The organism is Alteromonas ponticola (assembly GCF_012911815.1).
Classification (GTDB): domain Bacteria; phylum Pseudomonadota; class Gammaproteobacteria; order Enterobacterales; family Alteromonadaceae; genus Alteromonas; species Alteromonas ponticola.
The window spans coordinates 1-115,343 of the sequence record NZ_JAATNW010000008.1; the positions used below are offsets into that span (position 1 = coordinate 1).

Here is a 115,343-nt window from a genome sequence, read left to right on the forward strand (position 1 = left end):
ATCGAGAAGAGCGTATGGTTTTAGAAATTTTGAAAATTACAGAATAAGAGTAATGACCCATTGTGGATGGGATGGTGTAATTAATCGAGTGAGATGAATGCTGATCCCCCGTTTATGAGGTAGAGCCCTTTTTGACAGTTTACCAAACTTAGATGAGGTGCTATTAACAGCATACTTGTTGAAGATTGCAGCCTTGCCGTTCTTAGGTAGGAGGAGTATCACATTAATCGAGTGAGATGAATGCTGATCCCCCGTTGATGGGGTAGAGCCTGAGATGAATGCTGATCCCCCGTTTATGGGGTAGAGCCTAGAGCCTGAATGTGCTACGGGAATCAAGAAGAGAAGTTGGTCGGTGTGAGAGGATTTGAACCTCCGACCCCTGACACCCCATGACAGTGCGCTACCAGGCTGCGCTACACACCGACCGAAAGAGCGGACAAGTGTACTTATTTTTGATCACATTGCAACGAGATTCGTTGTATTACTGTGACAAACGCTTATTTGCTGAGCAATTCTTATATTTTTCACCCTATTACAGGGTGACATAACACACCAGCGTGACGACGCCTGCCACAATCAGGTTCAATACGACCCCTTCCCGCGCCATGGTTTTAATGGCGAATTTTTCGGTGGCAAAAGCGATGGCATTGGGTGCCGTTGCAACCGGTAGCATGAACGCGCAGCTAGCACTGATGGCGGCGGGTATCATTAACAATTTCGGGTCAACGTTCACCGCCAGTGCAGCGGCGGCCAGAATCGGCATCAGTAATGTGGCGGTAGCGGTGTTGGAGGTAATCTCGGTGAGAAAGGTAACAAACAGACAAATCGACAGGATCAGTAACAGTAACGGCAAGGTTGAAAGCCCGGTTAACCATTCTCCCATCAACACACTAAGGCCCGAAGCAATGAAAGCTTTGGCGATACAAATACCGCCAGCAAACAACAGCAGCATACCCCACGGAATATCGTTGGCCGTTTTCCAGTCCAGTAGCCTGCCCTGCTTGCCTTCGCCATTGTGAATAACGAACATTGCCACCACACCCGCAATAGCAATAGTGCTGTCGCTTACGGTAGTAAGCCCCAGCCACTTGGTCCACAATGGGCGTAGTACCCAGGCGAGTGCCACCGTGCCAAATACCATCAACACCCGTTTTTCCGCTTTACTCCAGGTGCCCGGTTCGGGCAAGTCAATTTTGCCCACTTCGGTTAATCCGCGCGATAACCAAATCGCCATCAGCGGCAGCGCGAAAAATACGATGGGAATGCCAGTTTTCATCCAGTCGATGAAACTGTATTCAACCCCTTGCGTTTCCTCATACACACTCATAAATATAATATTGGGGGGCGTACCGATCGGTGTGCCAACACCTCCGACACTGGCGGCGTAAGCCACACCCAGAATGAGCATGACGCCAAAACGCTTGCTTTTCATCGCTTCAATTATGGCCAGGGCCATTGGCAAGATCATCAATACGGTGGCGGTATTACTGATCCACATACTTAGCAGCGCGGTGGTCAACATAAAGCCCAACAGCAGTTTTAACGGGCTACCTGATCCCGTCAGTCGTAACATATATACTGCAAAACGCTGATGAAGATGGGCTTTTTCCAGCGCTTTTGACAGCATAAATGCCCCCATCAATAAGATGATGACATGACTGCCTAGTGAAGAGGCCGCTTCCCCATGGGTCAGTACACCAGTTAACGGAAAGGCAGCAAACGGGATAAGTGAAGTGGCAGGAATAGGCAGCGCTTCGGTTATCCATAATATGGCCACAAACAATGTGATACCGGCAGTGAGGGCGATATCAATGGGCTGTTGACCTAAGTGCAGCGCGCCACCAACAGCCATTGAAATCAATAGAGCAATGACAACAATACTACTTTTGCTCATCCTGTACTCCGGTTAGATTACTTTTGTTCGTCCGATGATATGCGGCTGGCATCAGCACCAGCCTGGCCTTTATATTTAGCGTCTACCCGGGCGTTGTACGGCTTTTCTGCCGGATTAGACAGCACCTCAAAACTTAGCGCGCCAATTTTCATCATCGGACGCAGTGCTAATGGCAACTTACCGCTGTTATAAAATTCCAGCACGATATTGCCAGACCAGCCAGGATCAATACGATGTGCAGTTACGTGTACCATCAGGCCCAGGCGCGCCAACGATGAGCGACCGTCGAGCCAGCCCACAATATTGTCAGGTAACGTGACAGATTCGTAGGTAATAGCCAGCGCTAATTCGCCGGGGTGCAGGAAAAAGGCCTTGCCTTCCGCCAGTTCAATTTCGTCACTCATAACCGAGTTCAGTGCTTCCTCAACCTGCGCTTTCGGCCCGCTTAGGTCAATATAAGGGGCCTGGTGATCCTCAAATACACGAAACTTGTTGCCCAGGCGAATATCAACCGTGACACCGCTGATTTGCGAATAATCAGGTGTTGGCTTAATGGCGATTTTTCCCGCCTGTAGGTACTCGAAAATATCTCTGTCTGACAAACGCATTGCGGCTTCCTGCATAAAATTGAGGGCTCATTATAAGGGCATTATCCAGCCAATCAATATTTCGCGCCTTCACAATAGGAGTAATTTCGGCCAAATTATCCAATAGTGCAAAATACGTAATGCAAAAACAGCGTATTTCAGCTAGTATTTGCAGCCATTTTTAATGTATTTATTTGCTATTGTCATATGTCTGAAAACACTTCGCAATCCAGTGCTGTTGCAAACCCGCGCCGCATTCTGGTAACCAGCGCCCTGCCCTATGCTAATGGTTCAATCCATTTAGGTCATCTTCTTGAGCATATCCAAACTGATATCTGGGTGCGTTATCAACGCCTGAAAGGAAACGAATGCTACAGTGTGTGTGCGGACGATGCACATGGCACACCTGTGATGCTAAAAGCACAGGAGTTGGGGATCACGCCTGAACAAATGGTGGAACAAACTCGTGCAGAACATCATCAGGATCTAAAAGATTTTCATGTTCACTACGACAATTACTACGTAACGCATTCGCCTGAAAATAAAGAATTGTGCGAAACGATCTACAAGCGTTTGGACGAAGCAGGTTATATCAGCAAACGTGTTATCAATCAGCTGTTTGATCCTGAAAAATCGATGTTTTTACCTGACCGCTTCGTAAAAGGCACCTGCCCTAGCTGTAAAGCAGAAGATCAAAACGGTGACAGCTGTGATGTCTGCGGCGCAACATATAGCCCAACTGAAGTGATCAACCCGCGCAGTGTGGTTTCCGGTGCCACTCCGGTGTTGAAAGAATCAGAGCATTACTTTTTTGATTTGCCTCAATTTGAAGGCATGCTGAAAACCTGGATCCGCTCTGGCGCTTTGCAGGAAGAAATGGCCAACAAACTGCAAGAGTGGTTTGAGGCTGGCTTGCAGCAGTGGGACATCAGCCGTGATGCTCCTTATTTTGGCTTCGAAATCCCTGGCACTGAAAATAAATTTTTCTATGTGTGGGTTGACGCCCCCGTTGGTTATATGGCGTCGTTCAAACACTACTGTAACGAACACAATCTTGAGTTTGACGATTTTTGGAACCCCGGCCACGATACTGAGCTATACCACTTTATTGGCAAAGATATCACCTATTTCCATTGTTTATTCTGGCCTGCCATGCTGGAAGGCGCCGGATACCGTAAGCCTACCGGTGTGAATATTCATGGTTTTGTCACCGTGAACGGCGCAAAAATGTCAAAATCACGCGGCACCTTCATCAAAGGTCGCACCTATCTTGAGCACTTAAATCCCGAATACCTGCGCTATTATTTTGCATCAAAACTTAGCGACGGTGTCACCGATATCGATTTGAACTTTGAAGATTTTGCGCAAAAAGTGAATGCGGATCTGGTTGGTAAAGTGGTTAACATTGCCAGTCGTTGTGCCAGCTTTATTACCAAACGCTTTGACGGCAAATTATCTGAAAACTTACTGGAGCCAGAATTATTTGCTGAGTTCAGTCAGGCGGCCGATCGCATCGCGATGCATTACGAAAAACGCAAATACCATCAGGCCGTGCGTGAAATCATGGCGTTGGCAGATAAAGCCAATCAGTTTATTGATGCTAATGCCCCATGGGTAACCATCAAAGACGAAAGCAAACAGCAGTTTACCCACGACGTATGCTCGTTAGGTATTAATCTGTTTCGTGTCCTGGTCACTTATCTGCAGCCCATCGTACCCGCATTAGCGGCTGAGGCAGAAGCCTTTTTAAACGATAAACTAAGTTGGGAAGGTTCTCAGGTGGCACTCACCGGTCACCCGATTAACAAATTTAAAGCGCTGATGCAGCGCGTTGAAAAGGAAAAGATTGACGCCATGGTAGAAGCATCAAAAGAAAATCTGCAATCAACGGCAGCACCTAAAGTGGACCCGGACAGCCCATTGGCAAGAGATCCTATCAGTGAAGAAATCACTTTTGACGATTTTGCCAAAGTTGATTTTCGTATCGCCCGCATCGCCAATGCTGAGCATGTAGAAAAAGCAGACAAGTTATTGCGTCTGGAATTAGACCTTGGCGGCGAGACGCGTCAGGTGTTTGCAGGAATTAAGTCTGCGTATGCACCAGAAGATCTGATTGGTAAGCACACTGTGATGGTGGCTAATCTGGCGCCCAGAAAAATGCGCTTTGGTATGTCTGAAGGAATGGTTCTGGCAGCAGGTCCAGGTGGCAAGGACTTATACATCCTGGAGCCGCACGACGGTGCCAAACCGGGTATGCGGGTAAAATAATATATCGGGTAGCTGATGCGCTATCAGCTGCCCGTCCTTTCGGCTAACCCGCCTTCGCAGCCTGTTGGTCACCCTCTTCTGACTCAGCATCTTCAAACTGCCATTCCTGCAGTGCAGAAAAATCGATTTTTGCCCCTTTAGCAAAGGGCATTTTATATCGGTGTATCGTAGTTAAATCATAGCTGTTTAGATGTTCGTACTCGAACAAGTGCCCGTAATTTTTCGGCGACGTTGTCACCACCACCTTCCTGACATCCACATTACGTAAGTCGTAGTGATAGATGTAATACACTTTAGTGGCAAACGCACTGCCTTTGACTTCTTTACTATATGGTATTTCGACCCACTTACCGTCTTTTAAAACCAGAAGCTGGGGAAGAAAAAAGCTTTTTACATTAAGTGAAAGGTTGGGATGTGACCAAATGGAAACTTGTTGTGTCCCTTGTGGTAGATAAATCAGTTGATAGAACTGCTTTATTCCCATTCTGTTGATGCAATTTGACTGCACTGAGCCTATATCGTAACCATAACGATATCCAGGCCCAACATAGGAACGGCCATTTTTCTCAAACTTATCCGTACAATATTGAGCAAGTTCATAGTTTTTTTGATAATCGCGGCCCGCACAGCCGGTTAAGATTATCATCCCTGTTAATAGTAGTAGTCCCTTAAGATTGGTGAAGCAACGCAATCGCTTTTCCTACCCTATTACATTAATTTAAGCACGTGAAAATTTTACCATGTAAAAAAAGAAATTTAAGTGAAAACGTATTCATACCGGCAATATTATTTATCGGACCGACTGAGCGATGAGAAGGTTCCTTCGCGCATGCTGGCGCCAACCGGATTAAATTGTGGCTGAAGCTTCCATTTGGGCCTGATTGTCGTCATGGGATACACGCGTTTTTTAGCCAGAATAATGTATACCGAACTACACCATGGGCAATGAGTGCTCAGCCATTTCTGTAATTTAGAAGGATGCGGCGTTTTATAATTGAAAAACAACATGGAAAACAACACCTGTCGCTGTTCGATTATTTCAAACCCCAACAGCTGTAACCAGTCCTTAATGCGCGAACTGGTGAAAAATCGGGCGTCATGCAGAATATTACCGCGATTTAAGGGCAGATACTTTCCCACTCCGGTGAGACTAAGCGGGTTAAAACCGCTGATGATGACATATCCGCTCTGGGTAATAACACGGTCTACTTCGCGCAGAATCTGGTGTGGATCCTGAGCAAAATCCAACTCGTTAGCCAGTAAAAAACCATCGACACTGTTTTCAGAGTAAGGTAGCTCGTGAGAATAGCCCACTACGCCAGACCAGGGGTGTGGCTTTGGCGTCTGATTAATCTGATGGGAAATCGGACACTTTGCCAGTTTAATTTGTGCGCTTAAGTTGCCCAGCTTCACAAAATGATAACCGAAGATCCGTTGACTGTAATCGTCGCAGACATCCTGAACCGCTTGCCTGATCATGTCCCCTGCCGGAAGTAAATCCCATCCTTCAGGATAGCGAGGCTCTCGCTTTTGAAAAGCAGATTTCATTAAAATAGTGGCTGATCCATTCTATTGCACAAGGGCTATCAAGTTTCTATAGTATCGTATAATTTGGTTTTCTCAAGCGGGGGACTTATGTCCACTTCACTTTTAACTTTACCAGACGATGTCAGTGTAACGGCTATTCCCGCTTTTACGGACAACTATATCTGGTGTTTGCATAATAATGTAGACGCTGTGATAGTTGATCCTGGGGATGCAGAGCCGGTTTTACGCTTTTTGAAACAACAAAACCTGAAGCTGGCAGCAATTTTAATTACCCATCATCATCACGATCACACGGGAGGTATTACCCGGCTTACCTCGACTCGTCCCGCTATTCCGGTTATCGGTCCACGGGGAAACCATATTCGTGGTATTACTAAAAGCGTCACTCAAGGCGATACAGTACATTTACCCGTTATCAACTGTGAGTTCACGGTGATGGAAATACCCGGACATACCCTCGATCACATCGCATTCTACGGCCACGGCGCGATCTTTTGCGGCGACACTCTGTTTGCCGCTGGCTGCGGCCGACTGTTTGAAGGTTCGTCAGAACAAATGGCGCACTCTTTGAGTAAATTAAAACGTTTACCCGATAATACCAAAGTATATTGTGCGCACGAATATACACTGGCAAATATCAAGTTTGCCAGAGAAGTGGAACCCAATAACACGGTATTGCGGGATTACGAAATCTGGGCCAGACAGCAGCGCGATCAAAATAATGTTACCTTACCCTCTGATATTGCAACACAAAAGGCAGTAAATCCTTTTTTACGTTGTCAGCATGAAGAGGTGAGGTCCGCAGCGCAAGCAAAAAGCGAACACAAATTGCGCGACGATGTAGCTGTCTTTGCAGCACTTCGTTCGTGGAAAGATAAGTTTTGATGCAATTTTTGGCCGTAATACGTACAATAGCGCCTCTGCAGTATCCGTACGGGGCGTTATTGTCATGTTGAAAAGCAAGTTCACCCTACTTTCTGCGCTGGTCTCGACCCTGTTATTGGGAGCGTGCGCGTCGACAGAAGTAGTGGAAACCCATCCAATCAATCAGGATAAAAAAGGTCAAAGAGCCGCCTGTGAAGTAGCCAATACTACTATTTCAGAAGAAGCTGACTGCGAAGTGGCAAAAGAAGGCGTCATTGAGGTAATCCATCCTCAGGAAGAAATTGCGCTGGAAATCAAGACGGATAAAAAGCCCAAGTCTGACGATGAAGAAAACGTGGTTATCACCAATGTCTGGGATCGTATTGGTAATCAGCTTTCATTCGACATCCCCGAAAACAACCGCGTCAAGGTGCAGCGTAACTGGTACCTGAAGCACCCCGAATATATGTCCAGAGTCACCAATCGTGCGCGCCCTTTTCTGTATTTTATCACACAGGAAATTGAAAACCGTAATATGCCGTTGGAACTGGCCCTGCTGCCAATTGTAGAAAGTGCCTTTGACCCGTTTGCGTATAGTCACGGCAGAGCGGCTGGTATGTGGCAATTTATTCCCAGTACAGCAAAACGATTTGGTATCCATCAGTCGTGGTGGTATGACGGCCGCCGCGATGTCATTGCGTCAACCCAGGGTGCGTTAGATTACCTGGATTATTTACACAACCTGTTTGATGGAAACTGGTTACATGCACTAGCCGCATATAACAGTGGAGAAGGCAGGGTAAAACGTGCCATCAAGCGTAATGCCAAGGCAGGAAAACCTACCGATTTCTGGTCGTTGGATTTACCTCGTGAAACCCGTGCTTACGTACCCAAATTACTGGCATTGGCCGACATTCTAAAAAAGCAGGATGACTACGATTTTGCCTGGCCAGAGGTTGAAAATGTGGCAGTGATTGATGTGGTAGACATCAATTCGCAAGTGGATTTAGCCTTCGCCGCCGATTTGGCCGAAATGGATTTGGAAGCATTGCAGGCCCTCAATCCGGGATTTAATCGTTGGGCAACCGATCCTGAAGGGCCACACTATCTCGTGCTGCCGCTGGAAATTGCTGAAGGTTTTGCCGACCGACTCAGCGAGCTTGACCAGAATGAACGCCTAAACTGGGTACGTCATCAGGTGCGTAGCGGTGACAGCTTACTTAAACTGGCGCATCAATATCACACCACCGCGAAGATTATTAAAAAGGTAAACAATTTATCATCCAACACTATTCGTGCTGGTGAGCATTTGTTGGTTCCCGTAGCGTTAAAAGAACTGTCAGCGTACACCCTTTCTAAAGAGCAGCGCCTGGCATCAACCCAAAACCGCAAGCGTGCCGATCGTAAATTCACTTACACGGTGCAATCAGGTGATACCTTATGGGATATTGGTCGCAAATACAAAGTCAGTACGCAAAAGCTGGCAAAATGGAATGGGATGGCGCCTATAGACACATTGCGTCCAGGTATGTCACTTGCGATATGGCTGGATGACAATGGCAGTCAAAGCGATGCCATCATGAAGAAACTTACCTATACTGTGCGTAAAGGTGACTCGCTCTCGCGTATTGCGTCCAAATTTAATATTAAAGTAAACGACATTCGCAAGTGGAACGATTTGCAGAAAAGTCGCTATCTGCAACCCGGGCAGAAACTGACCTTACATGTAGATGTGACACGCTTAAAAAATGTAAGCTAGGAGCACAATGTTAAGGATAAACTGGGCAAATTTACGCAATAGTCACGAGACACCTTGGTTTATCCTCGATTTTGTCATGCTCGGGTTGTTAACTATCAACCTGATATGGCTGCTGTTTGACGGCTTGTACGGAACCGAATTCGTCAATCAGCAACTGGAAAATCTCACGCCGGGCTTCGCTGCTGCTTACGCTCCCATCCACCGCAATTTCATTCTGGTGGATTTAGTATTTATCAGTATTTTCTTCGTAGAGTTTTGCTTTCGCTGGATTGTCTCGATAATACGCAAAGAACATCTGCGCTGGTATTTTTATCCATTTCTGCACTGGTACGATTTGGTGGGCTTGATCCCGTTAGGAGCAACCCGCATTTTCCGTTTTCTACGCATTTTCTCTATCCTGCACCGTCTACACAAATTCGAAATTATCGATTTAAATCAAACGGCTATTTTTCGCTTTTTCACCTTCTATTATGATGTATTTGTAGAAGAGCTCTCAGACCGCATCGTGGTTAAAGTATTAACCGATGCACAAAAAGACATAGCCGCTGGCTCGCCGTTAGTTGAAGACATTGGCAAGCAAGTGCTGGCACCGCGCCGTCCGGTGTTAACCCAATGGCTGGCAGGGGTGCTTAATCATTTAGGGCAAACGATTCACCACGGCCAGAACGGCGAAGCCATTCGCCAGCATGTGAGCAGAAGCGTGGGTAAAGCGGTCAAAAACAATTCGCAGGTCAGTACCCTGACTTATTTCCCGGTGGTGGGTAAAACCATCGAAAAAACACTGGAAAGTGCCGTCACCGATATTGTCACGCAGTCGCTGGTTAATTTACTATCAGACATTGATGCTGACCGCGTCGACGGCTTTATTAACGCCGGTCTGGAAGAATACACGCCTACCGCAGATGAGCTGGATAAAGAGGTGTTAATGATAATTAACGAGTGCCTTGAGCTGGTAAAATCTCATGTCGCTCAGCAACGTTGGAAGTCAGAACTGGTGAAAAAAGAACAGGCGATGCCTGGGCCACCTAAATAAAATTTATTAATCAAAAAGTGGCAACGCTTGTGACGCATTGAATTGGTTGCCAGTCTTTTACCGCTGAGTTAATGATGCCAATCCGATGGTAGGCATCAACAATAGCGCCTTTGTCCCTTAATTTTCTCAGCCCTGACTGCAGGTCAGCCAGCAGTATCTCACCTATTTTGTTCTCAGTATTGATAACAAAATGGGTTGAGTCGCGAAAGACCATCTTATAGTTAGGGAACGGATACAGGGAAATACCAAACTGATTTCTTTCCAGATTAGTTTCAGGACCAAAGGTAATGGGCACGAATTGTCCCCGGCCAATTTTGATCATATTAAACATCTGCTCGTAAAATCCCACGTGCATTAATTTTATGCCCGCACATTCAAGAATTTCCCAGTCGTGGTACCAATTTTGGTTAACCAGGGTGACGGCGCTTTTGAGCGCTTGAAATTGGCTTATGTGGTCAAGGACTTCTTTGGTCGAATACAGGCCTTTTTCAAATTCGTTGCTGCGAAATAGTGCCGGTGAAATCGCCAATTTATCAATTTCAACTTCGTTTCGCCAAATGCCGATAGCGGTCGCATCAATAAGTTTATCCTGCACATCATTTAACATGCGGCCATTATTCGGATAGGAAGACAGCAAAATTTCGTAGGTGTTATCGGAATACTTGAGCGCGTTACAGAATATCAGGTATTCGGTCAATACTTGATTCTCACCAAGATCGACCTCGCTCAACGTTGGGCATTTATCGTTCGTTGTCGCTTGTTTAATCGCGGCCTGATGGTCCTGATAAGTACCCACATTGATTGTTATATGTTTTGCGTCAACATAGGCGCTTACCAGCAAAAGCAGTGAAAAGTAAAAACGTATCATCCTGTGTTACCTCTCCACTGTATTTATTTTGTCCATAGTTAAGCGTTGATAAAACTTACTGACGTCGCCAGATAGTCCCTTCTGGCCCATCTTCCAGTACAATTCCTTTTGCGGTTAGGGCGTCACGTGCCGCATCCGCAGCCGCCCAATCCTTGCTTGCTCTGGCATCATTACGTTGTTTTATCAAGGCCTCGATTTCAGCAACATCGTCCTCACTACCTGCCTGTAAAAACTGATCAGGCGCAGATTGCAAAATACCCAGAATTGCGCCCAAACCAACCAGTACACCGGCCAGCTTTGCTGCTTCGGCTTGGTCAGTCTTTTGCTTATTCAGCTCGCGCGCCACATCAAACAATACCGCCATCGCTTCTGGCACATTAAGATCATCGTTCATGGCCTTTTCAAAACGTGGCAAATAGCCCCCGTAGCTTAATTCAACGTCGCTTGCTGGCGTTATCCCTCTCAACGCAGTGTAAAGTCGCTCTAGTGAGGCGCGTGCCTGATGAATACTTTCGTCGTCATAATTTAGCTGGCTTCGATAGTGTGCGGTAAGTAAGAAGAAACGAACCGTTTCTGGATCGTGCAGTTTTACCACGTCCCGCAGGGTGAAGAAGTTACCTAACGACTTGGACATTTTCTCGTCGTTAACCTGCACCATGCCGCCATGCATCCAGAAGTTAACGTACTGAGTGTCATACGCACAGCACGACTGGGCAATTTCATTTTCATGATGAGGGAAAATCAAATCTGCCCCGCCGCCGTGGATATCAAAATGATGCCCCAGATGCTTCGAATTCATCGCAGAACATTCAATATGCCACCCTGGGCGTCCGTCCCCCCAAGGCGACGTCCAGAAAATTTCGTTAGGCTTAGCCGATTTCCATAGCACGAAGTCCAGCGGATCATCTTTATCTTCCACCACCTGAACGCGCGCACCGGATTGCAGCTGCTCCAGGTTTTGTTTGCTTAATGCGCCATATTGCTCGTATTTACTCACATCAAACAACACATCACCGTTTTTCGCCTGGTAGGCATATCCCTTATCGACCAAAGTTTTAATAATGTCGATAATCTCTGGCATGTGGCCGGTTACAGTTGGTTCGGTGTTAGGTTCTAAAAGATTAATGGAAGCAAAATCTTCATGCATCATTGCAATGGTTCTTGCGGTTAAGTCTGAAGGCGAAATACCTTCCTCAGCCGCTCTTTTAATAATTTTGTCGTCCACATCAGTGATGTTTCGGACATAATTCACCGTATAACCCAGATGGCGAAGATAGCGCACCAGGACGTCGAAACTGAGATAGGTTCTGCCATGCCCCATGTGACACACGTCATAAACGGTGATACCACACACATACAAACCTACCTTCCCTTCTTGCAGCGGTTCGAAACGCTTTTTCTCTCGGGATAAGGTGTCGTATAGGTGTAGCATGGTGATTTTCCTGATAAATTAAATTGCGTTGAAGTCTATCACTGTCTTTAATTGAGGTCACAATTAAATACGCAATTTATGTTCTTAGAATTTAACTCGCTGCACTTTTAAGCTAACATAAGATTTTTAGCTACAATGGCAGGTCCATCAATGGTTACGTTGGAAACAAACTACGGTGATATCACCATCACACTGTTTAAAGATAAAGCCCCCAAAACAGTAGAAAATTTTCTTAAGTACGCACGTGAAGGTTTCTACGACGACACAATATTTCACCGTGTCATCGACAACTTTATGATCCAGGGCGGCGGCTTTACCGCTGACATGCAGCAAAAATCGACCAACGACCCGATCAAAAATGAAGCCAACAACGGATTGTCCAACAACCGCGGCACATTGGCGATGGCGCGGACCAACGATCCGCACTCGGCCACGGCACAATTTTTCATTAATGTGAAAAATAACGACTTCTTAAATTTTTCCAGCGAATCGATGAACGGCTGGGGCTATTGTGTATTTGCTGAAGTGTCTGAAGGCATGGATGTAGTTGACGAAATCCGCACCGTAGGTACAGAAAATAGCGGGTTCCACCAGGATGTACCTATCAAGCCTGTGATTATCGAGAAAGTCACCATCAACGACGAATAAGAACAATGGCTCAGTGTTGAGGGGCGCTCGCCCCTCTTTTTATGTTCATACCCATGAAATTTACTTACTTTATTTCTGATCTTCATTTAAGTGAAGCTTATCCGGACATCACCCAATGTCTGCTGCAATTTTTGTCAACTGAGGCGCCTCAGGCTGACGCTCTTTACGTGCTGGGTGATTTGTTTGATGTATGGATTGGTGACGATAACGTCACACCTTTTAATGAAACCATTGCTGCGGCGTTTAAAAAACTCAGTCAGCATACCCCCGTTTATTTTATTCATGGCAACCGTGATTTTGCCATTCGTGAAGGTTGGACAAATAAAGCCGGGATGACACTGTTGCCAGAACAGTTTGTGGTTGATTTGTACGGGCATAAAACCCTACTGACCCACGGTGACGAATTATGCACCCTGGATGTGGAATATCAGAAGTTTCGCCGAAAATCACGGGGATGGTGGTGGCCGAAGCTGATGCTTTCGCTTCCTCTGTGGCTCAGACGCAGAATCGCTGAAGACGGGCGTAAAAAGAGCCAGCTTAAACAACAGCGACTTACCACTGAAATCATGGATGTGACCCCTCAGGAAGTGGTCAAGGTAATGGAAAAGTACCAGGTCCAGCGGTTAATTCACGGCCATACGCATCGCCCTAACATCCATACATTGGAAGTTAACGGCAAACCTGCAACCCGTGTGGTGCTGGGAGATTGGTATGATCAAGGCAGTATTCTGAAAGTATCACGCGGTGCAGTGGAATTAGAGCGCCGTGACTTCGCTGCTGCCGTAACCGAGCACTCAACGGTAGCGAAATAAGCACGGAAAAATTACGGCCATATATTACATGCTAGCCATATTCATAACGGCTTAGCTCATTGCCGTAGCAGCTTCCTCAATCGGATTGCCGCTATGGAACTTGAAGTCGGTATCCGGGGTGCTTATCAGGGCGGCTTCAACTTCCCCGAAATAGTATACACGTGCAGAGATATCTTCATTAGCAACCTGCCTTGCAAGCGCCAGGTAATCTTCAAAGTGACGTGCCTCTGAACGTAATAACGAAATGTAAAACTTCTGCAGTTCGTTATCCAAATAAGGCGCAATCCTGGCAAAGCGTTCACAACTGCGCGCTTCGATGTAGGCACCACATATCAGTTTATCAATTAATGCCTGGGGCTCGTAAGTTCTGACATGCCGCATTCCTCTTGCATAGCGGCCAGCAGACACATTTGCATAGGCGATCCCACGAGATTGCATTATTTCGAGAACTTGTTGAAAGTGATGCAGTTCTTCTTTTATCAACAGCACCATTTTTTCTACCAGATCATCACCAAAGCTATGCACACCATTAGCCGAAATCATCTTTTTTAAGCCGCTGTGTTTGCCCTCAAAATTGCCATCACCTACCTGGCGATACACATAGTCTTCGTAGGGCTTTAGCCAAGCCAGTAATTCTGCAGCGTTAACTTCATCAACCGCATATCTGCGGATCAACATCAAAGCGGTCTGTGCGGCCTTAAGCTCACTAAAGTAAACATTGCACAAACATTATAACCTAAAACCGTTTGCTAGTTTCTTGGTGTTAAAATTAAAAACGGAATGTTTGCACACGAAGATTAGGCGTATGAAAAATATGAAATTTTAGATATTTTTACAGAAGCGTGATTAAATTAGGTTTAATAGAACGAATTGTGAAGTGAAGTTAATGGGACTTGAGAGCATTATAACTAGCCTAACCAAAGATTTGGCAGCAAAAGTTTTAAATAAAACTCTAGAGAAAGGAACCGAGCAATACAATAAAGCACTTGTTATATTCGAATTTTGCTTTAGCAAATATTTGAGAAGATCTCATGAAAGATACTCAAAAATTAAAACTCTATTATATAGAGATCGTCCAGTAAGCTTGAAAGAACATTACGTGTACACGGATTTGGCTTTAGACAAAAAGAAGATATCCGGCACGGAAATATTTGAGACATTTAATAAAAATCGTAAAAATGTAGTAGTAGGCACAGCGGGGTCTGGAAAATCAGTTTTATTGAAGAAAATTTTTTGTAATTTGGTAGAAAATAAGTCTGAATTTATACCAATTCTCGTTGAATTAAGGCTACTAATTCAGCCTGATAATCACCTTAGTATTTTTGACTATATATACAATTCATTGTCTGCACTTGATGAAGGTCTCACAAAAGAGCAGCTGCATTATGCTTTAAAATTAGGAAAAGTAGCACTGTTATTTGATGGATTTGATGAAATAGATTTTGAAAAAAAGGAAGTTTATGAAAGAGAAATCCTAGAAATATCGAACAAGTATACGAATTCAGTCATTATAGTTAGTAGTAGACCTGATGATAACTTCAACTCTTGGGATGAGTTCTTTATCTATCGAACTCAGAAACTAACCAGAGAACAAGCAATCGACCTGGTTTCGCGTATTGACTATGATGTTACTGTAAAGGATAAGTTCATTAATGAATTAAAGTCAGGCTTGTACAATGAGCACGTTGATTTTATATCGAATCCTTTACTTCTTACTATGATGCTTCTTACGTACGAGCAGTTAGCTGAAATTCCAGAAAAAATACACATATTTTACGAGCAAGCGTTTGATACGCTCTTTCATAAGCACGATGCATTAAAATCTCTATACAAAAGGAAGTCATACACATCATTGCCCATTGATGACTTCAAAAACATTTTTTCTGCATTCTGCATAATTACTTATACCGACAAAAAGCTGAGCTTCACTTACAATGAAATAATAGGATACATTTCAAAAGCAATAGAAATAGAAGATTTTGAAATCGACGCTAGAAAATTTTTTAATGATTTACTGAAATCAGTGTGCATTATTCAGAGAGATGGGAATATTTTTACTTTTTCTCATAGGTCATTTCAAGAGTATTTTACAGCAAAATTTTTAGCGAAATCAGAATCGCTAGATTTAATGAAGATTTTAGATAACATTTCTACAAATCGAATCGCAGACAACGTACTAAGATATACGTTTGAATTAAATACCGAAAAAGTTGAAAAGGAATGGATTCTACCTCGGTTGCAAGAATTGACGACTAAAACAGGGAAAGCTTTGGAGGAACAAAATTTTAAAGCTTTTTTAAGTTTATTTTTCGATGGATTTACGCCCACTCCCCTTGGTGTAGGTTTGACACTCGACGTAGCAAAAGCAGAGGGGCACTTCAAGAATAACGTCATGAGTTTTTATCGAAATATTTCTCTTAAATATTTTCCTCAATCGAATCTCACTGAGGACGAAGAACTAGCTTCAGCACGAATTGAAAATGATGCTTTTAAGTCTGCGTTAAATTTAAAAAATAACGAAAAAAGCGAGAGCGTAAGTTTATCAGATGTTGAAAATATTGATTGGATTAAGAACACGTGGATTTATGATGGATGCTATAAATACGATAAAATGCTTAATGAAATTTATACTGTCGTTAAACGAAAATATGAAAAGAAAGAAATGGAACTTTCAACTCTTTTGTTCAATTAGATTCTAATCTATTAAATATTTGATAATTTTTATAGTTAATCGAGTAAAACCAATATCATATTGATATTGGCTTTATTTAGCTCTGTGATCATTTATTCAGTACCTTATACCAGAAAGTCCACTATGAAACTTAAAATCTTTATCTGGCGACGAAATCAAGCCAGCTTCGACGCTTCCAAAGTGCTTTATACGCTCTGAAATATCATGACCTGCAATTTCCTCGGCTAGCTTCAGGTAATCCTGATAGTGACGAGCTTCCGAGCGAAGCAATGAGATGTAAAAATCACCTAACCGCTTATCCACGTAGGGAGCTAATTTCGCAAATCATTCACATGAACGAGCCTCTATGTATGCACCACATATCAATTTATCGATCAAAGCTTGAGGTTCGTACGTGCGAACTTCACGCAACATTCCACGAGCATAGCGACTGGAACCTATGGACTCATATTCAATGCCATATTCATGCATAATTTCCAAAACTTGATAAAAGTGATGCAACTCCTCTTTTATCACCAAAACCATTTTATCAATTAAATCTTGACTATATGGTGCCCCTGATTTTGGGAACATTGAGTTTTTGATGACTGGCGAGTTGACGCCAATCACCAATTTTTCAATAGGTAAAGTCTCCAAAACCAGGCCAATAAGGCTTCCCCGCTTTCCATGTCTACCGCATACTTGCGAATAAGATACATTGCAGACTGGGCGGCTTTCAATTTACAAAAACATCATGTGTCCATATTGCATTATATAAAAAAGGCTAACCTATAGGTTAACCTAATTCAATCATCTAAGCTGCCATTCGTTCGCTGACTTTAGTAAGAAATTCGGTCAGACATTCTGGTGTTTCCGCATACTGAGATAATTCAGAAATACAGTTGTCCTTGGTTAAGCTTAAAATAACCTTTCCCTTGGCACTAAAAAATGAAGGAGCTTTTTTTCCCCTATCCACTTTGAGATTCATTAAAAACTTTCTCAGAAACTCAAGCTGTTGCTTCCCTCTCATACTTAACGTTAAATTCTTCTTATTGAAGTAGTCCTGTGCATCTTTCAAAGCCGTTGGACATAGAGAGAGCGCCTCATAGTCTTTGAATAAGTTTTCAGGTGAGTCATTATAAACTTTTTCAACCTTATCAAGTGAAATAGTTACAAGATCATCAATTTTGATATTTTGAATGTTAAGTGTTTTTGGTGCTTGTTTGCGATATTCCATTAATCGATGAGCTTTTGCCCAACAATTAAAAGGCAATACACAGCTATTAAACTCTTCTAATCTCGCATTAAATGCTTGAATGCACTTAGCGTACTCAGCACTATGCTCATTAAACTCAGTTATATTGAATTCAGAAGATAAAATATCTTTAAATACTGACTCAGATACATAGTAGTTTTCAATTGAATAACCGCTCGTTACATAAATTCGATCGTTATCAGGGTTTTCATACCAATCCTGAAAATCATGATCTATAAAGCAGCAATAGTTAGCGTGTTTGTAAAGTGGATGCCCACTAATTGCATCATAAAGCTCTATTACAACTTTTCTTCCGCCCGAATTAATACCTTGCCAATTTCCCTTTCCAATATGAATATCAACTCTGTTTGAATAATATTTTTCATCTTGTCCTTCAAACAAGCAAATTAAATTGTCTTTATTTTTAGAATAAATTCTTGAGAACTCTAATAGTTTTACTGAATACGAGCTCCCATGCTTCTGCATAGTTGAAACTCGATCCATTATAATTCCTTTATGTAGTGTCCTAAATCAACAGTATATTGAGCTAATTCATTTTCAAAAATAAAAGGTGAATGTGTAGTTGTAAACAAAAACGAGCACTTACCTGAATTTAAGATATCTGGCAAGAGTGTCTTCTGCCACTCAATTGAAAGGGACAATTCTGGCTCATCAAAAAATATAGCTAAGTTGTCTTCTCTTTTTAGATATAACCGAGCAAATAGTGAAATGATTTGCTTCTCACCTGATGATAGGTTTTCTATATCTACAGATTTCCCATTCTTTCTTCTGACAATATCTATAGTCACATCACTTTCATTGTAATCAATTTTTTTATCAACTAAATAACGATTACAAACTTCACTAAACTCTTGAATGGCTTTGTCATTACTTTTCTGCTCACCGTAAACTTTAACCAAATTAGATATAAAATATACAAGTGGGTCATGGCCTGAAAATATCTCTCCAGAATCTACAAGTCTGATAATTTCTTTTTTGTATGACTGTTGAATATTATTGCCAATTCTATCCAATACAATTTTCAAAGCTTCAGCGTCAATATTGTTTTTTGTTTCATCATCAACTTTAAACCCTTCGACCAGTTGGCTTAACATTTCGCCATTAACCTTTGAAAACCATTGAACAGAGGAAGATTTTATTTCCTCCGTGATTTCTTCAAACCTTTGACTAACGTCTTTCATCCCAAAGTTGATCGAGTGTTCATTTGAAATATCAACACTTTCATTAGCAGACAACTCTTCAAAGTCCTGTTCTACCCTACGGTATGTAGGTAAATATACGATATTTAAACCAAATTTTTCTCTTATACGTTTTAGCTTTTCTTTGCCTTCAACAAGATCTTTAAAACCTTCGCCCTCAACGTTTGACATATCAGATAACATAGAATGTATATGACGCCCTGGCATCTCAGCTCTTTTTGAAACACTATTAAGGATTGAGCTTCTTAGAAAAACTTTGTTGGGTGACGTTAGATAATGCTCTATAAGTCTAAGGGTTTTAGGTTCACCCACTTTTCTTTTTAAGTAATCGTAAATACCGTTTTTAGTAAACGAGTCATAAGATATGCTAAATTCAGAACTTTTAATTTCAAACTTCTCGTCATCAGAGAACTCTACACATATTTTGTCGAACTCTATATCTCGTAATTTATGTATATCACCTGACAGAATACCAAACAAAGCATTCAGAACAGTAGTTTTACCGTAGCCATTCTCAGCGACTAAAACTTTAATATTTTCTGAAAAATCAATCGAAACATCCCTTTCACCATAAAGTTTTTTTATAGTAAAGTTTTTTATTATTTTATTCATACATTTCCCTATCAATTAGCTATATATATAACAAGTTACATCTAATAAAATCAAAAGCTAAGTTAAAAATATAATTTCACTTTATCGAAACCCACATACTTTAAATTAATTTGTAGTAAATTTAATTCATGGATAGTTTCTAAATTCCATCCATCTTTATAATAATGTCTCAATTATTAAACTCCATTCATCTTTATATTAATCATCTCAATGATAAAATAGGAGTGTCTACTTTTAGTTCCAAGATTCAACATGTTCAGCTTGCTGGACGACCACTATGAAATTTAAAGTCACTATCGGGCGAATTGATTAACTTCGCTTCAATTTCACCAAAAAACTTAATTCGTTCCTCAACCTTTTCTTCATTAGCATCACCTGCTATTTGCTTGGCTAATGTTATATAGTCTTGATAGTGACGTGCTTCGCTCCTCAAAAGCGAAATATAAAAATCACTAAGACGTTTATCGACATGAGGGGCAAGAGCTGCAAAGCGCTCACATGAACGTGCTTCGATATAAGCACCAATAATGAGCTTATCGATTAAAATATCTGGTTCATAGGTTTTAACATTACGAATCAACCCTTTTGCATATCGAGCAGGTGTGATACTTCTGTATTCAATATCGTACTCATCCATGATTTCCAATACTTGATAAAAGTGATGCAACTCTTCTTTAATCAAAAGTACCATTTTATCAATAAGTTCTTGTCCGTAAGGTGAGTCAGATTTAGGTAATACTGATTTTGATAATTTATTCTTATCAGCCAGTTCTCGCCAATCACCTTCCTTCTTGTAAATTAATCGCTCAAACGGTTCAAGCCACTTTAACAATGCATCACCACTTTCTTTATCAACAGCATACTTGCGAATCAAGTACATTGCTTGTTGTCCTGCCTTTAACTCACATACTAGGTGGTCTAATAAAACAGTTGGTAAGTTTTCTGTTTTTGTAGCTTCTTCAATCCATTCTTTAGGAGTTTCGCAACCCAAAAATTCTTGGATAGGTTTCAATAAATCTTCCAAAGCAAGCTCTCGTTAACTACTTGATACAAGTGCGGCTGCTGTCTACAGCTACGCAAAATTTGAATCGATTATACCACATTCAAGCATAATCTGAGTTAACAGCATCAAAAAGGATGAGTCAAAATCCATTTGTTTTGAACTGCTGAGTACGCAGTTTATAACTATAAATTTTTCAATTTCAAAAATTGAAAATTTATAGGTTTTGGACATACGAACTAATCAGACTTACTAGGACATATTTTCATGCACGAACTATTAACCTTATGATTTATAGGAGTAAAAAAATTGAAAAATGTAAGTGCAATGTTTAGCGATTGCCCAGTCTATCAGGATAAAGATAGTTTTAACTACCATCAATTGTCAGAAGAGTGTAAGACCGAGGGCATCCAACTCAATAAGTTTTTACCGCGAAGCGCTGGTGAACTTAAGAAGAAAGTTTTACCAGAAAGGGATAATTACCTTGGCTATCTAATACAGTCTCAATCAATCGTTAACCTCAATGCTCCATCTGGTGTCTGCAAAACATGGTTAGCAATGGCGCTCTGCACCGCAATCGCTACTGGTGGTGAATGCATTAATTGGAAAGCAACTTCACCAAGAAGGATCGTTTATCTTGATGCTGAAATGCCTGAAGCAGATATCCAAGGGCGGGTAGTCAGTTTTTCAAAAGGGTTATCTGGGCAAGCATTAAACCTTTTTGATCGAAACTTTAGAATACTGAATCTCGATGGTGCTGGTGAGCCGTTACCAGATCTTACTTCGGAGTTAGGTCAGAAAATTGTTGAATACCACTGCAAAGATGCTGACGTGCTTGTTATAGATAATCTTATATCTGTGCTTACCGACACTGATGATCAAGATGTGCTGCGTGTTAAACAGTTTACTAGTTGGTTACGAAAGATGAGGGGTTCAGGTAAGACGATTATAACAATCAATCACACAACAAAAGATCTTAAAAGACTCGGCAGCGTGGTGCTGGACACATATAACGATGTCACTGTTGATATCAGAGAACCAGTATTGAAAAAGGGCGAGGATAAAAAGGATTATTTACATCTTATCTTTGCAAAAGGGCGTCACTTGACACCCGAACAAAAGAAAACAATTCATTTTAAATTTTCAATTGATGAAAGAGGCGTAAAATTTTGGCAGATACGTCCTGAGTCATAATATTTCCCACTGCATACTTCTATTTATTATTAAGGCCAGAGCAACTTGCTTTTAAACTGCCATTCGATAATGCGGGAAAGCGCTGGGAGCGACGAAAGTCATACGTATTGCTGTGAACCAGCTTTACTGCTGCTGGAAATAATATTGAGGCACCTACAGGGTGCCTTTCCCTTTTTAATAGAGCCTGCTTTTAATAAAAATTTTTCAGCATAATAACTTTTTCTTTCAAAAAAAAATTTGTCGCAAAATTCTTCTGAAACTACGTGACAGTCGCGTAGTAAATTTAAGGAATCAGGCACATGTCTTTAAGAAAAACACACTCAAAGCTACAAGAAGTTATCGAGACAGAAAAGTTTTTAAAGTTACATCAATACAGCTCAGCGGCGTATATTTTGTCTAAGATTTTTCTTTCGTTAAACGAAACCTGGCGAAATGAAGATTTGAATATTAATATGATTGATTTACTGCAACTCGATAATAATAACTACAATAACTTGATAGCTATCATCGACTACGTCTGGCTGCATAATAGTGTTCGAACTTCCTCACTGTTTGAAGCGGAATCGATGCGACTTATGAGAGAAATTGTTAAGCAGTGATATTCAAACTGTCCCAAAATTTTCCCTGTCACTGCTCTACTATAGAATACATCGGTAACGTTTTTGAAGAGCAGTCTTCTTGGGCTGCGTCGAAATCTTCGGTGGCGAGAGCCATTACCAATAGTAATAGTTTTCGCGAATAGTATTAGGGCTTCCATAGGAAGCCCTTTTTTGTGCTTTTAGTAAAGTGACTCTCCGCGCTGCCTTCTTGCGCTCACTTTGCTAGGAAGCACATCATGCCCGAACGGGTGAGAAGTGTTCAGCGACGAATCGATATGTCTGTCATATCGACCCTGGGGGAGCCGATTTGAAAATTGTCGCCCCAGCGAACAATAACCGTTCCCAAACGGTGGTTTTGAATTGGGGGCTTGCCCCCTTCTCTCAAGGAACTGGTGACGCCGAGTATCGCTGCGATTAGGCAATTTGAACAGATTATTGGGGATGCGTAACATCACCGAGAACTTGTGAAAATCCGCACTATCGGGGGGATACTCGCCGTCGCGAAGCGATGGAGAGAAGGCTTTTCGTGTATTGGTAATGCGGAGGCGCGTCCAGCGCAGGAGTATTAACAATCCGAAAACATCAATAAACATAGGCCGTTCAGACCGAAGTGTTTGATATGTGCTATTCAAAGAGCACTATAAGGCTAAGCCACGTCACTATTTACATGTGGTGGCTTAGCTTTTCCCTTATGGCATTCCTAGATAATTGCGTAATGTATTGGTATCAATGAAATGAAAAAACACTACCTTCGAAAGCAAAATGAACAGCTATCTAAACTTTGGGGAGTAGCTAAAAGCAAGAAACTTAGTAGCCTAAAACGTGAAAATGAAATTTTGTATTCATTGGCTAGGTTTGGCTGGTTAACTCATCACCAGGTTACCAATTTGCTGCAACCCAAAGACTTGCTTGGTTCAAGCTCTATCAGAAAAATCCTGAAACATTTGACCACGGAAGGTTATGTTTATGAAAATAACTTGAATAGAAGCCCTGGAAGTCAGTGTAAAAGCTATTCGCTTACAAGGAGAGGAATGAGACGTATAGGTGAGATTGACAGCTTAAAACGCACTATACGCAACACTTCTATTTCAAAGCGACAGATGGACGAAAAATATGAATATCATCGTCTTACCGCTAATCAAATACTCATAGACCTAAGACACAATAGACACAACTTGCCTATCGCATTAGATCACTTCATAACAGAGCATGAATTAGGCAGGATGAGAACTGCATTTGCAAATCATTTCGGCTGCATACCTGACGGATTTGGAATTGCTGAGAATAAATTTGTAATGATTGAAATCGAAAATAGTGTAAGAGGCCCTCGTCGACACGGTTCTAAACTTACTCATTGGCTGGAAGTTTATGCTGAACGACTTCATCATCAAACGCGATTTTCAGGCCACTTTTTGGCTCTCGGAAGTGCTGGTAGTTATCAAGACGTCATTCAAATTTTCGTATGTACTAACGAAAAGAACTTTCGAAGCATATGGCGGAAAGTTGAAACTGTAATGCAACATCACCGTACTTATTCTCATGTATTTTATTTGGTCATGAAAAAGAAACATTGGGTATCTCCCTTAAATGGTGCTTTATTTATGGAGCATAATGAACGGCAGGTTTTAAATTTTTTTCATTAAAAGGTTTGCTATCGAAAAATATACTTTCATTTTTCCATTAGGTTCGATTTGTATAAAAAAAACTCAGCTGAATCTGATGTCATTTACTTATAATTTCTATTGTTGTAATCTCCTCTTCGCCTTGATTACAGGGTAATAGCTGGCATGTATGCCAAAAATAAAAAAAGCTAAATTAGGACTTAGCAAATGAATTTATTAAAAAAGATAAAAGTAGGAAGTCTTGCCGCATTAGCTCTCTCTGGCTGCGCTATGACCTCAGAACCATATTCAATTGATACAGCTTCATCAAATATAAAACCTAAAAAATTTATTTTCAAAAATGTTGAAATGGATGGGTACGATGGTTTAACAGCGACCAAGATCACACCAACGGTCGAACGTTACATAGAGGATAATGCTGCATTTTATAAATGTCGCTCCTCACTTTTTGGCAGCAACTGTAGTCAAACCTCATCTTCTGGAATTAAAGATACGTGGGGATCAAATGTTTCTAGAACAGATTCCTCCTATACACTTACCTACTTCAGTGATAAAAAATACTCTACTGGTCGCGTCGATAAAGCAACAATAGAACAAACTCTTCCTTTCACTGTAGATGTTAATGAAGACGCTGTCACACTAACTTTGTCACCACCTTCGGCAGCTAATGCGAAGCCAACATCAGATGCATTAGGGCTTCCCTATGCTGTTCCTATTTCAGATAAAAATGTAGTTGCGTGGACTGCTTCGCTGTTTGAGGATTCTAAAACCGTTTCTATAAAACAAAATGCAGCAAAAGCTGGTGAATTTGACGTCGAGCTTGATCCAAATTCGGTCAGAGCTAACTTAATGAGAGAGTTTGACCTTGAACTTTCTGAGTCAACTGACGACATCCTATGGAAAGCTAGCACAACTCGTCAATTAGGCGATGCTAAAGTTCATATCGACTTAACTGTAGGCCTTTATCGTGGTAATACAAAAGTTGAATACACTATAAAGCATCCTTTCAATCTAAATAGCGATGGGACGATTAGTGCATTTAACGCTGATATCATTGAGATAGCTTTAAAACAAATAAAGGACGCTGCTAACGCCTAAATACTTAGGAATATTAAGGCAGAATTACTTTAATAGCTTTTCTAATGAGCATGAAGTTACTCTTTGTTGATAACAGTGTTGCAACCTTAATCACAAAAAATATGTAACTCTTATCATTCAGATCAGAAAAGTCCAGTTCTCAATGCTGAAACTGGGCTTTTTATTTTGCAGGAAAATAAAAATAGACTCCCAACTTCAAATTAGATCATTGCTCGCTAGCGAGGCTAGCCTAAGTTAATTTTTAACTCCAAAGAGAAATGAACTATTAAGAATCATAGCTCTGTTTCCATGTGCGAAAAAAAATGACGTAACCCACTACTTTGAATAAGCTTTCTTCTATTATATAAAACACAAGAAACAATCGCCTTCTAGTTTGAAGCACTTATTATTAGGTTGTTATTTTTTGAGGTATATATTCACTTCCATCAATAAGTGTGACAGGTTCAAATCGTGGGACATTAACTATTTTCTCGTTACTAAAAATTAAAACTTGGTAGCACTGGCTGCTGCTTCCTTTTCCAGAGTTATCAAATCCGAGATATTTAAACTTTGGAGCATCACCGTTTGGTATATGAACAGTCACATTCTGACCGTCGCATACTAGTTTATAACCTGCTTGTTGCAATAATCTATTCAACTTCAAATAATCTTGACGATATCCTCTCTCAATTTCGAGCAATTGATTCAATTCAATTAGATCCGCAGCATTCCCTAACTTTTCAGTTAATAACTCCTTATCCTTTTGAAGCTTCGCACGCTTTAAATTTAATTCTATAGTTTGATCTTCTGCTTCTTGAACTCCTGCTAAAACGAGCTTTGTGAGTCGATTTATTTCAGTGGATATCTCATTAATCTTCCCTTCGATTACATATATTTTGTCTTGGGTATCTTTTGTTGTTTGCCCTTGCGTGACTTCCTGAATAGCGTCGGGTAGGCACCAGTGAGCAATAATATCTATGATTACCAGAGGTATCGTTTTCTTGTTATCACAACCAATGATGCCATTCTCAGTTTTAACAAACCCAATGCGTCCCCTTTTGGTACATCTGCCATTAATATTTACATGTCCGTTTCTACCAACATTTTTTACAAAGGTCATATTGCTGCCGCATCGACATTTCGTAAGTCCACCCACAAAATAATGTTGGGATTTCGATGCTCTTTTTGTCCGGCTTGCTAATGCATTCTGTACTTTATAAAACAAAGGTTCTGGAATTGCGGGGGGAAAAACATTTGGAATATCGCCCCAATATCCGATGGCGGCCTTGTTTTGTAGCCACTTTAAAATTGTTCCAGGGTTGACCATTTTAGTCTTGTTGCCTTCCGTCTTAAGCAGCCAATCTTTCCTAAATCCATCACCAAAAATTTCAGGCCAACTTTGTACTAATTGTCGTTGAATATAACGTTGACCGTCTCCTAAAAGATAACGCTCATAAATGAACTTTAGAATATCCGCGTGTTTCACATTTAAAGATAAATCTTTGTTAATCCAAAATGGAGATTTGAGCTTAATCTGCTCTCCCCTCCTAGCTTTCCTTCGCCTGTGTTGCCAAGATTCTGATATTCTTCTACTAAGATTTTTAGAATACTGATGTGCTTGCTGAAATTTACCGATCAATACTTGTAAGAGACCATTATTTAATGAAGAAGTGTTGTATTGAACGAAGTCATCCAAGCTAACAATGGTTACGCCCGCTTTTACGATTTTCTGTAGTATGGGCAGCATTTCCATAGGCTCAAGTCGTCCTAATCTGTCTACAGCTTCAATCAGTATATAGTCACCATTGACTATTTTGTTACTTTCTACAGCAACTAATAGTTTACCGAATGCATTGTCTAAATGCGCACCTTTGTAGCCCGATAAACCCAGGTCTTCATACGAATCTTCAGAAAGCTCTACATCCGGGTGCTGTTCCATCCATGCTTCAACAGCGTAGAGTTGTCGCTCATATGACGAGCCTTTTCTCTGAATTTGACTACTAAATCGGATATATCTATATGATTTCGGCATCTCGACCCTTTATGTTTTTAGCTTTGCAAATTGTACACTATTGCTCGCAATTACAATGATCGATTAACAACGCTTCCAGCCGCTCTGGCTCGCGGGCTTTGTCTACCCCCGCCTGCGGCGTCTGACAATGCAGGAACGCGTTAATGGGTGCCAGCAACTGGTCGAGTACAGCTATTTGCATAAGTAAGGCTCTTGCTCAAGTGACCGTATATTTTACCTAAATTGCCACGTGCTGGCCAATCTGGAAGCAAAATCTTTTAGCTTTCAACATGATGATTTATTAAACAAAGTGATTGACGATTAACCATGTATACTGCATATTGAGTTGTAAATACTTTGTTAACTTTAATACAAAAAACAAACAAGTTTAGTAGTAAAGTCAGTACGTGAGGTAGATTTATGATTTTAAATCATCTGGTTGGCATTTACACTCATCCGAAGGAAGAGTGGCAGACTATAGACAAAAAGCATGAAAGTTATTTTTATGCGCTCAGTCACATCGCGATTATCGCCCTAATCCCAGCCATAGTAGGTTATTATGCTTCTGCCCATTTAGGATGGCGAATCGGCGCAGGCGACGTAATCAAACTGACCGAATCAAGTGCCTTGACCATGGCGGTATGCTTATATTTTGGTCTGATTGTAGGCGTAATTGCGCTGGCCGTTCTGATTCATGAACTGGCAAATGCATTCGAAGTAAAACCCACCTATACACAATCACTTGAATTAGCAGCTTACACCGCCACGCCGATATTTATGGTGGGTTTTGCTGCGTTATACCCTGTCTTGTGGTTTGTGATGACGGTGGGGCTGGCAGGTCTGTCCTACTCAGTGTATTTGCTGTATTCAGGCGTACCCATTTTGATGCATATGCCAGAAGATAAAGGCTTTATTTATTCCAGCTCAGTGGTCACCTGCGGCCTGGTGTTGCTGGTCATCCTTATGGCCAGCTCAGTTATTATGTGGAGTATGGGTTTCGGCCCTGTCTACATGCACTAATTACAGTGCCCCACACGCAAAAAGGCCGCGAGATGATCGCGGCCTTTTTGTATGCTCTATGCCATCGACCTTGCCTCAGTCACTATCCATATTGTGCATATCAAGGTTACTCAGTTCCGCCTGTAAAACCGGTGCCTGTCGCGCTTTTTCGCTGCGCGCCAAATCGATTTTCTCCAGATACTGCTGATCAATATCGGCGGTGATGTAATTACCATCAAACACTGAAATTTCAAATTGAGTAATGCTGTCGTTTTCTTCACGCACCGCTTCTACCAGGTCGCTTAAATCCTGAAAGATTAAACCGTCAGCCTGGATAAGATCGGCGATTTGATCAATCTCGCGACCATAAGCAATCAGTTCATTTGCCGAGGGCATATCTATACCATACACATTAGGGAATCGAATTTCTGGTGCTGCTGAGGCAAAATAGACCTTATTGGCACCCGATTCACGCGCCATCTCGATGATCTGTCCAGATGTGGTGCCACGGACAATCGAATCATCCACCAACAACACATTTTTCCCTTTAAACTCTGATGAAATTGCGTTCAGCTTACGACGGACTGACTTCTTACGCATGGTCTGGCCCGGCATAATAAAGGTACGCCCAATATAACGATTTTTGACGAACCCCTGGCGGTATGGAAGCTGCAGCGTATTGGCAATTTGCAATGCCACATCCATTGAAGTTTCCGGAATAGGTATGACCACATCAATTTCTTTATCAGCCCATTCGCGCGCGATTTTTTCACCCAGCTTACGCCCCATGTTTACCCGTGATGCATACACTGAGATACCATCGATAAACGAATCTGGACGGGCAAAATAGACAAACTCAAAGATACACGGCGAAGTGTTGGGTTTGTCGTAGCATTGCTGCGTATGCAATTGTCCTTGTTCAGTAATGTAAACCGCTTCACCCGGCGCCACGTCGCGTACAAAGGTAAACCCTACCGCATCCAGGGCGACACTTTCCGAGGCCACCATATATTCTTCACCCATTTCGGTAATGCGTTTACCTAAGGCCAGCGGACGGATACCATTGGGATCTCTAAAAGCTACCAGCCCCTGGCCGATAATCACAGCAACAGCGGCATACGCTCCACGAATCTTTTTGTGAACACGGGTCACAACGTTGAAAATATCCTCTGGTGACACGGTCATTTCCGTGCACGATTGCAGTTCATGCGCAAAAATATTTAACAGAATTTCTGAATCAGACGTAGTATTGATATGACGACGAGCACTGCGGAAAACTTCTTCCTGCAGTTCATGTGAGTTAGTCAAATTGCCGTTATGCGCAAACGCAATTCCAAACGGTGAGTTTACGTAAAACGGCTGTGCCTCTGCTGAACTTGAGGTACCTGCTGTAGGATAACGGCAGTGGCCTATGCCCAGGTTTCCCGTCAGGCGCTTCATATGGCGCGTATGAAAAACATCCCTTACCAATCCATTACCTTTGCGTAAATTAAAGATATTTTGGTCAATGGTAATGATACCGGCAGCGTCCTGGCCTCGGTGCTGAAGAACAGTCAACCCATCATACAGTGACTGCGCTACTGGGGTTTTACCCGCGATTCCAACAATACCACACATCTTTTCGCTACCTACTTAAACCGACGTTAAAAAACTCGAGCCATCCTTCATAAATTCGAAAAACCACTCAATAATGACTGTAAACTCGGGGATTAATAGTGATTGTCCCCACCCCTGCGATTCCGCAGCTGGCGTAAATGTATCCAAGAAAAATAGTAGTGCACTGATAATAAGCACGCCACGCAATGCGCCAAAAACGAGCCCTAGTGCGCGGTCTGTTCCGGTCAATCCTGACATCTGGACAAGCTGCCCAAGTGCCACATTGACTAAACCGCCAAGTATGAGTGTTGTTATAAATAGAACAGCGATCGCTGCGCCGTTTCTTAATATTTGATCGTCTATTCGTGTAAAATAAACGGCTAAGTCAGCATAGAACTGACTGGCAATAAACAGAGCAGCAAACCAGACCACCAGAGAAATAGCTTCTTTAACAAAGCCTCTCATTAAGCTGATCAAGGTAGAAACCGCAATTATGCCTAATATGGAAAAGTCGACCCAATTCATATATTACCTGGCCTGACATCAAATCTGATGCGACAACCTTCTGCCCTGCATTGAGATGGCGCGTATTCTAACAGAAGCGTGATGTATTACCAATTTGAAATACATGACTTCCGATCAGTTGCGCAATTCACAGTACGAAATTGTTTCCATTAAGCGCTAACCATCTGATTGCTCGACTTTTAGTCAACGTCGAAAGTGGTTACTTTACCCTTTAGGCCGGTTAATTCCTGCAAATGTGGAATGGCGCTATCAAGTTTACTTTTTTGTAAATCCGGGCCGACAAACACTTTCGTCAGGGGGCCTGAACTGGTTTTAATGGGGCGACTGAATGCGCGATACCCTGCTTTCTCTAACTTTGTCAGCAGTTGGCGTACATTTTTCTGATGGCGAAAACTTCCCAGTTGAATAACCCACCCCGCATCTTGCTCTTTCACATCCGGCTTACTGACGACTGTTTGCTTTGCTAAATCATCGTCTTGCGCAGAATCGGCCGCTTGCTCTAATTTTTGCGCCACGTGCACAGGTTCATCTACCGGTTTTTCATCAACAATTTCGATAGGTCGTTGAGCCGCTTTTTCAACCCGATCTGTGGGGAATGGTTCAGGATTAACAATTGGCTTTTTGGCGGGGGGTGCGGGTATCTCAGCAAAGGTTTCGCTCTTGCGCTCTTTTTTTCCGTCAAGAAAGTCGGGTAAAAAAATGACCGCTAAGGCAACCACGATTACCGTCCCGATAAGTCTGTTTTGCAGTGCCGATGCCACCTGTTGCTCCTTAGATACTACTTAAGACTGCAAAGCTAATACATCTGCCACAGTAAGAAAAGAGCCAAAGACCAAAATAATGTCATTTACATCGGCTTTTTTCTTTGCCGCAGCTAGTGCGTCGCTAACTGTGTTAAAACATTCTGCATTATTTTGTACAGTGGAAGGCAAGGCACTACGGATTATCTGCGCCGGGGTTCCGCGTGGCCCGGTCAAACTGGCACAGTACCAATGCCCCTGTAATGAAGTTAGCGGTTTCAATGTGTCGGCTATGGCTTTATCTTTGAGCATACCCACCACGAAATGAATTTGATCTGCCTGCAAGCTTTTCAGCCAATCTTGCATGGCGTCGGTGGCCTGGGGATTGTGTCCCACATCCAGATACACATCAGGTTCGCCAGAGACCCGTTGACGTCGGCCTGGCAGGCTTACGGAAGCCAGAATTTGATTAACATCGTCTACTTCTGGCAGCCTGTGTAGTTGCTGCAGCACAGCCAGCGCTGTGCTGACATTCTGATACAAGAATGACGTATTTGTCAGATCAGTTAACTGCACGTTATCACACTGCCATTGCCAGCTGCCTTTGTGCGCTTGAAAGCTAAAGTCACGACCGCACCAGAGTGCTTCGCACCCCAGCTTTGCTACAAAGTCGGTTAAGGTATGTGGTGGCTCAGGTTCACCGATGATCGCGACCGCATCTGCGCGCATGATGCCCGCTTTCTCCACTGCAATTTTTTCTCGGGTATCGCCTAACCAATCCTGATGGTCTAAACCAATACTGGTTACCACTGCTATATCAGCATCAACAATATTAGTTGCATCGAGTCGACCACCTAAGCCTACCTCTAAGATAGTGTAATCCACTTGTTGTTCTTGCATCATCACAAGCGCAGCAAGTGTGCCGAACTCAAAATATGTCAGACTGACTTCACCTCGTGCGGTTTCCACTTTTTGCAGTGCATCAACATAGACCTGTTCGGGCGCTAATTCACCATTGATGCGCACGCGCTCGCGATAATCAATCAGATGCGGTGAGCTATACACACCCACAGTTTGCTTTTGATGCAGCAGAGCAGCTTCGATAAATCGACAGGTGGTGCCTTTGCCGTTTGTACCTGCAACCGTAATTACGGTTGACTGGCTAAAATTAAAGCAAAGCTTCTCTGCGACTTGTTTTACTCTTTCCAACCCCATGTCAATGGTCGAGGGATGGATGGACTCAAGGTATGAAAGCCACTGCGCCAGAGTTCTTTTTGGTTGCGCAGTGGATGAAGTTGGAGTGTTCACTTAGTTTGGGCGGTGTAATTTACCTAACAGGCCGTGTAATTTATCACGCATGTCGCGGCGGTCAACAATCATATCGATCGCCCCTTTCTCCAGCAGGAACTCACTACGCTGAAAGCCCGGCGGTAAAGTCTCGCGCACCGTCTGTTCAATAACACGAGGGCCTGCAAACCCGATTAGCGCTTTGGGTTCAGCGACGTTAATGTCACCCAGCATCGCTAAACTCGCAGATACCCCACCCATGGTTGGGTCGGTCATTACTGAAATATAAGGGAGCCCTTTTTCGCTTAGCTTTGCTAACGCAGCAGAGGTCTTCGCCATTTGCATCAATGACATTAATGCTTCCTGCATCCGCGCTCCACCACTGGCAGAAAAGCAGATTAGTGGCATATTGTGTTCGATACAGGCGTTTACCGCAGCGACAAAACGTGCACCCACTACTGACGCCATAGAGCCGCCCATAAACGCAAACTCAAAGCTGGCCACCACTACAGGCATGCCTTTTAGCTTACCTTGCATTACCACTAATGCATCTTTTTCATTGGTGCTTTTTTGCGCAGAGGCAATGCGATCTTTGTACTTTTTGGAGTCTTTGAATTTCAATACATCCTGAGGCTCTAAATCGCTACCCAGTTCTTTTCTGTCATTTTTGTCCAGAAAACTATCGATTCGACGACGCGCGCTGATGCGCATGTGGTGATCACACTTCGGGCATACTTCTAACAGTTTTTCTAATTCTGTTTTGTATAAAACTGCCTGACAGGAAGAACATTTTGTCCACACACCCTCTGGCACGTTGCCTTTTGTTGATGTTTGCGTGCGCGGTAAAATCTTCTGAATCCAGCTCATTGAATAATCCTTAGTCAACCTGACTCAATTTGTAGAGCCAAATAAAAACTTATTTTAATAACTCGTCACTATAGCGCGCTATTAGACCACATTACAAAAAAATGCAAAAAACAAAACTGGTCTTAGAAGTTGTCTGGTAAAAATAGCGGCCCTATCTGATGCCTTGGTAAATCGAATTCTTGTGGGTACCCCACTTCAACCAGATACAAACCGTTTGGCTTGGCTGTGGCGGCAGCCTGGGTGCGATCTTTGGCAGCCAGAAGTTCAGCTATCCACTCAATCGGCTGAGCGCCACACCCTACTTCTATTAGCGAACCGGCGATGTTTCTCACCATATGATGCACAAAGGCGTTGGCCTGAATATCGATAATAACAAATCGCTCCCTGCGCTCCACGTTTATATGGCTAACGTTGCGAAAGGGAGATTTCGACTGACACAGTGCAGCCCGAAACGAGGTGAAGTCATTTTCACCCAGCAAAGCCTGGGCAGCCACATGCATTTTGTCAGCATCCAATGAGCGATGTTCATGTGTCAGGCCCCTTTGCAAAATCGCCGGGCGTAACTTGGCGTTATAAATGATGTAACGATAACGACGGTAGTTCGCACTAAAGCGCGCATGAAAATCGTCTGGCACTTCCTTCGCCCACGTTATCGCCATATCATCAGGTAAATTGGCATTTACCCCTAATGTCCATGCGCGCAGAGGACGTTCAACATCACAATCAAAGTGAATGACCTGCCCTGTCGCATGCACACCTGCATCGGTGCGCCCGGCACAAATAACTTCAATAGGACCAGCCGCCACGGTGGACAGCGCTTTTTCAACGTGTTCCTGTACCGAGGTGACCTCGCGTTGACGTTGCCAGCCATACTGTGAAGCGCCGTTATACTCTACGCCTAAGGCAATTCGCCCCATGGTTACTGCTTACCTGTTGTGTTTCAGAAAGCGCTAAGTTTAAAGGGTTTCTGTTCAAGTTCAAATATTTCGAATATCCACGACTGAACAGAGGAGAGGTCGCCATTTAATTTGCACTTTACTATTCATTAACATAGCGGCAGTTCCAAGTCCGATGGGGAAAAAGACTGGACCAATAATTGTTGATTGATGAAAAGGTAGATATTGAATTGTTCTATTGCTCAATTTACGATGAATGCTGGGTTACCAACAGGCAAGCTGAAACGCACTCAGTGGAAGCGTGTCAAATTGACCCTGAGCAGGCATTTACACAATAATGAAGTTTTCACTAACCTTTGGTTAGCTTATCTATAGAGCAGTCCGCAATGATCACCATCCGCAACGTATCGGCAACTGATGTCACCGCAGTAACCCGCATCTACAATGAGTATATTCAAAAAACAGCCATTACATTTGAAGAATTACCGGTGTCAGTCGCCGAGATGCAGCAACGCATTGATGCGGTGAGTACATTATCGCTGCCCTGGTTGGTGTTACATAATGATGATGATGTAATTGGCTATGCGTATGCAGCGCCGTGGAAAACCCGCAGCGCTTATCGTTTTACCGCCGAGGTTACTATTTATCTAGCACCTGATATGCATGGTAACGGTTACGGTAAATTGCTGTATGAGGCTTTATTCAAGCAACTCTGCTCAACTGAGATTCGCTCGTGCATCAGTGTAATAACTCTGCCCAACGCGGCCAGCGTAGCCCTACATGAAAAAATGGGGATGCAAAAAGTGGCACATTTTGCACAGGTCGGCTTTAAATTTGGTGAGTGGCTTGATGTAGGTTACTGGCAAATCCAGCTTCCAAAAAAATAGACTTAACACTTATCACTTTTCACAATGCAGATCCGCAGCTATGCTTAAATAACTAATTCAATCAGAACGAGAGCTATGCAGGACACCCGGCCTAAAACACGCATATTCAAACGTAAAAATGTCATTTTTGAAGTTGGCAGTAACTATTACGATGAAAATGATGTTAAACGATGTGTTACAAATATCACTGCCCTGGTTGAAGGGCTTGAACAGTGGGTGTTGATTTCTATTCCTGATAAATCTAAAGGCGTCACCCCAGCAGCTGCGCGTACCGCAGTTAATTTACTGAAACAGGCATTACACAATAATTGCGCAGCACTTCTAGTGCTGACATCAAACACTTCTGCCAAAATTTTTGCGCATGCGCTGGAGGAATATGGTCTGGAAGGAAAACTAGTGTGCAGCGAATCGATCATGGAATTGATGGAAAAAGCAGAATCCATTCTTGGCGATAAAGCCCTGTTTATGGATGGGGACCTTCACAACAAAGCAGCGCGCGAGGTGATGAGTAATTAGCGCCATGACCCTAATAGCGTTCAGGCGAATTTAGCGTATCTTTAACTTCACCTGAACGTTTTAGGCAATTTTCACTTATTCATCCAGAATAACGTTGAAGCTTCCAAAAATCATACGTTTGCCATCAAACGGCATCGGGTTATTATCCTGATTACATATGGGATCTTGCATGAACTCCTTCATTCCGCTTTCCTGCACTTCTTTAGAAGGCCAGCGCACCCACGAAAAAACCACCGACTCATTCTGCTGACACTTCACCGCCATTGGGAGGGAGGTCAACTTGCCGTCAGGTACGTTATCAGCCCAGCATTCGACAACATTTGTTGCACCACAGCGTTTAAATACTTTGGCAGCACTTTGCGCCAAGTCAATATAATCCTGCTTTTTGTCGTTCGGTACCGCAACTACGAATCCATCTACGTAGCTCATATTACGCTCCTTAAAGATTGTTGATAGTGTTCATTATCTTGCGTGGACAGCTCTCTTACTGGCCGTATTTCGATACTGCCATAACGCGCAGGCGGGATTTTAGACGCCAGATTGATGGCTTCGTTTAAATCATTTGCTTCCAGTAAATAAAAGCCGGCTAATTGTTCTTTTGTTTCAGCAAAAGGGCCATCTGATAGCTGTAGCTGCTTGTCACGCACGCGCAGCGTTGTGGCATTTTGAACCGGTTGCAAAGCTTGTCCACCCAGCATATAACCCCGCTGTTGCAAGTCTTCACCACACGCCATGCACTCTTGATTTAATGCGTCCCACTCGGCTTGAGTCAATTGACTCATGGTGTGTTCAGAATAATAAACTAACGCAGCATATTTCATTGAATGGCTCCCTGCTCTGTTTCTACCATTACCATCCATTGCACACCAAACTTATCAGTTACCTGCCCGTATAGCTCTGCCCAAAACGTTTTTTCCAGCGGCATTTTAATATCGCCTCCTTCTGCGAGTGCGTCAAATGCATGATGCGCTAACTCCGCGTTTTTAACTGTTAACGCCTGACTGGTTCCACGCATAGGGCCGTCTGAGCCACACCCATCTGAAGCAAAAATGACACTGGTGCCCAGCGTAAATTCGGCATGCATAATTTTATTTTCATAATCGACTGGTAATGCACCTTCAGGAAACGGTTCTGGCGAGTCGCTAAAGCGCATCATCAGGTTTATGTTGGCTCCAAGATGCTGTTGATAATACTCCATCGCTTCTTCACACCGTCCATCAAAAAATAAGTAAGCGTTGAGGCTGGCAGAACGCATACCTAAATGCATCCGCATGCCTTCTTCTTTTTCAAGCGCGTCATCGGCACCGGGAATTTCAGCAAAATCCTGCATTTCAAAAAGCGGCCGCACTTCAATGTCTGAAGCGTCAGGCATGGGGTTTGGACATTTTGCTACCCATTCCATGGCATGCTCAACTGAATTGACTTCCCAAATCCAATAACCTGCGATTAACTCGCTGGTTTCATTAAATGGCCCCTGGGTAATTGTGCGGCTGTCGCCATCAAAGCGCACTCGAAAACCTTCTTTGCTTGGTTTCAATCCTTCGCCAGAGAGCATGATGCCGGCTTTCACCAGTTCCTCGTTATACGCTGTCATTTGCGCCAGCAGGTCTGCATCAGGCATGACTCCGGCTTCTGAACTAGGGCTTGCTTTTACTATCACCATCACTTTCATTTTGTTAGTTCCTTTATGTTGTTTAATTAAGTCATCTAATAGTCGAATGAAACGATTTAATTTCGACAACGAAAAAAGTTTTTTTTATCTGATGTGTTGTTTTATTTCGTCCATGCGGCATTTGATAGACTGCAAAGCCGCAGCCTGATTGGTGAGCGAATGCGCATAGCTAAAGGCGTTGAGCGCATCGGTGTAGCGTTTTTGTCGATACAACATTTCGCCCTGCGCACAATAAAGAAAAGTATAGTCTTTGAGCTCATTACTCAGCAGCAGCGCATTAATTTGTTGTAGTCCTGATTCCGGGCCATCAACCATCGACAGCGCAACGGCATGATTTAATCGAAATATTGCGGTCGGCTCGATACTGATAATGTTCCGGTAAAAAGCTTCAATGGCAGCCCAGTTGGTTGATGTATATTCCTTTGCCCTGACATGTTCGTGGGCAATCGCGGCCTGCAAGGTATACACACCATAACTTCCTTCAAATGCCCTATTTAAATAGTGCACGCCTGTTTGAACTTGTTTTGCATTCCACAACGAACGGTCTTGATTTTCGAGCAAAATACTATTTCCGGCACTATCTACTCGGGCTGCTTTGCGCGCATCCTGAAAAAGTAAAAGAGCCAGTAAGCCATTAACTTCAGAATCATCGATTAATTCGGACAGCAAAGTAGCAAGTCGGATGGCTTCGTTTGACAAATCGATTCTAAGCAACGACGTGCCACTTGTGGCCAGGTAGCCTTCATTGTAAATAAGGTAAATCACCAACAAGACTGCATCCAGACGCTGATTCAGCTCATTTTTGGCAGGTAGTTCAAAGGGAATGGCAGAGTGACGAATTTTGCCTTTGCCGCGCACAATTCGTTGCGCCATCGTAGTGGTACTGACTAAAAATGCCTGGGCAATGTTCTCGGTTTTAAGTCCGCACACTTCACGTAAGGTTAGCGCTATTTGTATTTCAGGGTTTACCGCCGGGTGGCAACAGGTAAAAATAAGTTTAAGCACATCATCGTCAAGATATTCATCGTACTGATCTTCGTTAAATTCTTCCGACTCTGTTTTCGACGGATCCTGCCTGAGCAGCCGCTGCGCCGTTTTATCTTTTCTAATGCGGTCGATAGATTTGAAGCGGCCCGCAGAGATCAGCCAGTTTACCGGTTGTGAAGGAATTCCCTCTGTCAGCCATGTTTTTGATGCGGCTAAAAATGCGTCATGGAGCGCTTCTTCAGCCAGATCAAAATCCCCCAGTAAACGCACCAGAGTAGCGAAAATTTTACGGGAATCACTGCGATAAAGTTTATCCAGTTCCAGTTGGATTTGAGTGCGGTTAATCACGTGCTGTGCGTAAGCGAGTTAACGGTTTTCCCAGCATAGCGAGTGTTAGCTCGTAGGTAAATAGGTAAGCTAAGGTCACTCGTAACTCATTAACGTGTTCGTCAAATGAGCGAAGGCAGCATATTCTGATTTGTAAGCGTTCCAGCCCTAATGAGCTCGTCGAAAGCGACTGTAATTGCGGCCTGCGCCGCAACTACTCTGTTTAGCTCAACTCAATGATTCAAGCACCGCCTTGGCTTCTTCCTGTTGCTCAGCTGACCCTTTCTCGATGACTTCTTGGAGTAGTTCTTTCGCCGATTGATTGTCATCCATCTCAATATACATCATAGCGAGATCAAGATTGGCGCTCTGACCCGCATCTTTGTCGATATCCACCATTTCATCGTCATCGTTGACGCCTGTGAATTCAGACAAACTGACATCCAGATCCAGAGGTGTTTCTTCTTTGTCATCCTCATCTTCGTCCATGCTTTCATTTAGCAAGGTTTCAACGTCGAGATAATCCCCTTCGTTTTCCTCCTCTTCAGGCGCTTCGGCCTCGGTATCAGTGAGCAATGCGTCCAAATCAAGGTCTGGGTTGTCTAATTTTAGTGATTGTTGGGAATCCTCTTCCTCTTCGTTTTCCATCGAACCGAGCAACTCATCAAACTCAGAATTTTCCAGTTCATCTAAAATTTCATTATCTGATTTTTTGTCACCAACTAACCAGTCATCCAGCCCAGGAACATCTTCCAGCTCGTTAAATTCTGGATCTGCCGATTTCTTTTGTGCAGGTGGAACAACGCCGTCCTGCTCCTGTTCCAATTCAAAATCATCGAAATCTGACAACGCTTCATCCAGCAAGCTGTCGTCGAAGTCACTTTCTTTACCACCGGACTCAGCAAAAGACGGAATATCATCCATCATTTGACGATCAAACTCTTCTAACGCCGCATCAAGCGGGTCGGTACTTTCTATTTCATCGCTGGCAAGCGCTTGCGCCGGTTGCTGTTCATCTTCGACATCCGCATTCTTGTCTAACTGAAGTTCCTGGTTGTCGTCGAAACCTTCGTCTAACTCAAGCTCTTCGCTATCGCGATCAGCCTTTTCATTGCTGGCATGATCTAACTCGTCCGCGGTATCGATTTCGTCGCTTTCGCCAGCAGGCTCGGGCTCGACGTCAGAGTCAGATTGTTGACCCGTTAGTTCATCAGCATCGCTTTCATCTTCATCTACTTCCAGAACATCATCAAAATCCGCGTCTGCTTCTTCTTGCTGGCTGTCTGTCAACTGCTCGGGATCTGTTTCAGATTCACTGTCTTCAAGTTCTGCCATCAATTCATCAGAAAGTGAATCTAACTGCACATCGGCTTCTGAATTTTCAGCTTCCAGCTCTGCCAGTAACTCATCAGACAGCGGATCGTTCAAGTCATCTTCACTCTCAACATCCGCTGCTTCATCGACTTCATTCTCCGCTTGCAATTCAGCGAGTAATTCGTCTGATAACGGATCGTCTATATCATCGCGCTCACTGTCTGACACTTCAGATTCAGGCTGATTCTCAGCTGACAGTTCATCGTTTTCCGACAGATTTTCCGTTGATGAGGGCACTTCATTCGCTGGTAGCTCTTCGTCTGTTTGCGTCTCTTCGTCTACTGACGACTCATCAATTTCTGCAGCCTCGTCTTCTTCTGTCGAGGAAGATTCATCCTGTAGTTCAGCAATAAGTTCGTCTGAAAGCGGATCGTCGAATTCGCCGGCATTGGCCATATCATCGACGCTGATTTCATCCAAATCGTCAGATAATGCTTCTAAATCCTGAATTGCCTGCGGCGAAGGCGTTGACGATTTAGACGGCGTGTCATCATCTTCTTCATCATCCGTGTCTTCCAGCATCTCTGCTGATAATCCACCCATCATTTCAATTTGTTCAATTTCACCTATGATTTCATCGGTAAGGCGATCCAGATCCTGATTCTGCTCGTTGATTTCCTTGTCCAACTTTTCAAGCATATTTTCATCAACGGCATCATCCCCCAGTTGCTCTTCAAAACTGGGCTCTTTTTGCTCACTTTCGAGCAACTCATCAATGCTGATCTCAGGTTTTTCTTCTTCTTCGCTCAGAGCAGAAGGCTGCTGTTTTACTTCGTCTGAGTCTTGTTTAGTTAACTCTTCAGTGGTTTCCTGGTCACCTGCTTTCGCCTGTTCAGAGGCTGCATCAACTTCAGAATCTGGTTCAGACTTCTCTTCAAGACTTTCCTGCTCCACTGACTCGCGATTTTGTTCTTCGTCAGCCTCACTGAAATCGCTACCGAGATCATCTTCAGATAAGTCGATAGCACTGTCATCAGCTTCCTCTTCGATAGACGAGCCACTTAAATCTTCTTCATCAAATAAACTATCCAGCTCATCCTGCTCAAGCGAATCTGCACCTTCTTCAAAGTCTTCTTCGTCTTCCGGCACCAGCATATCGTCATCTAAATCGGCGAAGTTTTCCAGTTCATCGTCTAACGCGTCTTCCAGCTCATTTGACAGAACGTCGTCGAGCAAATCGTCATCATTAAATAATTCATCTTCAGACAAGTCATCGTCGAAATCATCAACCAAAGAGGGAACGCTATCATCCGCGTCTGTAACAGGTTTTGGTGGCGGTGGCGGCGCAGTTACTGCCGGCGCAGCTTCAGCGACGGGTTGTTTGCGCAACAGAAAATAGCCGATTCCACCCAACAACAAGAGGGTTACTATACTGGAACCGATGACCAGCACAGTAGAGTTGGATGCTGAGGATGTTTCCATTGAGCGCTGAACAGGCTGCTGAGTTTTTTGCCGCTGCATCATTTCCAGCAGTTGCTTTTGCAGCGCCAGCTGCTCGTCCATTTGGGCCTGAACATCACCTTTTACCTGATCACGAAGATTCTGCAAATCTTCGTTCACCTTCTCGACGCGTTCGTATAATTTGCGATTGTCGTCTAAAATTGAGCGCACGCTATCCAGCGAAGAGGCAAACTGTTGCCTTAAATCATCAAATTGGCGGGATTGTTGGGCATCCAGGCGGGTGATCTTTTCCTCAATCGCTGATTTTGTGGTGCTTAAATCTTCCTGATTGACTAGAGGAACCGGCGGTTTGAGGTTACGTACACTGTTTCCTGGTACGCTTGGCATTCTGGCAAAGTTGGCGTCATCGTTCTCAGCGCGCAGTTGCGCTTTCTCTTTATCGATTCTTGCGACATAACGCTCCGATGGTAGTTTAAGTATTTTGCCATCTATCAGTAAGTTAAGGTTGTTCTGCTCGAATGCATCAGGGTTAAGCTCATAAATTGCCACCATCACCTGGTAGACACTTAAATTCGGATTTTGACGGTAACGATTGGCGATTCGCCAAAGGGTATCCTGGGAATCAATCGGTCCATAAACAGAGCCAGAGAATTGCTCTGTGGCGTCTTTTGGCCCTTTAAGAGGAATTTGCCGATCTTGCCCAATCGATTCAGAAGGTAGCGCCAACATCAACAGCGTAATTAGCAGCAAGCCGGTAAAATGCAATTTCATAGCGTTCCTATATGCCCTTAAGCGTCATGAGTAAGTCTGCTTCTTACTCAATCTTGCGGCCTCACTCAGAAACGGTCTACTTGGAGTGGGCTGCTTTGTTGTTATTTTAACGTGTTGATTCACACGCCTTCTCAACATCATTTTCTGACATTCTTGCTCTTGTTGTTCATTCTCAGTGATAGCAACCTGTTATTCACTTTTTACTATTTAGCTTTTCCACAGGTGTCGACTTTTTGTCTTTTCGCTAACATCAGGAAAACAATGCAATTTATAATCCAACTTGGTTACTCCGTGCGACTGAACAAACTATAAACCACTTGCGCACACCAATCTAGGCTGGTCTTTATTTTCTCTTTAATTAGACTGAATGTGAACAGAAAATGCCGCTGGATAGCGGCAATTTCTGATATCTTAAAACGTTATCGGCAGGATTAATAAAAATCTTTGAGCAGCGTTTCTGCTATCTGCACACTGTTTGTAGCGGCGCCTTTACGAATGTTATCCGAAACTACCCACATGTTTAAGCCATTCGGATGCGTGATGTCGTTGCGAATTCGCCCCACGTGTACCCAGTCATTTCCACTGGCACTTGATACCTGCGTGGGAAATTGCTCGCGCGCCTCGTACACCTTAACCCCCGGTGCATTTGCCAGAAGCTGTTTAACTTCGTCGGCGTCAATTGGCTGGCGCGTTTCAATGTGCACCGCTTCACCGTGACCATAAAATACCGGAACGCGTACGGCAGTAGCGTTAACCAAAATACTGTCGTCGCCCATTATTTTCTGGGTTTCCCACGACATTTTCATTTCTTCTTTGGTGTAATCGTTATCTAAAAACACGTCGATTTGCGGGATCACGTTAAAGGCAATCTGACGGCTGAACGACGCTGAATTTACTTCCCGCGCATTTAATAGATCGGCGGTCTGTTTAGCCAACTCTTCCATCGCGCTTTTGCCCGCGCCCGATACAGATTGATAAGTACACACGTTAATGCGTTCAATGCCAACTGCATCATGAATTGGTTTAAGTGCTACCAGCATCTGAATTGTGGAGCAATTTGGGTTAGCTATAATATTACGGTTTCGAAAGTCCGCTAGTGTATGCGCGTTAACTTCAGGCACAACCAAAGGAATATCAGGTTCATAACGAAACTGCGAGGTGTTATCAATGACTACACATCCGGCTTCTGCCGCCATAGGCGCATATTTTGCGGAAACAGAGCCACCCGCTGAGAAAAAACCAAACTGTGCCTGTGACCAGTCGAAGGTATCGGCATCCAGCACTTCAATTTCTTCGCCTTTAAAGGTGACTGAGCCACCGGCAGATCGCGCACTCGCCAATGGATAAAGCGTTTTGACCGGAAATTTTCGCTGTTCAAGGATCTCCATCATGGTTTGACCAACTAACCCGGTGGCGCCTAGCACGGCAACATCAAACGCTTGTGACATGTATCTGACTCTCCTAAATGGTGATAATTTTAGTTAGTGACTATCTCACCTAACTAACCTGAGTGAATGTTATTGCATCCAGACTCAAACTTAAAGCCTATCGCTTTTAATTGCATTTGCACATTTTTATGCAGTTTGCCGCGAATGCTAAGGGTGCACGAACTGATTTCACGTCTGACGCGATACGCTTTTCGCAGCGCGGCAAATTGATTGGATTGTGCCATGCTTTGCCGAAAATGTTTATCATCTTCTCTGATATCATATATCGGCAGCAATAAGGCTCGCCATTGGGCTATGGACAAGGTGTCTGAGGTGAGTTCTTCTGCATCTACTGTCATCGGCGAAACCGTGGATAAAAAGTCCTCCAACTGTTTTTGAACGGGTTGACCGAGTAGACTACAAACCTGTTCATACACCAACTGGGTACCGCGCAACTTTCCTTCTACACTGTGCCCTGCGATATGCGGCGTTGCCAGAAAACATAAGGGCAATAATGACATATCAATGTCGGGCTCATCATCGAACACATCCAGCACCAATGTCGGTGCATCGGGCTGCTGCATTCGTTGTCTTAACGCTGGCTCGTCAATCACTTCTCCACGACAGGCATTGATTAAAAGCTGATGTTGACTGAGTGAGTTAAGTTCATCACTACTTAATAAGTTCGCAGTCGCATCAACACCTGCAGCCGTAAAGGGCACGTGCAGCGAAATAACATCGCAGGTGAGGATTTCATCCAGCGCAACCAGTGCTCGCTGATCCCCTTGCTTTTGTAGCGGCGGGTCACACAGTTTATACCTGATATTCATCGCGGTTAATAATGCCGCCAGCATACTGCCTACATTGCCCGCACCGACAATACCCACCGTCGCATTAGCCAGGTCTATCCGATTTTGTTCATCGGCTACCAGCAACGCACTTATCACCCACTCTGCTACGGATCTGGCATTACAGCCAGCAGCCGAGTTCCAGGCAATTCCGGCCTGCGCTAAAAAGGCTTTGTCAAAATGATTGGTACCGGCCGTTGCGGTGGTCACAAAGGCAATCCGGTGATTGCCTGCTAACGTAGCTTGATTAATTTTGGTAGTCGAACGCACCACTAACATAGACACGTTATCAAGATGGTGGGGGGCTAAATTACCGCTGGGAAAGCTGGCAACATCACCTAAACCGTCAAAATATTCCTGCGCTTTAGGAATACTGTCTTCATATAATATTTTAGTCATCAGATTGAACGTATGCTTGCGTGCGAAATGGCATTGAGAGGGGGAATGCTAGCGCACATCGGTTGATGTGCGCCAGAAAAATTGTACTGCCTTATCAGGCTGAGAAGCGCCTTAATACCAACGTTGCGTTGGTGCCGCCAAAGCCAAAGCTGTTCGACATGACCTGATTAAGCGTTGCCTCACGCGTTTGGGTAACGATATCCAAGCCCTTGGCCGCTTCATCAAGATTATCAATGTTGATTGAAGGTGCGATAAAGTTGTGCTGCATCATCAACAGACTGTAAATCGCTTCGTTCACCCCTGCCGCGCCTAAGGCGTGACCCGTAAGTGACTTGGTGGCACTGATAGGCACACCAGATTGACCGAAGACTTCCTGAATCGCGGCAAGTTCTTTAACATCACCAACCGGCGTTGATGTACCGTGGGTGTTTAAATAATCAATCGGTCCTTCGATGCCCTGCATCGCCATCTTCATGCAGCGGATCGCACCTTCACCTGAAGGTGCCACCATATCAAAACCGTCTGACGTGGCACCGTAGCCCACGACTTCACCATAAATTTTGGCACCACGGGCCAAGGCATGTTCCAACTCTTCAACAACGACCATACCGCCACCGCCAGAACTGACGAAGCCGTCACGATCGGCGTCATAGGTGCGCGAAGCAACCGCAGGGTTGTCATTGTATTTACTGGACAATGCGCCCATGGCATCAAACTGACTGGATAGCGACCAGTGCAATTCTTCACCACCCCCTGCAAACACCATGTCTTGTTTGCCTAATTGAATTAATTCCAGCGCGTTGCCAATACAGTGTGCACTGGTTGCACAGGCTGACGCGATTGAATAGTTAATACCTTTAATTTTAAATGGTGTGGCCAGACACGCAGATACAGTTGATGCCATACAGCGAGGCACCATATAAGGGCCCATGCGCTTAACCCCTTTTTCGCGAAGAATATCCGCTGACAACACCTGGTTTTCAGAAGACGCGCCACCTGAACCTGCGATAATCCCGGTACGTTCATTAGAGATATCGGATGCATCAAGGCCAGCGTCAGCAATAGCCTGCTCCATTGCTATATAAGCATAACCTGCGGCATCGCCCATAAAGCGCATGGCTTTGCGGTCAATATGTTCAGCCAAATCAATATTGATATTACCCCAAACCTTGCTTCGTAAGCCCATTTCGGCAAACTGTTCTGAATAGGTAATGCCTGACTTGCCTGCTTTTAGGGAAGCCAGCACTTCATCTTTGTTGACACCGATGCTGGAAACAATGCCCATGCCGGTGATAACTGCTCTTTTCATAATCTACCCTTCTTTTGTTGCCGCCTATGGTAACGATTTTAGTTACAAAACTGGTCTGCTCTTTACTCTTTTTTGCATTTTTTCAACAAAATTTAATTTTCGATACCTGAATCGTCTTGAGGACTACCATCAGTAATGATGCATCGGTATGATCTGTACTTTGCTAAGCCTAAATTTGAGAGTGAGTGTGAAGTCTACCTACGCCAGCGTGCATTTCAACCAGACAGGTACCCCGGTTGCCGACAATTTTGATGATGTGTATTTCTCAAATGACAGTGGCGTGGAAGAAACCCAATACGTTTTTGTGGGCGGAAACAACCTTAAAGAACGCTGGCAAGAATGTAAAGCGCATACTTTTGTTATCGCTGAAACCGGTTTTGGGACTGGTTTGAACTTGTTGGTGGTGATGACGGCTTTTCGCGAATTTCGTCAGGCTTACCCTGAACATTCGCTGACTCGGCTTCACTTCATTACTACCGAAATGTACCCGCTCAGTCAGGCAGATATGGCAGACACCCTGGCACGCTTTAACGAATTGTCTGAGGCTGCGGCTGCACTTCAAGCGCAGTATCCGTTTGGATTAAGCGGGTGCCACCGATTGCATTTTGATGGCTTTAACACCACAGTTGATTTATGGTTTTCAGACGTGCATGAGGCCATGGGCCAATGGCAAATCCCGGTACAGGGCCTGGTTGATGCCTGGTTTCTTGATGGGTTTGCGCCGAGTAAAAACCCGCAAATGTGGACAGACGCGTTATTTGCGAACATGGCCCGATGCTCAAAACAGGGTGCAACGTGCGCGACCTTTACCGCTGCCGGTTTAGTTAAGCGGGGTCTGCAGGCCGCAGGCTTTTCGGTCAGTAAACGCAAAGGTTTCGGTCGTAAGCGTGAAATGATTACCGCCGAATTTCCAGGTGGCGATGCAGTACATACGTCAGGCAACGTGAAAAAACCAGAACAGGTAGCCATTATTGGTGGCGGGATCGCAGCTGCGACACTTGCTTATACCTTATGTCAACGAGGCGTAAAAACAACGTTGTACTGCGCCAATGAGCCTGCTGATGGCGCTTCAGGTAATCCGCAGGGTGGTTTTTATCCGCAACTACATGCACAGGCCAGTGTTGCCAGCCAGATTCAGGCCCATACTTTTTTGTTTGCCAGACGCTTCTATCAGCAGATAAATACGCAGCGCAAATTTAAACATGATTTTTGTGGTGTACTGCAATTAGCATTTAATGATGCAGTGAAGCAACGGCAACAAAAGCTAATTGCTAATGACGTCTGGCCCGAAAACTTAGTTCAGGGTGTGGACCGACAGCAAGCACAAGCGTTCGCAGGTGTTCCCCTACCCTGTGGCGGCTTACACATTCCGTTGGGCGGCTGGATAAACCCACCGTCATTAGTTGATGCGCTGCTTACGCTGGGTAAGCAAACCAGTAACCTCACCGTACATTGTCATCATCGACTTCATCGAATGAGTGAGCACGACAATCAGACCATGCTTCATTTTGATAATGGAAAGAAGGTTGAGGCACAGCTTGTAGTGCTGGCCACCGGACATGAATTAACTGCCTTTGATCAATGTGCCGATTTGCCCCTGCGTCCTGTGCGTGGACAAGTAGAGGCGATGCCAGAGCAGTCCCCGCTGAACGATTTAAAAACGGTTTTGTGTCACAAAGGTTACCTGACCCCGGCGATGGACGAGCGTCATGCGTTAGGCTCGACCTACGTTAAGGGCGATACTGCAACCGAGGTGCGTGCTCAAGAGAGTAAACAGAATCTCACACTCCACCAGCAGGCCCTGAAAGAAACGGATTGGGTGCATACTCTGAGTCATGATAACCAGGCGCGCGCAGCAGTTCGCTTGGGTGTGCCTGATCACCAGCCCCTATGTGGCGCGCTACCCGACGCTGAGAAGTATCGTCAATGGCACGCCACGTTGCGAAAGCATAGTGATGAGGTGCCAGCCAACGTGGCTGGCCGCAACATTTACCTGTTAAGCGCGTTAGGTTCAAGGGGTTTAACTACGGCGCCCCTTTTAGCAGAATTACTGGCCAGCCAATTATGTGGTCAGCCAGGTCCATTGGCTAAGTCCTCAATCAGTGCACTTGATCCTAACCGCTTTATTTTGAAAACGCTAAAGCAATCATAACGTTATGGTGCCGTAGATTGACCTGCGTACAGTGAGGTTACAATAAAGGCAGGAATATGGATGCTGGCGCTCGCAATCACACGTTTGGAATCTACGTTAACTATGCGCGCATTCACTCTCACCCCGCGCGAGTCTTCAATCATGGTTCCGGTCAACACATGATCCATTTTTACCGACTGGGCCAGTCTCTCACCACTGCGGCTCATTGCAATATCTCCGTGCGGAGTAATGCTTATACCGTCTGTCACTTTAAAATCAATCACCCCCACGCCATAAGCCTGCAATTCCGTAATCAGGTGTTCGGCAAGTTGATTGCCTAAAATGGTTGTATCCGTTAACGCGGTATTTAATCTGACGAAACTGGTTACGCCCACTAATTCATTGATGTTCAGGCCCATCGCTTTATCCATCAGTTGCATAACCAACTGCGAGGCATAGTCAGCGACTTTCTTATGTGTTTGTCTTGGGTAGAAACCACTTCTCAATGGGTCCTGATAGCCCTGGTAAGCATAATCTGCATCATCACGTTCAACCTTGCGGCGCTTGTTTTGGCGAGCTTTCGTGTCGCGATCCTGATTGCGTGAATCGTCGTAACTTTTGTTGGCCACCTCAGGTTGGCTGCGCTGCTCATGCTGGCGGGGCGTTGCCTGAGCTTCTTTAACAGCTGGCGATGACGCTGATTTCTCTGAGGGTTCGCTGCGTGCAGTCTGCTCCGCTAGTGTGGTCTCATGAGAAGCCGTTTTTTGCTGAGGGTCACGCGTCGATGTCTGTTGCGTCTCAGCGGAATTGCCATCAACCATACTTTCTTCTTCTGGCACAAACGCATTGATGCTTTCTTGCTGTTGTCGTTGCTGACGTGCTTGAGCAACTTGGCGCATGTCCTCGCTTTCTACAGACTCTTCAGTTGTGTGATCTGCTGGTTGCGGTTGATTTTCTTCCGTTTGCGGATCGAACAGATAAGCCACACCTTCTTTGAATGTGTCAGTGATGGTTGCACAAGCTGAAAGCAGTAACGTTGTGCTTAATAGTAAAGGGACCTTAACATTCTTCATATCGTCTACTTTTCACTTTTCACTTTTCACTTTTCACTTCAAAAGGCATCGTTATCCGCGACTGAAACTTACACCATCTTTGCCACCATTCGGTGTGGTGCCATCGTTTGGAATAAGCGCATCAACAACATAGAATGGAACCATCATCTGGGCACTGGCAACAACGGCACGCGAGTCCATGCCTATTATACGTGCATTGACTAACATACCGCCCTGATGACGGGTCATGGTGCCGGTCAGGACATACTCAATCGGAAGAGAACTGTTAAGTTCCAGATAGTCTCTGGATAAAGCAAAATCCCCTCTATCAGTGATGCGAATATAGTCCGTAGTTTTAAAGTCCAGTACCGGGATCCTGAATTTATGCAATTCATGCACAAACGATTCTGCCATTTGCTGGCCCAGTAAGTTGGTGCTTTGTAAGTCAGAATCCAGTAACGCGAAATGGGTAACGGCAACCGGGGTTTTTTCGCTGACATATTCCATGTTGCTGATCAAATCCTGGGTCATGTTTTTCACATAGTCACCAATATGCTTATTCAGCGGTCTACCCTTATATGAGTTTTGCATATTTGAATACAAACGTGGTTGTCCCACCGCACCGAAACTATCACGACGGTCGTCACTCTCATCGTAGTCATAATCATCGTCATATCCACGATAATCGCGGTCAGCGGCGGTGATATCAACCACATTAGTCGGTGCCGGGTTAGACTGGCTAACCGGCTCAGTGACTGTCTGCGAATTTTGTTGCAGCGAAGTTTGTGAAGTTTCTGCGGCGTTTTCGCCCAGCGCCCATTTCTCCACCCGGTCCAGCACTGCACACCCCGTGCTCAGTGATATTGCACAAAAGCCCGCCAGTGCGAGTTTACCTTGCCTCTTCATTCCCGTTACCCCTTAATCTCACTACGGTATAGCCGCCCATTGCGTGTGGTTACATGCTCTTTCTGCCAAAAAACTTCGGCGGGGAAAAAGCGTGTGGCGGCGGATATAATTTCTTTACTGTTTGCATCAATGATTCTGGCGTTGACCATGGCGCCAGATTCCTGCTTAACCACGGTGCCGGTAATGTAGTAGTCGACCCGCTCTATGGCTGACAGCTGATCGATATTACGCGTTAGCACGCGCTCAGCATGATCAGACATGATGATATTATTAGTCAGTTTGTATTCCTGCGCCAAAAAACCGCGCTTGGTGGCTTCCGTCACCAGCCCTTGCTCAAGCTGATGGCCCAATAACATCAGCGGGTGCTGATCGGCATCGTTATACGCCATCGTGGTGACGGGCACGAAGCCGGTTACCGCGTATCTGACCTGCCTGCTGGGACGCACATTGGCAAACAATTCGTTGGCTAATGTAAAAGTATAATATTCCACATTGCCTAATGCGGAGAGTGGCTCTCCTGAAGGCGTCACCGCTTTTTGTGTTGGTACCGGTGCAGGCTTTGCGCTGGTAGCATCAGGGAACAGTCCACAACCTGAAAGCGCCAGCATGCTAAGCACACCCGCCTTCACCAGAAATAGATTTTTGAATTTACGTTGTCGGTTTGCCATTTACTACCCGAAGTTTCCCGCACTGACGCTGTAATGAGCACTACAAGTCAGTCAATTTGCTGACACTTATGGGTATTACGGCAAAAAACGTACCAGAATAAAAATCGCGGTATATGTGCGGTACCGACGCATTGAAAAGGAAGCAGGCGGCAAACCCATGCCCGGCAATTGCCGCTAATTGGATATTTTAAGACGCAATGAGTGCCTCCCACAACCTGCCCACTTTTTGCTGATCATGGGATTCAAGTTCCCCCTTAGCAAAAGCCTGGTCGAGGCTGGCACGAACATGTTCATTCAATTCAATGATGTCAGCCTGCGGCATTGCCAGTAATTTGCATGCGATCAAATCAAAATGCCCTCGCAAATAACTGGCCACAAAAAGATCATCATCGCTGCCGGTATCAACTACCGCATCTAATTTGGATTCAATTGCTTCAATCTGTGTTTCTAGTTGATTCGGCATATTGTGCTCCTCTACAACTTGTCTCTTATTACTTGTCACTCATTAATCATCACTTTTGCGTGTCAGATGGCCGGATATAACACTCTATCGTGATAGCCGGTGATAACGGAAAAGCTACCGGCCAGTAAGTTGTCCAGTTCAGGATCGGATGTATCCAGGCGTAAGGGACGACCATTTAACTGTTCCAGTTTTTGTTTGGTTGCAACCACCAGAATATTCTGTTTACCGATTTTTTTGATAAACTCCGGGCTTAACTGTTGGTTGCCCCGCCCAAATAAGTGCCCCTGCCCCCCAATGGCGGTGATTACTAACTGGGTAGACTGATTAGCCGTCAGGCTTAATAACTCGGCAGCAGTGACATCATTGGCCACGACCGTTTTATTCTTGACGATATCCACACCCAATAAGGTATTCTTCAGTCCTAGCTCATCCATAACAGCCGCCACAGTTGAGCCAGACCCCATCACGAAACAGGTATCGGCGTGCTCATCCATCCACTCAGCGATGTGCGCGGCAATGTCCAGTAACACCAATTCTTCACTCTCTTTGCCGCCCATTTTAACCGATTGCAAATACACTAAGTCATGCGGCACCCGCATTTCCCCATAATGTTTTGCGCGAACTTTACCTTCACGAAAGGCGCTCTCATCGATATCGCGCACTTCACCGTCCTGTTCACTAACCAGTTCGCCGCGCACCATCTTTGCGGCAATCTCACCTGCACCAGCAGGGGTGACCGCATAGACCCCAGAATGAATTTTACAGCCTGCGGGTACGCCTAACACAGGAACACGTCCGGCAACACTGTGATAAATGTTTCGCGCCGTGCCGTCACCACCGGCGAACAGAAGTAAATCTACCCCTTCCTCCACCATGGCTAACGCTGCCTTTTCCGAGTCTTCACCTTCGGTTTGAGCCTGTTCAGACTGGAACACTACGCGGTAGTTAAAGCCCAATTCCTGGCATACCGTTTCGCCCATTTCCCCGGCGGCGGTGACCACTTCCAGGCTGGAACTCAGTTCTGTTAGTTTGCTCAGCGCCAACTGCATCTTCTGGTTGGCTTTTTTTTCCGCGCCCTGAGCCAGGGCTTTCTCGCGAATATCAGCACCATCACTGCCCTTAAGCGCCAGGGCACCACCGATCCCTGCAAATGGATTTACTACCACCCCGAGACGAAACATCTTATGTTCACTCATGTGGTTGCTCGCATCTGTTTTACGGTTGCTCGCATCTGTTTTACGGTTGCCCGCATCTGTTTTACGGTTGCTCGCATCTGCTTTGCGGTTGCTCGCCTCTGTTCAGCGTCGGTACCGAAGGTTTGCTGCAATGCGTCAATAAAGCGTTGCGCGCGAACAGGAAAACCTTGCTGTTCATAACGGGCAAACTGCTTTAACACGGCTTGGGTAAATGCTTCGCGATCAGGCTCAGCACCTTCAAGGTTATCTGTGCTCACTGAAAACTTCCTTCCTGCCGCCAACGTAAAGGCGCGTTCAATTGCCTGGGGTTTAATTTCTACCTGTTCAAATTCTTTCTGCTGCTGCGCATCCCGCCCGTCAGGACAATACCAGTAGCCGTAGTCTTCTAGTTTTCTGCGTGCTACTCCGGCAATACACCAATGTGCGATTTCATGCAGCGCACTGGAAAAATAGCCATGGGCAAATACAATCTGGTTATAGGGTGTCACATTATTCGCGGGAAGATAAACAGGCTCACTTTCACCTCGTACGAGGCGAGTATTAAAATCAATGAAAAACACGCTGTCGAATAACGTCATTAATGCATCAACGGCATGCGTTTCTGCATCAAAATGACAGAAAGTGTGTGGGCATATATTCACAATAACGGCAAATTCTTTAAAATGTAGCAATTAAGACCAACTAAAACTGGTTGCGAAGTCTACCAGATTACGGCATGTTGAGTCACTCATGTCGTCCTCATTGAGCTAAGCAAATAAAGGATATCGTTTGAGTCAATCTGTTCAACCTTTGATACAACATCTGCATCGAGTCAACGCCAAGCGCGAACTTGTTGAGCGAATGGGTCAACTAGACATTGTTCATCAGCTTCAGGCTTGGCAGTGTGAACGCCTGTTAGCATCGCATCAGGATTTAGCGCAACAGCAGCGCTATCAAAATGCGATGGGTTTTTTTGTTGATGAGTTGTACGGACCAAAAGATTTCAGTCAGCGTGATGCCGATATTGCACGGGTGATCCCCAAGTTAGCTAAAGTACTACCTGACAAAGCCATGCTTGCGCTGGAAGACGCCTTAGCCCTTAACGCCCTGTCTTTTGATTTAGATCTTGAGATGGCCGAAGCGCTTGAGGGCAAAACGCTTGATCGTGACTCCTACGCTTTAGCCTACCGAAAAGTAGGCCGCGGGGACGACCGCCAAAAACAACTGGACTTAATTTACGACTTAGGCACGCAGTTAAACGATGTAATAAAGGTCAAGGGTATCAGCATGCTGATAAAGTTTGCCCGTCGCCCAGCCAAAATTGCAGGGCTGTTAACTTTACATGAATTTCTTGAGCGCGGCTTCAATGCGTTTAAAACCATCGGTGACGTACATGGCTTTGTTGACCCGGTCATTTCGCGGGAAAAAGAACTGATGGAACAACTGCTGAATCCTGACATTGATTTAACCCAGGATAATCCCCTGCCCTATGTCTGAACCAAGCTACTGGAAATACCCTTCTCCTTACATACAGAAATGGCAAATTGAACAGCAGCATCTGGACCACTACCAGCATGTCAACAATGTGGCATATTTATCCCAACTAGAGAAATTGGCCTGGGCACACTCAAACGCGCTTGGTCTGCATTTTACCGATTATGCTGAGCTCGACCGGGGAATGGTCATTCGTCGCCATGAATTGGATTATCTTGCCCCCTGTCATTTAGATGATATGCTTGAATGCGCCACCTGGATTGTTGCCTGTGAACGAGCGTTGTCTCTCACTCGTGAATTTCAGTTTTATTGCCGCCGTCGCGCGCAACTGGTATTTGCCGCTAAAACCCAGTTCGTCTGCGTCAGCCTGAGCACAGGGACGCCCAAACGCATGCCTGAAAAATTTCAGCGTATTTACGGTACTGCCTGTCTTTCTAAGGATGAGGTACATCGATGAAGTATCTACTGTTGCTGGCATTGCTGGTATCTGTTGCCGGTAACATATGGCTTTACCGACAGTGGCAGAAGGCGAATTTTTCTACGCCCGCCTCAAAGTCACAGGAATCGTCTGATTCAAAGCAAAACAATGGGGAGAGCAAACTAAGCGACTCATTTTCGGCCACCGAACCCACCGCAACCATATTGCCGTCACAAGGTGCATCTATCAATACATTAAAGGCGATGTTAGCTGATGGCAGATACAGTGCACTGCGTTTCGAGTTGCAGCAACGGTTACGGCAAAAACCCGATAATATTGAATTGCTATTGCTCGAAGCCGAACTAATGCTGAAAACTGAGCCGCTGAGTGATGCAATACTGCACTATTATTCTTTACTCCGTCAGCCGTTAACCGCCGAGACCCGACAGCGAATTGAGCAGCGAATCGCGCAACTTTTGCAACACACGATCACAGAGTTAAAAAATGCGCAAAGCTGGGATTTACTGGCGCAATTTTTAGAACCGTTGTATCAACAGCTTCCGCCAAGCGAACAGATTGTGCTTGGGCTGGCTGAGGCCTATGGCCAACAACGAAAATTCATTCTGATGGAAGACACATTGGCCTCATTATCGTCTAACGACCCGCAGGTGGAAGCGATGCGCCAGCGATTACAATCTGCCATTGATTTCCGACCGGATGCGCTGGCCGAAGAGTCTACTATTGATCAAAGCGATTATCAAACCATCCCCTTACAGCGATTAGGTGATCACTATCTTATTGAGATTGCATTTGGTTCAGTCGCGGCCACACTGCTTATCGATACAGGGGCAAGTACCACCGCGGTGTCACAGACTGTAATGAATGCGATAAGCCGTCAACAGGACACCAATCGAATTGGCGTGTTCAATTTACGCACCGCGGGCGGCATGATTGAATCAGAGATGAATCAGGTGTTCAATGTACAGCTGGGTGATTTCAGCTTCCCCGAACTTAATGTAATGACGCTGCAAAATGGCATTCTGTCAGGCGCAGATGGATTACTGGGCATGAATGTTCTGCGTCACTTTGAATTTAGCATTGATCAACAGCGCTCGTTACTGCTATTAAAGCTAAACGACAGCCGTTCGTAAAAAATTTTTAATCCTTCTATGACAATCCCTCCGTGATTTATTCGCGTATCACTTGACCAACCATATTACGATTTTTTGACAACAAAGGAGAGTTAACTATGGCAAAACTAGATGGTAAACGTGTCGCAATTTTAGCCACTGACGGTTTCGAACAGGTTGAACTGACACAACCAATGAAAGCGGTGAAAGACGAAGGCGCACAAGTCCACATAATTTCACTGGAAAACGGTCAAATTCAGGGCTTTAATCATGCTGACAAAGCCGATACCTTCTCAGTAGACAAAACTGTCGATAGTGTTTCCGCAAGTGACTACGATGGATTGATCCTACCCGGCGGTGTGCATAACCCAGACTCATTGCGTACTAATGATAAGGCGGTACAATTTGTCCGTGACTTTTTTGCTCAGCATAAGCCGGTGGCGGCTATCTGCCATGGTCCATGGGTGTTGGTCGAAGCCGACGTTGTGCGCGATCGCAAGCTCACATCGTTCCCCAGTATTAAAACCGATATTAAAAATGCCGGTGGTAACTGGGTCGACGAAGAAGTAGTCGTTGACCAGGGTCTGGTGACCAGCCGTGATCCCGACGATCTAGACGCGTTCTGCAAGAAAGTGGTGGAAGAAATACGCGAAGGTAAGCATGACCGACAGACGGTGTAACCTTTAATAGTTCAAGGGCCGTTAGGCCCTTTTTTTATATAGGTATATCCAACGAATCACCTTTATGTATGCCAAATGCGAACAAACCGAGTTTAACTTTTCGCCGTAAAAATGCTTAATCTTGTGTGCTGAAAATTAAACAAAAATCTTGTGTTTACAGCGCATAGGGCTATATAACAAAAAGCCATTACCTACTTAACGCGGAAACTTAGAATTATTTTTAGTTCCAACATTGGCCTTATACACACGTTTTGTGCAGTCGCTGCAATCGCGACGGGTGCGTTAGTGATTGTTTCGAGAAAAGGAACTCGTAAGCATCGGCTCATAGGTTTTAGCTACGTAGCAACCATGCTCTTAACCAACCTGACAGCCCTGTTTACTCAATCTTTATATCAGTTTGGCCCGTTTCACTGGATGGCGCTCGCGTCGCTTCTCACTGTCTGTGCTGGCGTATCGGCCCCGCTGTTTTTTCGCCACAAACCGAATTGGTTGATGTTACATTATGAAGTGATGCTGTGGTCGTATGTGGGATTGATTGCCGCGATGTTCGCTGAAATTGCGGTCAGGATCCCGGCTATTGGTCAGGTGGTTGGCGGGAGTCAGGTTTTTTGGGGCTTAGTTATATCTGCCAGTGCGCTAACCTTTGTAATTGGTGGGGTATTAATTGGCAGACACAAAAAACGCTTTTTTGGCTAACTGAGCTGCTTCGTTTTTATCAGAAGCAAACCCAGTCAACTACATACCGGCTTACGCCTGGACCGCTTTAAGCTCTTTCACCAAAAGATGAGTAAAAGGTAGCAGTAGATACAATGCGGAAATAAGCATTAGCGCTAAAATGGGTCCGGCCTGGTTAAGCGCAACCTCATTCAAACTAAAATACGCTACCCCGCCCACATAAGGCAGCAGGATCAAGATTACAGCAGCAAGTAACTGCTTGCTGAACGACAGCGCAAACTGCTTTTTCACTAACACAAACAGACCTAGCGCAGCCACCGTCCACACTAACGAAGGCAAGTGAATGAACATGTCTATCGTTAGCTGAGAGAGGTTATTCGCGCCGATAAATTGCCACAGTGGCTCATCGAAGAAAAACTGATGGAAATTACCATCCGTCCAATAGGCCTTTTGAAAAGACACTGGATCATCGGCCACGGATAGAAAGAGTATCGAATACGCGATGAGGCCAAACAAGAGTATACTTAATGTCGCCAATCCAATTGATGTCAGCTTTTGTTTTGTCATGGTAAATCTCCAACAAGTTGCAATAGTCTGATGCCAGAACCATTTATTTTTAGTTAATCCAGTGTCCGTTGACCCGCAATATTCTTCTGTTAGATCACCGGTGATATCATCCTTAACCGTGTCGGGTAAGGTCACGTCAAGCAACCAGAGCGCGAGTCTTGGCGGATGTGGTTTATTGTTATTCATTATCATTTCCTTAAATAATCTGCGAAACCGTCTTAAGACCCCACAGTTTCTCCAGGCGCTGTTTGGTATTTTCCAGTTCAGCGATGCCTTGCGCAGTTACCTTAAAGTATCGTTTTGCTTTACCTCCCCGCTGTGCACTGGCACCGGATTTAGTTGATGTCAGCAACCCTTTTTTCTCCAGGCGTTCGGTGGTGGCATAGAGAGCTCCGATTGCCACTTCCCTACCTATGGTGTCGCGCAGTTGCTGTCGAACCGTGACACCATAAGCGTCATCGCCAAGACTTAACACGGTCAGCATGACAACGTGTTCAAATTCACCTAAGAAGGTTTGTTTATTTGCCATCGTTATTATTCCCTGTAAGTAATGTCTACATAATAGATATTTGAGTGTGGGACACAAGATTAAAAACTATATAATAGTATTCCTTATAATAACTATTATATAGTTATAAATACTCCTGCCGGATTGTGGTGTTGATTTAGCCTGTGGTCAGTCGCCATCAGCTAGTTTAATTCGCAGCGTTCCCTGTTCATTGATTTTGTCTGCCAAACAAGACATGTTTCAATAAGTTAATGATTTTGTTATAAATGACAGGTACATGACAGAGAGATGTCGTAACCCTGTCACCTCTGAAACGTTAAGGTTAGCGCTCCACTTAACTACAAAAAGCAGACAATATGAAAAACGAAGCGTTCGCAGAAAGACTGGTATATCAAAGAAAGTTAAAAGGCTACTCGCAGGAACAACTGGCCGATTTGACGAATGTCACCGTGCGCACTATTCAGCGCGTAGAAAAGGGAGAAGTACAGCCGCAATTACGAACCGTTAAATTACTTGCCGCAGCGCTGGAGGTAGAAGTTGATGACCTGCTTCAGCTTGAAGATCCCGGCCAGGAAAACCTGCAAAAAAAATGGTTGTTGTTAATGCATGCCTCTCCGTTTATTGGTTTTGTGCTGCCATTACTGAATATTTTTCTACCGTTATTTTTATGGATCCATAAAAAAGACGACAATGTGATTTACGACAATCACGGTCGCGCTGTCATCAATTTCCAGATTTCCATGACATTGATGTATTTGCTAGCCCTCATCGCATTAATCACCATTGAAGGTTATGGCTTCTTTTTCTTTATCGCTGTGATCCCCTTCGCAGTTTGCGTCATGCTGGCGAATGTAATTTCCGTATTGCGTTCACAGAAATACTTCTACCCGTTAGCCGTCCCTTTTCTAGGAAGAGGACGCCGCTCAACTGGGTTGGCCGCACTGCCATTGCTGCTTATGAGCACCTCCTCATTGTTTATAAGTTTTGATTCGGAGGCCTTGGAACAGAAAGAGACAAAACTCACAAAGCAACTAGCACAGTTTGAAGCTTTTCTACTGGATTATAAAAAACAACATCACATTCCTGGCTTATCGGTGGCGGTAAGCAAAAAACACGAAATCGTTTATGAAAAGGCGCATGGGGTGTCGCATATTTCCGGACAGGTGGCAGTCACCAATGACACGCCCTTCTGGATTGCCTCAGTCAGTAAGTTCTTCGTGGGCACCACTTTTTTATCGCTGGTAGAAAACGGTGAGCTCAGTCTGGATGATCCCATCAGCGCCATGCCTGAGTTCAACGATTATTGTCAGTGGCTGGCGGGCTCCGGTATTGTTTTTGGCAAAAACCTGCAATGCAATCAAACTTTTAAACTGAAACACGCGCTAAATCACGTGGTCAACGGCAAGGTTGATACGGCATTTTTTTATAATTCTATTTTTTACTCGCGCTTATCCCGTTACCTGGAAGCGAAACGCGGTAATTCCATCGATGCTGCAAAGGGGCGGCACAATGAGCTGGCGCAGGCTATCACCCATGCTATTTTGATTCCTGCTGAGATGAATAACTCAATGGCGGGTTTGTGGGATCCTGCCCGCCAGGACGTTTATTTCAGAAAAGCGCGTGGTTATGACATTGAAGATAATCAATACGTGATGCGACGTGAGCCTCAACGTCATATGTCTGGCGGTGCCGGTGTCAGCTCGACTGCGGGCGACATCATCCGCTTTGATACGGCGTTAGATGCCGGAAGAATCTTATCGGATAAAACCCGAGCGTTGACCGAACACCCCTATGTGACTGAAAGTGGCACCTCTATTCCCTATGCATACGGCCGCTACATTCAGTACGTAAACGATGAAAAGATCATCTGGCACTCTGGCTGGGATGAAGAGGCAGGCTTTACCGCTGTTTATCTGAAATTTCCTGAAAGAAACCTGACCATAGTGGTGCTGGCGAATAACGAAGGATTGTGGTGGGGCAATCCGTTAGATAAAGCGGAAATTGAAAGATCGCCGGTTTTTCAGGCCGCAGCCAGAATATTTAACTAATACCCAACCGCTTTGAAATCAGCAAACTGATACAGGCCGGTATTGGTTACCGGCCTGTTTTACTTTATAGCTCAGCAGCCAGACGGGTACCCTGATCAATCGCCCGCTTGGCATCCAGCTCCAACGCCTCGTGCGCCCCACCTATCAAATGGTAAGGTTTGTCTAACCCTTCAACCAGTTGTCGCAAGGGTTCCTGGCCGGCGCAGATGATGACATTATCAACCGGTAATATCTGATTTTGTCCATCTACACAGATGTGCAGCCCCTTCTCATCGATTTTATGGTATTTAACTCCCGGGATCATGGTTACGCCTTTCTTTTGCAGGCCCACCCGGTGTGCCCAACCGGTGGTTTTACCCAGCCCTGCCCCCACTTTGGTGGATTTACGCTGCAGCAGATAAATTTCGCGTGGTGAGGCTTCGGGTTGCGGCTGCATGCCTTCTACACCGGCTCTGGCTTGCCAGGTCATATCAATGCCCCATTCTTTCATAAACGCGTCGATGTCCTGACTGGGCTTACGGGTACCGTGGGACAAAAACTCTGCGGTGTCAAAACCGATACCACCGGCCCCGATGATAGCAACCGTTTTACCCACTGGTTTTTTATGCTTAATCACATCTATATAGGTGAGCACTTTGGGATGATCTACGCCGTTTATTTCAGGCACCCGGGGAGCGATACCGGTGGCCAGTATCACTTCGTCGAATTCACCGTGATTAAGCCCAGCGGCGTCGATGCGTGTTGACAGTTTAAGTTCAACCCCGGTTAACTCAACTTGTTTGGCAAAGTAACGCAAGGTTTCGTAGAACTCTTCTTTCCCGGGAATTTGTTTGGCAATATTAAACTGACCGCCAATTTTGTCGTCGGCGTCAAACAAGGTTACCTGATGGCCTCGTTGTGCCGCAGTCGTCGCCGCGGCTAAGCCAGCCGGCCCCGCGCCCACCACGGCAATTTTTTTCACTTTTTGGGTAGGTGCAATCACCAGTTCCAGTTCATGACAGGCGCGCGGATTCACCAGGCAGGAGGTTAACTTGCCATTAAACACATGATCCAGACAGGCCTGATTACAGCCAATGCAGGTATTGATTTCATCCGCACGCTGCTCTTTGGCCTTGTTCACAAAATCGGCATCGGCCAGAAACGGGCGTGCCATTGACACCATGTCAGCATCACCACGGGCCAGCACTTCTTCAGCCACTTCTGGTGTATTGATGCGGTTTGAAGTAATAACAGGAATTGACAGGGCCTGCCTGAATTTAGCGGTGACCCAGGTAAACGCCGCCCGCGGTACTTTGGTCGCGATGGTAGGAATACGCGCCTCATGCCAGCCAATGCCGGTGTTGATCAGGGTTGCGCCGGCCTTTTCTATTTGTTTGCCCAATTGCACCACTTCATCATGACTTGAACCGCCTTCAACCAGATCCAGCATAGACAGGCGGTAGATAATAATGAAATTCTCGCCCGTGGCCTCCCGTACCCTACGCACGACTTCGATGGGCAACCGAATGCGGTTTTCATACTCTCCGCCCCACTCGTCATCACGGTGATTAGTTCGTTTGGCGATAAACTGATTTAAAAAGTAGCCTTCTGAGCCCATGATCTCGACACCGTCATAGCCTGCCCGTTGGGCTTGTTTAGCGGCGAAAACAAAATCATCAATTTGTTGCGCGATTTCTTCATCGCTTAACGCTTTAGGTTTAAACTTATTGATGGGTGCCTGCACCGCCGAAGGCGCCACCAGCTTTTCAGAATACGCGTAGCGCCCCGTATGCAGTATTTGCATGCAGATCTTGCCGCCTTCGGCATGCACTGCATCGGTGACCTCTTGATGATGCGCTACGGCTTCATCACTATCCAGACGACGGGTCATAGGATGCGTGGAGCCTTCTTCGTTAGGGCCAATACCGCCGGTTACAATCAGGCCAACGCCACCGCGCGCACGCTCAGCATAGAAAGCGGCCATACGTTTGTGGCCACCGGGCATCTCTTCTAATCCTGTATGCATTGAGCCCATCAACACCCTGTTTTTCAGTTGCGTAAATCCTAGATCCAGTGGCTGGAAAAGGTGCGGGTAACGAGGGTGAAGTGGCATTGCTGAATTCATACGGTTTCCTCTTTCGGTGGGTTATGCGTAATTAAAAACACACAACGTCCACAGCAAACTAGACAGCGTCAAGATAAACAGTTAAATTGACACTGTCAAGATTCAATTCAGGTTTATCGGTATGACAACAACATCGCAATATCACCACGGTGACCTTCACGGCACACTTATCGACGCGGCCAGCGCACGGCTGGAGAAATTTGGTATTGCAGGGTTGTCGTTACGCAAGCTGGCCGAAGATGTCGGCGTAAGCCGTACTGCGCCGTACCATCATTTTAAAGACAAAAATGCGCTGCTAAGCGCCATCGCGGCCAAAGGTTTTGATCAGTGGCATCAGATAGCTGTCGATATATTTGAAGATGAACACCTACCTGCCGAGCAGCGATTTAAAGATTTTATTCACGCTTACATCGAATTTGCCACGCAGCACCCACAAATCTATGAGCTGATGTTCGGACAGACCTTATGGGGTGAAGGAAAAGCCTCGGATGACCTACGGGATATCGCCTACCCGAGTTTTCAGTATCAGGTCAGCATGACCCGGCTATGGCAGGAAAAAGGGTTACTTCCTCAGGACCAGCAAGCGCTGAGACTAGCCCAGGTGACCTGGGCCACGCTGCATGGTATCGCCCGACTGATTATTGATGGTATCTACGCGGATGCGTCGCATATTGAAGAAATGTGTAACTGTGCAGCGGCACTGTTCATGCAGCAGCATGCTGCTGCACCAGATTAAGCGAAGGCAGCCTGTTCGGCCTTAATCATATCCACCACTCTTTCGGCAATCATTACCGTTGGCGCGTTAGTATTACCGCCAACTAACGATGGCATCACTGAAGCATCCACCACGCGCAACCCTTCTACGCCGCGCACTTTCAGCTCAGGCGTGACCACCGCCATGGGATCATCATCGCGTCCCATTTTGCAGGTACCAATGGGGTGGTAAATGGTTTCGGCTTTTTCGCGTATGAAAGCCAGAATTTGTTCATCGGTTTGGGCTTTTTCGCCGGGCAGCCATTCTGTGCCTTTGAATTTGGCAAAGGGCTCTGACTGCAGAATTTTACGTGCCAGGCGAACCGCTTCAATCATAACCTTGCGGTCATGTTCTTCGGCCAGATAGTTTGGCTCTATTAAAGGATGATCTGCCGGATGGTTGCTTTGCAGGCCGATAAATCCCTTACTTTTTGGATACAAGCAACACACGTGTAAACCAAAGCCATAGCCATATACCGAGCGGCGACCATGATCATTTAAGATGGCTGGTAGAAAATGAAATTGAATGTCAGGCCCCTGTTCTGCCAGCGAAGAACTGGCAAATCCTCCTGCTTCGGCAATATTGGAGGAAAACAGACCTTTACGTGAAAATAAATATTGGAAGGTGCCTTTGATGTAACGGGGCAACGCAGAGGTGGCGATTGCATAGCCCTCATGCGCTTTGCAGCGATACTGCACTATTGCATCCAGATGGTCCTGAAGATTCTGGCCCACGCCAGGCAGGTCAACTGCCACATGGATACCATGTTCCATCAGCGTTTTTTTGGGCCCTACGCCTGACAGCATCAACAGGTGGGGTGAATTGATCGCCCCACTGGAAATGAGCACTTCACGGTTCGCCAAGATTCGGCGGACACCGCTTTTAGAGCGAATCTGCACCCCCACTGCCCGGCCGTGCTTAATAATAATCTTGTCTGCCATGACATGAGTCATAATGGTCAGATTTATACGCTTTTTGGCTTCTTGCAGATAACCTTTGGCAGTAGAGCAGCGCTGACCATTTTTCTGGGTGACGTGGTAATACCCCAGCCCTTCGCGTTCATCACGGTTAAAATCGTCCAACTTTGGTAATGACACGGCTTCGGCAGCGTCAACGAATGCATCAGATAGCACGCTGGTATGGCGAAGCTGCTCGACACTTAACGGTCCGCCCACGCCATGAAACTCGTCACTGCCGCCGAAATAATTTTCGGCGCGTTTGAAATAGGGTAAAACTGATTCAAAGTTCCACCCGGTTGCGCCTTCCTGCTCCCAACGATCGTAATCCTGCATCTGCCCACGGATGTAACACATGGCATTGATGGAACTGCTGCCACCTAAAGTTTTACCCCGTGGCCAGAATAATTCGCGATCGTTAAGGTGGCACTGCGGTTCGGTATGATAACCCCAACCGATACCTTCAAAGCGACTGAGTAACGATAAACCAAAGGGAATATGAATGAGTGGGTTGGCATCTTTACCGCCTGCCTCCAGCAGACAAACCTTCATCGCAGGGTTTTCAGATAATCTTGCGGCAAGTACCGCGCCTGCCGAACCACCACCAACGATGATGTAATCAAATTGTTCAACAGAATCTTGCATGCACTTTCTCACTATCTAACTGCTCGTACCACTTTAGCAAATTTTACCTGCTGCGAGGTAGCGAAATTATGAACGAACAGGTATTTTGTGTTAAACCAAAGTTTCAGCAGTAAATTAACCTTTGCGGAATCACATGAAAGCGTTGAATTGGCAGGACAAATGTAAAGTATTAGGCACCGCTCTGCTGATCAAATTGGGCAAGTTGCCCTACGACAAATTCAGTGAAGATGAGCTTAACGACTTCCTGCCTCAACACTTCCCTATCTCTGTACCCCTGACGCTGCCTGCAGTGGATGCAAACGTTGAGCTGCAGGAAGGAACAATCAAACTGAATGCGCAGCCCGGAAGAGTCACCCTGCAGCTTCTTGCTGCCATTCAAATCACGGCCGTCGCCTCGACACTCTATCGTGCTCACCTGATGATCACCGTCAGCGCGCAACCTGTCTATAATCCAGAAACCTTTGTTCTTGGCCTGGAACAAGTACGCATCGACAGCATCAATCTGGTTAATGATGAATACGCATTGATTATGGACGCCCATTACCTCATGGAAAAAATACTGCCGCTGGCTTTACCCAAATCCATGGGAAGGCTGATCAGCACGCCGCTATTTGGCGCACTCAATATGGTGACTGGCGGCACCAGCGATCTCGCCCGCAACTATTTCGGATTGTACATGGAAGGCAGCAAACAGCGCATACTCGATTACCACCGCCCGCAAATTGAAACTGCGTTACTCAACAACTTAGCGAACTACCCCACTGAATACGTAATGCGAGAAGATCACTGGCGGGAATATGTGTTTCGCCGCTGGGGCAAACGGGTGGCGGTTGAAGAAGGAGAATTGCGTTTTTTGTTTTAGTGGGTGGTGGGTTTCGCTCTCCATTTTGCCCTTAAAAAGCGAAAGGTTAACTTGTGCAAGTAACTGTCGTAGATATATTCCGACTCATGGTGGGCTCGAATAAGAGCACAGTTATTGCGGCGAAGGCCGCAACCTCTTCAGGCAACTTGACTACCCTAAAACCGTATTTTATTAAGTTTAGCCAGTCTAATTTTGAGCAATTTGCAGATTTGAAGCTGTTATTTTGAGAGAAAAAAAGAATTGAACAGTGGCATCTTCCGTGAAAGGGCCATTTGATGTCAGATTGCTATTCATTTGAGTGTGCACTATCTCCGTCTTTTATTTGATTAGGTGCTCAAGGTGTTGGGGAGGTTGCGGTCTTCGCCACAATGACGATTGTTCGTAGATGTAGCTGTCATTCTCGTTCGAAGGCGGGAATAAAAAGATCTCGCTAATATCCGCATCCCAAAACTCACCCTACTCATCACTCACAATAGAAAGCGGCGAATCGTTACTGTGTTCGCCGATATCTTCGATACTGAGCGTTGGATCGTCAACGCTGGCTTCGAGCATGTCAAAAGCCTCAACGAAATAGTCCGCTAACGGTTGTAGTGATTTGATATTTTTATTGCAACACACCATACCGACATTGGCTTTGCCCGCGTAGGTCATCAGCGTGATATTGACCCCACCGCCCGGTGTCATGGTGGAGATGGGGTAACAGGCAAGCAGCTTGCTGTCTTTTAAATACCTTTCATCGCGTGGGCCGGGGATATTAGACACCAGTACATTAGCGATAGGCTTGATTAGCGATGACATCCGCAGCAGTTCAAACACCAGCGCTATAGACTGAACGACGATGGTGTAGGCACTGAATGAGCCAGGATGGGCGTTTTGTGCAGCAAACTTAACGATGCGGTGATTAATGATAATTTGCCGTAAGCGTAAATAGGGGTCCTGTTCACCGTGAGCAAGTTGTACCGGTACAATGGCAATTTTGTTGCCTGAGGTTTTTTCACCCGGTTTGCGCAGGTTTATCGGCATATTGGTGTACAAGGCTTTTTTAAAAACATGCCCGTTGTCTTGCAACAAGCGATGTACACCAATATCAAAAGCGCACAGCAAGACTTCGTTAGCCGATGAACGGGTGCGTTTGGCGACCGCTCTGACCCGCTCAAAATCTAAATCCATGGTGGCTACCGCCCTGCCCGGCTTGACCTGCCCGGTTAGCACGGTTTTGGTACCGGTAAACGGCACTGGCATGTAATGGCTATTGATGCGAATAATTTTTAAGAACAGGCGCAAAAAGATGATAGTCAGGTCCATCGATACATGGAGGAAGTTTTTGATGCTTTCCAACACTCGGCGCCATAATTTGGGTCTGGGTCGCCGCTTGCGCATGCGTTTCACTGCCCACACCGGTAAAAACGATTCGTTCTGAGGGGCCGGCAGATAGCCAGCCTGAAACCAGCGCACCAGGGTAGTGCCGTCGCCATAAAGATGGTGTACCCGGGCATAAATGGCAAACTGGTTGCTTCTGCCATCGTATATAAAGTGGTATTGCCACAGCGGTTTGTCCGCATCCAGCCGCGATTCATGGATGCGCGCAATGAAGTTATCCAGCGCCGGCTTATCGTCCAGCGCATCTATCTGATGCAGTTGAACATGATAGTCCATCTGCAATGACTTTACTGGCTGCAGGCCAATGGGATAACCCATGACGGTTTTAACCCTGCAGTTAAACGGCGGACAGGCGCGGGAGAAGGTTTTTACGTCTTCATACAGTTGTCTGATATAACTTTTTCCCTCTACTTCCTCAGGCATTTGAAGTAATTGCAGGCAACCGACATGTTTAGGGTTGGCATCAGATTCGGTTAACCAAAATGATTTATCCAAAAATGAAAGCGACTTACCCATCCGGCTGACTCCTAACTTAAGTCTGGAAGGTTGGAATTAAGATGACTCACGCTATGCGACTGAATCGCGTTGAGTATGTGTGTTATGGCCGATTCAGGCAGTTTCAGGCGCGGTAATAGATTTACCATCATTAACGACAACACATGATACAACCGGGCTTCTGTGCTTTGCTTTAAAAACGGCTTGCTGCTTTGCCCAGCCTGCGTCATTAACAGGGTCAACGTCTCCACCATCAAGGGACGTTCATAGCTTGATAACGTTATCTCATTGGTGCGTTGCAAGTTAATGAAAATCGCTTCAAGTTGACTGTCCAGCGCTTTGAGCAACTGCTTTTGTGCTGACTGTATCGACGGATATTTTTCCGCAATATCCACCGGGCTGCGATACAAGAAGCGGAATAAGTCCAGTTTCTCCAGGAGAATATAAAAATAGTAAAAAAGGTCTTCTGCGTGGATATTTTCCACCAGCGAGCGATTGAGCGAATTCAAAAGTTGCTTTTTATGGAACCCCATCAACGCTTCAATTATGACTTCTTTACCCTTGTAGTGGTAATAGAGGTTACCGGGACTAATGTCCAGCTCCATAGCAATATCCACACTGGTAATGGCATTTTCACCTTGCTCATTGAAAAGCTCCAGGGCAGTTAAGAGAATGCGCTCAGCCGTTTTCATTTACATAAACACCAGATAAAGCTGAGCAAACCCTGCCATCATTCCAAGGATAGCTCCTACTACAATTAGCTTCCATTCATCCTGCTGATAGGCTGGACGCAACACCCCTTCAAACTCTGACGATGACAGTGCTTGCATGCGTTGACACAAATCGTCGCCAACGCGTAACGCGCCATTGGCGTAATCGAACGCGTAGTGCAGGTATTTTTCAGAGTTATCGAAAATTAAGCGGACTGCCAGCGCCTTCATTTTATAAAAATTATCCGAGCCTACCCCTAAAGCGAAGTAAGGTTGCGCCACCGCGACATAGCGTTCAATGGCATCGTTTACGTGTAGTTCAATAAGTTCCAGCAATTGCGCTGAACCCGAGCCGTGTAAAATAACGTGGGTGATGTTTTGCGGTGTAATGAGTTTGCGCTCAATAATGTCAGAGTAGACGATAGACACTTCGCGCTGACGCTTCAAAAACATGCCTTGTATCGTGAACGGCCCCAGCTTGATTGGATTTTTCGGTTCAAAGATGATCTTAATGGCAATCCAGTTAGTCAGGTATCCGACTAACAATCCGCCCAACGGTAATATCCACCAGGCCTGATAAAAATGCCATAAGAACATAGTGGGCAAGCCAAACAGGAAGCCAAAATAAAAGCCGGACTTAATGATAAACGGAAATTCACGCGCTCCAGCGGTTAAAAATATTTCGTTGATAAGTTCTGGGTTGTTTACCAGTTGTTCCACAACCAGTTCTTTAATGTCGAGTATTTCGCTGACGTTGTGCTGAAAATCTTCAACCATCTTGCGCACCACATGGGGCAAGTCATTTTCGATGCGTTTGTAAACTAAATTTTTACCCTGAACCGGTAACGATGCCCAAAGTTGTGGCGCAGATTCTTGCATGACATCGTTGATAACACGCCTGACTACCTGATGCAGCCGCCGCTCGATGGCCTGTGTGAGTGCCGCAGGTTCAATACGTTCGGCCAGTTCTTCAACGCTGAGCAGTTTACCGAGGACAAGCTCTACCTCAATTTCAGCCATCTGACGGCGTTTCGCCGGAATTAAGCCCTGCCAGCCAAAGACAGGTTTAATACCCACAAACTCGATTGGGTAAAACATCATTTTTACCGCCAGATAGTTCGTTCCCCAGCCAACAATAGCGCTTATCAGCGGGATAGATAACAAACTCAGCGTTTCAACATTCCAGTCCATTTATAGCGCGGTCACTTTTTACGATTTATTGTCATACCTCATCCTGAAGGCTACTGGCTGCGTAACTAATAATCAATCTTTAATGTTATTAACAATATGAATTCTGACGTTTTATGCACAAAAACAAAAATTAGATAGTGGTTTCTAAATGATTTACTTAAACTTAGCGATCGCCCGGCTTCCCCACTTAGTATCAGGAGGGCTTTATGGCTTTGTTTGACCGCCGCCTGGCCAGCATCGAAGCAGCGATTGAAAACGCACAATCTTATCAGGAATACGAAGAGGCCTGTCTGGCTCACGACGCACTCTCGGGTGCGAATGAATGGAAGGCTAAAGATCCCTGTCGTGAATACGATTACAGGTTGATTCGTAAACGTGTTCAACGTATGCAATTGGCCCGTAGTAAGGGTGATACCGCTGCGTTGATGTCGATTTTACACGAAGGGTTGCATGGTAATCTCGGCAACATTGCCAACCCGGAACTGTATGGGCGCTGCAAAATCGGCACCAAAGCACTGATTGAGACGTTTTTGCACGAAGTGGTGACGGCACTGGACAGCATTTTTGATGCTGACGAGGATGAAATCGACTTTTATTATAAATTGTCGTTTTTTGAAGAAACTGCTCACGCGTTTGGTCGCAGCTGTCTGATGCTTTCAGGTGGCGCAGGTTTAGGCTTTTTTCACGCAGGGGTGGTCAAATCACTGAATGAACGCAACCTGTTACCCACGGTAATTTCTGGCGCCAGCGCCGGTTCCATCATCGCTGGTATGATCGGGACCCGTAGTCATGATGAGTTGCTGGAAGCCCTTAGTGCAGAGTACATCCACGAACATTTTCAACAATGGCGGCACTGGGCCGGTTTTGGCCAGAAAAGTCTGCTGGACAGCCGTGCGTTGGAGAACGCACTGATCACCTTGTTTGATGTGATGACCTTTGAGGAAGCCTTAAAGAAAACGGGCCGCCATATTACGGTTTCGGTTTCGCCGTCGGATTTGCATCAGCATTCACGTTTATTGAACGCTAAAACGTCACCGAATGCGATTATCACTCAGGCTATCAGGGCGTCGTGCGCGGTGCCGGTGCTGTTTAGTCCGGTACAGTTACGCGCTAAGACGACCAAAGGGGAGATCGTTCCTTACATTCCCAACAGGCGTTTTGCTGATGGTTCGTTAATGGCTGATTTACCGTTTGAGCGTTTGTCACGCTTATATGGGGTGAATCACAGCATTGTGAGCCAGACTAACCCACTGGCCGTACCCTTTTTGTCATCAAACCGTACCCATGCCTCATCACTGTTCGATATGACCTGGCGACATGTGGGACAATTAGCTAAGGACAACAGCGTTTTTGCCTTCGATGTAATGGAACGGTTTGTGTCGCATAAAGGAGCGAAGTTGGCGATCCATAAGGTGCGTTCAATCATCGATCAGCAGTATGTGGGTAATATTAATATCTTGCCTGAAAAACAACTTAGAAACGTGGCTCAGGTGCTGGCTAATCCGAGCTTGAAAGGGATCAGACAGTTAATTGAAAGCGGTGAGCGTGCTACCTGGCCACAACTTGATGTCATTGCGCGAAACACGAAAATCAGTGAAACGCTGAGGTACTATTTGAAGTTATTGAAGCAACGTGAAGCCGAATTACTGGGGCATTGACAAACTAAGCTGACTGGTTATTTTACTGAATAAACATGAACTAATGCACATTGCCTTATAAATAAAGTAGAGTTAGCGCGTCATTGTTATGCGTTGAGGAAATAAATCGCGGTGAACAAAAAAGTAGACAGTCCGGATAACATTTATACCCAACAGGTTAAAAACCTGGTTGACCTGGTCTATCCGCAAGAAGCGGGTCTGGGTTCCGTTTATGAAGATGCCCGCCACTTTTTTTCGATTACCCCGTCGTTGGAGGATCACGCCCACGACTTAAAGATGCAAATAGGTAGTATTCGCCAGACGCAGACAGAAACAGACAAGGCCAGCCAGTTAAAGCAAAAGCTGAGAAAAGCGCAGGTAACACTGGAAGAGGAAAGAATAGCTCGAGTCAATCGCATTCATGACGTCGCTCATAAGCTATTAGAGTTGTGTGAAGGCGACAGTTATGAAGAAACTCAATTATTAAGTGCTAAATTTCTTGGTACCCTTATGCTGCAAACCCGCGGTAAAGTACCTGGCTTCCAACGCTTGCATTCACGTCTCAAACCCCTTTATAAAGCTGTACTGACATTACGCCTGATCGACAGAATGTTTCAGGAACAAACCGTCAAAAACCCCTACCTGGTGGAGTATAAGAATGCGTTAAGCCGATACGATGGTAACCGAGAGGTTTTAGAAAAATGGCAATCTGGCTTGGCGGTGCCGCTTATCAGTGCCTCAATTCTTCAGGACATTGGCTTACAGAGCCCTGACGCTTTGACTGTGCTACGCGGGCCAGAAAACGAATTAAATGAATTCAGAGTGCTTGATTCTGAACAACGCAAAGCACTGTTAAAATATAACTACCATCACACCATGGATTACCTGAAAAGAGGTCTGGGTATTCCGAAATATATCGGCAATGATAAAGTCGAACGAGAAGAGTTTGTCGCCTTCCATAAAGCCGCAAACCAATTCATGATTGCCGTGGCTAAAGATGCCTTCGTGAGTAAATCGGGCTTAGGTGAATTACTTAAGATCCCTCAGATCTATGCTTCAATTGTGTTGTCAACCAAACCGGATTATTCCCGTAAAGAATTGCCTAAAGGCTATTTACTGATTGAGCAACTGGCGAAAAAAGGGGCGCTGAACGAGCGATTAGCTGCATCTTTTATTAAAATCGTCGGTTACTTCCCACAAGGGTTTGGTATCACCTTCATTCCTGCAAATGAGCGCGGCGTTGAAAAGAATCAATATGAATGTGCGATTGTCAGCAGGTTGAATCCGGTTCATCCCGCGGAACCTGTGTGCCGTGTTGCGACACGCAATTTGACCTACATTGCCTCTGGCAATGATGAAGTCGTAAATCGTGCGAGGAACCTGTTTTTTAGCGCCAATCAGAAAAAACTGATGCGAATTGGTAAAGATAGATTGATAGAAATTATGAGCCAATTGTCGAGTGACTTTGACCCGGAAGACGTTAATCAGTTGGTGCCGCCTTTCTGGGAACCTAATGACTTTTTTTCTTATAAGAAAAATCAGAATATTTGGAACAAAGGCTAATTTTATCAGTCCAGAAAAATAGTTGGCAATCAGTCGCCATGCAGCAAGGCAAATTTTCTTTCGAGAAGGGTCACCGCCGGACTTCCATTTGCTTCAGTGCCAAATACGGAAAGCTTGGTGATGGCCTGTGTTTGTTGATTATAGAGCATAACAAACGCGGAGCGCGCCGCTTGGGCTCCGCAACGACTGTCTCCACCGGCGTCTGCTCCAGCTTTTAATGCACGAATCATTCTTTGAGCAAAGGGCGCTGCTTTATTTTGCTGATAAGCAGAAAAGGCATTGTCGATAACATCCTCGTTCACCAGAATATTGCCTAGTACAGCCACATCATGGTCCAATTTTTCACCTTTCCAGCCCTTGATCTCACTGCCGGAATACACCACAGGCTGTGTGCCTTTTTTCAGCAATATCACGCCATACTGTTGTTTTTCAGGTTCATATTTACTCGCTTTCATAGCACTAAGAATCGACGCTGCAGATTGATCTTCACTCATATGCTTCACCCCATCCATGCGCGCAAAATAGTGGCTTGCAGCCTGAACAACGATCGCTCCTTTACCGGGTACCAGCGAGGCAACTCCCGAAACGTCGAAAGTGCATGACGCGCCACCAATGCCAATTTCACCGGTATCTCTGTCTACCGCAATGATTGACCAGGTAGCGTAGGCGGGGAAATTGAGCGTAAGTAAAAGCGCGGGCACTAGTGTAGTGAGTATTTGTTTAAGTTTTGACATAGGTACGTTCCGGCATCGGTTTGCTCGTTATCGGAGTTTGTCGTACACAAAGCGTAGAAGGTTTAAATGCGTTTACAAACCTTTTTGTCATAGCCATGACACTATTTAATTTTGCCTGACTGAAATAAATTCAGTGGTTATTTACAGTGAAAGTGTCAGCGCATACCTATCGCTGACACTATGTATAAATTTACTTTTTAGTTGTGGGTTTAGTGGTAGGACGACGGCTGGCTGGGGCAGCTTTGCGTCTGTTGGCAACTGTTTTGGACTTGGTTTTCGCCGTTTCTTTATTGGCTGTTGCTCCCGGTTTCGCTTTTTCAGTTGCTGTTTGTTTAGACGTTGTCGTTTCTTTTTCGGCTTGCTGTGCAGTCTTGGCTTCAGCAGCTTTCAGTTTCTTCGCTTCCGCCGTGGCTTTAGCTTCTTCCGCTGCTTTCGCTTTTGCTGCTGCCTGCTTCGCTGCCAGCAGCGCAACGTTTTCTACCAGCGCGTCAACTTTAGCAGACAGCACGTCTAACTGAGCCTCGCGCAGCCGCTTTTGTGAGCGACCGGGAGTCATCGCAGTTACCAGCGGATTGTGGGTTACGGCATCCTGCAGCGCTGTAATCATTGACTGAGGATTTAACGTCGCACGCATGCGTGCTTCGATGTCCTCGCCTTTATGCTGAAGCTCATCGAACATTTGATGCGACTCATCAATTTTGTGATTAACGCTGGCGGTTACCTTTGACAATTGCGCTGCCAGTAAATCTGCGCCTGCCTCAAACCAGCCAAGAAAGGGGGATGGACGTTGTTCAGAATTTCTCATACATGCTCCAAAGCGAAATTGACAAAGATATAAAAAGCCCCGACATAAGCCGGGGCTGCAGAATTACTTGTTAGCCGCAAGCTTCGCTACCGCTTCTGTCAACGCGTCAATCTTGGCAGATAATTCTTCAATTTTCTGATCAGATTGCTCAACGTCCAGACCCAGTTTTTTTCTTACTTCGCTAACGCGAGACTCTACGTCGTTGGTAGTTGCTTTAAACTTACTACGTGCGTCGTCTTCAAGTGTTTCACCTTTTTGCACTAAGTCATCAAACATTTTGCTTGCTTCTTCGCTAAGCTTTTCGTAACGACCTTGTGCCTGTTCAACACTTTTACCGTATGCACCTAAACCTGCTAACCAGATTTTACGCGCAAAGTCTTCAGCTTCGTTAAATTTACCTTTGATAGTATCGGTCTTATTCATGGGAGATTCCTCATTCATTAATCAAGTTGACCAAAGAATAACCATCCCAATTAGAAAGCGCATACTAAAAGAACAATTTTTTAAACATTTTTTATTGAAGCGAGTGCAGGCCTATCATATTGCCTTCGGTATCCTTGAATAAGGAAATAAACCCATATTCTCCTATAGACATCTTCTGACGCTGCACTGTGCCACCAGCAGCATTGACCCTGCTTTCTTCAACCGCACAATCTTCACATGAGAAATAAACGATGATGCTATTGTTTCCTGCTGGATAGTCAGGCATTTTTACCAACGCCCCACTGGCGCCATACTTATTCATATCAGATGGGAAAGACTGCATAGTAAAGGCTTCATTAGTGGGATCTGAGATTTGCTTTAACTCTACCTCAAACACTTTTTGATAAAAGGTTTTGGCTCTTTCCATATCGTCAACATATATTTCAAACCAACCTACCGGATTACCTTGCATTATTTTGTCCTGATGTTTAACTTTCGGCACATCAAGGTATAGCAGAAAACTTTTTAATCAGCACATAAGAAAAAAGTGCCTTTCAGCACTTTTTTTTAAATCAGTCTACCAGGTCTTTAGGCATCTGCTCTCTGACATCCTGCCAGACTTTGCCACTTTTAATACCGTAGTTGCGCACCAAGTTGGGAACCGCATCATGGTCTCCTCTTTCCGCTATGTCTAACAACTCCGAATAATACTTACGGGCGACATCCCGTGCACTCTGGTGAGAAAAGAAATAGCCTCCGATACGAGAATACAGGCCTCTGAAACCGTTCATCATCAACACAAAGACGTTATTATTAGAGGCTAGCGCTAAATCGTGATTTATCTGATAATCCAACTGAGCGAACGCTAAACCGTCTTCCTCACAATCTTTGTAACGCGAGATGATTTCTACTGACTTCTCAGGATTGTTACGAATCGCACCCCGTATAAATACTGCGCTTAAATTAGTGCGGGCGGCTAATAAATTATCCACTAACTCAGGAATACCTTCCTGATCTAAGCGCGCCAATGTTTCGAGAATATTCAGCCCGCAGGTTTCCCAAAAGTTATTAACTTTTGTTGGTTTACCATGCTGAATCGTTAACCAGCCATCTCTTGCCAGACGCTGTAATACCTCTCGCAATGTGGTTCGGGTTACACCGATTAATTCTGAGAGCTCTCTTTCAGCAGGAAGAATCGTTCCGGGGGGAAAACGGCCACTCCAGATCGATTCAACGATGTATTCTTCAGCAAATCCTGCCGGGCTTTGAGCTTTGTAAATCATATCGTTCTCATTTACACCTTATTGTTTTTGTCAAACTGATTGTACCAGATGATTTTTTTTTGTCACAACCTAATATTACAGTTTAATTTAACATTGCTTGAATCAGTAAACCAAACAGCGAAGAATCTTGTCGTTAACCCTCGGTTTTTGAACGCGTTTGACTTCCTACGATCACAAAATTGAGTTAATCTTGGCGTCGCGTACGTTTACTTTAAAAATCGCGTAAAATAACTACAAATATGCTTTTCCGGCTTTCTACTATGCCAAAAGGCAATACAGACTAATCAAGCGTCTCGACGTTTAGGAATACTCACTATGCAAATGTCAATGCCAGTTGCACTCTATCGCAACTTTCTTGGGCACGCACCTGACTGGTATAAAAAGACCATTCTTGCGTTCTTAGTCATCAATCCATTTCTGTTCGTGTTAAATCCATACGTGGCCGGGTGGGTGCTGGTTTTGCAGTTTATTTTTACGCTTGCCATGGCGCTTAAGTGTTATCCGCTTCAACCGGGCGGCCTGTTGCTCATAGAAGCGCTCTTCATAGGTATGACAACACCTGACCATATGTTGCATGAAATTCAGTTAAATCTGGAAGTGGTGTTGTTACTGGTATTTATGGTGGCAGGTATCTACTTCATGAAAGATCTGCTGATGTTTCTGTTTACCAAACTGGTTATTCGGGTACAAAACAAACTTGTACTATCGGTTGCCTTTATTGCCGCCTCAGCATTTTTATCGGCGTTTCTGGACGCCTTAACCGTTATCGCTGTCATCATCAGTGTAGGCTTAGGTTTTTACACTATCTACCACAAGGTGGCGTCTGGGAAAGAGTTTCAAGGTGATCATGACCATACATCCGATGATACGGTTCCTGAATTAGGCCGCACCGACCTGGATGACTTTCGTGCTTTTTTAAGAAACCTGCTAATGCACTCCGCCGTGGGCACGGCATTAGGTGGTGTCATGACCATGGTGGGTGAGCCACAGAATTTGATTATTGCAGACAAAGCTGGTTGGGATTTTCTTGAGTTTTTCCTTCGCATGAGCCCTATCACCATCCCGGTTTTTATTTTTGGCGTGTTGACCACCATGTTGCTGGAAAAAATGAAATGGTTCTCATACGGCGCACAAATGCCAGCAAACGTGCGCGCTATTTTAGCCAACTATGATAAGCACAATGATGAGACCCGAACGCCACGGGATACTGCCAAGCTGGTTGTTCAGGCCATCATAGGGTTGTGGCTTATCGTCGGCCTTGCCATGCATATGGCTTCTGTAGGATTAATCGGCCTTTCAGTTATTGTGCTGGCAACGTCTATGAGTGGCATTATTGAAGAACATGCACTGGGTAAAGCGTTTGAAGAAGCGCTGCCCTTCACCGCATTGTTATGTGTATTCTTCGGAATTGTAGCCGTAATCATCGACCAGGGTTTATTTTACCCGGTGATTAACTGGGTACTGACGTTTGAAGGCAAGACCCAATTAGTTATGTTCTATCTGGCTAACGGCGCCTTATCGATGGTAAGTGATAACGTCTTTGTTGGGTCAGTTTATATCACCGAAGTTGCGGCAGCGCTTAAAGAAGGGGTTATAACCCGAGATGAGTTTGACATGCTGGCAGTAGCAATTAATACCGGAACAAATCTGCCAAGTGTGGCAACGCCAAACGGCCAGGCCGCCTTTCTATTTTTGCTGACGTCAGCCATTGCGCCTCTATTGCGCCTCTCATACGGCAAAATGGTTTATATGGCCTTACCTTACACAGTCGTATTAACTATCGTTGGTCTCGCAGCAACCTATTTTAATCTTCTGGACATGACAGATATACTTTACGAGATGCATTGGATTGAACATCATACAGCAGACACTGTTTCGGGTGATTCAAGCCACTAATTATTGAGGTTGCAGCAAATGGTAAATGGATTAAGTCGCTGGGCAGGTCATTCATCGTCCTGGTTGTTACTTTTTATAAGTGCACTGGGTTTGATAGGTGCTGCACTCTACTTTCAATATGGTATGGGGCTTGAGCCTTGCATCATGTGCATTTACCAGCGTACCGCAATGGTTGGTATCATGCTGTCAGGTTTACTGGTGGCTCTGTTCAATACATTACCCACACGGATGATTGGCTTCGCAGGCTGGGGGATCTCGTCTGGCTGGGGTTGGCTGCTTGCACGTGAGCATGTGGACATATTGCATGCGCCCAACCCTTTCTTTGCCAATTGTGAAATTGTGCCCAACTATCCGGATTGGGCGCCGTTACATGAATGGTTACCGGCGATGTTTGAGGCTAAAGGCGACTGTCTTGAAGATGGCTGGCGCTATTTGGACAAAGGCATGGCTGAATGGATGGTGATCATTTTCGCAATCTACTTCGTTGTTTGTATTACGTTTTTAATTATCAGGCTGGCTGGTAGCCGTCGATTTTGATAGATCTTTCAATATTGCCAAGCAGGCTGCCTTCCTTGCAGACAGCTGAAGGTCCTGTAAGCATTGAGCGCATCGCTGCAAAACATGTGGATGCCCTTTGTGAAGCGAGCCAATATTCGGTTGAGCATGTCAAACCGTGGCTTGGCACTGGCTTATGTCCGGTTACTATCCCTGCCGCTAAGCAATGTGTGACATCGTTGGAGCAAAGTCGCCAACAAAATTATGGTATTGCTTATTTGTTGATAACCGAATCCCAGTGTTTAGGGATGGGAGTAATCAATTACATCCATCCGTTGCATTTAAATGCAAATCTGGGATTTTGGATAAGGCCGGAGATGACAGGCAAAGGCCTGGCCGTTGCGTTAAGCCAGCGTCTGATTAAACTTGCTTTCGAACAAATGAAATTGGTGAGACTGGAGCTGTTAATTGAACCTGCCAATAAGGCAAGCTTGCGCGTCGCACACAAACTCAATGCTGAAAAAGAAGGGTTATGCCGCAAACGCGTAATGGGTCGCGATGCATTGCTTTTTAGTTTAACACGTTAAATTTTCTATCATTCTGCCAGGCATAGCCAAATACTAGCGTTAACGCCTTGTTGCCCCTATTAATCCAAATCTTCCACTGGCCACAGCGCAATATAATCTTCAAAATGCTCCATATCCACCTGATGTTCAAAAACAGTTTTTCCTCGCACTGACATGCCTTTTTTGTGCATGACCGACTTTCTGCCAGCATTGAGCAACGGATGCCACGAAGGAAGCCCCCTGCCCTCATAAAGTCTGCGATAGCTGCAACTAGTGGGCATGAAAAAAATATCTTTTAGGTTGTCTTTGGTAAGTTTAACGCAGTCAGGCACCAGGCGGGTTCGCTCCATATATTGCGTACAACTGCAGGTTTTAGTATTCAACAGATCGCACACAATATTGGTGTAATGTACTTTTTCTTCTGGTTTAATTTCATCAGTTGGGGTAGCTTCTTCTACCGCATCATCGTCGATAAACTTGTGCAAACAGCATTTACCGCAGCCGTCACACAGCGCCTCCCACTCCTGCTCAGACATTTCCTCTAACGTTTTGGTTTCCCAGTATGGTTTCGTCATCAGGATATCACTTTTGTTTGTACGTCTAAGTGTGAAGCTAACTTCATCTGCAACACATCGCCTTCATTCAACGCCCCTACACCACTGGGGGTGCCAGTCAAGATGATATCACCTGCATCCAGGGTAAAGGTTTGCGACATCTGCATGATCAGTTCAACAATGCCTATTAACATTGAATTGGTGTTGCCTTGTTGCCGAATTACTTGGTTAACATTGAGACTAAAAGCAATATCATCCAGGTATGGAAATTGAGATTTGGGCACAAACGCTGAAACCGGACAACTGCCATCAAATGCTTTTGCGCGCTCCCAGGGGTGACCGGCTTGCTTAAGCTTTAACTGAACATCCCGAAGCGTGAGATCCAATGCCAGTCCAAGGCCCCAAATTGCCTGCCCAGCTTCTTTAGCATCGTCGCAGTTGCATAATCGGTGTTGTAACAACACTGCCACTTCAATCTCGTTATGACATTCTCCTTTATCCGTAGGAATTTTTACGGGCAGTGCCAGAGAACAGAGTGAATTGAGAGGCTTCATAAACAACAGTGGATCGTCGGCCGCAGCCGATTTGAAATGCTTTTCCATTTCATTGATGTGATCTTGATAATTTTTACCTACACACACTACTTTGCTGACCGGAAGGTCAATAACCCTGCCAGTGGTATCAACATGTTGATACATCGTCAGTAACCCCGCTTAATGCGATCAGATAAATAACCCACCGACACACCAAAGTATGCAGAGCGATTCCAGCGCATCAGCGTATGAAAATTAGTGTAGACCAGATATACGCGCCCTTCCTCTCCGTCAGGCATGATCAGTGACGCCTTAACGGGCACATCCGGCAGGTCTTGCATATCAAAGCGGCGTACACCGCGCTGCTGCCAGATTGACAATGGTACGAAATTGTCTTTATCCAACCCTGTAAATTGGGTTGCGGATTTATCGGTAAGCTTTACCTGACGGCCCCAAGTATAGTCCTCTACCCACCCTTCAGAGGCAAGATAGTGAGCAATGGAAGCAAACACATCAGCATAATTATTCCAGATATCTTTACGGCCATCGCCATCGTAATCTACCGCGTAAGTAAGAAACGAGGTGGGCATAAACTGACTTTGTCCCATCGCCCCGGCCCAGGATCCTTTAAATGTATCCAGGGTGGTATGTCCTTGTTCGAGAATGGTCAATGCGGCAAAAAATTGCTTTTTAAACAATGCTTCACGGCGGCCTTCGTAAGCGAGAGACGCTAATGCTGACAGCACATCATGATTTCCCTGAATCTTACCAAAGTTCGATTCATTGCCCCACAAGGCCACAATAAAGCGTGGCTGAACACCATACCTGGAACCTATTTCATCAAGCAAGCCGCGGTGACTTTCCAACAATGCAACAGCCTGCTTAACTTTCCAGTCCGGCACCCGTGTTGCCAGATAACTATCAAGCGTAATTGTGCGTTCGGGCTGATTTTTATCAGCTTTAATCACCGTGGGACGATACTGGGTACTGGCTGTCGCATCAGTCACTAATTGCGGGTCAAACCCCTGAGCAATGGCCTCATCAGCTAATTTCTGTACGTACTTGATAAAGCCCTGTTCAGATTTGGTCTCAGCAACGCTGTGGAACGTCAGCACACAGCAAAGAAGCAAACAAGATTTAACGAGGATGGTAGGCATGTTCGACATTTACTTTTTGTTTTTACCTTTTTAATCTTCGGCTTTTTTTGAAAGTCCAAGACTTTCACGATGTTCACCCAGCCAATCTTCAGATTTGGGTGGCATTTGCAGATAATAACCATCTTCCCTGAGCGCTTGCTGGAGTGTTTCAGTTTCTACACCCGCCATTTTACTATGCTTTTCCATCGCTACCAGCGTAACAAACTGCGGCTTGCCGAACGTCGCCAGTAACGCTTCAGGTACATCGGTGAAGTGGTCTTTCTTGGGAAGGTAGAGATACATACCCTCTTTACGACGAGTTTTGTATACGGCACATAACATAACATTTGCTCACGAAAGGGATTGTTGAAGAAACTAAACCAATACTGATTCATCCAGCAGGTGGCGCTTATTGTCAGGAATCTCACCTAACAATTCAATTATTTTGGAGGAAAAAAGTCTGCCTCTCCAACCACTGAGCAAATCTGGGGGCAGTCGCTGCGCTGAGGTTTCATCATCATCAAACCACCACCACTTTAACAACTGATTAAGTTGTTTTTTGGATGCAATCACTTCTATAGCGACATCCATATCATCCGCTATTTTTTGTGCAATATTTTTTAGTTCCGACGCATATTTTTTATAAGCATGAACATCAATTAATCGCAGAATACGTTCAGGTTTTTGACTTTCATCCAGCTGTTCAAATCCCTCCACCGCTTCTCGGATCAGGGTCAATAATACTTCTCCCTGTTTGCGAACAATCTGAGGTGAAACACCGTAAATTTTAGAGAGTTGTGCTTTATCAGTGGGCTGAATTTGTGCTAATTCAACCAGAGCAGTTTCTTTTAAAACAAAGTTTAGCGCCATGTCTCTTTGGCGTGCCCGCTCCAAACGCCAGGCCGCCAGTTTTTTTAACACATAGAGCTGCTTTTGATTCAGCTTCCAGTTATTTTTGACCTGCAAATAAGCCCACTGCGCTGGGATTTGAGCAGCTTTTTTGGTCACCAAATGGGCGATTTCATCTACTACCCAATGACGCTTATTGCGTTCATCGATCTGCGTGGCCAGTTTTTCATACGCCGGCAATAAATACAGCACATCGTTTGCTGCGTAGTGCAGTTGATTGTCGCTGAGAGGTCGCGCAAGCCAATCTGTGCGTGCCTCGCCCTTGTCTAACTGAATTCCCAGCAACTCATCAATGAGCCTGGCGTAACCCACTGTCGCGCCAATACCTAAAATATTAGCAGCAAATTGCGTATCAAATATGGGTGCAGGGGCAATACCGAAAAATGTCAGAAAAGCTTCAATATCTTCTGAGCAGGAATGCAGCACCTTGGTGATGTCTGGATTTTTTAGTAATTCAATCAGTGGCGTAAAGTCATTGATAGGAAGTGGATCAATTAGCACCAGCTGGTCGCCATCGTATAATTGAATTAACCCCAGTTGTGGAGTCAGCGTTCGTGTTCTGACGAACTCAGTGTCCAGTGCAATATTGCGCTGGCGAGCCGCCTGGGAGCATACTTCGGCCAACGACCGATCGTCACTAATGAGTTGATAGCGCATAGTAAAATATGAGTGCAGAGAAATGTATGAGATCCACACGGATATCATAAAAGCTTAAAGATATGCGTTTAATACCTTAACGCCTGGTTAATTACAACCTTAGAAATAACAGATGCGGCGTTTGCCGCATCTGTATGACCATTAATCACGTAGTTCTCGTCGTAAAATTTTGCCCACATTGGTTTTAGGCAGCTCTTCTTTGAAAACCACTTTTTTTGGCACTTTATACCCGGTCAGATGTGACTTGCAGTGCGCTATGATGTCCTTTTCTGTGAGGCCAGGATCCTTTTTAACCACAAACAGTTTTACGATTTCGCCACTGGCTTCATGGGGCTCACCTACTGCAGCCGCTTCAATCACACCATCGTGCATCGCCGCCACCTCTTCTATTTCATTAGGAAAGACGTTGAATCCGGAGACCAGAATCATGTCCTTTTTACGATCGACAATATAGAAGTAACCTTGTTCATCTGCTTTGGCGATATCTCCCGTAGCCAGCCAGCCGTCTTTTAATATTTCATCGGTGGCGGTTTGACGGTTTAGGTAACCCTGCATGACCTGCGGGCCTTTCACCCACATTTCTCCGGGTTCACCGATCGCAACTTCGTTGCCATCCTCATCAACCAGCTTTATATCTGTTGAAGGCACCGGTAGTCCAATTGAACCTTTGTACGCTTCGATTTGCGGAGGGTTGACAGTGACCACAGGTGAGCATTCGGTTAAGCCATATCCTTCGAGTAATACGGTGCCGGTCACCTTTTGCCATTTTTCGGCCACAGGACGCTGAACCGCCATTCCACCGCCAAGCCCAAATTTGAATTTTGAAAAATCCAGTTCGCTGAACCCTGGCGTGTTGAGTAGGCCATTAAACAAGGTATTTACGCCGGGTAGTATAGCAAATGGGTATTTCTCCAGCTCTTTGACAAAACCCGGCATATCGCGTGGGTTCGTGATAAGTAAGTTGGGACAACCGCATTTCAAAAACAACAAGCAATTCGCCAGCAGTGCGAAGATATGATAAAGCGGTAGCGCGGTGACCACTAAATCTTTGCCGGGTTCAATCACGGTTTCCAGGATCCCCGACACCTGTTCCAGATTGGCTATCATGTTACGGTGTGTAAGCATCGCGCCTTTTGATACACCAGTGGTGCCGCCAGTATATTGCAGAAACGCCAGGTCCTCGTTGCTTATTTCGGGTCTGGTGAAGGTCTTATCAGCCCCCGTTTTAAGCGCCGAACTTAACGATTTGGCCTGTGGCAACGAAAACGCTGGCACCATTTTCTTAACGTACTTAACTACCGCATTTACTATCCAGCGCTTTGGTGCCGGTAACATATCGCCCAACGACGTCAACAACACGTGTTCGACATTAGTTTCACTTATGACCTGTTCAAGCGTACCGGCAAAGTTCTCAACAATCACAATCGCTTTAGCGCTGGCATCTTTAAGTTGATGCTTGAGTTCTCTGGCGGTGTAAAGCGGGTTTACATTGACCACGGTTAGCCCGGCTCGCAAAATGCCAAACATTACTATGGGGTATTGAAGAAGATTCGGCATCATTATGGCTACAGCATCACCACGTTTGAGACCGCTGCTTTGCAGATAGGCAGCAAAATTTGCTGATAAGGTATCCAACTCATTAAATGTGATGGAGTGCCCCATGTTGATATACGCGGTTTTGTCACCGAATTTTTGAATTGATTGCTCAAAAATATCAACAATCGAGCTATAGCGGTCAGGATCTATTTCTGCCGACACACTAGGGTCGTAGTACTTAAGCCAGGTTTTCTCCACGAAACCTCCTTCCATTATTCTTATTCTGCGCAAACTTGGCCGTTGCTATATTTGAAAATTACATGCTGGAATTCTGATGATCCCTTACATTGCTGGCCACTGGTCTGATTTCTTGCGTATAGTATAGGATGAAAACGCAAAGATAAACGCTACGACTCACAATTGTTGCACAAATCGCTTAATTCCCTCGGCTACGGCCTCAGGCTGCTCCATGTGGATATGGTGGCCACCACTAAATTCTTCTAATTGACTCTGACAGAACCAGTTTCGTCTGTTTTCATACATGCGCGGCAATGCTTTAAAGCTGCTCGTCGCCGCTGCAAACCAAACCGGACATTGAATATTTCTCATCAAATTTTCGGCCTGCTTTTCAGTCATACGTAGTGAGGACTTGGTTCGCAGTTTAGGATCGCTGGCCCAGAAATAGTGACCGCTGGCGTCCTGTGTGAGGTTTCGTTCTATAATGAGTCGCGCATGTTCGGATGATATATCGGTAAGTTTGCAACGTGCGTCCACCGCTTTGTCCAGGTCTACTACGCGTAATCGATTGCGCGTTTTTTCGTAGCGACTTAATACCGACTCACGAAGCTGGGCAGTGGTCGTTTCTTCAGCCATGGTTAACGGGCCACAAGCATCAATACTGATGACCGCATCAATTTTGTCAGGAAAAAGTGCAGCATAAATAGTCGCGATAATGCCGCCAAGGGAATGGCCCAGCAATATAATCTGGTCAAACTCGTTGTCAGTCAGTAAGGCGTGTAAATCTTGAATGTAGTCAATCTGATTATAATGGGCACCGTGCGGTCGGTGGCTTGAGTAACCGTGTCCAGCCAAATCGAGGGCAATAAACCGATATTCGCTTAAAAATGGCGCTAACGGTGACAGGCTTGCCGCGTTATCCAGATAACCGTGCAAACCTATAATGGTTCTGCCTGTTCCTTTGTTGTCCAGCCCGGCTAACATCACCGGGCCGGCGTGAAATTCAGTTTCAAACATACTCAATACGGTCACTCCTTGCCTGCTTTAGCGGCAACCTCTTGCCTGCTGAAGCATGAGTTTGCCTTTTACGGTTCTTCTCTTCTATCTCGCAACGTTGGACGTCTGTCATCCCGAACGATAGGACGAGTACGGATACGGTCTTTCTGAGGCTGATTTTGCGCTGCACTTTTTCTCTGAATTACCCGGTTCGAGTGCACCACAGGACGATTGCTTCGATGAATAACCCTCACTCTTGGATAATGCACACCCCAATAGGGCCTGTGGAAAGTATAGTAAAAGGGAGAGTACCAGCCTAATCCATAGCTGAAATATACGTGGGAGACATCGTATTCGGATTCTTTACGCCATATGTAATAATCATCCACTGCCAGAGTGGGATAAATGTAAGGCTGTTCACCAACCATGCCCGACATTGGATCATCCAGATGACCGACGAAGGTGACCGTTCGTCCTTCTTCAAACATGATCGGATCAATAAAGCCGTTAATTCGCGCTTTAAAACGCCCAACCGTATTTTGTGAGGTATTAGGTTTACCGTAATGATTTAAGGGAAAGTGGGCAATTTCGACAAAGGTTTTTTGCGATTTATTTTCGACATTCACAATCACTCCGCCCCATCGAGCCATGCTTCCCTTCACCTGCTCTCCACCGGTCACGGATCGAGAATAGGAAGTAAGCTGAGCATCCTCCGGCACCTTGATAGGATCAGGCACAATTGCACAGCCAGACATGAATAAAACAACCAACGCGACAGCGTGACGGATCATAGCGTTACCTTTTGAAAATACTAAACGGTCCTTTCCTATAGTATCGGAAACAAAGCTGAATAAAACCTGAATTTGGGATTAGGATTTGTCTATGCGTAAATATCCACACCAAGCATTTTGTGGATATCGTCTCTGCGTGATTCTCTTTCCAGACTTAAATAAGATTCAACGGCCTGCTTGCCCTTGCCTGCAGGCTGATCATAGCCAGACTGACGCTGAAACTTACTTGCTTCATCAAGCACATCTTCAGTAGCGGTATAACGCACCAGATCATTGCGCTGATTAACTTTTGGAAGAGGCTCCTGTTCTACCGCAACCTGACGCGCAGGCGGAACCGCCGCACGTTCTGGTGCGGCGTCGGGACGAGAAATGATTAGAGTGGATTCAATGTCCATTCGACTCAATTAACTACTTACGTCTTAGATGTTCCAGGTTAAGATTTGCGTGCGCCAATCCGTTTTTTGCGTCGGCAGTTTATATAAGCAGCCCGATTGGCCGCCCAAAGCGTCATTTTTTTGACTAAAACTAACGACTTATCTATTTAATGTGCTTTTCAGCAAATACCAGGCCACTTCATTTATTATTCGCGACCCGGTAACTTTTTCCAGGTAACTTTGTCTCGCAAATATACCGGTGAGACTTTATCGGCGGCCATCACACTGTTGTTTGCCAGCGCATTTTCAGCGAGTTCAAGCATAAATTCAGCGGCAGGATATAGAATATCCACCACCGTTGTCGCTGCTAATTTTTCCTGCAACGCTGGATACGCTTGCCAGCCGGTTCCCACTGGGGTAAAGCTAAGATCTCCCAGTAACTCTGCCGCTTTCTCGGGCGAGCAAACCTGTTCACTTACCAGTTCTGCCATTCCATTATCTCGCTGTTGGTAAATGGCAAAGTACACTTCCCCCATGCGCGCATCAATGGCACATGCGCATGTTTTCGTATCCGTCTGGCGAAAACATTGTTGTGCCATGGCCGCCAGGGTGCTGATACCTGCTACTGGTAAGTTAGCACCAAATGCCAACCCTTGCACCATACCTGTAGCGATACGCACACCGGTGAAACTGCCCGGTCCACGTCCAAACGCCAGCACATCCAGCGCCTTCAGACTGATGCCAGCGTCTTTAAGTATCTCATCAACCATAGGCAGCAAACGCTGACTATGCTGTTGTGGACATAGTTCAAACCTGGCAATCACTTTGTCATCATCACTTAGGGCGACCGAGCAGGCTTCAGTAGCCGTATCAATGGCGAGTATCTTCATATCAAATTTTACTTTTTCATTTTAATCAATAGTAGCCAGAAAGGCTTCGACTGTATCTAAATCCCGAGTGCGGCGCATGTTGGGTAAACTGGCGACAAACGTTTTTGCGTAAGGTTTGGTTACCAGTCGGTTATCGCAAATAACCAAAACACCTTTATCGCCAGGGTCGCGAATAAGTCTTCCAGCCCCCTGTTTAAGAGTAATAACGGCTTGGGGAATTTGAATCGCTGCAAAAGGGTTACCGCCTTTTTTCCTGACATCCTCAATACGCGCTTGTAACAATGGATCATCCGGCGAAGCAAAGGGCAGTTTATCGATCATGACACATACCAGATCACTGCCGCGCACATCCACGCCCTCCCAGAAAGCACCGGTCCCAAGCAACACCGCACTTTCATCAGCCAGATAATCGCGCAGCAGGGCCTGTTTGGTAGTGGTTCCTTGCACTAATAGTGGGTTATCCACTGCATCCTCCAGACGGGACGCCATTTTTTTAAGCATCGCATGGCTGGTGAAGAGTAAAAAACACCGCCCTTTACTGGCTTTAATTAAACGTTTGGCCACCTCGAACAAGGTGTCCTGCAATGCCAGGCTGTTGGGCTCGGGCAAATATCGCGGAACACATAACAGGGCTTGCTGCTGGTAATCAAAGGGACTATCTAAGCCTAATGTTTTAGCTTCCTCTAGCCCCATGCGTTTTTGAAAGTGGGTAAAGCCATCATCGACCATCAAGGTCGCAGACGTAAAAATCCACCCACGTGGCGGATCAGCGACAAACCGCCTGAATTTTGCTGCAATTGATAAGGGGGTCAAGTGCATCACGAGATGGCGATTGGTGGTTTCATACCACAAACTGACCCCGGTTTGCTCATAATCGCGCAGCGCATCCAGCGTTTCCCGGGTGGAGACCACGCGTTCGTAAATGTGATCAAGGTCTTTGTCGCGGCCAATGTGCAACTTACACACGTCATGCAACACTTCCAAAGCAGCGGCGAGTCGGTCAATTTGCAACTGGATATCATCTCGTTGCAGCGCCTCAGCCCAGTTTCCTCGCTGTGGTGTTGCCGGGAACAGTAAGCGTAGATCAGCGGCCAGCAAGCGACACTTTTCTGCGGCTTTATCTAATTGCTCGGCGTCTTTGAGCACGGTGCGATACAGCAAGGTCAAATCCTTTGCCATATCCTGCAATTGACGGGTTGATAGTGACTCGCCAAAGTAATCACTGGCAATTTCGGGTATCTGATGCGCCTCATCAAAGATGATGGCATCAGCATCGGGAATCAATTCTCCAAACCCCGTATCTTTCAATGCCAGATCAGCGAAAAATAAGTGATGGTTAACCACAACCACATCAGCATCCAGTGCATTGCGGCGCGCTTTAACCAAATAGCAGTCTTCGTAATCTGGACAATCCCGTCCCAGGCAATTGTCCACTGTGGATGTAACCAGTGGGATCACCTTGGCATCTTCCGGTAGCGTTTTCAGTTCGCCAATGTCACCTGACTTGGTGGTATTCGCCCAGGCTCTCACTGCGGTGAGCTGATTTAAAACTTCTTTTTCCACCAGCGTAGAATTCCCCCCGTGCTGCCCCAGCCGATGGGTACACAAGTAATTGGCGCGCCCTTTCAATAAAGCGGTTTTACGATTGCTTGATAGCGCCTTTTTTACTAACGGTAAATCACGATGAAAAAGTTGTTCTTGAAGATTTTTGGTGCCGGTGGAAATGATCGCTTTGCCATTACTTAAGAAGACCGGGGCCAGGTAAGCAAAGGTTTTGCCCGTACCAGTGCCGGCTTCAACAATCAATGATTGCTTTTTCTTGATAGCCTCATGCACTGCGTTAGCCATGGCTGTTTGCTCTTCCCGGGGAACAAATCCATTTATCGCGTCGGCGAGCAAACCGTTTTTTTCGAATACGTTTGAGATGGTCGGCATACAACTGAGAACTTGGCAAAACGCGTATTATGCCAAAGAACGGGATTGAATGGGCGGAAATTTTAGGTCAGTTTTTGCTGCCCGAATATAATGCGCAGGCTTCCCAGGCTTGCAAATTGATTGACTGGCCAGCTTTAACTATCTGACTGGTATCATCCAGCATATTGATGTAATTTGCTTCGCACAACGTATCGTTCAATTCAAAACGCTGCGATGTTGCAGAAAAGTTGATTAACACCAAGACTTTCTCGTTATCCTGCTGCCTGACAAAACTGAACACCTTTGCCATTTGTGAGTTGGGGATTTGGATCATCGTGGCCCCGAATGCCCCATTCCATAACGCTGAGACCCGCTTTTTCCATTTGATTAACTTTTCGTACAATGCACCGATAGGATGCGGCTGCCACTCGATCGGATCGCGTTCGAAAAAGGCCAGACGCTTGCTTTCTCCCGCTTCCTGACCGTTGTGGATCAGGGGCATCCCCTCGCCCAGCACAGATAGGACGATAGCCGCCTCCAGTGCCTCGCCGAATTGTTCATATTGAGTACCATCCCAGGCATTCTTGTCATGGTTTGAAACAAACGTCATGCGGTATCCTGACTTAGGCCAGGCGCGTTCATTCCATGAATAATATTTGCGAAGCTTATCTAATGGCCAACCCAATTTAGCGATACCATGCAAGGTTTCATTCCAGCTCCAGGCATAGCTCATGTTAAAAGCGCTTTCGTGCAACTCTCTGCTTTCCCACTCGGCAAGCAAGAACACCGGCTTGATGGCGTCCAGTTTAGTGCGCGCCTGCTCCCAGAAATCTTTCGGGACATAACCTGCCACGTCACACCGAAAGCCATCAATATCAAATTTTGAAACCCAGTAAGACATAGCATCAATCATGTACTCGCGCAGCGCAGGCTGGGTGTAATCAAACTCAATAATGTCGTCCCAATCCCACCAGGGCGAAGGTCTGAAATTGCCATTGTGATCTTTTGCATACCAGTCGGGATGCGTATTCACCAGATAATTATCCCACGCGCTGTGATTGGGAACCCAATCCAAAATCACTTTTAACTCCAGAACGTGCGCGCAATTGATAAGTGATTGCAGATCCTCTGCGTTGCCAAACTCAGGATTGATGGCAAAGTAGTCTTTTACAGCATAAGGACTTCCCAGTTTTCCTTTGCGATGCATTTCACCAATAGGATGAATGGGCATGAGCCAGATGATATCTGCCCCAAGTGACTTAATGCGTTTAAGCTCATTCTCAACACCGCTAAAGTTACCCTGCGAGCTGAATTGACGAGTGTTAACCTGATATATAACCGCGTTTTTAGACCATTCAGGTTGCTCAAGGGTATACAGAGAATTTGCCGAACTCGTGTTTGCAGGCATAGCGCACCATTTTGAAAGCTTATACCGGCGTTTACGTGATGGGTTTCAATGTGGATTGCAATTATTGTGAAGTTAGAAAATTGGCAGCCCGGCAAGGCCCATAACCATTACCCAGGTAGCAAAAAACAACTTGAGTTTGACCGGAGGAAACGCGAGCACTACGTATTTGGCGATCATGCCACCAATGATAGCTCCCATTCCAGCGAATAGAAATACAGACCAATTTATCGCCATAGTATTAATAATGTGATGAGGAATGGCTGCCCACACCGTAAACGCGGTTAAAATAACGGCCACGGCGATGGACATGGCAATATTAAACCCTCGCAGGATAAGGTACACCGCCACCAGCTCACCTACGCCAACCGAGAGCCATGCCGTTACCACACCCCCGACACAACCAATTACCACCAGACTCACAGCGTCGACAATCTCTAGCCTGTTACGATAAATCAAGCGCGCTTTTCTCAAGGTGGTAGCGAACAGGGCCAGCGACAGTGCAATAGAAAATATACCAAATCCGAGGTGGATATCTTCGACTTTACCTTGCAGGAATGAGAGTTGCTCAAACGCCAGCGTGCCAAACTGCGCCAACCATATCCCGCTTAACGATGCGGGTACCGCTACTACTAAACTAACCGGTAACGTTCTCCATTCTTCGTCCGGGGCTTTTTCTTTGCGATAGTGATACCACCAGGTCAGGGCTCCGGCTGTCATACCACAGCACTGAATGGCAAAGCTGGTGGCAACTATGGATACCGGGGAAAATCCCAATTGATTAAAAAACGGGACAAAAACCACTCCTCCTCCTGCTCCGGTTGCATTGGCAAAAACCGCGCCGAGCACGCCCAACAAAGTAAAGGGAGAGTATTGAGATATCATTGCCAAAGGCGCAGGCTGCAAGCTGATAAGGACGCACCACAGCAATACGATACATAGCAATATGGTTTTTTTAGACAACAAGGTAGTTAAAATTGTAATTATGAACCTGCGCGCACTTTGCCAGATAAAAATAGAAAAATAAATCGCTATGCTAAGCTAATTGAGTGAATAATCTTTTTTAATAGCCACCGCCTCCTGAAAATAATGATCATAAGCAAGCAGTGTAAGGATCACTGGAGAATAGAGTTAACGCCAAATCGTTCGGCCAATTGGACCCAGTCAAAAATGTTCATTGGTATTTTGGCGATTCCGGTTTTTGTTATCGCATTGGGCTGGAGTGTTGTCGGAGTGTGGATTATCTTACCTTTTGCGGGCTTGGAAATAGGCTTACTGACGTTGCTAATGTTGAAGGTGAGTCATCAGACGTATCAGCAACAAACTATTGTTATCAACAAAGAAGTTGTCAGTGTTGAAAGTGGATTCAGACAGAAAAGCAAACGTTGTTTGCCTCGTCATGGTTGCCACATTCTCTACAAAGAAACTGAGAACGACTGGCAACTTCCTGTTATTGTTATCATTTCAGACAAAGGTAAATTGGTCGTGGGCCAGTTTCTAAATTTAGCTGACCGGCAATTGTTGAAAGAAGAATTAGAGCGAGCCGGACTCATAATTTGTCGCCCTCATTGGTGGCGAGATTAAGGATAGAGGTATGAGAGATTTCGATGTCATTGTATTTGGTGCAACGTCTTTTGTGGGAAAAATCATTGCGCGCTACCTGGCTACCCATTACAGCCAACAAGAGAATGTTAAATGGGCACTGGCGGGTCGGAATCTGGATAAATTGAATTCGCTGGTCAGAGAACTACCGTCTAAACACCAAACTCAACCAGAACTGATTGTGGCAGATGTCGAAGATGACGCTGCTTTGCTGAAAATGTGCAATCGGACCCGCGTCGTTTTGTCCACTGTAGGTCCTTATTCACAGTTTGGTGAACCTGTTGTTAAGGCATGTATTGAAAGTGATGCAAGCTATGTCGATTTAACCGGTGAGCCACAATGGATCAAGGCTATGCTTGATAATTACAGCAAAGCTGCCAGTGAGAGCCAGGCAAAACTGGTAAATAGCTGCGGTTTTGACTCCATTCCATCAGATTTGGGGGTATATTTTCTACAACAACAAAGCCAATTGCATTTCGACAAACCCTGCACCAATGTGGCTATGCGGGTACGAAGAATACGCGGTGGCGCGTCGGGCGGCACGATAGCCAGCATGCTGCAGCTGGTTGAAGAAATGGGACGTGACAAATCGTTACGAAAAAAACTGGCTAATCCTTATGTGCTTTGCCCACCGAATCACGGCATGTCTGTGAGACAACCCAACATCAAAAAAGCGTGTTTCGATTCACATACCAAACGATGGATTGCGCCTTTCATCATGGCAGCGATAAATACGCGTATTGTTCATCGCAGCAATGCATTGCTGGGCAATGCCTATACCGACCACTTTATTTACGAAGAAGCGTTAGTTACTGGCAAACATACGAAGGGCGCAATGACAGGATGGATGACGACCCTCGGTTTAGGTGGTTTCATGGCTGCAGCATCGGTGCAACCATTGCGTCGTCTGATGGAGAAATACTGGCTGCCTAAGTCGGGTGAAGGCCCTTCAGAAAAAGCGCAGAAAGAAGGTTTTTTCGATATCTATTTTTATGGTGAGACCGATGCCGGCGACACATTAACGGTCAGAGTCACCGGTGATAAAGATCCCGGCTATGGTTCGACTGCACAGATGATCAGCGAAGCGGCAATCAAACTGGCAAAGTCGGAGAAATTACAATCGTTGCCTGGTGGCTTCTACACCCCTGCCAGTTGTTTTAAAGATACCCTGTTTATTCCATTGCAAGAGCATGCGGGACTCACATTTGAAGAGGTCGAGCACCGCGCAGCAAAGCGAAAACATTAACAGCAATTAACGTCTTTTTTGTTCTTAAATCGGTATAAGGTTATGAACCGTTTTATTTTGAGGCGTCCATGGAACTACATATAGAGTCAATCGAAGGTGGCATTTATCTGGTTAAAAAAGTGAATGGCGAAGTATGTCAAATCGTTAAGAACGACAAGGACATGCCACTGACTTTCCACAGTTTAGAAGAAATTAAAAGCCATTTCGCAAATGTTCAGATTGAACATGCCTGGTTAACGCAATCTACCCCCTATGAAGAAATGGTGGGCCTTGAAAGCACCCGCGAACCCATGAAGATAAAGTTAGAGTGGAAACCAGTCGCGCTTTAAAATGACGATTGAGGCACCTGAGTATGGCTGTCTGTACTTTAAAACAGTTGCCCAGCCCTACTAAAGTCCGTACATTTAGGTCGCATCTTTTAAGCATGAAAGGAACCATTTATGAAAAATGGACTTATTTTAGCGGCGACGCTTTTGTTTGCGTTGAATTCGCAGGCGGCTTCAGTATGGAAAGTAACCAATGATTCTCACACGTTATATATCGGCGGTACCTTACATATTTTAAGCCCACAGGATTATCCGCTACCATCAGGTTATAAATTCGCCTACGATGAAGCTGATAAGGTTGTATTTGAAACTGATATCGCAGCTTTGTCTTCGCCTGAATTTTCCAAACTCTCGATGCAACGGCTAACGTATCAAGATGAGCAAACATTACAGTCCACGTTACAACCAGAAACCTTCTCAGCACTTGAAGCCCACCTGCAGTCACGCGGCATCCCAATTGTAAATATGCAAAAATTGAGACCCTCTCTAGTCGGGGTAACGTTAAGTATGATTGAGTTTCAACGGTTGGGGCTGACCAGTCAGGGAGTTGACAGCTATTACTATACAATTGCCATGGGTGATGGAAAATCCATGGGTTGGTTTGAAACACCTGAAGAGCAGCTGAACTTTATTGCAAAGATGGGCGAAGGCGATGAAGATGCCTTCATTCGCTACTCCCTTGAAGATGTAAAGAAAATACCTACACTACTTGACCAATTACGAGCAGACTGGCGAGAAGGCGATATCGAAGCGCTTAATCAATACAATCTGATGGAATTTGAGCAAAGCTTTCCCAACATTTATGATGAGTTGTTGACTAAACGTAACTATAACTGGATGCCAGACATTGAAAAAATGCTAAGCACTCCAGAAATAGAGTTCATTTTGGTCGGTACCTTACACCTACCGGGTAAAACGGGTTTGCTTGACCTGCTTGAAGCTAAGGGATACACCATTACGCAAGTTTCAGATCCGTTGTAATCCTTTAAAGGGGGCTCTCCGCCCCTTTCTTTTTCCTTTTCTTCTTCGCACACGCCTCTACATTAATACTTTATTTGATTTACCTCGTACAAATTCCATTTTTAACAATGGGAATCAAAATGAAAAAGCATGTTTCATTGATCAGCAGTGTTTTAGCCACGCTATTTCTCGCTGCAGGATGTGCGTCTATGGGTGATGGTACTGTAATGGAAAAGCGTCAGGCAATTCTGGATATGCAGCAAAGCGCTATTGGCCAGCTACATAAAGAAAAGCCGGACACCCGGGCTCAGGTGATGAACGCTTCAGGTTATGCCACCTTTTCCAATGCCAATGTGAACCTGCTTTTTGTTGCCGCAGGAACAGGTTATGGTGTAGTAAACAATAATCTCACCGGCGCAAAAACCTACATGAATATGGCCGAAGGGGGCGTTGGCCTCGGTATTGGCGCAAAAGACTATCGCATCGTGATGATATTCCACACGCCAGAAGCTATGCGCCACTTTATCGAAAATGGATGGACCGCCGGAGGTAACGCTGATGCCACAGCTAAAGCCAACGACAAAGGTATTTCAGCTTCAACAGAAGCCTACCTTGGAGACGTAACTGTCTATACGATGACAGACTCTGGCATAGCCCTTCAGGCGATGCTCAAAGGAACCAAGTTTTGGGTGGATGATGAGCTTAATTAACAGTTTGATTTGATAGTAACGGCAGCAGCAATCTGACCACGTCATTGCGCTCCCCCGAATGGGCGCAATGTCTTCACTTCTGAGTTTGCAACAAGAACAGTGGGGAGATTCCCGTCGGAACTTGGCTCCGCTTAAACTATTTAATCATTTTTTGTAACTTGTCTCTAACCACCGGCTCTAGGCGCGTTAAACCCCACTGTTTTCCTGTTGTAATTGCCGCATCAATATCCTGGTGTTCATCGCCCTCATTTAACGCTACCAGCGCACCTACACGATTGCCACTGGCACAATGAACTACGATAGGTTCACCGCTGTGTTTGGCCAACAGCATATCCAGCTTTGCCGCGTTATCCAGATTTATGTCCGCTTCTCCCGCCACGGGAATGTGGTGATATTGCATACCCAACGATTCAACATAACTTTTTTCGTCCCAGTCTTGTTCCGCGTCAGGACGTAAATTGACAACATGCTTAATTCCCTGTGTCTTCATTTGCTGAAACTGCTCCTCAGAGGGCTGCCCGGACGAATAGACATTTGGAGCAGGATTCACGATATTGGGAATTTCAGACGACAGGATGGCGTCATTACGTTCGTTCGCAGCATGTACACCTGTCACTAGTAACAGTTGTAGAAAAGTGATTAGAAAAAACTTGTGTAGAGTCATTTCTCAGTGCCTCATTTGCATTTTTAGGTTTGTACGCAGCACCACGCAATAGTGTTTGTTACGGGCAAAAAAAGCTGGCAACAGCACTGTGGCCAGCTTAAACAATTGTACATTCCGAGAATTAAGCTTGTTGAGCCTTTATCCAACGGTTAATTTTTTCTTCCAGAATAGGTAGCGGTAAAGCGCCCGTATTAAGTATCTCAGCGTGAAACGCCTTAATATCAAATTTATCCCCCAACGCACTTTCGGCCTTTTCACGCAGCTCCTGAATTTTGAGCGCACCAACCTTATATGCTAATGCTTGTGAAGGAATAGCGATGTAACGTTCAACCTCAGCGACAACTTCAGTACGCGTCATTCCTGAGTTCTCCAGCATAAAGTCTATGGCCTGCTCACGTGTCCACCCCTTGGCGTGTATGCCGGTATCGACCACCAGACGCATAGCGCGCAGCTGTTCATCTTGTAAGGTACCGTAGCGATTCCAGGGGTCATCAAAAAATCCCATTTCATAACCTAAGGTTTCTGAGTACAACGCCCAGCCTTCCACATACGCAGTATTGCCGCCGAACCGCATGAAAGCAGGCAGCGCTTCATTTTCTTGCGCAAGACTGATTTGAAAGTGATGCCCCGGGGCGCCCTCGTGCAGGTAAAGGGTGACATTTCCCGTAGTCAGTCGACTGGGCAAGTCATAGGCATTAAAGTAAAACGTTCCCGGCCGTGAGCCATCAGGCGTACCTTGCTGGTATGAGCCACCCGCACTGAATTGCTCTATGGCGGGGTCATAGGGTTTGATTTCCAATTCTGATTTGGGCAGCAATGAGAAGTACTCATCAATTTTTTCGTCCACTTCGCGGCCGATACGATAATAGTCTTCAGTTAATGCTTCGCGGCTTTCAGGCTTGAACTGAGGATCATTTCGCACATATTCAAAAAACTCATTCAGGGTACCGTCAAAGTTAACTTCTTCCATGATTTCCAGCATACCGTCTTTGATTCGGTTAACTTCTTTCATGCCCAAATCATGCAGGTAATCCGGAGTGAGCGGTAAGGTTGTGGTATTTTCAATCATTTGAAGATACAGGGCTTTTCCGCCTTTCATGTCACTTAAACCGATAGATTCACGCGCGACAGGCAAATATTCATCGCGTAAAAAGTCACGAAGGCGTTCGGTTGAGTCATATATTGCTTGCGTGGCAACTTCGTACTCTTTTATCAAACGATCTTTTTCTTGCTGAGAAAAACTATCGGGCATCGTTTCAATAGGTCCCCAGAATTGCGACTCCTTCATCGGAATGCCTAGCTGGGTGTCCAACTGCTTTATTACACGATCGATGGTTAATTGCGTTTCCAGTACCCCGCTTTCCATTCCTTCCCGGAACTTTTCAATAGCACGCTCACCGATATCAATGTAGTCCTGATGGCGTGAAAGGTTATTTTCGTAATCCTCAATTGTTTTGAATGGAGCCGCGCCTTTACCACTGGCAAAAGTCGGATAAAACGTGTGAAAACCACTGAAGTGATTGATTGGACGTACTACCGTCAGGGCTCGAATTTCATCTGTCGACTCTTTCAGATCATTCTCCTGATCATACTTAAAAACATCATACGCCAGTTGGTCAGTTTGATTCAGTTTACTGCGGTCAATCTGATCTAGTTTTGCCAGGTTTAGCAGTGTATTGGTGCGTGTCGCGATGAAGTATGATTCAGTCAGATAGTCTCCTAGTTGATCTGCTCTGCGCATATCCCCTCTGAACAGGCCGAAAATCGGATTTAACGCAATTTGGCGTTCATCAGCTTCAGCAAATAGCGTAAACAATTTATCGTGTTCACTCATCGGCTTTTCTGCAGCTGTCGTTGTTTCAGTTTTCTGCGTTTCAGCCAGGACGGGCAGCGCGGTACTCGCCATTACGGCACCACTTATCAATAAGGTTTTAATCAGGCTCACAATCACATCCTATGTTTAGGTAATTGACTTACATTGAGAAACTCATGGTAGTGCAACTGTAAACCAGTGTCGAATGGGCCACGTTAATTTGACCGACAGCAGCAGTAGAAAATTGTAACGGTTTGTAAAGTCGAACGTTAGTATGAAGGTGTGGGGGGGAAGGATCCGCTCTATCTATTAGAGATTTCCAGACCAGAGCGTCTTACGTGACTGATTAACTGCGGGAAGAAATCCAGAAACACCGCGTTCAATCCATTATAATGTTGCCGTATATCGTTGACCGCTCCAGCAAATTCATTGGGGAAGCGAATGCGTCTGGCGATATTATCCAATGCAATACCCACCCCCTCTAATGATTCATATTCTTTGAACCAATCATGCTGCGTCAAGCTGGTTACCACACGTTGCATGTGTGCCGGCATTGCAGCACGCCGTTCGTTTAATAGAAAATAGCTTTTGCGCTTAAATTGTGTCAGTGGCTCGGAGTGAAAGTCGCGCCAATGCGCTATAAGAAAGTGGTCGAACACTACGTCTATTGCAATGCCCGCGAAGCGTTTACGTTTTGCCGTAAAGTAGTGCTTAGCATCTTTGATAGCAGGATGATTATCGGTAAATTTGTCCACCAGATAGTGATTGGCTAATCCTCGTTTAACTGCATTGGACAGACCGTGTGTATGTCGGTGACCGCCAAAGTCGCCAAGCAAATTACCGAAATGGGAATCTGCATTGGGCTGCGCCAGGTATAAGTGAGCCAGATAATTCATGCATGCACTCGATGTTAATTTAAAAAATAGAGTCAGGTCATGTTTAGGCGAATGGTATCTTAAAACAGAGTGTCATTCGAACGCTGAGCAGAAACGAAAAAAGCCCAGTTCAGGGCTTTTACGGACTGCATCAAAAGTAAACCTCAGACGTAGATATCTAATCGATGTTTGCGTTTGTCTTGAGGATCATTATCTACTGCATCGTCAGCAGCTTTTTCAACCTTTTCATCGTGTTTTGACTCGGAAGACTGCTCATCCCGCTGTTGTTTACTTTGCCGACGATCGGGTTCATTGCCTTCAATGCGTTTGTACTGCTCACGCTCAGACACCTTGCGTTCGTTGTCGTGATCTTCTTTTTCCTGTTGACTCAGTGCGTCAGTGCGCGCCTCGGCACTCACCTGCTTGACCCTGTCATCGGGTTTGATCACCACCCGCCCTTGCCGGGGAATTACAGAAAATAATAAATCGTCACTCATTGCTACACCTTTAGCTACCCACCTTTTATACGTAAAAAAGCAGTACTCATATCAATTTGAACTTAAATAGACTAAATAGTTTCGTTGAATGAGGATAAACAATTCGAATATCTTCTTGTCAACTACCCCCCTTCTGGTTTATGTTATCGGCAGACCTATTAAATAATTTATTTTATCTATGAATTTTTGCGCAATTAACCATCATCACCATCATATAGCATAACCTTTCGGTTTGTGCTGGAAGGTCTATTGTTTCCTTCCAGCGGCGCAAAAACACTCAGTTTACTAAGCCCCTAGAAGGAAACTTCTGGGGGTTTTTGTTTTTACGCGTGAAAAAATACGATATGAGGAAAACGACAATGAGTGAAAGTGGAAGGTTACGAATCGCCGTACAAAAATCTGGGCGCCTAAGCGATGACAGTATTGCACTGCTAAAAGCGATTGGTATAAAACTGAATATCAGAGATCGTCTGTTAATCGCCCACTCGACCAATCAACCCATCGATTTACTGCGCGTGCGGGATGACGATATTCCCGGACTGGTAATGGATGGCGTTGTCGATTTAGGCTTTATCGGTGAAAACGAGCTTGAAGAGAAGATGCTTGAACGCAAAGCGGCAGGTAAAGCCAGCGAGTTTGAAGTACTCAGAAGACTTGACTACGGCGGTTGTCGGCTATCCATCGCGGTGCCCAAAGAAGCGAGCTACAACGGTATCGGTTCGTTAGAGAAAAAGCGCGTCGCTACCACTTACCCTTATTTGCTTGAGCGCTATTTTGCGGAACAAAAAGTCAATGCGAAAGCGGTCATGCTAACCGGCTCTGTCGAAGTCGCTCCGCGCGCTGGTGTGGCAGATGCGATTTGTGACCTGGTTTCAACGGGCGCGACGCTGGAAGCAAATGGATTGGTAGAAAAAGATGTTATCTTTCGTTCAAAAGCGGTTTTAATTCAACGGGCTGACGGCGATCTGAGCGATGAAAAATTAGCCCTGATCAACCGCCTGATCCCTCGAATTGACGGCGTGATGCAGGCAAAAGAAAGTAAATACATCATGCTACATGCACCTAAAGCCTATCTTGAACAAGTTAAAAGTCTGTTACCTGGGGCCGAGAACCCAACGGTATTGCCGCTGGCGGGTAACGATGAACTGGTTGCCGTGCACGTTGTCAGCTCAGAAAACTTATTCTGGGAAACCATGGAGAAGCTTAAATCACTAGGCTGCAGCTCCATTCTAGTGATGCCAATTGAAAAAATGATGGGATAGAGGTAAGCATGATTACGTGGAACACGCTGACATCCGCCCAACAAAAAGACGCGCTGACGCGCCCTGTCATGGCGTTAGCAGGGTCAGTGAAAAGTAAGGTAAGTGAAATTATTAATGCTGTTGAACAACGTGGTGACGAGGCGGTACTTGAGCTGACCCGTCAGTTCGACTGCAATACTTTGAAAACGCTGCCGCTCAGTAGCAGGCAGCTGACTGAACTTGCCAGTCAGGTCAACGATGTGACTCGGCAGGCCATTGAAGCGGCATATGCCAACATTAAGCGTTTTCATATTGCCCAACAGCAACCTGCTGTTGTGGTAGAGACACGCCCGGGCGTGATTTGTGAACAGCACTCAGATGCCATTGAATCGGTAGGTCTCTACATTCCTGGGGGTAGCGCTCCTTTGCCTTCAACTGTATTGATGCTGGGCGTACCGGCGCAGGTCGCCGGCTGTAAAACCCGAATCCTGTGCACCCCGCCCAATGTCAACGGTACCATTGCTCCGGAAATCGCCTACGCCGCTTCGTTGTGCGGTATCCAAAAGGTCTTTTTGTGTGGTGGCGCTCAGGCTATCGCTGCGATGGCTCTGGGTACCCAGACAATCACCAAAGTTGATAAAATCTATGGGCCTGGGAACCGTTTTGTTACTGAAGCGAAACAGCAGGTAAGCCAGCGCAACGATGGCGCCGCAATTGATATGCCGGCGGGTCCCTCAGAAGTGCTGGTGATTGCTGATGCCAGCGCAAATGCGCAGTTTGTGGCCGCCGATTTACTCTCTCAAGCTGAGCACGGGGAAGATTCGCAAGCCATTCTGGTTTGTTCAAGCAAAGAGGTCATTGAACAGACACAACGTGCAGTCGAATCGCAGCTTCAGGTACTCTCAAGACAAAGTACCGCCAGTGTGGCAATGAAAAACGCAAGGTACATTCTTACGCAATCTGTCGACGAGTCGGTATTGGTCAGCAACCAATACGCGCCGGAACATTTGATTGTACAAACTGAAGATGCACGCGCTTTATTACCAGCGATTAAAAACGCAGGATCTGTCTTTCTCGGGGCCTGGTCACCTGAGTCAGCGGGCGACTATGCCTCGGGCACCAACCACGTTCTGCCCACCTATGGTTTTGCGCGCACGTATTCAAGTTTAGGCTTAAGCGACTTTGTCAGGCGTTATACCGTTCAGGAAATTACCCAACAGGGATTGCAGGAGATTGGTCAGACAATCTGCGTTCTCGCCGAAGCCGAAGGGCTGGATGCGCATAAACGTGCAGTTTCTATTAGACTGCAGGCATTAGAGGAGGCGTCAAAATGAGTGCACTTACGGAAAAGTTATTGAACTCCAATTTAAAAACGCTGACGCCTTACGAATCGGCGCGGCGTTTATTCAGTGGCGGTACTGACTGGTTGAACGCCAACGAATCTCCATTTTGTAACGACATTGAAGTCGCCCTTACTGACTATAATCGCTATCCGGATTGTCAGCCGAAAGGATTAATCAACGCCTACGCAAATTATGCACAAGTACAGGCAGATAAAGTCCTGGCTACGCGTGGCGCAGATGAGGGAATTGAGCTACTTATCCGAACTTTCTGCGAATATCAGCGAGACTCGATTCTCATCTGTCCGCCCACCTACGGCATGTACAAAATCAGTGCACAAACCTGCGGTATTAATACCGTCGAAGTACCGTTAAACGCGGACTTTTCGCTGGACGTGGCTGCGATAACCGCAGTAGAAAACGTCAATATTGTATTTTTATGTTCGCCGAACAATCCAACCGGAACCTTGCTCAACGAAGAAGATGTGGTGCAGGTGCTGACCCACTTTTCCAATAAAGCGCTGGTTGTATTAGATGAAGCCTATATTGAATTTTCAACACAACAGAATTGGGCCGCCATGCTGGACAAATTCCCCAACCTGGTGGTTTTGCGAACCTTATCCAAAGCCTTTGCACTGGCCGGACTGCGTTGTGGGTTCACGCTGGCTAACCCAGACATTATTCAATCGCTGTTAAAAACAATTGCCCCCTACCCGGTTTCCGCTCCTGTCGCACAAATTGCCCAACGGGCATTATCTGATGAAGGCATAACACTGATGCGTCAGCAGGTTGCTTACCTGACTGCAGAACAAAATCGTGTACGGGAAGCGCTGTCTGGACATGCGGGCGTGAACCTGAAAGGTGGCAACGCGGCGAATTTTATTCTGTTCCAATACACCTATCGCACACAGCTTATGCAACATCTGGTAGATAACGGGATGTTGATCCGCGATCAGTCTAAACAAGTGGGGCTGGCAGACTGTCTGCGAATGACCATTGGCAGCCGCAGCCAAAACGATCGCTTTTTATCACTACTTGACCAATATTTGAATGACACCGGAGACGTAGCATGAGTCAGCAACCTATTCTTTTTATCGACCGCGATGGCACCCTGGTGGAGGAGCCGCCCGTTGATAAACAATTGGACCGACTAGATAAACTGGTATTAGAACCCAATGTCATTCCCGTTTTACTCAAGCTTCAGGCTCAGGGCTTTCGGTTGGTTATGGTGAGCAATCAAGATGGCCTTGGCACCGCAAGCTTTCCACAGCAAGATTTTGATGCGCCGCATAATATGATGATGGCCATTTTTCAAAGTCAGGGCATTACTTTTGACGACGTTTTAATTTGTCCGCATTTTGATCATGATGACTGTAGCTGTCGCAAGCCTCGTCTGGGTTTAGTGGCTGATTACCTGCAACAAGGTCGCGTTGATTTCACACGTTCATTTGTGATTGGCGATCGGCAAACGGATTTGCAACTGGCTGAGAATATGGGGATAAAAGGGATACGCTACGACCGGACAGACCACAACTGGCGAGCGATCGAAAAACTGCTACTGGCTTCGCAGCGCACGGCCAAAGTTCGGCGCGCGACCAGTGAAACTGATATTCAGGTTGCCGTAAACTTAGATAGCGCCGATAAATCGACCATCGAAACCGGTGTGGGCTTTTTTGATCATATGCTTGATCAGATTGCCACGCACGGCGGGTTTGAGCTGCAACTGACGGTGAAAGGCGATTTGCATATCGATGACCACCATAGTGTAGAAGATACTGCGCTGGCACTGGGAGAGGCACTTAAGAAAGCGTTGGGTGATAAGCGTGGCATTGGCCGGTTTGGCTTTGCGTTACCCATGGATGAATGTCGCGCAGAATGTGTGATGGATATTTCCAACCGTCCACACCTTAAATTCGATGCCACGTTCAGCCGTGATCAGGTTGGTGGAATGGCCACAGAGATGGTTGAGCACTTCTTCTATTCACTAGCCCAAAGTATGGGCCTTTCGCTGCATTTGAGCACTACTGAGGGAAACGCACATCATCAGGTCGAAAGCCTGTTTAAAGTATTTGGACGCGCACTACGCCAGGCGATAACCCGACAGGGAAATGAATTACCCAGCAGTAAAGGAGCCCTGTGATGCAGCAAAAAGTCGTTATCGTTAACACAGGCTGCGCAAATATTTCGTCTGTGCGAATTGCGCTGGAAAAACTGGGAAGCAGTGTGCTGGTAACCGCTGATGCCGACGCGATTCACCAGGCAGATAAAGTCTTGCTGCCGGGAGTTGGCAGTGCTGGTGCTGCCATGAAAAGTATTGAACAAAAAAAGCTGACTAATGTAATTCAAGGTCTTACTCAGCCAGTACTGGGTGTGTGTCTGGGCATGCAATTAATGGTGTCTCGTTCCGAAGAAAGTCAGACAGGCTCGGTGTCGTGTCTGGATTTGATCCCCGGCGACGTGGTGCGCATGCAAGTTGGCACAAAGCGCCTTCCCCATATGGGCTGGAACACCGTATCAGCCACCGCGCAAAGTGAACTATTTAAGGGCATTCCGGACAATACTTATTTCTATTTTGTCCACAGTTATTGCGTGAAACCAAGCTCCTATACGTTAGCCGAGTGTCACTACGCGCAACCTTTCTCAGCGGCACTGATGAAGGATAATTTTTACGGGGTGCAATTTCATCCTGAGCGTTCAGGTGAAGCCGGCGCACAACTTTTAAGGAACTTCTTAGACTTATGATTATTCCAGCAATTGATTTGATCGATGGCGAAGTGGTCAGACTTTATCAGGGCGATTACGAGCAAAAAACAGCCTATGCGGCCTCTCCCCTCGATGTACTGAACCGTTACGCAGACGACGGCGCCCACTGGTTACACATTGTCGATTTGACCGGGGCCAAGGATACCGCCAAACGACAGCTCGACTTAATTCGCAAAATGACGGCAACCAAACGTATGAAGTTTCAGGCCGGCGGAGGTGTCAGAAACCAGCAGGATGTTGAACAGTTACTGCAGAGTGGTATCGACCGCGTGGTGATTGGCTCATTAGCTGTCAAACAGCCCGAAGTGGTTAAGAGCTGGCTTAGGCACTATGGAAGCGAGCGTATTGTGCTGGCGCTTGATATCAACATTGACCAACAGAATCGAAAGTGGCTGGCGGTCAATGGTTGGGAGCAAGACTCAGGAGTTCGCCTTGAACCACTGCTAGACGAGTACCTGGAAGTTGGCATAAAGCATGTGTTGTGCACAGATATAAGCCGCGACGGCACACTGTCAGGTTCAAATGTCGAACTTTATACGCAGCTGTCTCAAGACTACCCCACGATACAGTGGCAAGCCTCCGGCGGGATCGGCTCGTTAAAGGATATCCAGGCCCTGAAGCCGGCTAACGTAGCTGGCGTTATTTTAGGAAAAGCATTGTTAGAAGATAAATTTTCAGTAAAGGAGGCCGTTGAATGTTGGCAAAACGCATCATTCCCTGTTTAGACGTTCGTGACGGCAAAGTGGTTAAGGGCGTACAGTTTCGCAATCATGAAATTGTGGGCGATATTGTACCCTTAGCGGAATTTTATGGTTCTGCAGGCGCTGATGAACTGGTTTTTTACGACATCACTGCCAGCTCGGATGCACGCACCGTTGATAAAAGTTGGGTAAGCCGCATTGCCGAAGTCATTGATATCCCTTTTTGTGTTGCTGGCGGCATAAAATCAGTGAAAGAGGCAGGCCACATCCTGGAGATGGGCGCAGATAAAATTTCCATAAACTCCCCTGCCTTGATGAATCCAGAGTTGATCAATCAGTTACATGATGAATTCGGGCAGCAATGTGTGGTTATTGGTATCGACAGCCTGTTTAATGAGCAGACGCAGCAATATGAAGTCTATAAATTTACCGGCGATGAAAGTCGTACCCAACAAACTGCATGGCAAACTCTGGATTGGGTGCAAGAGGTACAACAACGGGGTGCAGGTGAGATAGTGTTAAATTGTATGAATCAGGATGGTGTCCGCCAAGGCTATGATATCAAACAGTTAAAAGCGGTACGCGAAATTTGCAACCTGCCTTTGATTGCTTCAGGTGGTGCAGGAGAAAGCCAACATTTTGAGGATGTATTTACCCAGGCAGATGTGGATGGTGCGTTAGCAGCATCGGTATTTCATAAGGGGATTATTCAGATAAACGAACTCAAAAAGCATTTGGCCACCGCTGGTATCACCATGCGGGTACCGTTTCAAAAAAAATAGGAGGTTAGATGAAACTCAGTCTTGATAATGTAAATGAGTTGGCCTGGGAGAAAATGAACGGTTTGTTACCGGTAATGGTGCAAAATGGTTATTCCGCTCAAATGTTGATGCAGGGGTATATGAATGTTGAAGCGTTACAGCAAACTCTGCGTACAAACAAAGTGACCTTTTTTAGCCGTTCTAAACAGCGACTGTGGATGAAGGGTGAAAGTTCAGGCCACACGCTAAACTTACTGGAAGCCACTGCAGACTGCGACCTCGACGCTATTTTAATTTTGGCTGCGCCAAAAGGCCCCACCTGTCACACTGGGGCGACAAGCTGCTGGTATGACAGTGCATTGCCAGATTACTCTTTTTTAGCAGAGCTGGAACAGCTTATCGCTGATCGTAAAGATGAAGCACCCGACTCCAGTTACACCGCTTCGCTCTATCAAAAAGGGATAAAAAGGATTGCCCAAAAAGTAGGTGAAGAAGGGGTGGAAACTGCATTAGCTGCCGCTACCGGGGATACTGAGGAATTAAAAAACGAAGCTGCAGACTTAACCTATCATCTGATGGTATTACTGCAAGCCGCAGATATATCTATGGCCGATGTGGTTGCAGTACTAAGGGCAAGACATACCGCAGCGAAGCCCGCTTAATCTTTGTAAATGTATCAGTCGTCGCAAAATAGTGGAACTCACTGTTTTGCGGCCTTACAACATCATTGGAACATTTGACCGGTAAGGAAAAATCTATGTCAATGATGAAGCAGTTCTGGCGGACCAACTGGTCATTCGTATTGCTACTGAGTTTGATGTTTGTATTCAGAAGCAGTATCGCAGACTGGTACCACGTCCCTTCTGGCTCCATGGAGCCAAATTTGATCGCAGGCGATCGTATTTATGTTGATAAAACCGCTTATGCTTTAGAAGTTCCATTTACTGATATCAAACTGTTTTCAACGGGAAAGGTCAACCGTGGTGACATTGTTACAATAAATAGTTCAGCCGCAAACGAACACCTGGTGAAGCGCGTTATCGGCGTACCGGGCGACAGGGTGGCGATGAAGAATAATCGACTTTACCTCAATGAGGCTCCCCTCGAATATCAAACTGTGTCGGCGACAATTAAAAACGAAAACCTTGAAAACGTTTTCCACACCATTCAGATAACGTCCGATCCACACCCTTTGTCATCTTTTGCCCCTGTCACTGTTCCCCCAGATCATGTGCTGGTACTGGGCGATAATCGCAATCGCAGCGCTGATTCACGTGTTCACGGGTTAATCCCCATCGACGAATTACAGGGTAAAGCTTTAAGTATTGTCGTCTCATTTGATCAGGAAAACTATTGGTTGCCGCGAAAAAACCGGTGGTTAAAACCGCTAATTTAACGGCCAGCGTAGGGCTCATTTCACAAAGTGCATAAATATAAAGACAATTTTGTTTACACTTTAGTTGAATAAAGATTCTGAATGCCTATTGTCAGAATTTGCTAGTGATGGTATGAAAGAAATAACACCATGGAGTATCGGTGCTCAATAAAAAACAATTTTAAGGACCATCAGATGAAAACACACACATTTCGTCGTCTTTCGTTACTCACTGCCGCCCTTGCAGTTTCTGGTTTACCTCTATCAAGCCCGGTTTTAGCACAAGAGTCTACTGCTGACGAGAACGTCGAGCGTATCGCTGTTACTGGCTCCCGAATAAAGCGGACTGATATTGAAGGCGCGTCACCTATTCAATCCATCAATGCTGGCGACATTGAAGATATGGGTTATGAAAACCTGCAGCAATTGCTAGAACGTATGCCTGCCACCGGAAGTGGAACCTTCTCTACCCGAAATAATAGCCAGGATTCAACCGCCAATGGTACCGCGGCAGTATCGTTACGCGGTTTAGGACCGGATGCGACGCTGGTACTGATCAACGGCAGACGCGTAGCCATCAGCTCTTTTGCTGAAAGCATTACTAACTCTTTTGTCGATATTAACGCCATTCCCGTCTCGGCTATTGAGCGAATTGACATCCTCAAAGATGGTGCGTCGGCTATTTACGGTTCTGATGCTGTGGCTGGTGTGGTGAACATCATACTTAAAAACGATTTTGATGGTGTTGAAGCCACTGTAGGTTACGGTGAAACTTCAGGTACCAGCTATGACGAAACAACGGCAAGTCTGGTATGGGGCTCAACCTCAGAAAAAGCCAAATCGTCGATTATTATCGATTACTTTAAAAACAGCAGATTAGCTGCAAGTGAAATGGGCCGTTTTGGTACTGCTAACCAATCACCCTATGGTGGTATGGATTTCCGCTCATCACGTGGTTACCCCGGCTATTTTTATGTTGACGGCGTCAAAACGATCGATCCAGATTGCCCGCCAGAAAATGCCACGTCCACAGGAAGCTGTTTATTCGACTATGGTCCATTCGGTCTGACCATACCAGAAGCTGAGCGTATTGGTTTAATCGGTCAGTTTGATTATGCAATTGGTAACGATATTACCGCATTTTTGGAAGTAGCTCTTCAGCGCAATACCTCTGAAGCGGGTGGCGCAGCGACACCGCTTGATGAAGATGCTGGATTGACAGTACCGGGCACCCACCCTGATAACCCGTTTGGTCAGGATATTGAGATTGGTCGATACCGTCCGGTTGATGCCAACCCAAGACGCTGGGACATTGAGTCAGACACCATGCGCATGGTATTGGGGTTACGCGGGGAAGTGGCCGATTACGATTGGGAAGCATCGGTTCAGAAAGGACGCAGCAGTTCGACTCAAAGCGGTGATCAGTCGCAAGGCTGGGTACGTGTGGACTGGCTGCAGGAGCAGATTAATTTGGGCCGTTATAACCCGTTTGGTGGCGTACAAAACCCGCAAAACGTTATCGACGATATTACCACCAGTCTGGTGCGTCAAGGCGAATCCCGCTTAACCGCATTTGATGCGAATATTACCGGTGAAGCATTTACCTTTGGTGACAGCACGGTAATGATGGCTGCCGGGGTTGAGTATCGCGAAGAACAGGTTTCTGACATACCGGATATCCAATTCCAACAGGGGTTGATATTTGGTACGGAATCAGTATCAGCCGCAGCTGAACGCGATCAGTACGCCGCATACCTGGAGCTTGCTATCCCACTAATGGATACGTTAGAGCTGGAATTAGCCGGTCGTTATGATCACTATAGTGATTTTGGCAGCACCACCAACCCTAAAATTGCATTACGCTGGGCACCCACCGATGAATTAACCGTGCGTGGCTCATGGGCACAAGGGTTTAGAGCCCCATCACTGGCGCAAATTGGTTTAGGTCCATCTGAGAAGAGTATTTTCTTCATCGACCAATACCGTTGTGATGCGACAGGTCTAGATTGTGAATCGCTAGATTACAATATTCAGTTCCAGGGCAACCCTGACCTTGAAGCTGAGGAATCCGAATCATGGAACGTGGGTGTTATCTGGGCCCCCTACCAAGAACTGGGATTAAGTGTTGATGTGTGGAACATCACTCAGGACAACAAGATTGACGAACAACAATTTGGTGTGGTCTATGATGCTGAGTGTAACGATCAGAACAGCACTATCTGTGTGCGCCTTCCCCCACAACCGGGACAGTCGCTTGGCGTGATCCAGAAGATCTTCAACACCTTTCAAAACGTTAGCTCACAAGAAGCTTCAGGGATTGATTTTGGCGTAAATTATGGGTTGGACTTCGATTCCTACGGTACCGTTAAATTTAATCTGGACTGGTCATATTTGAGCAACTTTGAAAAAGACGACTTAGATTACACTGGCGAATATCGGTATCCTGAGCACAGATGGATGTTTGGCACAAACTGGCAACACGGCCCGTTCAGCGCCAACATCAACATCAGCTACATTGGTGAATTTGAAGATACCCCTGATGCTGATTTTAACGGTGTCTTAGATTTTGAAGAAAACACAACACGAACAGTAGAAGGTCAAACACTTGTTGATCTACAGGGGGGATATAATTTCACCGACAATGTTCGTTTTGTACTGGGTGTGAATAACCTGTTTGATGAGGAACCACCATTTGCAATCGGTGACGGCGACGGTGATTTATATGGTTATGTAAGCAGTATCCATAACCCTCGTGGTCGCTTTATTTACACTAAAGCTACCTTCCGTTTCTAGTGCGTTGATAACCTGCCTACATATTTGTGGGCAGGTTTTTTACTTTTCATCACGTTTCCAGCAATACCGGCCCGGTTTTTCCCGCTCCCAGCTTATCATCAGGATTATACAGAGGGCAGCGTTGCATCGATAAGCATCCGCATCCAATACAGCCTGTCAATGAATCCCGAAGTTTTTGCAACATGGTTATGCGCTGATCGAGTTGCTGATGCCAGTCGGTTGCCAGTTGTTCCCATTGCGCATGACTCGGAGCACCGTATTTGGGCAATGATTCGAATACAGATTTAATTTCCTGAAGTGAGATGCCCAGCTGCTGCGCTACTTTGATTAAACTGACCCGACGAATAATATCGCGACCGTAGCGACGCTGATTGCCTGAATTCCGTGCACTGTTGATTAACCCTTTACGTTCATAAAAATGCAGCGCTGATACATTGACTCCGCACCTTTTCGCCACTTCTCCTACGGATAAATTTTCCATATGCAAACCATTGACCTAAACATTAGTTTAGGTTTTAGCATGCTTTCAGACTGTTAAAAAGTCAAATGATGGCACTGAAATTTTACAAAAGGGGAAAGACGATATGTACGTTATTTACGCTGAAAGTGGCAGCAAAGCGATTTCGCAGGGACCGAAAGTAATTACGCAAAAATTAAAGCAACGGCTAATTAAACTTTATATTGCTACCATGGCGTTTAAATAATGAAACCCTCACCACCCATTAACTCTGTTCCATGTGGTCTCTATCGTCTCATCGTCAGATGTTACATAGTAATGAGAATATTGGGCAGCGGTTGCACAGGCGTGAATAGGTAAAATTCTTAGCATGTCACCGAATGAAAAAATGGTGCGGGGATCAATATTCTCTTTATGCCTGATAATACCGTGCTCTTGATTGGCACTGTCGACAAACCATCCGGATAACAGCTCACCCTGCTTATTACAGACTAGCCCATAGCCACAATCGTCAGGATGGCTGTGCGTGCCATTATCTCGTGATAGCGCCATCCAGCCTGCGTCAACCAGCAGGCTATTATTGCTGTGAAAACCAATTATCGAGGTGAGTACGCTCATTGCGATATCTTCGTACGTACATAAATTAAGGCCTGCCATTACACAATCAAATGTGGCATAGACCCCTGCGCGCAACTCAGTGAGCCCGGCATGCGAAATGGGTGCAAGTACGGTAGGGGTTGAGCCCACAGAGCGCATGTTGCATTCCATTCCCAGCGTTTGTAACCGATCCGCGGCATAGAGCACCGCATCCCGTTCTGATTCTGCTATTTCACACTGGCGCTCAACCGTAAATGCTGTGTAAGATGCCCCGGCATGAGTCATCAGTCCGGCAAACGTGAGAGAATGGGAAGACGCGATTATACTGGCTACTTCAATTAACGCCGGGGAGTCCGGTTTAATGCCTGCGCGATGCCCGTCAGAATCAATTTCGATGGCCACAGACACGATGTGTTTCATTTGCACTGCTTGTTGAGAAAGAGTATTCACCGCGGCAATCGAATCGACCACTACAGTCAGACCAATGCCTTTGGCCAATAGCGCGTCGACCGCAGCGAGTTTGTTTGGAGTGAGGGTAACTGCGTAAAGTATGTCTGTGTACCCTGCATCTGCGAAATATGCGGCTTCAGCCAATGTAGAAACTGTTATCGGCATAGGCACTGGCGCGTAGATACTTGCAGCCTCAATGCTTTTAAGCGTTTTAACGTGGGGGCGCAAAGGAATTTGCTGCTGTTCACAGATATCGAACACACGCTTGGCATTATGCTTGAGTTTCTCCTGATGAATTAAACACGCAGGAGTAATTAGTTGCGTAATCGTTCTCACTACACTACCAGAAAGTGAAGCTCGAACAGGTTAGTACCAGCAAGAAGTAACATCGAAATGAACGTCATGATCATACCGATAAAACGCTGCCAGCTAGCACCATCGTGGTGCCTTAGTCCGTAAGCATGCAAAATTCTACCGAACAGTAAGGCCGACGCACCTATATGCATAACTGCATTCCAGTGACTAATACTCTCAAGACATGCCAGCATGATTAGTGTGATGGGTACATATTCATTGAAATTGGCATGAACACGGGAAATTCGCATCAGATCGTGATTACCGCCATCACCAATACCAATTTGCGCTTTGCGTCTTATTGCGATGACGGCAAGGGAAAGATACAAATAACTAAGCCCAAGTAGACTCGCATAAAAAGCGGTGATCGGTAAACTCATTGGCACTTCTCCCGGTGCGCGGTAACAATAATATTAACGGTAGTGTCAACTAGGTTTGCAGTCAATACTTTATCGATGGTATAAAAAAAGCCGCATCAGCGGCTTCTCTCATTTCTTCAGGCGGTCAGCACGTTAGCTAACTTCTCTTTTACCTGGGCCACAGGTTTGGTGCCATCGATCTTATGATATGCGCAATTACCTGCCTGAGCTTCACTCTGATAGTAACCGACCAGGGGTTCAGTTTGTTCGTGATAAACACCCAAGCGCTTACGTACGGTATCTTCCTGATCATCATCACGAACTAACAGGTCTTCACCGGTAACGTCATCCTTGCCTTCATTTTGCGGAGGATTGAACACTACATGATAGACACGACCAGACGCTGGATGCACGCGGCGACCGGCCATACGCTCAACAATTACGTCATCTGGCACATCAAACTCGATCACGTGATCAATTGCGATGCCTGCTTCTTTCATTGCATCCGCCTGGGGGATTGTGCGAGGAAACCCATCCAACAGAAAACCGTCTTTGCAGTCATCCTGAGCAATACGCTCTTTAACAAGACCGATAATGATGTCATCGGAAACCAGTTTGCCTTCATCCATCACTTGTTTTGCTTTCATACCCAGCTCAGTGCCAGCTTTAATTGCTGAGCGAAGCATATCGCCGGTTGAAATCTGCGGAATACCAAACTTGTTCATCAAAAACTGTGCTTGCGTTCCTTTTCCGGCTCCTGGTGCGCCGAGAAGTATCATTCGCATGAGTGCATTCTCCACTTTAAATATTTCTGTCGGCACTTTACACACTCCGCGCATTTGTGACAAGCGAAACGAAGATTTTTCACTGCATACCCGAGGACAATTAAATTGTAAAAAGATTTATTTATGTACCAGACAATAAAAAATGGGCCATAAAGGCCCATTTTACACACTTAAATTACCAATTTTACGACTATTTAGCCAAGTTCATTAATAAAGTGTTTAATTTGCGTACAAAGCTTGATGGGTCTTTTAAGCTTCCCTGTTCAGACAACGCAGCCTGATCATACAACACCTCCACCCACTGCTTGAACATTTGCTCGTCTTGTAGATCAGATAACATTTTAACCAGTTGATGCTCCGGGTTGAGCTCGAAGTGATACTTCACGTCAGGTACCTGTTGTCCTGCTGCTTGCATCAATTTAACCATTTGCGTACTCATACCATGTTCATCCGCTACGATACACGCCGGCGAGTCGGTTAAACGATGAGTAAATTTCACATCTTCAACTTTATCGCCTAGCGCAGTTTTCGCTCGCTCTAGGACCCCTTCGATTTGCTTCTCTGCCTCTTCCTGAGCTTTTTTGGTCTCTTCATCGTCCAAATCGCCTAAATCTAAATTACCTTTAGCAATAGACTGGAACGATTTTTCATTGAACTCAGTCAGGTGAGACATAAGCCATTCGTCAATGCGCTCGCCCAAGAGTAACACTTCGATCCCTTTTTTGCGGAAAATTTCAAGGTGAGGACTGGTTTTCGCAGCCTGATAGCTGTCAGCCGTCACATAGTAAATTTTGTTCTGTCCCTCTTTCATGCGTTCGATATAGTCGGCTAACGATACCGTTTGCGCATCGGTTTCGCTATGCGTAGAGGAGAAGCGCAATAACCCTGCAATTTTTTCGCGATTGCTAAAGTCCTCGGCCGGCCCTTCCTTAAGCACATTACCAAATTCATTCCAGAAGCTCTGATATTTTTCTTTATCGTTCTTAGCCATTTTTTCAAGCATCTGCAGAACGCGTTTGGTGCAGCCCTGACGTAGCGCTTGAGTGATTTTATTATCCTGTAGGATTTCGCGAGACACATTCAACGGCAAATCATTTGAGTCCAGCAGCCCTTTAACAAATCGTAAGTACGTCGGCATAAACTGTTCTGCGTCATCCATGATAAACACGCGCTGAACATATAATTTTAAGCCGTGACTTTGCTCACGGTTCCACATATCAAACGGTGCTTTGCTGGGAATATACAGCAGACTGGTATATTCGGTTTTACCTTCCACTTTGTTATGCGCCCACGATAGGGGATCCGCAAAATCGTGAGAAACGTGTTTATAGAACTCCTTGTATTCTTCGTCAGATATATCTGACTTATCACGCGTCCACAGCGCAGTGGCTTTATTGACACTCTCCCACTGGCCAGGCTGAGCAGGAATCTTTTCACCATCTGGGCCTTCCTGTTCTGCCACCTCATCTTTCCACATCTGTACCGGTATACTGATGTGGTCTGAGTATTTATTGACTATTGAGCGAAGACGCCAGGAATCCGCAAATTCCTTTTCCTCTTCACGTAAATGCAGCACAATTTCAGTGCCTCGACCGGGCTTGTTAATATCAGCAACTGTGAATTCACCTTCACCGTCGGAAATCCACTCAACACCCTGATCCGCATTTTCGCCCGCCGCACGGGTACGAACTGTTACCTTGTCTGCGACGATAAACGCCGAATAAAAACCTACGCCAAACTGGCCGATCAGTTGCGAATCTTTCGCCGAATCACCAGAAAGTTTGTTGAAAAAATCCTTCGTACCTGATTTTGCAATCGTACCCAGGTTAGCAATGACTTCGTCACGCGACATGCCGATACCGTTATCGGCAATGGTAATAGTGCCGGCGTCTTTGTTAACGCTGATTTTTACATTCAGATCGCCATCGTCTTCGTACAGCGCATCATTTTCCAACGCTTTAAAACGAAGCTTATCCGCGGCATCGGCGGCGTTTGATACGAGTTCTCGAAGAAAAATTTCTTTGTTTGAGTACAAAGAATGGATCATTAAATTGAGAAGTTGTTTAACTTCGGTTTGGAAACCGTGGGTTTCTTGATGGGCTGCTTCAGCCATAAACCAGATTCTCCTAGTTAAATGGAATTACTTTCAAAACTGGGAGGTAGGGTCTGAAGCACTAAATTTCAATGCCTAAAACGAAATTTATAATGTACGACGTCCAGAAAAAGCATGTGTCAAAGTGTTGCCATCAATATATTCAAGCTCACCACCTACCGGAACACCGTGCGCAATCCGGCTTGCCTTTATTTTGTATTTAGCACATAGCTGAGCAATGTAGTGAGCCGTAGCCTCCCCTTCCACAGTGGGGTTGGTAGCCAGAATGACTTCGCTCACGGGATTTTCTTTTAACTGCGATTCGAGGATCGTAAGCCCGATTTCTTCCGGGCCAATCCCGTCAATAGGGGAAAGGTGGCCCATTAAAACAAAATATGTCCCATCGAAGGCCATGGTCTGCTCGACAGCAAGCA

The 115,343-nt window shown here is 45.5% G+C and carries 109 protein-coding genes, 1 tRNA gene, 2 pseudogenes and 1 other annotated feature (1 of these 113 running past the window's edge); of the genes and pseudogenes, 43 read left to right on the plus strand and 69 right to left on the minus strand.

Annotation, left to right across the window (positions count from 1 at the left end; genetic code table 11):
• Positions 1-346: 346 nt before the first annotated feature.
• The 3 genes from HCJ96_RS14575 to dcd all read right to left on the minus strand — a co-directional run bounded on the left by HCJ96_RS14575 (position 347) and on the right by dcd (position 2,502).
• A tRNA-Pro gene (locus HCJ96_RS14575) sits at positions 347-423 on the minus strand.
• Between the two features lie 109 nt (positions 424-532).
• Entirely contained in the window at positions 533-1,894 is a 1,362-nt protein-coding gene (locus HCJ96_RS14580; protein WP_169211820.1) for an SLC13 family permease, read from the minus strand.
• Between the two features lie 17 nt (positions 1,895-1,911).
• Positions 1,912-2,502, minus strand: a complete 591-nt coding sequence (gene dcd / locus HCJ96_RS14585) for a dCTP deaminase (protein ID WP_169211821.1) — start codon at positions 2,500-2,502, stop codon at positions 1,912-1,914.
• A gap of 186 nt (positions 2,503-2,688) precedes the next feature.
• Here dcd and metG point away from each other — a divergent pair, with 186 nt between their 5' ends.
• Positions 2,689-4,749 carry a methionine--tRNA ligase gene (metG, locus tag HCJ96_RS14590; protein ID WP_169211822.1) on the plus strand — a complete coding sequence of 687 codons (2,061 nt, stop codon included), beginning with the start codon at positions 2,689-2,691 and terminating at the stop codon, positions 4,747-4,749.
• Between the two features lie 43 nt (positions 4,750-4,792).
• Here the strand turns inward: metG and HCJ96_RS14595 are convergent, their stop codons facing one another.
• Both HCJ96_RS14595 and HCJ96_RS14600 read right to left on the minus strand, forming a co-directional pair.
• Positions 4,793-5,395: a hypothetical protein gene (locus HCJ96_RS14595; RefSeq protein WP_169211823.1), complete on the minus strand. Its 603-nt coding sequence runs from the start codon at positions 5,393-5,395 to the stop codon at positions 4,793-4,795.
• A gap of 140 nt (positions 5,396-5,535) precedes the next feature.
• Entirely contained in the window at positions 5,536-6,297 is a 762-nt protein-coding gene (locus HCJ96_RS14600; RefSeq protein WP_169211824.1) for a class I SAM-dependent methyltransferase, read from the minus strand.
• Between the two features lie 87 nt (positions 6,298-6,384).
• Between HCJ96_RS14600 and gloB the strand changes: the two genes are divergently transcribed.
• The 3 genes from gloB (at position 6,385) to HCJ96_RS14615 (ending at position 9,953) form a co-directional block, all read left to right on the plus strand.
• The gene (gene gloB, locus HCJ96_RS14605; protein WP_169211825.1) at positions 6,385-7,182 is read left to right on the plus strand and encodes a hydroxyacylglutathione hydrolase; all 798 of its coding nucleotides are present in this window, start codon (positions 6,385-6,387) and stop codon (positions 7,180-7,182) included.
• A 64-nt stretch (positions 7,183-7,246) separates the two neighbouring features.
• Complete coding sequence (locus HCJ96_RS14610) at positions 7,247-8,920, plus strand: lytic transglycosylase (RefSeq protein WP_169211826.1); 1,674 nt, start codon at positions 7,247-7,249, stop codon at positions 8,918-8,920.
• Positions 8,921-8,927: 7 nt separating this feature from the next.
• Entirely contained in the window at positions 8,928-9,953 is a 1,026-nt protein-coding gene (locus tag HCJ96_RS14615; protein ID WP_169211827.1) for an ion transporter, read from the plus strand.
• A gap of 10 nt (positions 9,954-9,963) precedes the next feature.
• Here the strand turns inward: HCJ96_RS14615 and HCJ96_RS14620 are convergent, their stop codons facing one another.
• Together HCJ96_RS14620 and cysS are read right to left on the minus strand one after the other, a co-directional pair.
• Positions 9,964-10,821, minus strand: a complete 858-nt coding sequence (locus HCJ96_RS14620) for a hypothetical protein (RefSeq protein ID WP_169211828.1) — start codon at positions 10,819-10,821, stop codon at positions 9,964-9,966.
• A 55-nt stretch (positions 10,822-10,876) separates the two neighbouring features.
• On the minus strand, positions 10,877-12,253 hold the full coding sequence (gene cysS, locus HCJ96_RS14625; RefSeq protein ID WP_169211829.1) for a cysteine--tRNA ligase: 1,377 nt from the start codon (positions 12,251-12,253) through the stop codon (positions 10,877-10,879).
• Between the two features lie 150 nt (positions 12,254-12,403).
• Here cysS and HCJ96_RS14630 point away from each other — a divergent pair, with 150 nt between their 5' ends.
• Both HCJ96_RS14630 and lpxH read left to right on the plus strand, forming a co-directional pair.
• Entirely contained in the window at positions 12,404-12,901 is a 498-nt protein-coding gene (locus tag HCJ96_RS14630) for a peptidylprolyl isomerase (protein ID WP_169211931.1), read from the plus strand.
• A gap of 53 nt (positions 12,902-12,954) precedes the next feature.
• Positions 12,955-13,713, plus strand: coding sequence for a UDP-2,3-diacylglucosamine diphosphatase (lpxH, locus tag HCJ96_RS14635; RefSeq protein WP_169211830.1), 759 nt, complete (start codon positions 12,955-12,957; stop codon positions 13,711-13,713).
• A gap of 51 nt (positions 13,714-13,764) precedes the next feature.
• Here lpxH and miaE (HCJ96_RS14640) read toward each other — a convergent pair.
• Positions 13,765-14,418, minus strand: a pseudogene (gene miaE / locus HCJ96_RS14640) (tRNA isopentenyl-2-thiomethyl-A-37 hydroxylase MiaE); the annotation flags it as partial.
• A 181-nt stretch (positions 14,419-14,599) separates the two neighbouring features.
• Here miaE (HCJ96_RS14640) and HCJ96_RS14645 point away from each other — a divergent pair.
• Positions 14,600-16,405 carry an NACHT domain-containing protein gene (locus tag HCJ96_RS14645; RefSeq protein ID WP_246261461.1) on the plus strand — a complete coding sequence of 602 codons (1,806 nt, stop codon included), beginning with the start codon at positions 14,600-14,602 and terminating at the stop codon, positions 16,403-16,405.
• Positions 16,406-16,501: 96 nt separating this feature from the next.
• Here the strand turns inward: HCJ96_RS14645 and miaE (HCJ96_RS14650) are convergent.
• The 4 genes and pseudogenes from miaE (HCJ96_RS14650) to miaE (HCJ96_RS14665) all read right to left on the minus strand — a co-directional run.
• Positions 16,502-17,130, minus strand: a pseudogene (miaE, locus tag HCJ96_RS14650) (tRNA isopentenyl-2-thiomethyl-A-37 hydroxylase MiaE); the annotation flags it as partial.
• A gap of 68 nt (positions 17,131-17,198) precedes the next feature.
• Entirely contained in the window at positions 17,199-18,143 is a 945-nt protein-coding gene (locus HCJ96_RS14655; protein WP_169211833.1) for a DUF4435 domain-containing protein, read from the minus strand.
• A complete protein-coding gene (locus HCJ96_RS14660; protein ID WP_211162847.1) occupies positions 18,143-19,471 on the minus strand; it encodes an AAA family ATPase in 1,329 nt (442 codons plus the stop codon). The genes HCJ96_RS14655 and HCJ96_RS14660 overlap by 1 nt, the downstream gene beginning before the upstream one ends.
• A 256-nt stretch (positions 19,472-19,727) precedes the next feature.
• Positions 19,728-20,495: a tRNA isopentenyl-2-thiomethyl-A-37 hydroxylase MiaE gene (miaE, locus tag HCJ96_RS14665; RefSeq protein ID WP_169211834.1), complete on the minus strand. Its 768-nt coding sequence runs from the start codon at positions 20,493-20,495 to the stop codon at positions 19,728-19,730.
• A 285-nt stretch (positions 20,496-20,780) separates the two neighbouring features.
• On the opposite strand from miaE (HCJ96_RS14665), the gene HCJ96_RS14670 reads away from it, so the two are divergent.
• The 4 genes from HCJ96_RS14670 to HCJ96_RS14685 all read left to right on the plus strand — a co-directional run bounded on the left by HCJ96_RS14670 (position 20,781) and on the right by HCJ96_RS14685 (position 24,984).
• A complete protein-coding gene (locus HCJ96_RS14670) occupies positions 20,781-21,665 on the plus strand; it encodes an AAA family ATPase (protein ID WP_169211835.1) in 885 nt (294 codons plus the stop codon).
• 299 nt (positions 21,666-21,964) lie between these two features.
• Entirely contained in the window at positions 21,965-22,264 is a 300-nt protein-coding gene (locus HCJ96_RS14675) for a hypothetical protein (protein ID WP_169211836.1), read from the plus strand.
• Between the two features lie 734 nt (positions 22,265-22,998).
• Entirely contained in the window at positions 22,999-23,907 is a 909-nt protein-coding gene (locus HCJ96_RS14680; RefSeq protein ID WP_169211837.1) for a replication-relaxation family protein, read from the plus strand.
• 186 nt (positions 23,908-24,093) lie between these two features.
• The gene (locus tag HCJ96_RS14685; RefSeq protein ID WP_169211838.1) at positions 24,094-24,984 is read left to right on the plus strand and encodes a hypothetical protein; all 891 of its coding nucleotides are present in this window, start codon (positions 24,094-24,096) and stop codon (positions 24,982-24,984) included.
• 388 nt (positions 24,985-25,372) lie between these two features.
• Here the strand turns inward: HCJ96_RS14685 and HCJ96_RS14690 are convergent, their stop codons facing one another.
• Both HCJ96_RS14690 and miaE (HCJ96_RS14695) read right to left on the minus strand, forming a co-directional pair.
• The gene (locus HCJ96_RS14690) at positions 25,373-26,995 is read right to left on the minus strand and encodes a recombinase family protein (RefSeq protein ID WP_169211839.1); all 1,623 of its coding nucleotides are present in this window, start codon (positions 26,993-26,995) and stop codon (positions 25,373-25,375) included.
• A 37-nt stretch (positions 26,996-27,032) separates the two neighbouring features.
• The gene (gene miaE, locus HCJ96_RS14695) at positions 27,033-27,176 is read right to left on the minus strand and encodes a tRNA isopentenyl-2-thiomethyl-A-37 hydroxylase MiaE (protein ID WP_169211840.1); all 144 of its coding nucleotides are present in this window, start codon (positions 27,174-27,176) and stop codon (positions 27,033-27,035) included.
• Between the two features lie 218 nt (positions 27,177-27,394).
• Here miaE (HCJ96_RS14695) and HCJ96_RS14700 point away from each other — a divergent pair, with 218 nt between their 5' ends.
• Positions 27,395-27,994 carry a Yip1 family protein gene (locus HCJ96_RS14700; RefSeq protein ID WP_169211841.1) on the plus strand — a complete coding sequence of 200 codons (600 nt, stop codon included), beginning with the start codon at positions 27,395-27,397 and terminating at the stop codon, positions 27,992-27,994.
• Between the two features lie 75 nt (positions 27,995-28,069).
• On the opposite strand, the gene purF is transcribed toward HCJ96_RS14700, so the two are convergent.
• From purF to truA, 6 genes are all read right to left on the minus strand, one after another.
• Positions 28,070-29,590: an amidophosphoribosyltransferase gene (purF, locus tag HCJ96_RS14705; RefSeq protein WP_169211842.1), complete on the minus strand. Its 1,521-nt coding sequence runs from the start codon at positions 29,588-29,590 to the stop codon at positions 28,070-28,072.
• Between the two features lie 15 nt (positions 29,591-29,605).
• Positions 29,606-30,094, minus strand: a complete 489-nt coding sequence (locus tag HCJ96_RS14710) for a CvpA family protein (protein WP_169211843.1) — start codon at positions 30,092-30,094, stop codon at positions 29,606-29,608.
• Positions 30,095-30,273: 179 nt separating this feature from the next.
• Positions 30,274-30,855, minus strand: a complete 582-nt coding sequence (locus HCJ96_RS14715; RefSeq protein WP_169211844.1) for an SPOR domain-containing protein — start codon at positions 30,853-30,855, stop codon at positions 30,274-30,276.
• Positions 30,856-30,876: 21 nt separating this feature from the next.
• Positions 30,877-32,142 carry a bifunctional tetrahydrofolate synthase/dihydrofolate synthase gene (gene folC / locus HCJ96_RS14720; RefSeq protein ID WP_169211845.1) on the minus strand — a complete coding sequence of 422 codons (1,266 nt, stop codon included), beginning with the start codon at positions 32,140-32,142 and terminating at the stop codon, positions 30,877-30,879.
• Positions 32,143-32,988, minus strand: coding sequence for an acetyl-CoA carboxylase, carboxyltransferase subunit beta (gene accD, locus HCJ96_RS14725; RefSeq protein WP_169211846.1), 846 nt, complete (start codon positions 32,986-32,988; stop codon positions 32,143-32,145).
• 122 nt (positions 32,989-33,110) lie between these two features.
• On the minus strand, positions 33,111-33,905 hold the full coding sequence (gene truA / locus HCJ96_RS14730; RefSeq protein ID WP_169211847.1) for a tRNA pseudouridine(38-40) synthase TruA: 795 nt from the start codon (positions 33,903-33,905) through the stop codon (positions 33,111-33,113).
• 365 nt (positions 33,906-34,270) lie between these two features.
• Here truA and HCJ96_RS14735 point away from each other — a divergent pair, with 365 nt between their 5' ends.
• Positions 34,271-34,771 (plus strand): GNAT family N-acetyltransferase, encoded by a 501-nt coding sequence (locus tag HCJ96_RS14735; protein WP_169211848.1) that lies wholly within the window; start codon positions 34,271-34,273, stop codon positions 34,769-34,771.
• 75 nt (positions 34,772-34,846) lie between these two features.
• Complete coding sequence (locus HCJ96_RS14740; protein WP_169211849.1) at positions 34,847-35,287, plus strand: hypothetical protein; 441 nt, start codon at positions 34,847-34,849, stop codon at positions 35,285-35,287.
• 75 nt (positions 35,288-35,362) lie between these two features.
• On the opposite strand, the gene HCJ96_RS14745 is transcribed toward HCJ96_RS14740, so the two are convergent.
• The 8 genes from HCJ96_RS14745 to fabB all read right to left on the minus strand — a co-directional run bounded on the left by HCJ96_RS14745 (position 35,363) and on the right by fabB (position 45,802).
• Positions 35,363-35,716 (minus strand): DUF1428 domain-containing protein, encoded by a 354-nt coding sequence (locus HCJ96_RS14745; protein ID WP_169211850.1) that lies wholly within the window; start codon positions 35,714-35,716, stop codon positions 35,363-35,365.
• A complete protein-coding gene (locus HCJ96_RS14750) occupies positions 35,713-36,108 on the minus strand; it encodes a YciI family protein (RefSeq protein WP_169211851.1) in 396 nt (131 codons plus the stop codon). The genes HCJ96_RS14745 and HCJ96_RS14750 overlap by 4 nt, the downstream gene beginning before the upstream one ends.
• Positions 36,105-36,959, minus strand: coding sequence for a YciI family protein (locus HCJ96_RS14755; protein WP_169211852.1), 855 nt, complete (start codon positions 36,957-36,959; stop codon positions 36,105-36,107). The genes HCJ96_RS14750 and HCJ96_RS14755 overlap by 4 nt, the downstream gene beginning before the upstream one ends.
• Positions 36,960-37,043: 84 nt before the next feature.
• The gene (locus tag HCJ96_RS14760) at positions 37,044-38,294 is read right to left on the minus strand and encodes a DUF6596 domain-containing protein (RefSeq protein WP_169211853.1); all 1,251 of its coding nucleotides are present in this window, start codon (positions 38,292-38,294) and stop codon (positions 37,044-37,046) included.
• A gap of 207 nt (positions 38,295-38,501) precedes the next feature.
• The gene (locus tag HCJ96_RS14765) at positions 38,502-41,819 is read right to left on the minus strand and encodes a FimV/HubP family polar landmark protein (RefSeq protein ID WP_169211854.1); all 3,318 of its coding nucleotides are present in this window, start codon (positions 41,817-41,819) and stop codon (positions 38,502-38,504) included.
• Between the two features lie 431 nt (positions 41,820-42,250).
• The gene (locus tag HCJ96_RS14770; RefSeq protein ID WP_169211855.1) at positions 42,251-43,267 is read right to left on the minus strand and encodes an aspartate-semialdehyde dehydrogenase; all 1,017 of its coding nucleotides are present in this window, start codon (positions 43,265-43,267) and stop codon (positions 42,251-42,253) included.
• A gap of 53 nt (positions 43,268-43,320) precedes the next feature.
• On the minus strand, positions 43,321-44,493 hold the full coding sequence (locus HCJ96_RS14775; RefSeq protein ID WP_169211856.1) for a 4-phosphoerythronate dehydrogenase: 1,173 nt from the start codon (positions 44,491-44,493) through the stop codon (positions 43,321-43,323).
• 94 nt (positions 44,494-44,587) lie between these two features.
• Complete coding sequence (gene fabB / locus HCJ96_RS14780) at positions 44,588-45,802, minus strand: beta-ketoacyl-ACP synthase I (RefSeq protein WP_169211857.1); 1,215 nt, start codon at positions 45,800-45,802, stop codon at positions 44,588-44,590.
• A 187-nt stretch (positions 45,803-45,989) separates the two neighbouring features.
• Between fabB and mnmC the strand changes: the two genes are divergently transcribed.
• Positions 45,990-47,954 carry a bifunctional tRNA (5-methylaminomethyl-2-thiouridine)(34)-methyltransferase MnmC2/FAD-dependent 5-carboxymethylaminomethyl-2-thiouridine(34) oxidoreductase MnmC1 gene (gene mnmC / locus HCJ96_RS14785; RefSeq protein ID WP_343034730.1) on the plus strand — a complete coding sequence of 655 codons (1,965 nt, stop codon included), beginning with the start codon at positions 45,990-45,992 and terminating at the stop codon, positions 47,952-47,954.
• Positions 47,955-47,956: 2 nt separating this feature from the next.
• On the opposite strand, the gene HCJ96_RS14790 is transcribed toward mnmC, so the two are convergent.
• The 6 genes from HCJ96_RS14790 to HCJ96_RS14815 form a co-directional block, all read right to left on the minus strand.
• Positions 47,957-49,006, minus strand: a complete 1,050-nt coding sequence (locus tag HCJ96_RS14790) for a FlgO family outer membrane protein (RefSeq protein ID WP_246261453.1) — start codon at positions 49,004-49,006, stop codon at positions 47,957-47,959.
• A 51-nt stretch (positions 49,007-49,057) separates the two neighbouring features.
• Positions 49,058-49,891: a FlgO family outer membrane protein gene (locus tag HCJ96_RS14795; protein WP_169211859.1), complete on the minus strand. Its 834-nt coding sequence runs from the start codon at positions 49,889-49,891 to the stop codon at positions 49,058-49,060.
• A 5-nt stretch (positions 49,892-49,896) separates the two neighbouring features.
• Positions 49,897-50,559, minus strand: coding sequence for a FlgO family outer membrane protein (locus tag HCJ96_RS14800; RefSeq protein ID WP_169211860.1), 663 nt, complete (start codon positions 50,557-50,559; stop codon positions 49,897-49,899).
• Positions 50,560-50,746: 187 nt separating this feature from the next.
• The gene (locus HCJ96_RS14805; protein ID WP_169211861.1) at positions 50,747-51,022 is read right to left on the minus strand and encodes a YfcL family protein; all 276 of its coding nucleotides are present in this window, start codon (positions 51,020-51,022) and stop codon (positions 50,747-50,749) included.
• A gap of 62 nt (positions 51,023-51,084) precedes the next feature.
• A complete protein-coding gene (locus tag HCJ96_RS14810; RefSeq protein WP_169211862.1) occupies positions 51,085-52,218 on the minus strand; it encodes an ATP-NAD kinase family protein in 1,134 nt (377 codons plus the stop codon).
• Entirely contained in the window at positions 52,215-52,859 is a 645-nt protein-coding gene (locus HCJ96_RS14815) for an elongation factor P hydroxylase (protein ID WP_343034731.1), read from the minus strand. The genes HCJ96_RS14810 and HCJ96_RS14815 overlap by 4 nt, the downstream gene beginning before the upstream one ends.
• A gap of 127 nt (positions 52,860-52,986) precedes the next feature.
• On the opposite strand from HCJ96_RS14815, the gene HCJ96_RS14820 reads away from it, so the two are divergent.
• The 5 genes from HCJ96_RS14820 to HCJ96_RS14840 all read left to right on the plus strand — a co-directional run bounded on the left by HCJ96_RS14820 (position 52,987) and on the right by HCJ96_RS14840 (position 56,615).
• Positions 52,987-53,694, plus strand: a complete 708-nt coding sequence (locus tag HCJ96_RS14820; RefSeq protein WP_169211863.1) for a DUF8198 family protein — start codon at positions 52,987-52,989, stop codon at positions 53,692-53,694.
• Positions 53,687-54,148: an acyl-CoA thioesterase gene (locus HCJ96_RS14825; RefSeq protein ID WP_169211864.1), complete on the plus strand. Its 462-nt coding sequence runs from the start codon at positions 53,687-53,689 to the stop codon at positions 54,146-54,148. Before HCJ96_RS14820 ends, HCJ96_RS14825 begins: the two co-directional genes overlap by 8 nt.
• On the plus strand, positions 54,145-55,260 hold the full coding sequence (locus HCJ96_RS14830; RefSeq protein WP_169211865.1) for a retropepsin-like aspartic protease family protein: 1,116 nt from the start codon (positions 54,145-54,147) through the stop codon (positions 55,258-55,260). Before HCJ96_RS14825 ends, HCJ96_RS14830 begins: the two co-directional genes overlap by 4 nt.
• Before the next feature lie 98 nt (positions 55,261-55,358).
• Complete coding sequence (locus tag HCJ96_RS14835; RefSeq protein ID WP_169211866.1) at positions 55,359-55,919, plus strand: type 1 glutamine amidotransferase domain-containing protein; 561 nt, start codon at positions 55,359-55,361, stop codon at positions 55,917-55,919.
• Between the two features lie 240 nt (positions 55,920-56,159).
• Positions 56,160-56,615 carry a DUF2306 domain-containing protein gene (locus HCJ96_RS14840; protein ID WP_343034735.1) on the plus strand — a complete coding sequence of 152 codons (456 nt, stop codon included), beginning with the start codon at positions 56,160-56,162 and terminating at the stop codon, positions 56,613-56,615.
• A gap of 51 nt (positions 56,616-56,666) precedes the next feature.
• Here the strand turns inward: HCJ96_RS14840 and HCJ96_RS14845 are convergent, their stop codons facing one another.
• Entirely contained in the window at positions 56,667-57,347 is a 681-nt protein-coding gene (locus tag HCJ96_RS14845) for a hypothetical protein (RefSeq protein ID WP_169211867.1), read from the minus strand.
• A 10-nt stretch (positions 57,348-57,357) separates the two neighbouring features.
• Entirely contained in the window at positions 57,358-57,690 is a 333-nt protein-coding gene (locus tag HCJ96_RS14850; RefSeq protein WP_169211868.1) for a PadR family transcriptional regulator, read from the minus strand.
• A gap of 335 nt (positions 57,691-58,025) precedes the next feature.
• Between HCJ96_RS14850 and HCJ96_RS14855 the strand changes: the two genes are divergently transcribed.
• Positions 58,026-59,717: a serine hydrolase gene (locus HCJ96_RS14855; protein WP_169211869.1), complete on the plus strand. Its 1,692-nt coding sequence runs from the start codon at positions 58,026-58,028 to the stop codon at positions 59,715-59,717.
• A 64-nt stretch (positions 59,718-59,781) separates the two neighbouring features.
• On the opposite strand, the gene HCJ96_RS14860 is transcribed toward HCJ96_RS14855, so the two are convergent.
• Positions 59,782-61,821 (minus strand): NADPH-dependent 2,4-dienoyl-CoA reductase, encoded by a 2,040-nt coding sequence (locus HCJ96_RS14860; RefSeq protein ID WP_169211870.1) that lies wholly within the window; start codon positions 61,819-61,821, stop codon positions 59,782-59,784.
• Positions 61,822-61,942: 121 nt separating this feature from the next.
• Between HCJ96_RS14860 and HCJ96_RS14865 the strand changes: the two genes are divergently transcribed.
• Positions 61,943-62,557 carry a TetR/AcrR family transcriptional regulator gene (locus HCJ96_RS14865; RefSeq protein ID WP_169211871.1) on the plus strand — a complete coding sequence of 205 codons (615 nt, stop codon included), beginning with the start codon at positions 61,943-61,945 and terminating at the stop codon, positions 62,555-62,557.
• On the opposite strand, the gene HCJ96_RS14870 is transcribed toward HCJ96_RS14865, so the two are convergent.
• Positions 62,554-64,176: a GMC family oxidoreductase gene (locus HCJ96_RS14870; RefSeq protein WP_169211872.1), complete on the minus strand. Its 1,623-nt coding sequence runs from the start codon at positions 64,174-64,176 to the stop codon at positions 62,554-62,556. The genes HCJ96_RS14865 and HCJ96_RS14870 overlap by 4 nt on opposite strands.
• Positions 64,177-64,309: 133 nt before the next feature.
• Between HCJ96_RS14870 and HCJ96_RS14875 the strand changes: the two genes are divergently transcribed.
• Positions 64,310-65,038 carry a DUF1439 domain-containing protein gene (locus tag HCJ96_RS14875; protein WP_169211873.1) on the plus strand — a complete coding sequence of 243 codons (729 nt, stop codon included), beginning with the start codon at positions 64,310-64,312 and terminating at the stop codon, positions 65,036-65,038.
• A 456-nt stretch (positions 65,039-65,494) separates the two neighbouring features.
• On the opposite strand, the gene HCJ96_RS14880 is transcribed toward HCJ96_RS14875, so the two are convergent.
• Genes HCJ96_RS14880 through HCJ96_RS14890 form a run of 3 tightly spaced genes read right to left on the minus strand, consistent with a single transcriptional unit; the run spans position 65,495 to position 68,814 of the window.
• Positions 65,495-66,934, minus strand: coding sequence for a wax ester/triacylglycerol synthase domain-containing protein (locus HCJ96_RS14880; RefSeq protein WP_169211874.1), 1,440 nt, complete (start codon positions 66,932-66,934; stop codon positions 65,495-65,497).
• Positions 66,935-66,945: 11 nt separating this feature from the next.
• Complete coding sequence (locus HCJ96_RS14885; protein WP_169211875.1) at positions 66,946-67,605, minus strand: TetR/AcrR family transcriptional regulator; 660 nt, start codon at positions 67,603-67,605, stop codon at positions 66,946-66,948.
• A complete protein-coding gene (locus HCJ96_RS14890) occupies positions 67,606-68,814 on the minus strand; it encodes a DUF445 domain-containing protein (RefSeq protein ID WP_169211876.1) in 1,209 nt (402 codons plus the stop codon).
• A gap of 206 nt (positions 68,815-69,020) precedes the next feature.
• Between HCJ96_RS14890 and HCJ96_RS14895 the strand changes: the two genes are divergently transcribed.
• Positions 69,021-70,472: a DUF3336 domain-containing protein gene (locus tag HCJ96_RS14895; RefSeq protein WP_169211877.1), complete on the plus strand. Its 1,452-nt coding sequence runs from the start codon at positions 69,021-69,023 to the stop codon at positions 70,470-70,472.
• A 111-nt stretch (positions 70,473-70,583) separates the two neighbouring features.
• Positions 70,584-72,014 (plus strand): hypothetical protein, encoded by a 1,431-nt coding sequence (locus tag HCJ96_RS14900; RefSeq protein ID WP_169211878.1) that lies wholly within the window; start codon positions 70,584-70,586, stop codon positions 72,012-72,014.
• Between the two features lie 29 nt (positions 72,015-72,043).
• On the opposite strand, the gene HCJ96_RS14905 is transcribed toward HCJ96_RS14900, so the two are convergent.
• The 5 genes from HCJ96_RS14905 to fadR all read right to left on the minus strand — a co-directional run bounded on the left by HCJ96_RS14905 (position 72,044) and on the right by fadR (position 75,259).
• Complete coding sequence (locus HCJ96_RS14905; RefSeq protein WP_169211879.1) at positions 72,044-72,748, minus strand: DUF1028 domain-containing protein; 705 nt, start codon at positions 72,746-72,748, stop codon at positions 72,044-72,046.
• 190 nt (positions 72,749-72,938) lie between these two features.
• A complete protein-coding gene (locus HCJ96_RS14910; RefSeq protein ID WP_169211880.1) occupies positions 72,939-73,553 on the minus strand; it encodes a hypothetical protein in 615 nt (204 codons plus the stop codon).
• 63 nt (positions 73,554-73,616) lie between these two features.
• Complete coding sequence (locus tag HCJ96_RS14915; protein ID WP_169211881.1) at positions 73,617-73,976, minus strand: phasin-related domain-containing protein; 360 nt, start codon at positions 73,974-73,976, stop codon at positions 73,617-73,619.
• A gap of 91 nt (positions 73,977-74,067) precedes the next feature.
• Complete coding sequence (locus HCJ96_RS14920; protein WP_169211882.1) at positions 74,068-74,448, minus strand: VOC family protein; 381 nt, start codon at positions 74,446-74,448, stop codon at positions 74,068-74,070.
• Positions 74,449-74,548: 100 nt separating this feature from the next.
• On the minus strand, positions 74,549-75,259 hold the full coding sequence (fadR, locus tag HCJ96_RS14925; RefSeq protein ID WP_169211883.1) for a fatty acid metabolism transcriptional regulator FadR: 711 nt from the start codon (positions 75,257-75,259) through the stop codon (positions 74,549-74,551).
• Between the two features lie 315 nt (positions 75,260-75,574).
• On the opposite strand from fadR, the gene nhaB reads away from it, so the two are divergent.
• From nhaB to HCJ96_RS14940, 3 genes are read left to right on the plus strand one after another with little or no spacing between them, the layout of a single operon-like run.
• Positions 75,575-77,155: a sodium/proton antiporter NhaB gene (gene nhaB, locus HCJ96_RS14930; RefSeq protein WP_169211884.1), complete on the plus strand. Its 1,581-nt coding sequence runs from the start codon at positions 75,575-75,577 to the stop codon at positions 77,153-77,155.
• Positions 77,156-77,164: 9 nt separating this feature from the next.
• On the plus strand, positions 77,165-77,692 hold the full coding sequence (dsbB, locus tag HCJ96_RS14935; protein ID WP_211162854.1) for a disulfide bond formation protein DsbB: 528 nt from the start codon (positions 77,165-77,167) through the stop codon (positions 77,690-77,692).
• A 35-nt stretch (positions 77,693-77,727) separates the two neighbouring features.
• Positions 77,728-78,237 (plus strand): GNAT family N-acetyltransferase, encoded by a 510-nt coding sequence (locus HCJ96_RS14940; protein WP_246261455.1) that lies wholly within the window; start codon positions 77,728-77,730, stop codon positions 78,235-78,237.
• A gap of 59 nt (positions 78,238-78,296) precedes the next feature.
• Here the strand turns inward: HCJ96_RS14940 and HCJ96_RS14945 are convergent, their stop codons facing one another.
• From HCJ96_RS14945 to HCJ96_RS15005, 13 genes are all read right to left on the minus strand, one after another.
• On the minus strand, positions 78,297-78,791 hold the full coding sequence (locus tag HCJ96_RS14945) for a YcgN family cysteine cluster protein (RefSeq protein WP_169211887.1): 495 nt from the start codon (positions 78,789-78,791) through the stop codon (positions 78,297-78,299).
• Positions 78,791-79,468: a fumarylacetoacetate hydrolase family protein gene (locus HCJ96_RS14950; RefSeq protein WP_169211888.1), complete on the minus strand. Its 678-nt coding sequence runs from the start codon at positions 79,466-79,468 to the stop codon at positions 78,791-78,793. Before HCJ96_RS14950 ends, HCJ96_RS14945 begins: the two co-directional genes overlap by 1 nt.
• 2 nt (positions 79,469-79,470) lie before the next feature.
• Positions 79,471-80,469 (minus strand): lytic murein transglycosylase, encoded by a 999-nt coding sequence (locus HCJ96_RS14955; protein ID WP_169211889.1) that lies wholly within the window; start codon positions 80,467-80,469, stop codon positions 79,471-79,473.
• A gap of 21 nt (positions 80,470-80,490) precedes the next feature.
• Positions 80,491-80,781 (minus strand): YcgL domain-containing protein, encoded by a 291-nt coding sequence (locus tag HCJ96_RS14960; protein WP_169211890.1) that lies wholly within the window; start codon positions 80,779-80,781, stop codon positions 80,491-80,493.
• A gap of 33 nt (positions 80,782-80,814) precedes the next feature.
• Positions 80,815-82,005, minus strand: a complete 1,191-nt coding sequence (rnd, locus tag HCJ96_RS14965) for a ribonuclease D (RefSeq protein WP_169211891.1) — start codon at positions 82,003-82,005, stop codon at positions 80,815-80,817.
• A 141-nt stretch (positions 82,006-82,146) separates the two neighbouring features.
• On the minus strand, positions 82,147-83,799 hold the full coding sequence (gene fadD, locus HCJ96_RS14970) for a long-chain-fatty-acid--CoA ligase FadD (protein WP_169211892.1): 1,653 nt from the start codon (positions 83,797-83,799) through the stop codon (positions 82,147-82,149).
• Between the two features lie 156 nt (positions 83,800-83,955).
• Positions 83,956-84,795 carry an alpha/beta fold hydrolase gene (locus HCJ96_RS14975; protein ID WP_169211893.1) on the minus strand — a complete coding sequence of 280 codons (840 nt, stop codon included), beginning with the start codon at positions 84,793-84,795 and terminating at the stop codon, positions 83,956-83,958.
• A 68-nt stretch (positions 84,796-84,863) separates the two neighbouring features.
• Positions 84,864-85,565 (minus strand): Slp family lipoprotein, encoded by a 702-nt coding sequence (locus tag HCJ96_RS14980; protein WP_169211894.1) that lies wholly within the window; start codon positions 85,563-85,565, stop codon positions 84,864-84,866.
• An 89-nt stretch (positions 85,566-85,654) separates the two neighbouring features.
• Positions 85,655-85,960, minus strand: a complete 306-nt coding sequence (locus tag HCJ96_RS14985; RefSeq protein ID WP_169211895.1) for a hypothetical protein — start codon at positions 85,958-85,960, stop codon at positions 85,655-85,657.
• A gap of 185 nt (positions 85,961-86,145) precedes the next feature.
• Positions 86,146-86,829 carry a tRNA (adenosine(37)-N6)-threonylcarbamoyltransferase complex dimerization subunit type 1 TsaB gene (gene tsaB / locus HCJ96_RS14990; RefSeq protein WP_169211896.1) on the minus strand — a complete coding sequence of 228 codons (684 nt, stop codon included), beginning with the start codon at positions 86,827-86,829 and terminating at the stop codon, positions 86,146-86,148.
• A gap of 21 nt (positions 86,830-86,850) precedes the next feature.
• Positions 86,851-88,764, minus strand: coding sequence for a DNA repair helicase YoaA (gene yoaA, locus HCJ96_RS14995; protein WP_169211897.1), 1,914 nt, complete (start codon positions 88,762-88,764; stop codon positions 86,851-86,853).
• Between the two features lie 67 nt (positions 88,765-88,831).
• On the minus strand, positions 88,832-90,151 hold the full coding sequence (locus HCJ96_RS15000) for an alpha-amylase family glycosyl hydrolase (RefSeq protein ID WP_169211898.1): 1,320 nt from the start codon (positions 90,149-90,151) through the stop codon (positions 88,832-88,834).
• Between the two features lie 72 nt (positions 90,152-90,223).
• Positions 90,224-91,033, minus strand: a complete 810-nt coding sequence (locus tag HCJ96_RS15005; protein ID WP_169211899.1) for a sulfite exporter TauE/SafE family protein — start codon at positions 91,031-91,033, stop codon at positions 90,224-90,226.
• Positions 91,034-91,237: 204 nt separating this feature from the next.
• Here HCJ96_RS15005 and HCJ96_RS15010 point away from each other — a divergent pair, with 204 nt between their 5' ends.
• From HCJ96_RS15010 to HCJ96_RS15030, 5 genes are all read left to right on the plus strand, one after another.
• Positions 91,238-91,732 (plus strand): DUF2244 domain-containing protein, encoded by a 495-nt coding sequence (locus HCJ96_RS15010; protein WP_169211900.1) that lies wholly within the window; start codon positions 91,238-91,240, stop codon positions 91,730-91,732.
• Positions 91,733-91,742: 10 nt separating this feature from the next.
• Complete coding sequence (locus HCJ96_RS15015; RefSeq protein WP_169211901.1) at positions 91,743-92,996, plus strand: saccharopine dehydrogenase family protein; 1,254 nt, start codon at positions 91,743-91,745, stop codon at positions 92,994-92,996.
• Positions 92,997-93,064: 68 nt separating this feature from the next.
• Entirely contained in the window at positions 93,065-93,325 is a 261-nt protein-coding gene (locus HCJ96_RS15020) for a DUF6482 family protein (protein WP_169211902.1), read from the plus strand.
• A gap of 111 nt (positions 93,326-93,436) precedes the next feature.
• A complete protein-coding gene (locus HCJ96_RS15025) occupies positions 93,437-94,303 on the plus strand; it encodes a TraB/GumN family protein (RefSeq protein ID WP_169211903.1) in 867 nt (288 codons plus the stop codon).
• Between the two features lie 119 nt (positions 94,304-94,422).
• Positions 94,423-94,992 carry a lipid-binding SYLF domain-containing protein gene (locus HCJ96_RS15030; protein WP_246261459.1) on the plus strand — a complete coding sequence of 190 codons (570 nt, stop codon included), beginning with the start codon at positions 94,423-94,425 and terminating at the stop codon, positions 94,990-94,992.
• A gap of 136 nt (positions 94,993-95,128) precedes the next feature.
• On the opposite strand, the gene HCJ96_RS15035 is transcribed toward HCJ96_RS15030, so the two are convergent.
• The 4 genes from HCJ96_RS15035 to HCJ96_RS15050 form a co-directional block, all read right to left on the minus strand.
• Positions 95,129-95,656, minus strand: coding sequence for a protein tyrosine phosphatase family protein (locus HCJ96_RS15035; RefSeq protein WP_169211904.1), 528 nt, complete (start codon positions 95,654-95,656; stop codon positions 95,129-95,131).
• A gap of 121 nt (positions 95,657-95,777) precedes the next feature.
• Positions 95,778-97,601, minus strand: a complete 1,824-nt coding sequence (locus HCJ96_RS15040; RefSeq protein ID WP_343034732.1) for a DUF885 domain-containing protein — start codon at positions 97,599-97,601, stop codon at positions 95,778-95,780.
• 170 nt (positions 97,602-97,771) lie between these two features.
• The gene (locus tag HCJ96_RS15045) at positions 97,772-98,365 is read right to left on the minus strand and encodes an acyl carrier protein phosphodiesterase (RefSeq protein ID WP_169211905.1); all 594 of its coding nucleotides are present in this window, start codon (positions 98,363-98,365) and stop codon (positions 97,772-97,774) included.
• Between the two features lie 143 nt (positions 98,366-98,508).
• Positions 98,509-98,841 (minus strand): hypothetical protein, encoded by a 333-nt coding sequence (locus HCJ96_RS15050; RefSeq protein ID WP_169211906.1) that lies wholly within the window; start codon positions 98,839-98,841, stop codon positions 98,509-98,511.
• Positions 98,842-99,039: 198 nt separating this feature from the next.
• Positions 99,040-99,164: a sequence feature (His leader region), on the plus strand.
• Between the two features lie 36 nt (positions 99,165-99,200).
• Here HCJ96_RS15050 and hisG point away from each other — a divergent pair.
• From hisG to HCJ96_RS15100, 10 genes are all read left to right on the plus strand, one after another.
• Entirely contained in the window at positions 99,201-100,103 is a 903-nt protein-coding gene (gene hisG, locus HCJ96_RS15055; protein WP_169211907.1) for an ATP phosphoribosyltransferase, read from the plus strand.
• A gap of 8 nt (positions 100,104-100,111) precedes the next feature.
• Entirely contained in the window at positions 100,112-101,416 is a 1,305-nt protein-coding gene (hisD, locus tag HCJ96_RS15060; RefSeq protein ID WP_169211908.1) for a histidinol dehydrogenase, read from the plus strand.
• A complete protein-coding gene (gene hisC / locus HCJ96_RS15065) occupies positions 101,413-102,495 on the plus strand; it encodes a histidinol-phosphate transaminase (protein ID WP_169211909.1) in 1,083 nt (360 codons plus the stop codon). Before hisD ends, hisC begins: the two co-directional genes overlap by 4 nt.
• The gene (gene hisB, locus HCJ96_RS15070; protein ID WP_169211910.1) at positions 102,492-103,562 is read left to right on the plus strand and encodes a bifunctional histidinol-phosphatase/imidazoleglycerol-phosphate dehydratase HisB; all 1,071 of its coding nucleotides are present in this window, start codon (positions 102,492-102,494) and stop codon (positions 103,560-103,562) included. Before hisC ends, hisB begins: the two co-directional genes overlap by 4 nt.
• Complete coding sequence (hisH, locus tag HCJ96_RS15075; protein WP_169211911.1) at positions 103,562-104,164, plus strand: imidazole glycerol phosphate synthase subunit HisH; 603 nt, start codon at positions 103,562-103,564, stop codon at positions 104,162-104,164. The genes hisB and hisH overlap by 1 nt, the downstream gene beginning before the upstream one ends.
• Entirely contained in the window at positions 104,161-104,910 is a 750-nt protein-coding gene (hisA, locus tag HCJ96_RS15080) for a 1-(5-phosphoribosyl)-5-[(5-phosphoribosylamino)methylideneamino]imidazole-4-carboxamide isomerase (RefSeq protein WP_169211912.1), read from the plus strand. The genes hisH and hisA overlap by 4 nt, the downstream gene beginning before the upstream one ends.
• Entirely contained in the window at positions 104,880-105,668 is a 789-nt protein-coding gene (gene hisF, locus HCJ96_RS15085; RefSeq protein WP_169211913.1) for an imidazole glycerol phosphate synthase subunit HisF, read from the plus strand. The genes hisA and hisF overlap by 31 nt, the downstream gene beginning before the upstream one ends.
• 8 nt (positions 105,669-105,676) lie before the next feature.
• Positions 105,677-106,309, plus strand: a complete 633-nt coding sequence (gene hisIE, locus HCJ96_RS15090; RefSeq protein ID WP_169211914.1) for a bifunctional phosphoribosyl-AMP cyclohydrolase/phosphoribosyl-ATP diphosphatase HisIE — start codon at positions 105,677-105,679, stop codon at positions 106,307-106,309.
• 95 nt (positions 106,310-106,404) lie between these two features.
• On the plus strand, positions 106,405-107,043 hold the full coding sequence (lepB, locus tag HCJ96_RS15095; RefSeq protein ID WP_169211915.1) for a signal peptidase I: 639 nt from the start codon (positions 106,405-106,407) through the stop codon (positions 107,041-107,043).
• A 174-nt stretch (positions 107,044-107,217) separates the two neighbouring features.
• Positions 107,218-109,815: a TonB-dependent receptor gene (locus tag HCJ96_RS15100; RefSeq protein ID WP_169211916.1), complete on the plus strand. Its 2,598-nt coding sequence runs from the start codon at positions 107,218-107,220 to the stop codon at positions 109,813-109,815.
• Between the two features lie 49 nt (positions 109,816-109,864).
• Here HCJ96_RS15100 and soxR read toward each other — a convergent pair whose 3' ends face one another.
• The 6 genes from soxR to recR all read right to left on the minus strand — a co-directional run.
• Positions 109,865-110,296 (minus strand): redox-sensitive transcriptional activator SoxR, encoded by a 432-nt coding sequence (gene soxR / locus HCJ96_RS15105; protein WP_169211917.1) that lies wholly within the window; start codon positions 110,294-110,296, stop codon positions 109,865-109,867.
• 231 nt (positions 110,297-110,527) lie between these two features.
• Positions 110,528-111,655, minus strand: coding sequence for an alanine racemase (locus tag HCJ96_RS16560; RefSeq protein ID WP_169211918.1), 1,128 nt, complete (start codon positions 111,653-111,655; stop codon positions 110,528-110,530).
• Entirely contained in the window at positions 111,655-112,053 is a 399-nt protein-coding gene (locus tag HCJ96_RS15115) for an MAPEG family protein (protein WP_169211919.1), read from the minus strand. Before HCJ96_RS15115 ends, HCJ96_RS16560 begins: the two co-directional genes overlap by 1 nt.
• A 116-nt stretch (positions 112,054-112,169) precedes the next feature.
• A complete protein-coding gene (gene adk / locus HCJ96_RS15120; RefSeq protein ID WP_169211938.1) occupies positions 112,170-112,817 on the minus strand; it encodes an adenylate kinase in 648 nt (215 codons plus the stop codon).
• A gap of 190 nt (positions 112,818-113,007) precedes the next feature.
• On the minus strand, positions 113,008-114,930 hold the full coding sequence (htpG, locus tag HCJ96_RS15125; protein ID WP_169211920.1) for a molecular chaperone HtpG: 1,923 nt from the start codon (positions 114,928-114,930) through the stop codon (positions 113,008-113,010).
• Between the two features lie 87 nt (positions 114,931-115,017).
• Positions 115,018-115,343: the 3' portion of a recombination mediator RecR gene (recR, locus tag HCJ96_RS15130; RefSeq protein WP_169211921.1), read on the minus strand. The gene runs 274 nt beyond the window's last position; the window shows 326 of its 600 coding nt (coding positions 275-600); the start codon falls outside the window, past its right edge — the gene reads right to left on this strand; it ends in the stop codon at positions 115,018-115,020.

What these genes read in the sequence shown, in the direction of transcription:
- HCJ96_RS14770 (WP_169211855.1), bottom strand. Translation starts at nt 43,267, where the DNA reads ATGTCACAAGCGTTTGATGTTGCCGTGCTAGGCGCCACCGGGTTAGTT.
- HCJ96_RS14645 (WP_246261461.1), top strand. Translation starts at nt 14,600, where the DNA reads ATGGGACTTGAGAGCATTATAACTAGCCTAACCAAAGATTTGGCAGCA.
- hisD (WP_169211908.1), top strand. Translation starts at nt 100,112, where the DNA reads ATGATTACGTGGAACACGCTGACATCCGCCCAACAAAAAGACGCGCTG.
- HCJ96_RS15035 (WP_169211904.1), bottom strand. Translation starts at nt 95,656, where the DNA reads ATGACTCTACACAAGTTTTTTCTAATCACTTTTCTACAACTGTTACTA.
- HCJ96_RS14910 (WP_169211880.1), bottom strand. Translation starts at nt 73,553, where the DNA reads ATGAGAAATTCTGAACAACGTCCATCCCCCTTTCTTGGCTGGTTTGAG.
- HCJ96_RS14735 (WP_169211848.1), top strand. Translation starts at nt 34,271, where the DNA reads ATGATCACCATCCGCAACGTATCGGCAACTGATGTCACCGCAGTAACC.
- yoaA (WP_169211897.1), bottom strand. Translation starts at nt 88,764, where the DNA reads ATGCCGACCATCTCAAACGTATTCGAAAAAAACGGTTTGCTCGCCGAC.
- HCJ96_RS14750 (WP_169211851.1), bottom strand. Translation starts at nt 36,108, where the DNA reads ATGAAATATGCTGCGTTAGTTTATTATTCTGAACACACCATGAGTCAA.
- HCJ96_RS14595 (WP_169211823.1), bottom strand. Translation starts at nt 5,395, where the DNA reads ATGATAATCTTAACCGGCTGTGCGGGCCGCGATTATCAAAAAAACTAT.
- HCJ96_RS14885 (WP_169211875.1), bottom strand. Translation starts at nt 67,605, where the DNA reads ATGAAAACGGCTGAGCGCATTCTCTTAACTGCCCTGGAGCTTTTCAAT.
- HCJ96_RS15000 (WP_169211898.1), bottom strand. Translation starts at nt 90,151, where the DNA reads ATGCCTGCAAACACGAGTTCGGCAAATTCTCTGTATACCCTTGAGCAA.
- hisH (WP_169211911.1), top strand. Translation starts at nt 103,562, where the DNA reads ATGCAGCAAAAAGTCGTTATCGTTAACACAGGCTGCGCAAATATTTCG.
- HCJ96_RS14805 (WP_169211861.1), bottom strand. Translation starts at nt 51,022, where the DNA reads ATGCCGAATCAACTAGAAACACAGATTGAAGCAATTGAATCCAAATTA.
- HCJ96_RS14610 (WP_169211826.1), top strand. Translation starts at nt 7,247, where the DNA reads ATGTTGAAAAGCAAGTTCACCCTACTTTCTGCGCTGGTCTCGACCCTG.
- HCJ96_RS14875 (WP_169211873.1), top strand. Translation starts at nt 64,310, where the DNA reads ATGAAAGCGTTGAATTGGCAGGACAAATGTAAAGTATTAGGCACCGCT.
- dcd (WP_169211821.1), bottom strand. Translation starts at nt 2,502, where the DNA reads ATGCGTTTGTCAGACAGAGATATTTTCGAGTACCTACAGGCGGGAAAA.
- HCJ96_RS14600 (WP_169211824.1), bottom strand. Translation starts at nt 6,297, where the DNA reads ATGAAATCTGCTTTTCAAAAGCGAGAGCCTCGCTATCCTGAAGGATGG.
- HCJ96_RS14945 (WP_169211887.1), bottom strand. Translation starts at nt 78,791, where the DNA reads ATGACGAAACCATACTGGGAAACCAAAACGTTAGAGGAAATGTCTGAG.
- HCJ96_RS14745 (WP_169211850.1), bottom strand. Translation starts at nt 35,716, where the DNA reads ATGAGCTACGTAGATGGATTCGTAGTTGCGGTACCGAACGACAAAAAG.
- HCJ96_RS14810 (WP_169211862.1), bottom strand. Translation starts at nt 52,218, where the DNA reads ATGAGTGAACATAAGATGTTTCGTCTCGGGGTGGTAGTAAATCCATTT.
- HCJ96_RS14975 (WP_169211893.1), bottom strand. Translation starts at nt 84,795, where the DNA reads ATGTTTGAAACTGAATTTCACGCCGGCCCGGTGATGTTAGCCGGGCTG.
- HCJ96_RS14870 (WP_169211872.1), bottom strand. Translation starts at nt 64,176, where the DNA reads ATGCAAGATTCTGTTGAACAATTTGATTACATCATCGTTGGTGGTGGT.
- hisG (WP_169211907.1), top strand. Translation starts at nt 99,201, where the DNA reads ATGAGTGAAAGTGGAAGGTTACGAATCGCCGTACAAAAATCTGGGCGC.
- HCJ96_RS14825 (WP_169211864.1), top strand. Translation starts at nt 53,687, where the DNA reads ATGTCTGAACCAAGCTACTGGAAATACCCTTCTCCTTACATACAGAAA.
- cysS (WP_169211829.1), bottom strand. Translation starts at nt 12,253, where the DNA reads ATGCTACACCTATACGACACCTTATCCCGAGAGAAAAAGCGTTTCGAA.
- HCJ96_RS14790 (WP_246261453.1), bottom strand. Translation starts at nt 49,006, where the DNA reads ATGAAGAATGTTAAGGTCCCTTTACTATTAAGCACAACGTTACTGCTT.
- rnd (WP_169211891.1), bottom strand. Translation starts at nt 82,005, where the DNA reads ATGCGCTATCAACTCATTAGTGACGATCGGTCGTTGGCCGAAGTATGC.
- adk (WP_169211938.1), bottom strand. Translation starts at nt 112,817, where the DNA reads ATGCGAATGATACTTCTCGGCGCACCAGGAGCCGGAAAAGGAACGCAA.
- HCJ96_RS14905 (WP_169211879.1), bottom strand. Translation starts at nt 72,748, where the DNA reads ATGTCAAAACTTAAACAAATACTCACTACACTAGTGCCCGCGCTTTTA.
- nhaB (WP_169211884.1), top strand. Translation starts at nt 75,575, where the DNA reads ATGCAAATGTCAATGCCAGTTGCACTCTATCGCAACTTTCTTGGGCAC.
- soxR (WP_169211917.1), bottom strand. Translation starts at nt 110,296, where the DNA reads ATGGAAAATTTATCCGTAGGAGAAGTGGCGAAAAGGTGCGGAGTCAAT.
- HCJ96_RS14630 (WP_169211931.1), top strand. Translation starts at nt 12,404, where the DNA reads ATGGTTACGTTGGAAACAAACTACGGTGATATCACCATCACACTGTTT.
- HCJ96_RS14615 (WP_169211827.1), top strand. Translation starts at nt 8,928, where the DNA reads ATGTTAAGGATAAACTGGGCAAATTTACGCAATAGTCACGAGACACCT.
- hisA (WP_169211912.1), top strand. Translation starts at nt 104,161, where the DNA reads ATGATTATTCCAGCAATTGATTTGATCGATGGCGAAGTGGTCAGACTT.
- HCJ96_RS14920 (WP_169211882.1), bottom strand. Translation starts at nt 74,448, where the DNA reads ATGCAAGGTAATCCGGTAGGTTGGTTTGAAATATATGTTGACGATATG.
- hisC (WP_169211909.1), top strand. Translation starts at nt 101,413, where the DNA reads ATGAGTGCACTTACGGAAAAGTTATTGAACTCCAATTTAAAAACGCTG.
- HCJ96_RS14980 (WP_169211894.1), bottom strand. Translation starts at nt 85,565, where the DNA reads ATGATCCGTCACGCTGTCGCGTTGGTTGTTTTATTCATGTCTGGCTGT.
- HCJ96_RS14675 (WP_169211836.1), top strand. Translation starts at nt 21,965, where the DNA reads ATGTCTTTAAGAAAAACACACTCAAAGCTACAAGAAGTTATCGAGACA.
- HCJ96_RS14765 (WP_169211854.1), bottom strand. Translation starts at nt 41,819, where the DNA reads ATGAAATTGCATTTTACCGGCTTGCTGCTAATTACGCTGTTGATGTTG.
- HCJ96_RS14960 (WP_169211890.1), bottom strand. Translation starts at nt 80,781, where the DNA reads ATGTTATGTGCCGTATACAAAACTCGTCGTAAAGAGGGTATGTATCTC.
- HCJ96_RS14655 (WP_169211833.1), bottom strand. Translation starts at nt 18,143, where the DNA reads ATGGATCGAGTTTCAACTATGCAGAAGCATGGGAGCTCGTATTCAGTA.
- HCJ96_RS14835 (WP_169211866.1), top strand. Translation starts at nt 55,359, where the DNA reads ATGGCAAAACTAGATGGTAAACGTGTCGCAATTTTAGCCACTGACGGT.
- miaE (WP_169211840.1), bottom strand. Translation starts at nt 27,176, where the DNA reads ATGCAAATAGCTGTACTCGACCAGTTGCTGGCACCCATTAACGCGTTC.
- HCJ96_RS15030 (WP_246261459.1), top strand. Translation starts at nt 94,423, where the DNA reads ATGAAAAAGCATGTTTCATTGATCAGCAGTGTTTTAGCCACGCTATTT.
- fadR (WP_169211883.1), bottom strand. Translation starts at nt 75,259, where the DNA reads ATGATTTACAAAGCTCAAAGCCCGGCAGGATTTGCTGAAGAATACATC.
- HCJ96_RS14800 (WP_169211860.1), bottom strand. Translation starts at nt 50,559, where the DNA reads ATGGCAAACCGACAACGTAAATTCAAAAATCTATTTCTGGTGAAGGCG.
- HCJ96_RS14795 (WP_169211859.1), bottom strand. Translation starts at nt 49,891, where the DNA reads ATGAAGAGGCAAGGTAAACTCGCACTGGCGGGCTTTTGTGCAATATCA.
- fabB (WP_169211857.1), bottom strand. Translation starts at nt 45,802, where the DNA reads ATGAAAAGAGCAGTTATCACCGGCATGGGCATTGTTTCCAGCATCGGT.
- HCJ96_RS14685 (WP_169211838.1), top strand. Translation starts at nt 24,094, where the DNA reads ATGAATTTATTAAAAAAGATAAAAGTAGGAAGTCTTGCCGCATTAGCT.
- HCJ96_RS14775 (WP_169211856.1), bottom strand. Translation starts at nt 44,493, where the DNA reads ATGACTAAAATATTATATGAAGACAGTATTCCTAAAGCGCAGGAATAT.
- tsaB (WP_169211896.1), bottom strand. Translation starts at nt 86,829, where the DNA reads ATGAAGATACTCGCCATTGATACGGCTACTGAAGCCTGCTCGGTCGCC.
- HCJ96_RS14580 (WP_169211820.1), bottom strand. Translation starts at nt 1,894, where the DNA reads ATGAGCAAAAGTAGTATTGTTGTCATTGCTCTATTGATTTCAATGGCT.
- HCJ96_RS14660 (WP_211162847.1), bottom strand. Translation starts at nt 19,471, where the DNA reads ATGAATAAAATAATAAAAAACTTTACTATAAAAAAACTTTATGGTGAA.
- HCJ96_RS15100 (WP_169211916.1), top strand. Translation starts at nt 107,218, where the DNA reads ATGAAAACACACACATTTCGTCGTCTTTCGTTACTCACTGCCGCCCTT.
- HCJ96_RS15045 (WP_169211905.1), bottom strand. Translation starts at nt 98,365, where the DNA reads ATGAATTATCTGGCTCACTTATACCTGGCGCAGCCCAATGCAGATTCC.
- HCJ96_RS15025 (WP_169211903.1), top strand. Translation starts at nt 93,437, where the DNA reads ATGAAAAATGGACTTATTTTAGCGGCGACGCTTTTGTTTGCGTTGAAT.
- HCJ96_RS15020 (WP_169211902.1), top strand. Translation starts at nt 93,065, where the DNA reads ATGGAACTACATATAGAGTCAATCGAAGGTGGCATTTATCTGGTTAAA.
- HCJ96_RS15050 (WP_169211906.1), bottom strand. Translation starts at nt 98,841, where the DNA reads ATGAGTGACGATTTATTATTTTCTGTAATTCCCCGGCAAGGGCGGGTG.
- accD (WP_169211846.1), bottom strand. Translation starts at nt 32,988, where the DNA reads ATGAGCTGGATTCAGAAGATTTTACCGCGCACGCAAACATCAACAAAA.
- HCJ96_RS14855 (WP_169211869.1), top strand. Translation starts at nt 58,026, where the DNA reads ATGAAAAACGAAGCGTTCGCAGAAAGACTGGTATATCAAAGAAAGTTA.
- HCJ96_RS15010 (WP_169211900.1), top strand. Translation starts at nt 91,238, where the DNA reads ATGATCATAAGCAAGCAGTGTAAGGATCACTGGAGAATAGAGTTAACG.
- HCJ96_RS14880 (WP_169211874.1), bottom strand. Translation starts at nt 66,934, where the DNA reads ATGGGTAAGTCGCTTTCATTTTTGGATAAATCATTTTGGTTAACCGAA.
- HCJ96_RS15115 (WP_169211919.1), bottom strand. Translation starts at nt 112,053, where the DNA reads ATGAGTTTACCGATCACCGCTTTTTATGCGAGTCTACTTGGGCTTAGT.
- HCJ96_RS14915 (WP_169211881.1), bottom strand. Translation starts at nt 73,976, where the DNA reads ATGAATAAGACCGATACTATCAAAGGTAAATTTAACGAAGCTGAAGAC.
- HCJ96_RS14955 (WP_169211889.1), bottom strand. Translation starts at nt 80,469, where the DNA reads ATGTCGAACATGCCTACCATCCTCGTTAAATCTTGTTTGCTTCTTTGC.
- HCJ96_RS14850 (WP_169211868.1), bottom strand. Translation starts at nt 57,690, where the DNA reads ATGGCAAATAAACAAACCTTCTTAGGTGAATTTGAACACGTTGTCATG.
- HCJ96_RS14755 (WP_169211852.1), bottom strand. Translation starts at nt 36,959, where the DNA reads ATGAAAGTGATGGTGATAGTAAAAGCAAGCCCTAGTTCAGAAGCCGGA.
- HCJ96_RS14690 (WP_169211839.1), bottom strand. Translation starts at nt 26,995, where the DNA reads ATGCCGAAATCATATAGATATATCCGATTTAGTAGTCAAATTCAGAGA.
- HCJ96_RS14890 (WP_169211876.1), bottom strand. Translation starts at nt 68,814, where the DNA reads ATGGACTGGAATGTTGAAACGCTGAGTTTGTTATCTATCCCGCTGATA.
- truA (WP_169211847.1), bottom strand. Translation starts at nt 33,905, where the DNA reads ATGGGGCGAATTGCCTTAGGCGTAGAGTATAACGGCGCTTCACAGTAT.
- HCJ96_RS14680 (WP_169211837.1), top strand. Translation starts at nt 22,999, where the DNA reads ATGAAAAAACACTACCTTCGAAAGCAAAATGAACAGCTATCTAAACTT.
- purF (WP_169211842.1), bottom strand. Translation starts at nt 29,590, where the DNA reads ATGTGTGGTATTGTTGGAATCGCGGGTAAAACCCCAGTAGCGCAGTCA.
- hisB (WP_169211910.1), top strand. Translation starts at nt 102,492, where the DNA reads ATGAGTCAGCAACCTATTCTTTTTATCGACCGCGATGGCACCCTGGTG.
- HCJ96_RS14845 (WP_169211867.1), bottom strand. Translation starts at nt 57,347, where the DNA reads ATGAATAACAATAAACCACATCCGCCAAGACTCGCGCTCTGGTTGCTT.
- HCJ96_RS14860 (WP_169211870.1), bottom strand. Translation starts at nt 61,821, where the DNA reads ATGAATTCAGCAATGCCACTTCACCCTCGTTACCCGCACCTTTTCCAG.
- HCJ96_RS14740 (WP_169211849.1), top strand. Translation starts at nt 34,847, where the DNA reads ATGCAGGACACCCGGCCTAAAACACGCATATTCAAACGTAAAAATGTC.
- HCJ96_RS14895 (WP_169211877.1), top strand. Translation starts at nt 69,021, where the DNA reads ATGGCTTTGTTTGACCGCCGCCTGGCCAGCATCGAAGCAGCGATTGAA.
- HCJ96_RS14985 (WP_169211895.1), bottom strand. Translation starts at nt 85,960, where the DNA reads ATGGACATTGAATCCACTCTAATCATTTCTCGTCCCGACGCCGCACCA.
- hisIE (WP_169211914.1), top strand. Translation starts at nt 105,677, where the DNA reads ATGAAACTCAGTCTTGATAATGTAAATGAGTTGGCCTGGGAGAAAATG.
- HCJ96_RS15005 (WP_169211899.1), bottom strand. Translation starts at nt 91,033, where the DNA reads ATGATATCTCAATACTCTCCCTTTACTTTGTTGGGCGTGCTCGGCGCG.
- HCJ96_RS14865 (WP_169211871.1), top strand. Translation starts at nt 61,943, where the DNA reads ATGACAACAACATCGCAATATCACCACGGTGACCTTCACGGCACACTT.
- lpxH (WP_169211830.1), top strand. Translation starts at nt 12,955, where the DNA reads ATGAAATTTACTTACTTTATTTCTGATCTTCATTTAAGTGAAGCTTAT.
- gloB (WP_169211825.1), top strand. Translation starts at nt 6,385, where the DNA reads ATGTCCACTTCACTTTTAACTTTACCAGACGATGTCAGTGTAACGGCT.
- HCJ96_RS14950 (WP_169211888.1), bottom strand. Translation starts at nt 79,468, where the DNA reads ATGTATCAACATGTTGATACCACTGGCAGGGTTATTGACCTTCCGGTC.
- HCJ96_RS14710 (WP_169211843.1), bottom strand. Translation starts at nt 30,094, where the DNA reads ATGAATTGGGTCGACTTTTCCATATTAGGCATAATTGCGGTTTCTACC.
- lepB (WP_169211915.1), top strand. Translation starts at nt 106,405, where the DNA reads ATGTCAATGATGAAGCAGTTCTGGCGGACCAACTGGTCATTCGTATTG.
- HCJ96_RS14620 (WP_169211828.1), bottom strand. Translation starts at nt 10,821, where the DNA reads ATGATACGTTTTTACTTTTCACTGCTTTTGCTGGTAAGCGCCTATGTT.
- HCJ96_RS14830 (WP_169211865.1), top strand. Translation starts at nt 54,145, where the DNA reads ATGAAGTATCTACTGTTGCTGGCATTGCTGGTATCTGTTGCCGGTAAC.
- hisF (WP_169211913.1), top strand. Translation starts at nt 104,880, where the DNA reads ATGTTGGCAAAACGCATCATTCCCTGTTTAGACGTTCGTGACGGCAAA.
- HCJ96_RS15015 (WP_169211901.1), top strand. Translation starts at nt 91,743, where the DNA reads ATGAGAGATTTCGATGTCATTGTATTTGGTGCAACGTCTTTTGTGGGA.
- htpG (WP_169211920.1), bottom strand. Translation starts at nt 114,930, where the DNA reads ATGGCTGAAGCAGCCCATCAAGAAACCCACGGTTTCCAAACCGAAGTT.
- HCJ96_RS14700 (WP_169211841.1), top strand. Translation starts at nt 27,395, where the DNA reads ATGATTTTAAATCATCTGGTTGGCATTTACACTCATCCGAAGGAAGAG.
- metG (WP_169211822.1), top strand. Translation starts at nt 2,689, where the DNA reads ATGTCTGAAAACACTTCGCAATCCAGTGCTGTTGCAAACCCGCGCCGC.